This window comes from Micromonospora cathayae (assembly GCF_028993575.1).
Lineage (GTDB): Bacteria > Actinomycetota > Actinomycetes > Mycobacteriales > Micromonosporaceae > Micromonospora > Micromonospora cathayae.
Window position 1 is genome coordinate 1,022,961 of record NZ_CP118615.1, and the last position, 115,343, is coordinate 1,138,303.

General features: G+C 71.8%; 89 protein-coding genes, 2 tRNA genes, 3 rRNA genes and 1 other RNA gene (2 of these 95 cut by a window edge). 34 read left to right on the forward strand and 61 right to left on the reverse strand.

Annotated elements, in window-relative coordinates; genetic code table 11:
• Positions 1 to 520, forward strand: partial view of a hypothetical protein gene (locus PVK37_RS04780; RefSeq protein WP_275032508.1) — the 3' portion only. The gene continues 74 nt to the left of window position 1, outside the view; only the last 520 of its 594 coding nucleotides appear in the window; its start codon lies off the left edge, out of view; it ends in the stop codon at positions 518 to 520.
• A 107-nt stretch (positions 521 to 627) separates the two neighbouring features.
• Positions 628 to 1,905 carry a glycosyltransferase gene (locus tag PVK37_RS04785; protein WP_275032509.1) on the forward strand — a complete coding sequence of 426 codons (1,278 nt, stop codon included), beginning with the start codon at positions 628 to 630 and terminating at the stop codon, positions 1,903 to 1,905.
• 115 nt (positions 1,906 to 2,020) lie between these two features.
• Here PVK37_RS04785 and PVK37_RS04790 read toward each other — a convergent pair whose 3' ends face one another.
• The 3 genes from PVK37_RS04790 to PVK37_RS04800 form a co-directional block, all read right to left on the reverse strand.
• Positions 2,021 to 3,715: a bifunctional metallophosphatase/5'-nucleotidase gene (locus tag PVK37_RS04790; RefSeq protein WP_275032512.1), complete on the reverse strand. Its 1,695-nt coding sequence runs from the start codon at positions 3,713 to 3,715 to the stop codon at positions 2,021 to 2,023.
• A gap of 350 nt (positions 3,716 to 4,065) precedes the next feature.
• Positions 4,066 to 4,266, reverse strand: a complete 201-nt coding sequence (locus tag PVK37_RS04795) for a hypothetical protein (RefSeq protein WP_275032513.1) — start codon at positions 4,264 to 4,266, stop codon at positions 4,066 to 4,068.
• A gap of 519 nt (positions 4,267 to 4,785) precedes the next feature.
• The gene (locus tag PVK37_RS04800) at positions 4,786 to 5,457 is read right to left on the reverse strand and encodes a cupredoxin domain-containing protein (protein ID WP_275032515.1); all 672 of its coding nucleotides are present in this window, start codon (positions 5,455 to 5,457) and stop codon (positions 4,786 to 4,788) included.
• A gap of 204 nt (positions 5,458 to 5,661) precedes the next feature.
• On the opposite strand from PVK37_RS04800, the gene PVK37_RS04805 reads away from it, so the two are divergent.
• Positions 5,662 to 7,038, forward strand: coding sequence for a GGDEF domain-containing protein (locus tag PVK37_RS04805; RefSeq protein ID WP_423791054.1), 1,377 nt, complete (start codon positions 5,662 to 5,664; stop codon positions 7,036 to 7,038).
• Between the two features lie 152 nt (positions 7,039 to 7,190).
• Here PVK37_RS04805 and PVK37_RS04810 read toward each other — a convergent pair whose 3' ends face one another.
• Together PVK37_RS04810 and PVK37_RS04815 are read right to left on the reverse strand one after the other, a co-directional pair.
• Positions 7,191 to 8,249, reverse strand: a complete 1,059-nt coding sequence (locus PVK37_RS04810; protein ID WP_275032518.1) for an aspartate-semialdehyde dehydrogenase — start codon at positions 8,247 to 8,249, stop codon at positions 7,191 to 7,193.
• A 5-nt stretch (positions 8,250 to 8,254) separates the two neighbouring features.
• Positions 8,255 to 9,520, reverse strand: a complete 1,266-nt coding sequence (locus tag PVK37_RS04815) for an aspartate kinase (protein ID WP_275032519.1) — start codon at positions 9,518 to 9,520, stop codon at positions 8,255 to 8,257.
• Between the two features lie 267 nt (positions 9,521 to 9,787).
• Between PVK37_RS04815 and PVK37_RS04820 the strand changes: the two genes are divergently transcribed.
• Together PVK37_RS04820 and leuA are read left to right on the forward strand one after the other, a co-directional pair.
• The gene (locus PVK37_RS04820) at positions 9,788 to 10,606 is read left to right on the forward strand and encodes a hypothetical protein (RefSeq protein WP_275032520.1); all 819 of its coding nucleotides are present in this window, start codon (positions 9,788 to 9,790) and stop codon (positions 10,604 to 10,606) included.
• Positions 10,607 to 11,102: 496 nt separating this feature from the next.
• On the forward strand, positions 11,103 to 12,794 hold the full coding sequence (gene leuA, locus PVK37_RS04825) for a 2-isopropylmalate synthase (RefSeq protein WP_275034961.1): 1,692 nt from the start codon (positions 11,103 to 11,105) through the stop codon (positions 12,792 to 12,794).
• Positions 12,795 to 12,905: 111 nt separating this feature from the next.
• Here leuA and PVK37_RS04830 read toward each other — a convergent pair whose 3' ends face one another.
• Positions 12,906 to 14,336, reverse strand: a complete 1,431-nt coding sequence (locus PVK37_RS04830) for an MFS transporter (protein WP_275032521.1) — start codon at positions 14,334 to 14,336, stop codon at positions 12,906 to 12,908.
• Positions 14,337 to 14,436: 100 nt separating this feature from the next.
• On the opposite strand from PVK37_RS04830, the gene PVK37_RS04835 reads away from it, so the two are divergent.
• Positions 14,437 to 15,102, forward strand: a complete 666-nt coding sequence (locus PVK37_RS04835; protein ID WP_275032522.1) for an HNH endonuclease family protein — start codon at positions 14,437 to 14,439, stop codon at positions 15,100 to 15,102.
• Positions 15,078 to 15,458, forward strand: a complete 381-nt coding sequence (locus tag PVK37_RS04840) for a hypothetical protein (RefSeq protein ID WP_423791002.1) — start codon at positions 15,078 to 15,080, stop codon at positions 15,456 to 15,458. The genes PVK37_RS04835 and PVK37_RS04840 overlap by 25 nt, the downstream gene beginning before the upstream one ends.
• Before the next feature lie 179 nt (positions 15,459 to 15,637).
• On the opposite strand, the gene PVK37_RS04845 is transcribed toward PVK37_RS04840, so the two are convergent.
• The 7 genes from PVK37_RS04845 to PVK37_RS04875 form a co-directional block, all read right to left on the reverse strand.
• Entirely contained in the window at positions 15,638 to 16,741 is a 1,104-nt protein-coding gene (locus PVK37_RS04845; RefSeq protein ID WP_275032524.1) for an ABC transporter ATP-binding protein, read from the reverse strand.
• A complete protein-coding gene (locus PVK37_RS04850; protein ID WP_275034962.1) occupies positions 16,738 to 17,838 on the reverse strand; it encodes an ABC transporter ATP-binding protein in 1,101 nt (366 codons plus the stop codon). The genes PVK37_RS04845 and PVK37_RS04850 overlap by 4 nt, the downstream gene beginning before the upstream one ends.
• Positions 17,839 to 17,905: 67 nt before the next feature.
• Positions 17,906 to 18,877, reverse strand: a complete 972-nt coding sequence (locus PVK37_RS04855) for an ABC transporter permease (RefSeq protein ID WP_275032526.1) — start codon at positions 18,875 to 18,877, stop codon at positions 17,906 to 17,908.
• Positions 18,874 to 19,878, reverse strand: a complete 1,005-nt coding sequence (locus tag PVK37_RS04860; RefSeq protein WP_275032527.1) for an ABC transporter permease — start codon at positions 19,876 to 19,878, stop codon at positions 18,874 to 18,876. The genes PVK37_RS04855 and PVK37_RS04860 overlap by 4 nt, the downstream gene beginning before the upstream one ends.
• Before the next feature lie 77 nt (positions 19,879 to 19,955).
• Positions 19,956 to 21,620, reverse strand: coding sequence for an ABC transporter substrate-binding protein (locus tag PVK37_RS04865; RefSeq protein WP_275032528.1), 1,665 nt, complete (start codon positions 21,618 to 21,620; stop codon positions 19,956 to 19,958).
• 316 nt (positions 21,621 to 21,936) lie between these two features.
• A complete protein-coding gene (recR, locus tag PVK37_RS04870; protein ID WP_275032529.1) occupies positions 21,937 to 22,530 on the reverse strand; it encodes a recombination mediator RecR in 594 nt (197 codons plus the stop codon).
• Positions 22,531 to 22,540: 10 nt separating this feature from the next.
• Complete coding sequence (locus PVK37_RS04875; RefSeq protein ID WP_275034964.1) at positions 22,541 to 22,849, reverse strand: YbaB/EbfC family nucleoid-associated protein; 309 nt, start codon at positions 22,847 to 22,849, stop codon at positions 22,541 to 22,543.
• Positions 22,850 to 23,009: 160 nt separating this feature from the next.
• On the opposite strand from PVK37_RS04875, the gene PVK37_RS04880 reads away from it, so the two are divergent.
• The gene (locus tag PVK37_RS04880) at positions 23,010 to 24,083 is read left to right on the forward strand and encodes a DUF2332 domain-containing protein (RefSeq protein WP_275032531.1); all 1,074 of its coding nucleotides are present in this window, start codon (positions 23,010 to 23,012) and stop codon (positions 24,081 to 24,083) included.
• 150 nt (positions 24,084 to 24,233) lie between these two features.
• Here PVK37_RS04880 and PVK37_RS04885 read toward each other — a convergent pair whose 3' ends face one another.
• Entirely contained in the window at positions 24,234 to 26,879 is a 2,646-nt protein-coding gene (locus PVK37_RS04885; RefSeq protein ID WP_275032532.1) for a DNA polymerase III subunit gamma and tau, read from the reverse strand.
• A gap of 152 nt (positions 26,880 to 27,031) precedes the next feature.
• Positions 27,032 to 27,122: signal recognition particle sRNA small type (gene ffs, locus PVK37_RS04890), an RNA gene on the reverse strand.
• 81 nt (positions 27,123 to 27,203) lie between these two features.
• Here ffs and PVK37_RS04895 point away from each other — a divergent pair.
• Positions 27,204 to 27,288: transfer RNA gene (locus PVK37_RS04895), tRNA-Ser, on the forward strand.
• Between the two features lie 75 nt (positions 27,289 to 27,363).
• On the opposite strand, the gene PVK37_RS04900 is transcribed toward PVK37_RS04895, so the two are convergent.
• From PVK37_RS04900 to PVK37_RS04910, 3 genes are read right to left on the reverse strand one after another with little or no spacing between them, the layout of a single operon-like run.
• Positions 27,364 to 27,615, reverse strand: a complete 252-nt coding sequence (locus PVK37_RS04900) for a hypothetical protein (RefSeq protein WP_275032533.1) — start codon at positions 27,613 to 27,615, stop codon at positions 27,364 to 27,366.
• Positions 27,615 to 28,829, reverse strand: coding sequence for a helix-turn-helix domain-containing protein (locus PVK37_RS04905; protein ID WP_275032534.1), 1,215 nt, complete (start codon positions 28,827 to 28,829; stop codon positions 27,615 to 27,617). Before PVK37_RS04905 ends, PVK37_RS04900 begins: the two co-directional genes overlap by 1 nt.
• Complete coding sequence (locus PVK37_RS04910) at positions 28,823 to 29,152, reverse strand: DivIVA domain-containing protein (protein WP_423791003.1); 330 nt, start codon at positions 29,150 to 29,152, stop codon at positions 28,823 to 28,825. Before PVK37_RS04910 ends, PVK37_RS04905 begins: the two co-directional genes overlap by 7 nt.
• Before the next feature lie 197 nt (positions 29,153 to 29,349).
• On the opposite strand from PVK37_RS04910, the gene PVK37_RS04915 reads away from it, so the two are divergent.
• A complete protein-coding gene (locus tag PVK37_RS04915; RefSeq protein ID WP_423791004.1) occupies positions 29,350 to 29,628 on the forward strand; it encodes a winged helix-turn-helix domain-containing protein in 279 nt (92 codons plus the stop codon).
• Positions 29,629 to 29,712: 84 nt separating this feature from the next.
• Complete coding sequence (locus tag PVK37_RS04920; RefSeq protein ID WP_341483418.1) at positions 29,713 to 29,859, forward strand: hypothetical protein; 147 nt, start codon at positions 29,713 to 29,715, stop codon at positions 29,857 to 29,859.
• A gap of 176 nt (positions 29,860 to 30,035) precedes the next feature.
• Here the strand turns inward: PVK37_RS04920 and PVK37_RS04925 are convergent, their stop codons facing one another.
• The 3 genes from PVK37_RS04925 to PVK37_RS04935 are packed head-to-tail and all read right to left on the reverse strand — an operon-like array spanning position 30,036 to position 33,009.
• Positions 30,036 to 30,710 carry a response regulator gene (locus PVK37_RS04925; RefSeq protein ID WP_275032538.1) on the reverse strand — a complete coding sequence of 225 codons (675 nt, stop codon included), beginning with the start codon at positions 30,708 to 30,710 and terminating at the stop codon, positions 30,036 to 30,038.
• Positions 30,707 to 31,966 (reverse strand): sensor histidine kinase, encoded by a 1,260-nt coding sequence (locus PVK37_RS04930; protein ID WP_275032539.1) that lies wholly within the window; start codon positions 31,964 to 31,966, stop codon positions 30,707 to 30,709. Before PVK37_RS04930 ends, PVK37_RS04925 begins: the two co-directional genes overlap by 4 nt.
• A gap of 5 nt (positions 31,967 to 31,971) precedes the next feature.
• Entirely contained in the window at positions 31,972 to 33,009 is a 1,038-nt protein-coding gene (locus tag PVK37_RS04935) for a fatty acid desaturase family protein (RefSeq protein WP_275032540.1), read from the reverse strand.
• On the opposite strand from PVK37_RS04935, the gene PVK37_RS04940 reads away from it, so the two are divergent.
• Positions 33,008 to 33,151, forward strand: a complete 144-nt coding sequence (locus PVK37_RS04940) for a hypothetical protein (RefSeq protein WP_275032541.1) — start codon at positions 33,008 to 33,010, stop codon at positions 33,149 to 33,151. The two genes, PVK37_RS04935 and PVK37_RS04940, sit on opposite strands and share 2 nt — an antisense overlap.
• Here the strand turns inward: PVK37_RS04940 and PVK37_RS04945 are convergent.
• From PVK37_RS04945 to PVK37_RS04955, 3 genes are all read right to left on the reverse strand, one after another.
• Complete coding sequence (locus tag PVK37_RS04945; RefSeq protein ID WP_275032542.1) at positions 33,130 to 34,476, reverse strand: acyltransferase family protein; 1,347 nt, start codon at positions 34,474 to 34,476, stop codon at positions 33,130 to 33,132. The genes PVK37_RS04940 and PVK37_RS04945 overlap by 22 nt on opposite strands.
• Positions 34,473 to 35,540 (reverse strand): alpha/beta hydrolase, encoded by a 1,068-nt coding sequence (locus tag PVK37_RS04950; protein WP_275032543.1) that lies wholly within the window; start codon positions 35,538 to 35,540, stop codon positions 34,473 to 34,475. The genes PVK37_RS04945 and PVK37_RS04950 overlap by 4 nt, the downstream gene beginning before the upstream one ends.
• A gap of 166 nt (positions 35,541 to 35,706) precedes the next feature.
• Positions 35,707 to 36,873 (reverse strand): FG-GAP repeat domain-containing protein, encoded by a 1,167-nt coding sequence (locus PVK37_RS04955; protein ID WP_275032545.1) that lies wholly within the window; start codon positions 36,871 to 36,873, stop codon positions 35,707 to 35,709.
• Positions 36,874 to 37,028: 155 nt separating this feature from the next.
• Between PVK37_RS04955 and PVK37_RS04960 the strand changes: the two genes are divergently transcribed.
• The 3 genes from PVK37_RS04960 (at position 37,029) to PVK37_RS04970 (ending at position 38,794) form a co-directional block, all read left to right on the forward strand.
• Positions 37,029 to 37,328, forward strand: coding sequence for a hypothetical protein (locus PVK37_RS04960; RefSeq protein ID WP_275032546.1), 300 nt, complete (start codon positions 37,029 to 37,031; stop codon positions 37,326 to 37,328).
• 327 nt (positions 37,329 to 37,655) lie between these two features.
• On the forward strand, positions 37,656 to 38,270 hold the full coding sequence (locus PVK37_RS04965) for a hypothetical protein (RefSeq protein WP_275032547.1): 615 nt from the start codon (positions 37,656 to 37,658) through the stop codon (positions 38,268 to 38,270).
• Between the two features lie 32 nt (positions 38,271 to 38,302).
• Positions 38,303 to 38,794 carry a hypothetical protein gene (locus PVK37_RS04970; protein ID WP_423791055.1) on the forward strand — a complete coding sequence of 164 codons (492 nt, stop codon included), beginning with the start codon at positions 38,303 to 38,305 and terminating at the stop codon, positions 38,792 to 38,794.
• A gap of 84 nt (positions 38,795 to 38,878) precedes the next feature.
• Here PVK37_RS04970 and PVK37_RS04975 read toward each other — a convergent pair whose 3' ends face one another.
• On the reverse strand, positions 38,879 to 40,120 hold the full coding sequence (locus PVK37_RS04975; RefSeq protein ID WP_275032549.1) for a cytochrome P450: 1,242 nt from the start codon (positions 40,118 to 40,120) through the stop codon (positions 38,879 to 38,881).
• Between the two features lie 637 nt (positions 40,121 to 40,757).
• Between PVK37_RS04975 and PVK37_RS04980 the strand changes: the two genes are divergently transcribed.
• Positions 40,758 to 42,902, forward strand: a complete 2,145-nt coding sequence (locus PVK37_RS04980; protein ID WP_275032550.1) for a hypothetical protein — start codon at positions 40,758 to 40,760, stop codon at positions 42,900 to 42,902.
• 49 nt (positions 42,903 to 42,951) lie between these two features.
• Here PVK37_RS04980 and PVK37_RS04985 read toward each other — a convergent pair whose 3' ends face one another.
• Together PVK37_RS04985 and PVK37_RS04990 are read right to left on the reverse strand one after the other, a co-directional pair.
• Entirely contained in the window at positions 42,952 to 44,688 is a 1,737-nt protein-coding gene (locus tag PVK37_RS04985) for a YncE family protein (protein ID WP_275032551.1), read from the reverse strand.
• Between the two features lie 248 nt (positions 44,689 to 44,936).
• A tRNA-Ser gene (locus PVK37_RS04990) sits at positions 44,937 to 45,023 on the reverse strand.
• A gap of 75 nt (positions 45,024 to 45,098) precedes the next feature.
• Here PVK37_RS04990 and deoD point away from each other — a divergent pair.
• A complete protein-coding gene (gene deoD, locus PVK37_RS04995; protein WP_275032552.1) occupies positions 45,099 to 45,806 on the forward strand; it encodes a purine-nucleoside phosphorylase in 708 nt (235 codons plus the stop codon).
• A 118-nt stretch (positions 45,807 to 45,924) separates the two neighbouring features.
• Here deoD and PVK37_RS05000 read toward each other — a convergent pair whose 3' ends face one another.
• From PVK37_RS05000 to PVK37_RS05015, 4 genes are all read right to left on the reverse strand, one after another.
• Entirely contained in the window at positions 45,925 to 46,419 is a 495-nt protein-coding gene (locus PVK37_RS05000) for a nucleoside deaminase (protein ID WP_341483439.1), read from the reverse strand.
• Positions 46,420 to 46,634: 215 nt separating this feature from the next.
• Positions 46,635 to 47,165, reverse strand: a complete 531-nt coding sequence (locus PVK37_RS05005; protein ID WP_275032553.1) for a tRNA adenosine deaminase-associated protein — start codon at positions 47,163 to 47,165, stop codon at positions 46,635 to 46,637.
• Between the two features lie 239 nt (positions 47,166 to 47,404).
• Positions 47,405 to 47,572, reverse strand: coding sequence for a hypothetical protein (locus PVK37_RS05010; RefSeq protein ID WP_275032554.1), 168 nt, complete (start codon positions 47,570 to 47,572; stop codon positions 47,405 to 47,407).
• A gap of 130 nt (positions 47,573 to 47,702) precedes the next feature.
• Positions 47,703 to 48,089, reverse strand: a complete 387-nt coding sequence (locus PVK37_RS05015) for a hypothetical protein (protein ID WP_275032555.1) — start codon at positions 48,087 to 48,089, stop codon at positions 47,703 to 47,705.
• A 128-nt stretch (positions 48,090 to 48,217) separates the two neighbouring features.
• Here PVK37_RS05015 and PVK37_RS05020 point away from each other — a divergent pair, with 128 nt between their 5' ends.
• The 3 genes from PVK37_RS05020 to PVK37_RS05030 all read left to right on the forward strand — a co-directional run bounded on the left by PVK37_RS05020 (position 48,218) and on the right by PVK37_RS05030 (position 53,224).
• Complete coding sequence (locus tag PVK37_RS05020) at positions 48,218 to 48,922, forward strand: M23 family metallopeptidase (RefSeq protein ID WP_423791056.1); 705 nt, start codon at positions 48,218 to 48,220, stop codon at positions 48,920 to 48,922.
• A 161-nt stretch (positions 48,923 to 49,083) separates the two neighbouring features.
• On the forward strand, positions 49,084 to 52,008 hold the full coding sequence (locus tag PVK37_RS05025) for a glycosyl hydrolase (RefSeq protein ID WP_275032557.1): 2,925 nt from the start codon (positions 49,084 to 49,086) through the stop codon (positions 52,006 to 52,008).
• 139 nt (positions 52,009 to 52,147) lie between these two features.
• Positions 52,148 to 53,224 (forward strand): PHP domain-containing protein, encoded by a 1,077-nt coding sequence (locus PVK37_RS05030; protein WP_275032558.1) that lies wholly within the window; start codon positions 52,148 to 52,150, stop codon positions 53,222 to 53,224.
• Between the two features lie 49 nt (positions 53,225 to 53,273).
• On the opposite strand, the gene PVK37_RS05035 is transcribed toward PVK37_RS05030, so the two are convergent.
• Complete coding sequence (locus PVK37_RS05035; RefSeq protein WP_275034967.1) at positions 53,274 to 54,266, reverse strand: DMT family transporter; 993 nt, start codon at positions 54,264 to 54,266, stop codon at positions 53,274 to 53,276.
• 461 nt (positions 54,267 to 54,727) lie between these two features.
• On the opposite strand from PVK37_RS05035, the gene PVK37_RS05040 reads away from it, so the two are divergent.
• Together PVK37_RS05040 and PVK37_RS05045 are read left to right on the forward strand one after the other, a co-directional pair.
• Positions 54,728 to 54,868, forward strand: coding sequence for a hypothetical protein (locus PVK37_RS05040; protein ID WP_275032559.1), 141 nt, complete (start codon positions 54,728 to 54,730; stop codon positions 54,866 to 54,868).
• A gap of 53 nt (positions 54,869 to 54,921) precedes the next feature.
• Entirely contained in the window at positions 54,922 to 56,592 is a 1,671-nt protein-coding gene (locus PVK37_RS05045; RefSeq protein WP_275032560.1) for a DUF885 domain-containing protein, read from the forward strand.
• A gap of 60 nt (positions 56,593 to 56,652) precedes the next feature.
• On the opposite strand, the gene PVK37_RS05050 is transcribed toward PVK37_RS05045, so the two are convergent.
• Both PVK37_RS05050 and PVK37_RS05055 read right to left on the reverse strand, forming a co-directional pair.
• Positions 56,653 to 58,164 carry a DUF6114 domain-containing protein gene (locus tag PVK37_RS05050; protein WP_275032561.1) on the reverse strand — a complete coding sequence of 504 codons (1,512 nt, stop codon included), beginning with the start codon at positions 58,162 to 58,164 and terminating at the stop codon, positions 56,653 to 56,655.
• A gap of 152 nt (positions 58,165 to 58,316) precedes the next feature.
• Entirely contained in the window at positions 58,317 to 58,859 is a 543-nt protein-coding gene (locus PVK37_RS05055; protein ID WP_275034968.1) for a DUF6230 family protein, read from the reverse strand.
• A gap of 635 nt (positions 58,860 to 59,494) precedes the next feature.
• Here PVK37_RS05055 and PVK37_RS05060 point away from each other — a divergent pair.
• On the forward strand, positions 59,495 to 61,318 hold the full coding sequence (locus tag PVK37_RS05060) for a VanW family protein (RefSeq protein ID WP_275034969.1): 1,824 nt from the start codon (positions 59,495 to 59,497) through the stop codon (positions 61,316 to 61,318).
• 156 nt (positions 61,319 to 61,474) lie between these two features.
• Here the strand turns inward: PVK37_RS05060 and PVK37_RS05065 are convergent, their stop codons facing one another.
• From PVK37_RS05065 to PVK37_RS05085, 5 genes are all read right to left on the reverse strand, one after another.
• Positions 61,475 to 62,194, reverse strand: a complete 720-nt coding sequence (locus PVK37_RS05065; RefSeq protein WP_275032562.1) for an NADPH-dependent F420 reductase — start codon at positions 62,192 to 62,194, stop codon at positions 61,475 to 61,477.
• Positions 62,195 to 62,279: 85 nt separating this feature from the next.
• A 5S ribosomal RNA gene (rrf, locus tag PVK37_RS05070) occupies positions 62,280 to 62,396 on the reverse strand.
• An 88-nt stretch (positions 62,397 to 62,484) separates the two neighbouring features.
• A 23S ribosomal RNA gene (locus PVK37_RS05075) occupies positions 62,485 to 65,591 on the reverse strand.
• 357 nt (positions 65,592 to 65,948) lie between these two features.
• Positions 65,949 to 67,463 (reverse strand): 16S ribosomal RNA (locus tag PVK37_RS05080).
• The 16S, 23S and 5S rRNA genes sit together here, the layout of an rRNA operon.
• Before the next feature lie 679 nt (positions 67,464 to 68,142).
• Positions 68,143 to 68,394 (reverse strand): SCO4848 family membrane protein, encoded by a 252-nt coding sequence (locus PVK37_RS05085; protein WP_275032563.1) that lies wholly within the window; start codon positions 68,392 to 68,394, stop codon positions 68,143 to 68,145.
• 639 nt (positions 68,395 to 69,033) lie between these two features.
• Here PVK37_RS05085 and trpS point away from each other — a divergent pair.
• Positions 69,034 to 70,101: a tryptophan--tRNA ligase gene (gene trpS / locus PVK37_RS05090; RefSeq protein ID WP_275032564.1), complete on the forward strand. Its 1,068-nt coding sequence runs from the start codon at positions 69,034 to 69,036 to the stop codon at positions 70,099 to 70,101.
• Between the two features lie 134 nt (positions 70,102 to 70,235).
• Here the strand turns inward: trpS and PVK37_RS05095 are convergent, their stop codons facing one another.
• The 4 genes from PVK37_RS05095 to PVK37_RS05110 form a co-directional block, all read right to left on the reverse strand.
• Positions 70,236 to 71,522: an asparaginase gene (locus PVK37_RS05095; RefSeq protein ID WP_275032565.1), complete on the reverse strand. Its 1,287-nt coding sequence runs from the start codon at positions 71,520 to 71,522 to the stop codon at positions 70,236 to 70,238.
• A gap of 604 nt (positions 71,523 to 72,126) precedes the next feature.
• Positions 72,127 to 72,663, reverse strand: a complete 537-nt coding sequence (locus tag PVK37_RS05100) for a PepSY domain-containing protein (RefSeq protein WP_275032566.1) — start codon at positions 72,661 to 72,663, stop codon at positions 72,127 to 72,129.
• Positions 72,664 to 72,746: 83 nt separating this feature from the next.
• A complete protein-coding gene (locus tag PVK37_RS05105) occupies positions 72,747 to 74,045 on the reverse strand; it encodes a sensor histidine kinase (protein ID WP_275032567.1) in 1,299 nt (432 codons plus the stop codon).
• On the reverse strand, positions 74,042 to 74,737 hold the full coding sequence (locus tag PVK37_RS05110) for a response regulator transcription factor (protein ID WP_275032568.1): 696 nt from the start codon (positions 74,735 to 74,737) through the stop codon (positions 74,042 to 74,044). Before PVK37_RS05110 ends, PVK37_RS05105 begins: the two co-directional genes overlap by 4 nt.
• 102 nt (positions 74,738 to 74,839) lie before the next feature.
• Here PVK37_RS05110 and PVK37_RS05115 point away from each other — a divergent pair, with 102 nt between their 5' ends.
• Together PVK37_RS05115 and PVK37_RS05120 are read left to right on the forward strand one after the other, a co-directional pair.
• The gene (locus PVK37_RS05115; protein ID WP_275032569.1) at positions 74,840 to 75,316 is read left to right on the forward strand and encodes a septum formation initiator; all 477 of its coding nucleotides are present in this window, start codon (positions 74,840 to 74,842) and stop codon (positions 75,314 to 75,316) included.
• A gap of 152 nt (positions 75,317 to 75,468) precedes the next feature.
• Positions 75,469 to 76,515, forward strand: coding sequence for a hypothetical protein (locus PVK37_RS05120; protein WP_275032570.1), 1,047 nt, complete (start codon positions 75,469 to 75,471; stop codon positions 76,513 to 76,515).
• A 166-nt stretch (positions 76,516 to 76,681) separates the two neighbouring features.
• On the opposite strand, the gene PVK37_RS05125 is transcribed toward PVK37_RS05120, so the two are convergent.
• From PVK37_RS05125 to PVK37_RS05135, 3 genes are read right to left on the reverse strand one after another with little or no spacing between them, the layout of a single operon-like run.
• Positions 76,682 to 77,146 carry a hypothetical protein gene (locus tag PVK37_RS05125; RefSeq protein WP_275032572.1) on the reverse strand — a complete coding sequence of 155 codons (465 nt, stop codon included), beginning with the start codon at positions 77,144 to 77,146 and terminating at the stop codon, positions 76,682 to 76,684.
• Positions 77,121 to 77,819: an RNA polymerase sigma factor gene (locus PVK37_RS05130; RefSeq protein WP_275032573.1), complete on the reverse strand. Its 699-nt coding sequence runs from the start codon at positions 77,817 to 77,819 to the stop codon at positions 77,121 to 77,123. The genes PVK37_RS05125 and PVK37_RS05130 overlap by 26 nt, the downstream gene beginning before the upstream one ends.
• Positions 77,816 to 79,159, reverse strand: a complete 1,344-nt coding sequence (locus tag PVK37_RS05135; protein ID WP_275032574.1) for a S8/S53 family peptidase — start codon at positions 79,157 to 79,159, stop codon at positions 77,816 to 77,818. The genes PVK37_RS05130 and PVK37_RS05135 overlap by 4 nt, the downstream gene beginning before the upstream one ends.
• A gap of 172 nt (positions 79,160 to 79,331) precedes the next feature.
• Between PVK37_RS05135 and PVK37_RS05140 the strand changes: the two genes are divergently transcribed.
• A complete protein-coding gene (locus PVK37_RS05140; RefSeq protein ID WP_275032575.1) occupies positions 79,332 to 81,965 on the forward strand; it encodes a CHAT domain-containing protein in 2,634 nt (877 codons plus the stop codon).
• Positions 81,966 to 82,068: 103 nt separating this feature from the next.
• On the opposite strand, the gene PVK37_RS05145 is transcribed toward PVK37_RS05140, so the two are convergent.
• From PVK37_RS05145 to PVK37_RS05155, 3 genes are all read right to left on the reverse strand, one after another.
• A complete protein-coding gene (locus tag PVK37_RS05145) occupies positions 82,069 to 84,501 on the reverse strand; it encodes an alpha/beta hydrolase family protein (protein ID WP_275032576.1) in 2,433 nt (810 codons plus the stop codon).
• A gap of 241 nt (positions 84,502 to 84,742) precedes the next feature.
• A complete protein-coding gene (locus PVK37_RS05150; protein ID WP_275032577.1) occupies positions 84,743 to 86,383 on the reverse strand; it encodes a fibronectin type III domain-containing protein in 1,641 nt (546 codons plus the stop codon).
• Positions 86,384 to 86,613: 230 nt separating this feature from the next.
• Positions 86,614 to 87,120, reverse strand: coding sequence for a hypothetical protein (locus tag PVK37_RS05155; RefSeq protein WP_275032578.1), 507 nt, complete (start codon positions 87,118 to 87,120; stop codon positions 86,614 to 86,616).
• Positions 87,121 to 87,678: 558 nt separating this feature from the next.
• On the opposite strand from PVK37_RS05155, the gene PVK37_RS05160 reads away from it, so the two are divergent.
• On the forward strand, positions 87,679 to 89,250 hold the full coding sequence (locus PVK37_RS05160) for a pectate lyase family protein (RefSeq protein WP_275032579.1): 1,572 nt from the start codon (positions 87,679 to 87,681) through the stop codon (positions 89,248 to 89,250).
• A 243-nt stretch (positions 89,251 to 89,493) separates the two neighbouring features.
• Here the strand turns inward: PVK37_RS05160 and PVK37_RS05165 are convergent, their stop codons facing one another.
• The 3 genes from PVK37_RS05165 to PVK37_RS05175 are packed head-to-tail and all read right to left on the reverse strand — an operon-like array spanning position 89,494 to position 97,425.
• Entirely contained in the window at positions 89,494 to 94,020 is a 4,527-nt protein-coding gene (locus PVK37_RS05165; protein WP_275032580.1) for a non-ribosomal peptide synthetase, read from the reverse strand.
• Positions 94,013 to 94,798 carry a thioesterase II family protein gene (locus PVK37_RS05170; RefSeq protein WP_275032581.1) on the reverse strand — a complete coding sequence of 262 codons (786 nt, stop codon included), beginning with the start codon at positions 94,796 to 94,798 and terminating at the stop codon, positions 94,013 to 94,015. Before PVK37_RS05170 ends, PVK37_RS05165 begins: the two co-directional genes overlap by 8 nt.
• Positions 94,795 to 97,425, reverse strand: a complete 2,631-nt coding sequence (locus tag PVK37_RS05175; RefSeq protein ID WP_275032582.1) for a non-ribosomal peptide synthetase — start codon at positions 97,423 to 97,425, stop codon at positions 94,795 to 94,797. Before PVK37_RS05175 ends, PVK37_RS05170 begins: the two co-directional genes overlap by 4 nt.
• Before the next feature lie 503 nt (positions 97,426 to 97,928).
• Here PVK37_RS05175 and PVK37_RS05180 point away from each other — a divergent pair.
• Genes PVK37_RS05180 through PVK37_RS05200 form a run of 5 tightly spaced genes read left to right on the forward strand, consistent with a single transcriptional unit; the run spans position 97,929 to position 103,262 of the window.
• Positions 97,929 to 99,047: a condensation domain-containing protein gene (locus PVK37_RS05180; RefSeq protein ID WP_275032583.1), complete on the forward strand. Its 1,119-nt coding sequence runs from the start codon at positions 97,929 to 97,931 to the stop codon at positions 99,045 to 99,047.
• Entirely contained in the window at positions 99,044 to 100,297 is a 1,254-nt protein-coding gene (locus PVK37_RS05185) for an MDR family MFS transporter (RefSeq protein ID WP_275032584.1), read from the forward strand. Before PVK37_RS05180 ends, PVK37_RS05185 begins: the two co-directional genes overlap by 4 nt.
• Positions 100,287 to 100,562, forward strand: coding sequence for an acyl carrier protein (locus tag PVK37_RS05190; protein ID WP_275032585.1), 276 nt, complete (start codon positions 100,287 to 100,289; stop codon positions 100,560 to 100,562). The genes PVK37_RS05185 and PVK37_RS05190 overlap by 11 nt, the downstream gene beginning before the upstream one ends.
• Complete coding sequence (locus PVK37_RS05195) at positions 100,549 to 101,727, forward strand: cytochrome P450 (RefSeq protein WP_275032586.1); 1,179 nt, start codon at positions 100,549 to 100,551, stop codon at positions 101,725 to 101,727. The genes PVK37_RS05190 and PVK37_RS05195 overlap by 14 nt, the downstream gene beginning before the upstream one ends.
• A complete protein-coding gene (locus PVK37_RS05200; protein WP_275032587.1) occupies positions 101,724 to 103,262 on the forward strand; it encodes an amino acid adenylation domain-containing protein in 1,539 nt (512 codons plus the stop codon). Before PVK37_RS05195 ends, PVK37_RS05200 begins: the two co-directional genes overlap by 4 nt.
• Before the next feature lie 17 nt (positions 103,263 to 103,279).
• Here the strand turns inward: PVK37_RS05200 and PVK37_RS05205 are convergent, their stop codons facing one another.
• From PVK37_RS05205 to PVK37_RS05235, 7 genes are read right to left on the reverse strand one after another with little or no spacing between them, the layout of a single operon-like run.
• Entirely contained in the window at positions 103,280 to 104,287 is a 1,008-nt protein-coding gene (locus PVK37_RS05205; protein WP_275032588.1) for a FomB family phosphonate monophosphate kinase, read from the reverse strand.
• Positions 104,288 to 104,305: 18 nt separating this feature from the next.
• Positions 104,306 to 105,118: an amino acid kinase family protein gene (locus PVK37_RS05210; RefSeq protein ID WP_275032590.1), complete on the reverse strand. Its 813-nt coding sequence runs from the start codon at positions 105,116 to 105,118 to the stop codon at positions 104,306 to 104,308.
• A 45-nt stretch (positions 105,119 to 105,163) separates the two neighbouring features.
• On the reverse strand, positions 105,164 to 106,627 hold the full coding sequence (locus PVK37_RS05215; protein WP_275032591.1) for a DUF402 domain-containing protein: 1,464 nt from the start codon (positions 106,625 to 106,627) through the stop codon (positions 105,164 to 105,166).
• Between the two features lie 41 nt (positions 106,628 to 106,668).
• Positions 106,669 to 107,262, reverse strand: coding sequence for a helix-turn-helix domain-containing protein (locus PVK37_RS05220; RefSeq protein ID WP_275032592.1), 594 nt, complete (start codon positions 107,260 to 107,262; stop codon positions 106,669 to 106,671).
• Between the two features lie 17 nt (positions 107,263 to 107,279).
• Positions 107,280 to 108,902: a B12-binding domain-containing radical SAM protein gene (locus PVK37_RS05225; RefSeq protein ID WP_275032593.1), complete on the reverse strand. Its 1,623-nt coding sequence runs from the start codon at positions 108,900 to 108,902 to the stop codon at positions 107,280 to 107,282.
• A gap of 54 nt (positions 108,903 to 108,956) precedes the next feature.
• Positions 108,957 to 111,419 (reverse strand): phosphonopyruvate decarboxylase, encoded by a 2,463-nt coding sequence (aepY, locus tag PVK37_RS05230; protein WP_275032595.1) that lies wholly within the window; start codon positions 111,417 to 111,419, stop codon positions 108,957 to 108,959.
• Positions 111,416 to 112,237, reverse strand: a complete 822-nt coding sequence (locus PVK37_RS05235; protein ID WP_275032596.1) for an isocitrate lyase/phosphoenolpyruvate mutase family protein — start codon at positions 112,235 to 112,237, stop codon at positions 111,416 to 111,418. The genes aepY and PVK37_RS05235 overlap by 4 nt, the downstream gene beginning before the upstream one ends.
• A gap of 899 nt (positions 112,238 to 113,136) precedes the next feature.
• Here PVK37_RS05235 and PVK37_RS05240 point away from each other — a divergent pair.
• Positions 113,137 to 113,961, forward strand: a complete 825-nt coding sequence (locus PVK37_RS05240) for a phytanoyl-CoA dioxygenase family protein (protein WP_275032597.1) — start codon at positions 113,137 to 113,139, stop codon at positions 113,959 to 113,961.
• 54 nt (positions 113,962 to 114,015) lie between these two features.
• On the opposite strand, the gene PVK37_RS05245 is transcribed toward PVK37_RS05240, so the two are convergent.
• A complete protein-coding gene (locus tag PVK37_RS05245) occupies positions 114,016 to 114,987 on the reverse strand; it encodes a hypothetical protein (protein ID WP_275032599.1) in 972 nt (323 codons plus the stop codon).
• 16 nt (positions 114,988 to 115,003) lie between these two features.
• Positions 115,004 to 115,343, reverse strand: the end of a protein-coding gene (locus PVK37_RS05250; RefSeq protein WP_275032601.1) for a nucleoside-diphosphate kinase. It continues 623 nt past the right edge of the window; the window shows 340 of its 963 coding nt (coding positions 624-963); its start codon lies beyond the right edge, outside the window; it ends in the stop codon at positions 115,004 to 115,006.

The following is a 115,343-nucleotide window of genomic DNA, read 5'->3' on the forward strand; positions in this document are numbered from 1 at the left end:
GACCCTGATCCAGCCGGTCTTCTTCAACCTGGTCCCCGACCTGCCCACCGCGCTGACCGAGCTGACCGAGCTGCGCCGGGGGATGGCGAAGATGGCGGCGGCCCAGGGCGGCGCGCTGATCGAGGCGGAGGTGGTACCGGTCGGCGGCCAGCCGGCACTCCGCCAGGTCATCAAGGTCAAGCTGCCCGGCCAGCCCACCGGTCAGGCGTTCCTGGGCAGCTACATCGTGCCGAAGGCGGCGTGCAGCGCGGTGCTGCGGGTGCAGGCCGCCGAGAGCGGACCGACCGGCGTCCGGGAGGCGACGGTGATGGCCCGGGTCGGCCCGCCGAACTACTTCCGACCCCACCCGTACGGGCCGGAGGGCGAGGGTGGCCTGCCGTCGCACGTCGCCGACGATCCGGCGTACGACCAGCAGTTCCCCCGACACCCGCTGACCCGGGTCCGCCGGGTGCTGGCCCAGCTCGCCCGGCAGGTCGAGCTGCACCCCGCCTTCACCGCGCTGCCGCCGTTCACCCGCTGAGCCCCCACCGCCGTACCCGCTGTACCGCACGCACCGCCGTGCCGGCACCGGCCACCGCCGGCGTACCGTGAGGAACGTCGATCGATGGCGACCACGGTGGAGGCCGGATGGCGAGGGTCCTGGTGTCGTCGTTGCCGTTCGCCGGGCACGTGGGGCCGACCTCGGCGGTCGCCGCCGAGCTGGTCCGACGCGGCCACCGGGTGGTCGCGTACACCGGCACGAAGTACCACGGACGGTTCCTCGCCGTCGGGGCCGAATGGCTGCCCTGGCGGCGGGCCCGGGACTTCGACGACGCCCGGCTGGCCGCCACGTTCCCGGGCCTCGGCGGCGGCAAGGGGCTGCGGGGCGCCTGGCGGCACAGTGCCCGGGTGTTCCTCGGCACCGCCGCCGGTCAGGCCGCCGACCTGCTCGACGCGGCCCGGCGGCAACCGTTCGACCTGGTGGTCACCGACCAGCTCGCCTTCGGGGCGGCGCTGGCCGCCGAGGCGCTCGACGTGCCCTGGGCGTCGGTGGCGGTGACGCCGCTGACCCTGCCCGGCCGGCACCTGCCACCCCCGGGGCTGTCCCCGGCGGCCGGCCCGGTCGGCCGGGTCCGGGACGCGGTGCTCCGGCCGCCCGCCGGGGCGGTCCAGCGCCGGCTGGCCACTCCCCGGGTGAACCGGGTACGCGCCGCCGCCGGCCTCGGCCCTCGGACGGTGGCCGCGCTGGAGGACTGCTACTCCCCGTACCTGGTCGTGGCGCAGGGCGTGCCGGCGTTGGAGTTCGACCGTCCCGACCTGCCGGCGCACGTGCGGTTCGTGGGGCGGCTCGCACCACCGGCCCGGTCGACGGTGCCGCTGCCCGACTGGTGGCCGGAGCTGGTGGCGGCGCGGGCGGACGGTCGGCCGGTGGTGCACGTCACCCAGGGCACGCTCGACAACGATCCGGACGACCTGCTGCGGCCGGCCGTCGCCGGGCTGGCCGGTACCGCGCCGCTGGTGCTCTGCGCCACCGGGGGTCCGGCACCGTCGGTGCTCGGCCCGCTGCCGGACAACGTACGGGTGGCGGCCTTCCTGCCGTACGACCGGCTGCTGCCGCTGGTCGACGTGATGGTCACCAACGGCGGTTGGGGTGGCACGCTGGGCGGCCTGGCGGCCGGCGTACCCCTGGTGGTGGCCGGGAGGTCACTGGACAAACCGGACGTCGCCCGGCGGGTGGCCTGGTCCGGTGCCGGCCTCGACCTGCGCACCGACCGGCCCGGTCCGACGCGGATCCGGCGGGCGGTGCAGCGGGTGCTCGCCGGGCCGGGGTTCCGGCGCCGGGCCGGTGAGCTGGCCGTGGCGCTGACCGGGGCCGGTGGCGCGGGCCGGGCCGCCGACCGGATCGAGGCCCTGCTGGACCGGTGAAACGGGAACGGACCCCGGAGCGGGTGCTCCGAGGTCCGTTCCGCCGGCCCATCGGGCGGCCGGGTCAAATCCGTGCGCCGGCCGGGGGGCCGGGGTGGTGCGGGACGGGAAACCGTCAGGCGACCGAGATCCGGTCGAGGGCCGGCGCGGCGACCGGCGAGTTCCCCTTGAGGTACCCGATCAGGCCGTCCAGGTCGATCATGCCGGTGACCCGGTTGGTGCCCTGCGTCAGCACCGAGAAGCCGTCGCCACCGCCGGCCAGGAAGCTGTTCACCGTGATCCGGTAGGTGGCGGTGGCGGTGACCGCGGTCCCGCCGATGGTGAGGCTGCCCGGCACGACCCGGCTGCCCGCGCACGGGTCGCCGGCCGGCGCGGTGGTCCCGGCCGGGTTCACCGTGTAGCGGACCGTGTCGGACGGGTAGAGCGTGCGGCCCACCGTGAACTGCTGCTCCAGCAGGCAGTAGAGCTGCGCGCCGGTCACGTCCAGGGTGGTCAGGTTGTTGGCGAACGGCTGGACGGTGAACGCCTCCTCGTAGGTGACGTCACCGGCGTCGAGGTCGGCGCGGACGCCGCCCGGGTTCATGAACGCGGCGACCGCGTTCTGCTCGGTGTCGGTGGCGTCGAGCTGCGCGTCGGCGATCACGTTGCCCATGGTCGACTCGCCCAGCGTCGTCCCGTAGAGGGTCTCCTGGGCCCGGGTCAGCGGGCCGGCGGTGCTGCCGACGATGACGCCGGCGACCGGGCCGAGCACCTCCTTGTAGCGGGCGATCAGCGCGGTCTGCTTCGGGTCCTTGGTGACGTCCCGGGTGACCACGACGTTCTCGGCCTGCATGCTCAGCACGTCACCGGTCCGACGGTCGATCTTCAGGTCGATGTCGGTGACCAGGCGGCCGAACGAGCTGGCGCTGGTGACCAGCTTGCCGGCCACCTCGCAGTTGTACGCCTGGTGGGTGTGCCCGCTGACGATCACGTCGATGGACGGGTCCATCCGCTCGGCGATGTCCACCACCGGGCCGGTGAAGTCGACGCAGTCGTTGATGCCGCCGGCACCGGCCTGGTTGCCGCCCTCGTGCAGCAGCACCACGATGGTCTCGACGCCCTTGCGGCGCAGCTCACGGGCGTACCGGTTGGCGGTGACGGCCTCGTCGGTGAACTCCAGGCCGGCGACGCCCTCCTGGCTGACGATGTCCGGGGTGCCCTCCAGGGTCATCCCGATGAAGCCGATCTTGACGCCGTCGACCTTGTGGATGGCGTACGGCGGCAGCAACGGCCGGCCGTTCGAGGTCTTGAAGGCGTTGGCCGACAGGTACTGGAAGCCGGCGCCCTTGAACGGGGTGCCGTCGGCGCAGCCGTCGACCGGGTGGCAGCCGCCGTTCTGCATCCGGAGCAGCTCGGCGGGGCCCTCGTCGAACTCGTGGTTGCCGACGGCGGCGTAGTCCAGCCCGGCCAGCGACAGCGACTCGATCGTCGGCTCGTCGTGGAACGCGGCGGAGAGCAGCGGCGACGCGCCGATCAGGTCACCGGCGGCGACGGTGATGGTGTTCTTCTTCTTCGACTCCTCGCGCAACTGCTTGAGGTAGGTGGCCAGGTACTCGGCTCCACCGGCGGTCTGCCCGGCGATGGTGCCGCTGGAGCCGGACGGCGGCTCGAGGTTGCCGTGGAAGTCGTTGAGGGCGAGCAGCTTTACGTCGACCGGCTTCGGCCCGGGCCGGTGGGCCTGGGAGGGGGTCGCGGCGACCGCGCTCAACGCGGCCGCGGTGAGGATGGCCAGACCGAGGGCGGTCCGGCGGCGCATCCCGGAGACGGACATGGAACTCCTCGTGAGGGTCGGTGCGTGGGGTGTCCGGGCGATGAGTAGCCCGGCCCCTGAGCCGTACCGTTGCAGGGATCGATCGCAGGTCACGGCGTTGACGGCGCGGCCTGTCGCCCGACAGCCTCTCATCCCGGCCGCGATCGGTCGACTGGACGAGTACACCCGAGCTGGGCATACGACCGGCCACCTCCACCGGTCGGCTGGACGATTCCGACGTTACGGGCGGGTGACGTCCGGGAGTCCCTCCAGCCGGGCCGGCGCACCACGAGGGCCGCCGCGCCGGCCGCCTGTCCGAGCCGCCGCGCCGGCCTCCCGTCAGAGCCGGCGCGGCGGTGGCTTCCGGTCGGTCAGCGGTACGCGTAGTTGCCGCCCGACCCCCGGTACGGCGGGGCCGGGTTCCCGACGACAGGGTCACCGTTGTCGTCGAGCTGGCTGAACTCGCCGCTGTCCCCCCGGTCGCGGCGGTCCATGTCGCACAGCGCCCAGCGCCCCGCCGAAGGGAAGCGCCGGTTGATGGGAAGGTTCTCGCCGTTCAGGCTGGTGTTCACGATTCCCCCACATTCCGAGAGCCGGCGGCGAAGCCGTCGGCACGGGTTCCCACGTTTCCGTGAGAATGCCTGAGGCTATCGATGGTGATACCACTTGTGACTGTCGAGAAAGCTGCACGGGCAAGTAACAACTGCCCGGTTGATCAACCACAACCGAACGGCCCATGCGCCTCAGGCGATCGGCGCATGCCTATGCACTGAGGGTGATGGAGCAGGTCGGCCCGGGTGAGCACGGCCAGATGGGGTCCACCGGGCCCGGAGAGAGCGGTCGGCGGTAACTGCTACCGCACCTCCACCGCCGTGCCGCCGGTTCGTCACCGGGCGAGCCGGGACCAGTCGACAAGGGATCCCGAGAAATTGCGCAGGTAGCCGGCCTCTCCGCCGTTGTTCCCCGATGTGGCGGCCCGACCGCCGGTACCGATGGGTGGAGCTGAACGTGTCCTTCTTGGTGTGCAGATAGACACCCGCTACGGCCGGCGGTCGGAAGTCACCGACGAACCGCGGACCCGGTCGTCGCGCTCAGCGGCCGGGGGCCGACGGTCCGCCGCCGACGCGGGCGGTCGCGTCCGCCACGGTGGCCCGCAGGGCGTCCGGATCCCAGCGACCGGCCACCCCGGGCCGCCCGGCCAGGTAGTCGACGATCCGGTCCACGGCCCAGCCGTGCGCCTCGGCGAGACCGGCGGCCAGCAGCCCGAGGTAGGTGGCGGCCGGCGGGTTCCACGGCACGTCACCGGCGCGACCGGGCGCGGTGAAGGTGACCAGCGGGTACCCGTCGCGCAGCCCGGCGCAGACCAGGGTCTCGTACCGGCCCGGCCCGAGGGTCACCGTGCCCCGCTCGACGGCCGCCGCGAGCAGCGCCAGGTCGGTGCCGGGCGGCCGGTACATCTCCTGCGCGGCCACGTCGGCGAACTGGCCGGCGGTGAGCAGGTACGCCCGCGCCGCCACCTCGCCGGGCAGCTCCGGGTCGTAGAAGGCCATCCCGCCGGTCCAGGCCCGCGACTCGCCGGCGAAGTAGACGCCGCCCGGCAGGAACACCGGGACGCTGCGCCGGGGCGGGCGAGGGTCCCGGCAGCCCGGGTACGTCCGCAGCCCGCCGGGCGGCCGGCCACCGCCCAGGTAGCAGGCGAGCCGGGCGGCGTGCAGGTTCGAGCCGTAGGCGACGTACCACACCGGCTCGGACGACTCGGCCACTCGCCCACGGTAGCGACCGGTCCCGGTCGTCCACAGCCGCAGTCCACAGCCTGTGGATAGAACGTGTGTACGAGCACCGCCTGGACCGTCACCCGGTGAGTACGCTTGATCGCGAGGTCCGGGGCCGCCGGACCCGCCCCGACCTGGAACGACGCCTGCGTGAACCTGGACCGAGTCATCCGTGACGTGACGGTACGCCTGCCGATGGCGTCGACCGCCGTCGAAGCCTGCCAGTGGACGGTCGCCACGCTGTCCCGGTACGCCCCGGCGACGATCTCCGTCCTGCTCCAGGTGCACGACCGGCTGCGGTGTGTGGCGGCCACCGGCTCCTGGCAGGTGTATGCGACCGTACCGCCGAAGGCGGGGATCGTCGGCCGGGTCTACGCCTCCGGTACCGGCGCGACCGTGGCCCGGGTCGACGACGACCCGGACTACCTGCCGGTCCGGCCGGACGTGACCGCCGAGATCTGCGTACCGGTGGTCGACCCGGCCGGCCGGCCCCTCGGGGTGCTCGACCTCCAGTGGTCCGAGCCGGTGGATCTCGGGCCGTGGCGGGAGACCGCGGAGCGGATCGCCGGCCGGCTCGGCGCGCGGATCATGGCGCTGGGCGGACCGCCGGCCGAGACCCGCAGCGAGAAGATGCTCCGGCACGCCGCCGCGTTCAGTTCGGCCGCCACCGAATGGGATCTGCTCACCGCGGCGATCTGCGCGGCCCGGGACGTCTCCGGGCTCTCCGCCGCCGTGCTGGTCCTGCCCGGTCCGGACGGCCCCCGGCTCGGCGCCCCACCGCGTACCCCGGGCGAGTTGGAGGCCCGGATCCGGGCCGAGCTGGTCGAGGCCGGTGCCGGCCCGCTCGGCCGGCTGATGAGCCGCACCCGCCGGTACGGTGCCGGGTACACCCTCGGCGAGGCGGGGCACCCGCCGACCGAGGACCACCAGCCGCTGGCCCGGGCCGGGGTACGCACCCTGATCACCGTGCCGGTCGGGCCACCGGAGACCGGCGGTGTGCTCCTGGTCGCCGACGAGCGGCTGCTCCAGCCGGACCCGACCACGGTCAACCTGATCGAGTTGCTCGCCGGGCAGGCGTGGACCTGCCTGGACCGGCTGCGCACCCTCGCCCGGTTGCGGGAGCAGGCCAGCTCCGATCCGCTCACCGGGCTGCGGCACACCGGGCCGTTCGGCCGGCGGATCGCCCGTGCCACCCCGGGACGGACCGCCCTGCTGGCGATCGACGTGGACGGCTTCAAGAGCGTCAACGACACGTACGGCCACCAGGCCGGCGACCAGGTGCTGGTGGGGCTGGCGCGGGCGCTGGAGGCGGCGCTGCGGCACGGCGACGAGCTGTACCGGGTCGGTGGGGACGAGTTCGTGGCGGTGATCGAGGTGAGCCGTCCGGAGGAGGCGGTCCGGATCGCCGAGCGGCTCGCCCAGGCGGCCCGGGACACCGGACGGACGATCAGCGTGGGAGTGGCCCTGCCCCGGCCGGGTGAAGCCCCCGAGTCGACGCTGCGCCGCGCCGACCAGGCCCTGTACGCGGTGAAGCGGCGGGGCCGCGACGGCGTCCAACTCGCCCCCGCCTGACCGTCCTCCCCGCTGCCGGCTGACCGCCTCCGCTACCTGACCGCCTCCTGACCCGGCCTTCGCTGCCGCCGGTTCCACCAGCGCGCGTGGAAAGCCGCCGGCCCGTCAGCGGGAACGCGTCGGTCCCCTCTAGCGGGCGCGGAACTCGGCGGCTAGCGGGCGCGGAACTCGGCGGCGACCAGCTCGGCGATCTGGGCGGTGTTCAGGGCGGCGCCCTTGCGGAGGTTGTCGCCGGTGACGAAGAGGTCCAGGGCGCGCGGGTCGTCGAGGGCACGGCGGATCCGGCCGACCCAGGACGGGTCGGTGCCGACCGCGTCGATCGGCATCGGGAACTCGCCCGAGGCCGGGTCGTCGACCAGGATCACCCCGGGGGCGTTGCGCAGCGCCTCGCGGGCCCCCTCGGCGTCCACCTCGGCGGCGAAGACCGCGTGTACGGCCACCGAGTGGCCGGTCACCACCGGCACCCGTACGCAGGTGGCGGAGACCTTCAGGTCGGGCAGCCCGAGGATCTTGCGCGACTCGTTGCGCAGCTTCATCTCCTCGGACGACCAGCCGCCGTCGGCGAGCGAGCCGGCCCAGGGGACGACGTTGAGGGCCAGCGGCGCGGGGAACGGCCCCAGGTCGTCCCCGACCGCCTGCCGTACGTTGCCGGGGCGGGAGCCGAGCGCCCGGTCCCCGGCGATCTTGCCGAGTTGGTCGTGCAGGGCGTCCACGCCGGCCTGCCCGGCCCCGGAGACCGCCTGGTAGGAGGCGAGCACCAGCTCGCGCAGGCCGTACTCGCGGTGCAGCGGCGCGATGGCGACGATCATCGCGAGGGTGGTGCAGTTGGCGTTGGCGATGATCCCCTTGGGCCGGTTGCGGACCTGCTCCGGGTTGATCTCCGGGACCACCAGCGGGACGTCCCGGTCCATCCGGAAGGCACCGGAGTTGTCCACCGCGACCGCGCCCCGGGCCACCGCGACCGGCGCCCACTCGGCGGAGACCTCGTCCGGTACGTCGAACATGGCCACGTCGACCCCGTCGAACGCCTCCGGGGTCAGGGCCTGGACGACCAGCTCCTCACCCCGGCAGCGCACCCGCCGCCCCACCGAGCGTGCCGAGGCGATCAGCCGGATCTCGCCCCAGACGTTCTTCCGGGCGGAGAGCAGTTCGCACATCACGGTGCCGACGGCACCGGTCGCCCCGACCACGGCAAGGGTGGGCAGCGACATGTGCGCTACCGCCCGGTTCCCGCGTAGACCACGGCCTCTTCCTCACCACCGAGTTCGAAGGCGTCGTGGATGGCGCGGACCGCCGCGTCGAGGTCGGTGTCCCGGCAGACCACGGAGACCCGGATCTCGGAGGTGGAGATCATTTCGATGTTGACCCCGGCCGCGCCGAGGGCGGCGAAGAAGCCGGCGGCCACCCCGGGGTGCGACCGCATGCCGGCACCGATCAGCGACACCTTGCCCACGTGGTCGTCGTAGAGCAGGCCCTTGAACTTGACCGGCTCCTGGATCTTGCTGAGCGCGGCCATCGCGGTGGGGCCGTCCGCCTTGGGCAGGGTGAAGGAGATGTCCGTCCGCCCGGTGCCCTCGGTGGAGACGTTCTGCACGATCATGTCGATGTTGATCTCGGCGCCGGCGACCGTGTCGAAGATCCGGCCGGCCGCGCCGGGCTCGTCCGGCACCCCGACGATCGTGATCTTGGCTTCGCTGCGGTCGTGGGCGACCCCGGTGATCAGCGCTTGCTCCACAGGAAGGTCCTCCATCGATCCGGTGACCATCGTGCCGGTGTTGGTCGAGTATGACGAACGGACATGGATCGGCAACCCCGCCCGGCGGGCGTACTCCACGCTCCGCAGGTGGAGCACCTTCGCCCCGCAGGCCGCCAGCTCGAGCATCTCCTCGTAGGTGATCTGCTTGATGTGCCGGGCGTTGGGGACGATCCGCGGGTCGGCGGTGAACACGCCGTCCACGTCGGTGTAGATCTCGCACACGTCGGCGTGCAACGCCGCCGCGAGCGCCACGGCGGTGGTGTCCGACCCACCCCGGCCGAGCGTGGTGACGTCCTTGGTGTCCTGCGAGACGCCCTGGAAGCCGGCGACGATCACCACCGCGCCCTCGTCCAGCGCGCCCTTCAGCCGGCCCGGCGTGACGTCGATGATCCGGGCCCGGCCGTGCACCGACGTGGTGATCACGCCGGCCTGCGAGCCGGTGAACGAACGGGCTTCGTACCCCAGGTTGTGGATGGCCATGGCGAGCAGCGCCATGGAGATCCGCTCCCCGGCGGTGAGCAGCATGTCCAGCTCACGGCCCGGCGGCAGCGGGCTGACCTGGTTCGCCAGGTCCAGCAGCTCATCGGTGGTGTCCCCCATCGCGGAGACCACGACGACCACGTCGTCGCCGGCCTTGCGGGCGGCGACGATCCGTTCCGCCACCCGCTTGATCCGCTCCGCGTTGGCGACGGAGGACCCGCCGTACTTCTGCACCACGAGTGCCACGACGGCGCACTCCCTCCCAGCAGCCCTGAGCGTGCCGACGCCGCCGGGTCCAGTGGCCGGCGGCGCGGGTCAGACCACCCCAGGGTATCGGGCGGCTCTGTCCGGCGGGTCAGGTGATCCCACCATCCGGCCCGGGAGCGGCCCGGACCACACCCGGTGTCCAGCGCCGTCCGCCGCCCCGGCCGTACCCGCCGGCAGCGGCGACACGCCGGGCCGGTGGCGGCCACCCGGGCTCCCGGAGCCGGCCGTGGTGCGGAGAATGGGCGGGTGCCTACCGGTGTCCACCTCCGTGCCACGCGCCGCCGGCCGACCGGCCTGCTCGCGCTGACCGTCCCGCTCCTGCTCGCGACCGGCTCGCCGCTGGCCGGCTGCGCCGCCGACGGGACACCGCCCGACCCGCCGGAGCCGGCCAGCGGGACCCCGGCCGAGGCGGACGGTGCCCGGGACGAACTCGCCGCGCTCGCCGCAGCGGCCCAGGACCGCCACCTGACCGCCAGCTACACCCTCGCCGTCGACGGCGAGGCGTCCCGCACCATCACCGTGACCAGCGCCAACGACGGCACCTGGCGGGTGGACGTGCCGGGCTGGGCGCTCGGCGGGACGGTGGACATCTCGCTGGCCGCCACCGCCGAGGGGCTGTTCCAGTGCGCCCTGCCCTCGGCGACCCGCCCCGAACCGGCCGCCTGCGTACGCCTCGGCGACCCGGACGACACGATCCCCCGCCGGCTCGACCCCCGGGTGCAGCATCCCTTCACCGACTGGCTGGACGTGCTCACCGACCGGCAGGCCCCGCTCGCGGTCTCGGTCAGCCGCCCGCTGCCCGAGGCGACCGGCACCTGCTACTCGGTCGAGTCCACCTCGGCGTCGCTGAACCCGCCGCTCGACGTCGGGATCTACTGCTACGACGCCGACGGCACGCCGACCGCCGTCCGGACGGCCCTGGGCACGCTGCGGCTGGCCGCCCCGCCCGGTCCCGCACCGGCTACCGTGCAGCTCGCCGGCCCGGTCACCGAGGGCGAGCCGCTGGGTACGGCAGTTCCGCCCACCCCGGAGGAGCCAGCCACCGACCCGACGACCACACCCTGACCCACGACACCACCCTGACCCACGACACCACCCTGACCCACGACACCACCCTGACCCACGACACCACCCTGATCGACGACGCCATCCTGACCGGGACCGGTTCCCACCGGGGCCGGCCCGGCGGACCGCGCTGAGCTGGGCGACCGTGAGCCACGTCCCAAACTCCGGGCGATGGTTTCGGAGAACTGTCGTGATCACGTAGGGTCACCAATATCATGTGGCGGGCGAGCCTCCTCCTTCCCTGCCGCGACGAGGCCCATCCGGCCGGCACCTCGTCGCGGGGTTGACGCGCGCCGTCCAGCACACCGGTTTCGCCGGGGTCGACCCAGGGTCGCCCCTTTCCGTCGGCACCGTCGCCGACCTTCCGACGCTGACGTCACATGATCAACAGGAGCTTTCCGCCATGGCCCAGTCCACCGGCACCAACGACGTCTCCAGCCCCGACTCCGATTCCCGAGTCGAGGGCGACCCGATCGCCCGGCAGCAGTCCAGCCGCATGCCGTACCACCGCTACCAGCCGTACCAGCAGCAGTTCCGGATCGACCTGCCGGACCGGCGGTGGCCGGGCCGGACCGTCGAGGCCGCGCCCCGCTGGTGCGCGGTCGACCTGCGCGACGGCAACCAGGCCCTGATCGACCCGATGTCCCCGGAGCGCAAGCGCCGGATGTTCCAGCTCCTGGTCCAGATGGGCTACAAGGAGATCGAGGTCGGTTTCCCGTCGGCCAGCCAGACCGACTACGACTTCGTCCGGCAGCTGATCGAGCAGGACCTGATCCCGGACGACGTGACCATCCAGGTGCTCACCCAGTGCCGGGAACACCTGATCGACCGGACCTTCGAGTCGCTGCGCGGCGCGAAACGGGCCATCGTGCACTTCTACAATTCCACCTCCACGCTCCAGCGTCGGGTGGTGTTCGGGCTGGACCGGGCCGGTATCACCGACATCGCCACCCAGGGTGCCCGGCTGTGCCAGAAGTACGCCGAGATCCACACCCCGGACACCGACATCTACTACGAGTACTCCCCCGAGTCGTACACCGGCACCGAACTGGAGTACGCGCTGGAGGTCTGCGCGGCGGTGATCGAGGCGGTCGACCCCACCCCGACCCGGCCGCTGATCATCAACCTGCCGGCCACCGTCGAGATGGCCACCCCGAACGTGTACGCCGACTCGATCGAGTGGATGCACCGCAACCTGCCCCGGCGGGACAGCCTGGTGCTGAGCCTGCACCCGCACAACGACCGGGGCACCGGCGTGGCCGCCGCCGAGCTGGGCCTGCTGGCCGGCGCGGACCGGATCGAGGGCTGCCTGTTCGGCAACGGCGAACGCACCGGCAACGTCGACCTGGTCACGCTGGGGCTGAACCTGTTCTCCCAGGGCATCGACCCGCAGATCGACTTCTCCCGGATCGACGAGATCAAGCGGGCCGTCGAGTACTGCAACCAGCTCCCGGTGCACGAGCGCCACCCGTACGCGGGCGACCTGGTCTACACCGCCTTCTCCGGCTCCCACCAGGACGCCATCAAGAAGGGCTTCGACGCGCTGCACGCCGACGCGGCGGCGGCCGGCGTACCGGTCGACGAGTTCACCTGGGCGGTGCCGTACCTGCCCATCGACCCGAAGGACCTGGGCCGCACCTACGAGGCGGTGATCCGGGTCAACTCGCAGTCCGGCAAGGGCGGCGTGGCGTACATCATGAAGAGCGAACACCAGCTCGACCTGCCCCGCCGGCTCCAGATCGAGTTCTCCGGGGTGGTCCAGCAGGTCACCGACCACGCCGGCGGCGAGGTCGACCCGGCCACCATGTGGGAGATCTTCGCCCGGCACTACCTGGTCGACCACCAGGCCGCGCCGGCCGTGGCGCTGTCCGGGTACACCATCGGCACCGCCGACGGCAAGGTGGAGATCGAGGCGGCGGTCGACGTCGGCGGAGAGCGCCGCTCGCTGGCCGCCGTCGGCAACGGCCCGATCGACGCGTACGTCAACGCGCTCCAGTCGCTGAACGTGGCGGTACGGGTGCTGGACTACCACGAGCACGCGCTCTCCTCGGGTGGGGACGCGCAGGCCGCCGCGTACGTCGAGTGCGAGATCGACGGCCGGACCGTGTGGGGCGTCGGCATGGACGCGAACATCGTCACCGCCTCGGTGAAGGCGGTCACCAGCGCGATCAACCGCGCCCGCGCCTGAGTGAGACGCGGGTCTGACGGGTCCTCCGCTCCGGCGCGGAGGACCCGTCAGCCCCGCGACTGCTCGGCCCGCGCCGTGCTCAGCCCTGCTGCTGTTCGGCCCGCGCCGTGATCAGCCCTGCTGTTCGGCCCGCGCCCGAGCGGTCGACGTGGCGGCGAGCAGCGCCCCGGCCAGCAGCAGGCCCGCACACCACAGCAGCGCGCCCCGGTACGCGTGGGTCAGCTCCCGGGGCTGCTCGTACCCGGTGCCGGAGAGCCCGACCAGCAGCGGCAGCGCGGCCACCGCCAGCAGCCCACCCACCCGGGAGGCGGCGTTGTTGAAACCGCTGGCCACCCCGGCGAACCGGTCGTTCACGGCGGCCAGCACGGACGCGGTCAGCGGGGCCACCACCAGGGTCAGCCCCAGCCCGAACAGGGTCACCCCGGGCAGCACGTCGACCCAGTAGGAGGCACCCGGGCCGACCCGGCGCAGCAGGAGCAGCCCGGCGGCGGCGACCACCGGCCCGACGGTCAGCGGCAGACGCGGCCCGATCCGCGCGGCGAGCGCACCGGCCCGCGACGACCCGACCAGCAGCAGCACGGTCAGCGGCAGGGTGGCCAGCCCGGTCATCAACGCCGACCAGCCGACCGCGTTCTGCAGGTACACGGCGAGGAAGAAGGTGAACCCGCCGAGGGCCGCGTACACCACCACGGTGAAGACGTTCAGCGCCGAGAAGAGCCGGCTGCGGAACAGCCCGGTGGGCAGCATCGCGGACTCCCCGCGCCGCCGCTCGACCAGCACGAACGCCACCGCCGCGAGCACCCCGGCCAGCGCCGACACCAGCACCGCGGGGGAGCCGAGGCCGCGCGCCGGGGCGTCGATCAGGGCGTACGTGATCCCGGCCAGGCCGAGCGCGCCGAGCAGCGCGCCGAGGATGTCGAAGCGTCGGCCCCCGCTGCGGGCGGCGTTCTCGTCCCGGCTCTCCGGCACCCAGCGCAGCGCGGCCAGCACCACCGGGACGGCGAAGAGGACGTTGATGAAGAAGATCCACCGCCAGGACAGCGCGTCGATCAGCCAGCCACCGACGAACGGCCCGATCGCCGTGGAGACGCCGGACAGGCCGGCCCAGGTGCCGATGGCCTTGCCCCGGTCGTCCGGGTGGAAGCTGGCCTGGAGCACCGAGAGGGATCCCGGGGTGAGCAGCGCCCCGCCCGCGCCCTGGAGCACCCGGGCGACGATCAGCGTGCCGGTGCCCTGGGCGAGTCCGCAGAGCACCGAGGCGACGGTGAACCACACCACCCCGATCAGGAAGACCCGCCGTCGGCCGAACCGGTCCCCGAGTGCCCCGCCGAGCAGCACGAACGCCGCCAGCATCAGCAGGTAGCCGTTGATCGTCCACTGGAGATCCGCCACCGTCGCGCCGAGATCCTGGCCGAGCCGGGGCAGGGCGACGTTCACCACGGTCGAGTCCAGGAAGACCATGCCGGAGGCGAGGATCGCGGCGAGCAGCGTGCCCCGGCCGGCCGTGGTGCCGGTCCGCAGCGCAGGCGTGGATGTGGTCACGGCTTCCCATCCTCCCGTTCGGGATATGAGAGTTGCCACGAAACGCCGAAACCAGGCCGCGTTGCCGTGCGGAACGCGGGAAAGCCCGCAAGCTGGAGGGGTGTCGTCTCCACGTACCAGATCAGGACCTCGCCCGTTCGCGGCGGTCGCGCTCGCCGCGGTGCTCGCCCTCGCCGCCGGTTGCACACCGGTGGCGGAAACAGAGGCACCACCGCCGTCCGGCGGGGGCAACGCGATCGAGCAGTTGGAGACCTTGACGGTGGCGAGCGCCGGCTCGATGCGCGGCTACAGCCGGGACAAGTTCCCACACTGGCGGGACACCGGCAAGAACTGCGACGTCCGGGACACCGTCCTGGAGCGGGACGGCAGCGACATCAAGCTCTCCGGCTGCAACGTGGTCGCCGGCCGCTGGGAGAGCGTGTACGACAACCGCAGCTTCACCGACCCGTCCGACGTCGACATCGACCACATGGTGCCACTGGCGAACGCGTGGCGTTCCGGGGCGAACGAGTGGGACGACGCGAAGCGGGGCGACTTCGCCAACGACCTGACCCGACCGCAGCTCATCGCGGTTTCCGCCAGCTCGAACCGGGCAAAGGGTGATCAGGACCCGGCACAGTGGAAGCCGGCGAACCGCTCGTACTGGTGTGAGTACGCCACGAACTGGGTGGCGGTCAAGCACCACTGGCGGCTCTCGGTGACCACCGCCGAGAAGGCCGCGCTGGCGGACATGTTGGAGGGGTGTACGTGGGCGAACAAGCCGTGAACGGCACCGCGACCACACCGGCCGACGAGCAGACCGGCGGACCGGCCGACCCGGCTCCGGCCGGCGGGGAGCGGACCGACCCGGCACCCGCCGGTGGGCAGAGCGACCCGGAGAGCCGGACCAGCGACATCGTGCCCGGTCCCGGTGGCGTGATGACCGACGAGGTGGGCGTGGTGACCGGGGAGCTGACCCTGCGCACCGAGTTCGCCGCCGGTCAGGTCACGTTGCGCGTGCAGTACAAGGACGCCGACGAGTGGTACGCGGTGACCGGCGGCCGGGCACCGCTGCCGGACCCGTCGGGGCTCGACGCCGTCCACACCATCGCCGTCGGGCTGCTGAACCGCCCCGAGGGCTGACCGCCGGGACGGGGCCGGTGCGGCCCGGGAGCGACCCCGCTTCGGCGGGCTGACCGCCCGGGACGGGCCGGGTAGCGGGCCGGCGGTCGGCGGAGCTTCGTCGCCCCGCCGACCACGCAGACGTACCAGCCGTCGCCCCGCCGACCACGCAGACGTACCAGCCGTCGCGGGCGGACCGGTCAGACGTACGAGCCGGGCTCGGTCGGGGCGGAGACGACGCCGGGGTCGTCGCCCTCGTCGGCGGGCCGGACCAGCTGCGCGTCGACCGAGTGCGGGCGCAGTTCCCCGCTGGCGATCTGCTCCGCCCAGTGGCAGGCGACCCGGCTCCGGCCGATCGGGCGCAGCTCCGGCCGCTCGTCGGCGCAGCGGGTCGGCTGGGCCCACGGGCAGCGGGTGTGGAACCGGCACCCGGACGGCGGGTTGGCCGGCGAGGGCAGGTCTCCGGCGAGCAGGATGCGCTCCCGGCGGTCCTCGACGTCCGGATCGGGCACCGGCACCGCCGACATCAGCGCCTTCGTGTACGGGTGCAGCGGCTCGGTGTACAGCCGGTCGCTGGGGGCCTCCTCGACGAGCGCGCCGAGGTACATCACGCCGACCACGTCGGAGATGTGCCGTACCACCGCGAGGTCGTGGGCGATCACCAGGTAGGTGAGGCCGAGGTTCTCCTGGAGTTCGTCGAGCAGGTTGACCACCTGCGCCTGGATGGACACGTCCAGGGCGGAGACCGGCTCGTCGGCGACGATCAGCTCGGGCCCGAGCACCAGCGCGCGGGCGATGCCGATGCGCTGCCGCTGGCCGCCGGAGAACTCGTGCGGGTAGCGGGACAGCGCCCAGCGGGGCAGCCCCACCGCGTCCAGGGTCTCGCCGATGAGCCGGCGTCGTTCGTCCCGGCTGTCGCCGATACCGTGGGCGTGGAGGCCCTCGGTGAGGATCGACTCGACGTTCTGCCGGGGGTCGAGGCTGGACATCGGGTCCTGGAAGATCATCTGCATCCGGCGGCGCATGCCGCGCAGCTTGTTCGGCGGCATCCGGGTCAGGTCGATGCCGTCGAAGGTGACCTTCCCACCGGTGGGCGGGGTGAGCTGGAGCAGGGCGCGGCCGAGCGTGGACTTGCCGCAGCCGGACTCACCGACCAGCCCGTACGTCCGGCCGCGCGGGATGTCCAGGTCGACGCCGTCGACCGCCTTGACGTGCCCGACCACCCGGTCGAAGAGCACCCCCCGGGTGATCGGGAAGTGCACCTTCAGGTCGCGTACCTCGACGAGGATCTCCTTGTCGGTCACGCCTTGTCCTCCTCACGGGGGGCCGGCACGGACGCGGACGCGCCACCGGCCGGAGTGGGCGCGGATACGTCACCGGCGGGCACGGACCCGGGTACGGCACCGGCCGGAGCGGGCACGGCGCCGGGGACGGGGGCCGGGTTGACGCAGCGGTAGCTGCGCCCGTCGTGGGCGAGCACCAGCTCGGGCGGCTCCCCCACGCAGGCGTCGACCCGGCGGGCGCAGCGCGGGGCGAACGCGCAGCCGTCCGGCCAGGGCAGCAGGTCGCGTACCGAACCGGGGATCGGGGTGAGCCGTTCCCCCCGGCCGGCGTCCAGGCGCGGCACCGACCCGAGCAGCCCCACCGTGTACGGGTGCCGGGGCTGGGCGAACAGCGGCCGGCGGCGGGCGGTCTCCACCACCCGGCCGCCGTACAGCACGTTGATGGTGTCGCACATGCCGGCCACCACGCCCAGGTCGTGAGTGATCATCACGAGGGCGGTGCCGGAGTCGCGTACCAGGTCCTTGAGCAGCTCCAGGATCTGCGCCTGGATGGTCACGTCGAGGGCGGTGGTGGGCTCGTCGGCGATCAGCAGCCGGGGTTTGCAGGCGACCGCCATCGCGATCAGCGCCCGCTGCCGCATCCCGCCGGAGAGCTGGTGGGGGTACTCCTTGAGCCGCCGTTTCGGGTCGGGGATGCCGACCCGGTCGAGCAGTTCGGCGGCCTCCTTCGCGGCGGCGTCCCCCTTCATGCCCCGGTGCCGGGCGAGTACCTCGGTCACCTGGAGGCCGATCGGGATCACCGGGTTCAGCGAGGAGAGCGGATCCTGGAAGATCATCGCCACGTCCCGGCCCCGGATGTCGCGCCGGGACCGGTCGTCGAGCCGGAGCAGGTCGGTGCCGTCGAAGACCGCCCGGCCGCCGACCCGGGTGCCGGGCTGCTTCGGCAGCAGTCCCATGATCGCCAGCGAGGTGACGCTCTTGCCGCAGCCGGACTCGCCGACCAGCCCGACCACCTCACCGGCGTCGACGGAGAAGGAGACCCCGTCCACGGCGTGCACGGTGCGCTGGCCCCGCCGGGCGAACGTGACGGAGAGGTCGTCCACATCGAGTAGTGCCATCATCGACCTTCCGTTCGCGACTGCGGGGCTCGCAAGCTCACTCCTCGCGCTTCACACACGCCGTCCCCTACTTCCGCAGCTTCGGATCGAGTGCCTCGCGCATCGCCTCACCGAGCAGGGTGAAGCCGAGCGCGGTGACGATGATGGCGACCGCCGGGTAGATCGCCAGCGCCGGCCGGATACCCAGGTACGGCTGCGCGTCGGCGAGCATCACGCCCCACTCGGGGATCGTCGAGTCCGGGTTGCCCAGGCCGAGGAAGGAGAGCGCGGCGGCCTCGATGATCGCGGTCGCCAGGGTCAGCGTGGCCTGGACGATCACCGGGGCCAGCGAGTTGGGCACCACGTGGGTCAGCGCGATCCGGGACCGCTTCACCCCGAGCGAGGTCGCGGCCAGCACGTAGTCACTGTTCGACTGGGAGATCATCGAGCCGCGCAGCAACCGGGCGAAGACCGGTACGGAGACCACGCCGACCGCGATCATCACGGTGGTCAGGCTGGCCCCGAGCAGGGCCGCGACGCTCACCGCGAGCAGCAGGCTGGGCAGGGCCAGCAGCATGTCGACGAAGCGCATCAGGGTGCTGTCCACCCAGCGGCCCCACCGTCCGCCGAGGCCGGCGGCGGCACCGGCGACCCCGCCGATCAGGGCGCCGACCGCGAGCCCGATCAGGGTCGAGACCACGCCCACGAGGAGCGTCTGCCGGGCCCCGACGACCATCCGGCTGAACACGTCCCGGCCCTGGTGGTCGTAGCCGAACCAGTGGTCGCCGGAGGGGCCCGGGATGATGCCCTGGCCGGACTTGACCACGCCCTCCCGGATGCCGATCGAGTCGGTCGGCCCGTACGGGACGAAGAACGGCCCGACCACCGCGACCAGCACGAACAGGGCCAGGATGACCGCGCCGACGATCGCGGCGGGGTTGCGGCGCAGCCGGCGGAACGCCTCCTGCCAGAGGCTGACCCCGCGCTCGTCGTCGCGGACGGCGGAGAGTTCGGCGAGCCGGTCGATCTTCTCGCGCTTCTTGCCCGGGGTGATGGTCATCGCACCCTCACCCTCGGGTCGATCAGGCTGTAGGAGAGGTCGACGATCAGGTTCACCAGCACGTACACCACCGCGATGATCAGGATGAAGCCCATGAGGACGGGGTAGTCACGCTGGCTGATCGAGTCCGCGACGAACGCCCCGATGCCGCTGAAGGCGAACACCGTCTCGGTGAGCACCGCGCCGGAGAGCAGACCACCGGCGAGCAGACCGATCGAGGTCGCCACCGGGAGCATGGCGTTGCGCAGCACGTGCCGCCGCCGGACCACGTTCTCGGTCAGCCCCTTGGCCTCGGCGGTGCGGACGAAGTCCTCGCCGAGCACCTCCAGGACGCTGGCCCGGGTGATCCGGACGATGATGGCCAGCGGGATGCTCGCCAGCGCGAGGCCCGGCAGCACCAGGTGCCAGATCGCGTCGGCGGCGGCGTCCCACTCGCGGGTGAGCAGCCCGTCCAGGACGAAGAAGTTGGTGATCCGGGTCGCGTCTATGGTCGGGTCCTGCCGGCCGCTGGACGGGAACCAGCCGAGGTTCTCCGCGAAGATCGCCTTGAGGACGTACGCCAGGAAGAAGACCGGGATGCAGATGCCGATCAGCGATCCGCCGACGGACAGGTGGTCGAGAAGCTGGCCCCGGCGGCGGGCGGCCAGATAGCCCAGCGGGATGCCGATGCCGATCGCGATGATCATCGCGGTCACGGTCAACTCGACGGTGCCCGGGAAGCGCTGGAGGAACTCGGTGGTGACCTCACGCTTGGTGGAGATGGAGGTACCCAGGTCGAGTCGGACCATTCGGCGGATGAACCGGCCGTACTGCACCAGGATCGGTTCGTCGAGCCCGAGATTGCGGCGGATCGCGGCGCGCATCTCCGGGGTGCCCCGCTCCCCGAGGATGGCGGTCTCCGGGCCGCCGGGCAGCCGGCGTAGCCAGATGAACAGCAGGATGGAGAGCCCGAACAGCGTGGGTATCAGCTGGAGTAGGCGTCTGACGATGAACCGGAACACGGCGGGCCTCGAAAGGGGTGCGGAGGGATACGGGCGGGCGCTGAAGGACAGCGCCCGCCCGCGTTCCCTGCGTCAGGTCAGGACTTGAACTCGGCGGTGGAGTACCGCTCGTCGGTGAGCGGGCTCGCCTTGACGCCCGTCACGTCCTTGCCGAACACGATCGCCGGCGGCGAGTGCGAGATCGGCACACCCGGGAGGAAGTTCATGATGTCCGCGTTGAGCTCTTTGTAGACCTCGGTGCGGGCCGCGATGTCGGCGGTGGTGTCGGCCTTCTTGAACTTCTCGAACAGCGCCGGGTTGCTGAAGCCCCACTCGGGCTTCGGCCGGTCGAAGAAGGTACCGATGAAGTTGTAGCCGTCGCCGTAGTCACCGGTCCAACCGAGGAAGTGCAGGTCGTGCGCGGCGCCCGAGGTGGTGGCGTTGAGGTAGTCCGGGCTCCACTTCAGCGGGATCGGCTGGACGTTGATGCCGACCGCCTTGAGGTCCGCCGAGAGCAGCTCGAAGATGTCCTTCGGGTTCGGCATGTACGGCCGGGTGACCTCGGTCGGGTAGTGGAACCGCAGGGTCAGGTTCGACGCGCCGGCCTCGGCCAGCAACTGCTTGGCCTTCTCCGGGTTGTAGTCGTACTTGGTGACGTTGCCGTTCCAGCCCTCGACGGTGTCGGGGAAGAAGTTCTCGGCGACCTTGGCGCCCGGGGGCAGCTTGGAGTCGACCAGCGCCTGCCGGTTCAGGGCGTGCGCGATGGCCTGCCGGACCTTCAGGTCGGCCAGCTTCGGGTTCCCCTTCTGGTTGATCGCCAGGTAGAGGATGTTGAAGGCCGGACGGGTCAGGACGTTGAAGCCCTCACCCTTGAGCGGCTCGACGTCGGCCGGGCCGACCAGGTCGTACCCCTGGATGTCGCCGGAACGCAGCGCCTGCTTGCGCGCGTTCTCGTCCGAGATGGTCTTGAAGATGAGGGTCTTCAGCTTGGCCTTGGTGCCCGCGTAGTCCTCGTTCCGCTCCAGGGTCAGCGTCTTGTTGGCGACGTCCCAGGACTTGAACTTGAACGGACCGGTACCGGTCGGGTGCTCGGTCGCGTACGGCGGGTACTTGATGTCCTCGGCGCTGCCACTGACGTTGCTGGCGTCGTACTGCTCCAGCGCCTTCGGGCTGTGGATGGAGAACGACGGCAGCATCAGCGCGGCCGGGATCTTGCTGGAGACCCGGGTGAAGGCCAGGTCGACGGTGGTGGCGTCCTTGGCGGTGCAGGACTTGAAGAGGCTCGGCGGCAGGTCCGGGCTCTCGTTGGTGGCGAAGCCACCCATGACGTCCTGCCAGTACGCGGTCACGTCGGGGCTCTGCATGAGGCCCTTGGAGTTGTACCAGCGGTTGAAGTTGACGCAGACAGCCTCGGCGTTGAAGTCGGTGCCGTCGTGGAACTTCACCCCGGAACGGAGCTTGAAGGTCCAGGTCGTGCCGGTGGCGTCCGGTGTCCAGGTCTCGGCCAGCCCGGGGCTGACCTTCGTGCCGCCCTCCTCCGGCCGGACCAGGGTCTCGAAGACCTGCCGCGCCACACGCAACGACTCACCGTCGCTGGCGAAGCTGGGGTCGAGCACCTTCGGATCTCCGGCAACGCCGAAGACGAGGGTGTCCTTCTTACTACCGCCGGAATCGTCGCCGCGGTCACTCTCGGCGCAGCCTGCTACCGCGAGGGCCGCGGCCGCGACGGCCGCGAGCGCGGCCTTCGACCTGGGTGCACGCATGGGTGCTTCACCTCGTCCTAGGGGGTACGGACATCCTGGTGACCGGGGTCACCGCTGGCGGTGACCTTAGCCTCCGTTCGGACTCCCCCGGAACTATTGACGAAGCTGTTGGTACCGGATCGTGTCTTTGCCGCTGCAGTCAGCGCCACAGGACCCCGTTTTTCGCCCACGAACATCCGTTTTTGTCCCTGTTCACCTATACGGATTTGTTACATCGATCGTCGACCAGGTCGAGGCCATGTCAGACCCGCACCGGCACCCGGCTCCACAGTGGACCGGGTGGCGACAGGGCGGTCCGGTCCACTCGTGCCGGTACTCAGACCGCGCGCCGGCCCTCGAACGCGCGGCCCAGGGTGATCTCGTCGGCGTACTCCAGGTCGCCGCCGACCGGCAGCCCGGACGCCAGCCGGGTCACCGCGATCCCCATCGGCTTCACCAGCAGGGCCAGGTACGTCGCCGTCGCCTCGCCCTCGGTGTTCGGGTCGGTGGCCAGGATCAGCTCCCGGACCGAGCCGCCGCCGAGCCGGGCCATCAACTCCCGGACGCGGAGATTGTCCGGACCGATCCCCTCCAGCGGGTTGATCGCCCCACCGAGCACGTGGTACCGGCCCCGGAACTCACCGGTCCGCTCGATCGCCACCACGTCCTTGGGCTCCTCGACCACACAGAGCACCTCGTCGGTACGGCGCGGGTCCCGGCAGATCCGGCACTGCTCGGACTCGGCGACGTTGTAGCAACTGGTGCAGAACCGCACCAGTTCCTTGACCTTGCGCAACGCGCCGGCCAGCCGGTTGACGTCGGCCGGGTCGGCGGACAGGACGTGGAACGCGATCCGCTGGGCGCTCTTCGGGCCCACGCCCGGCAGCCGCCCCAGCTCGTCGATCAGGTCCTGGATGGCACCCTCGTACATGCGCGGCGGCTCAGAACCCGGGCAGGCCGAGGCCACCCATGCCGCCGGTGACCGGGCCCATCTTCTGCTCGGTCAGCTCCCGGGCCGCCTCGGCGGCGTTGTGCACGGCCGCGACCACCAGGTCCTCCAGGGTCTCCACGTCCTCCGGGTCGACCGCCTTCGGGTCGATCCTGATCGACTTGAGGTCCCCCGAGCCGGAGACGGTGGCGGTGACCAGGCCACCGCCGGCGGTACCGGTCAGCTCCGCCTCGGCCAGTTCCGCCTGGGCCTTCGCGACCTGCTGCTGCATCTTCTGCGCCTGCTTCAGGATCTGCTGCATGTTCGGCTGTCCACCTGGGCGCACGGATGACTCCTTCTCGCACTCGCTCACTCGGCCGCCCGCCAGCCTATCCGCTGTGAGCAGGCTCGCCCCGCGCGGTGCTTCCCTCCCCGGCGCGTCCCGACGGACGATCAGCGGAGTCGATCGGGGGAGGCGACAGATGTCCATGGACCAGGTGGCACAGACCCTGGACGAGGAGGCCGACGCCTGCACCCGGATGGCCGCCGCCGGCTACGCCGACCTGCTGCGCCGGGCCGCCGCCGACGTCCGCGCCGGCGGGCCGTGCGGCACGCTCCTGAAGAGGTACGCCCAGACGCCGGTCTCCGGCGTGCTGCCGTTGCGCCTGCTCGGCGGGGTGCACGCGCTCGTCCTCGCCGGCCGCGCCCCGGAACTGGCCCGCTACTACCCGAGCGCCGGGGGCAGCTGCCGACCCGGTGACGAGGACGCCCGCTGGGCCGCCTTCCGGGCGGTGGTCGAGGCGGAACCGGCCGCCCTGGACGACTGGCTGCGCCGCCCACCGCAGACCAACGAGGTCGGCCGGGCCAGCCTGCTGATCACCGGTCTGCTGTACGCCGCCAGCCACCTGGGCGACCTGCCGGTACGCCTGGTCGAGCTGGGCACCAGCGCCGGGCTGAACCTGCGCGCCGACCGGTTCCGGGTGGAGGCGTCCGGGTTCGCCTGGGGTCCCGTCGACTCCCCGGTACGCCTCCCCGACGCCTGGCGGGGCCCGGTACCCGACTGGCTGCCGACGGCCGGCGCGGCGTACCCGGAGCTGACCGTGGTGGAGCGGATCGGCTGCGACCCGCAGCCGCTCGACCCCACCGACCCGGACGACGTGCTGGCGCTGCGGGCGTACGTGTGGCCCGAGCACACCGCCCGGGCCGCCCGGCTGGCCGGGGCGCTGGAACTGGCCGGGCAGGTCCCGGCGACGGTGGTCACGGCGGGGGCCGCGGACTTCCTCGCCGGCATCGAGCCGCGCCCCGGGACACTGACCGTCGTCTGGCACTCGGTGATGCGGCAGTACGTACCGGACGAGGAGTGGGCCCGGGTGGACGCCGAACTCGGCCGCCTGGCCCGGGCGGACGCCCCGGTCGCGTACCTGGCGTTCGAGCCGTACCCGGAGCGGGACCTGACCCGTAGCCCCCGCTGCCGGCTGCTGGCCCGACTCGGCGACGGCCCGACCCGGATCCTCGCCGAGGGGCACCCGCACGGCCTGCCCGCCTGGCTCCGGTAGAGCCGTCCCCGTTCCCGTTCCGGCCCCGCCCGTCCCGATCCCGGCCCGCCTCGCCCGTCCCGATCCTGCGATCCCGGCCCTTGCCGGTCCCGGCTCGTCCCGGCTCCGGCCCCTTGCCGGCTTCGGCTCCGGCCCGGCGCGCAGCCCGGTCTACCGGGCGTCGACCTCGTCGATCTTCTCCGCGCCGAACACCTCGCGGAGCAGCTGCACCGCCTGTTCCTCGCTGGACTGCCGGGCGGTCCGCTCGTCGATGACCTCGTCGAGCGGCTCGTCCCCCGGGTCGAAGCCCTCGTAGCTCGGGGCGGCCGGCTGCGGCGTCCCGGCCGTCCGGCCACCGCCGCGCAGCGGACCGTCGTAGTCCGGGTCGTACGGCGGCTCACCGGCGAACTCGCTGTCCGCGGTCCGGCGGCCCGCCGTCTCGGTACGCGTCCCGCGTCCCGCCGCGGCAGCCCGCGCGGCGGCCAGCCCGCTACTCACCGGAGCCCCACCGGCCGACGTGCCGGCGGATCGGGCCGCCGGAGCCTGGGCACCCGCAGGACGGCCGGCCGGAGCCTGGGTGCCGGCAGGACGGGCGGTCGGGGCGGCATCGGCGGGTCGGGTGGCCGGGGATGCGGTGGCGGACCGGGCTGAGGGTTCCGGCGTCCCGGCGGCCCCACCGGGCCGGGCCGGTTCCGGCCAGCCGTCCGCGTCGTCCGACGATCCGGTGGCCGCGCCGGGCCGGGCCGGTTCCGCCGACGCGTCGCCCCCGCCCGCTCCACCGGGTCGGGCCGGCTCCGGCCAGTCCTCCTCGGTGGTCGACCCGCCGGCACCGGCACGGGCGGACTCCGCCGGACCGGCCGGACCGGGCCGCTCGCGACGCCGCTGCTCCTGGCCGGGCTGTCCCTGGCCGGGCTGTGCCTGGCCGGGCTGTGCCTGACCGGGCTGTCCCTGGCCGGGCTGTGCCTGGCCGGTCCGTTCCGGCTGGGGCCGTTCCGGGCCGGCCGGGGAGGCTGCCGGGGAGGTCGCCGCCGGGCGGGCCGGTGCGGGCGCGGCAGGTCGGGCCGGGGACGCGGCGGCCGGACGCGACCCGCCGAGCGGGGTACCGCCCCGCTCACCCGCCACCTCGTAGCGGATCTGCCAGCGCCCGCCCAGTTCCTCGTACAGCGCGTCCGCCAGGACCGTGGTGTGGCTGGTCATCATCTGCGCGAGCACCGGCGACTTGACCGTCAACACCAGGGTCTCGCCGTCCACGTCGCGGACCACCGCGTCGCGCATCAGCGCCCCGGCCTGCTTCTTCACCCGGTTGACCTTGGCGACGATGTCCGGCCAGACCCGGCGTACCGCCACCGCGTCGAGGGTGCCGGGCGCCACCGGGGCGTCGGGACGGGGCGGGGCGGGCATCACCGGATCGGGCATCACCGCCTCCGGCGGCGGCATCCGGCGCGGCTCGGCCGCCGCCGGCTGTGGTGCGCCAGTGGCGTCCCGGCCCGGTCCCGACCCGGTCCCGGCATTTCGCTCCGGTCCCGGCCCGGTGGCCCGCTCCCCCGCCGGTACCGGCGAACCGGCCGGAGCCGACGGTGCCGGTGCGGGGGCGGGGTCGGGGCGTACCGCTGCCGGGGCGGCGACCGGCGCGGAGTCGGCGGCGACCGGGACACCCAGGGTGAGCCGGCGCTCCATCCGTTCCAGGCGTTGCAGCAGCCCGCCGGTCGAGTCGTCGGCCCCGGGCAGCAGCATCCGGGCGCAGATCAGTTCCAGCAGCAGCCGGGGGGCGGTGGTGCCGCGCATCTCCACCAGGCCGTTGTGCACGATGTCGGCGCAGCGGGACAGCGTCGCCGCGCCGAGCTGCTGGGCCTGTGCGGTCATCCGCTCGATCTGGTCGGCCGGGCCGTCGATCAGGCCCTTCTCGGCGGCGTCCGGGACCTGCTGGAGCACGATCAGGTCGCGGAGGCGTTCCAGCAGGTCGGAGGCGAACCGGCGCGGGTCGTGCCCGGCCTCGGCGACCCGGTCGACGGTGGCGTACGCCGCCGCGCCGTCCCCGGCGGCGAGCGCGTCGCACATCTCGTCGATCAGGCCGGCGTCGGTGACGCCGAGCAGCGCGGCGGCGCGGGCGTAGCTGACGCCCTCCGGGCCGGCCCCGGCGATCAACTGGTCGAGCACGGAGAGGCTGTCCCGGGCGCTGCCGCCGCCGGCCCGCACCACCAGCGGGAAGACCGCCGGGTCGACGGTGACGCCCTCCGCCTGGCACAACTGCTCCAGGTACGGCCGGAGGGTCTTCGGCGGGATCAGCCGGAACGGGTAGTGGTGGGTCCGCGACTTGATCGTGCCGAGGACCTTCTCCGGCTCGGTGGTGGCGAAGATGAACTTGACGTACTCCGGGGGCTCCTCGACCAGCTTGAGCAGGGCGTTGAAGCCGGCCGACGAGACCATGTGCGCCTCGTCGATGACGTAGATCTTGAAGCGGCTGTTGGCGGGGGCGAAGAACGCCTTCTCGCGCAGCTCACGGGCGTCGTCCACGCCACCGTGGCTGGCCGCGTCGATCTCGATGACGTCGATCGAGCCCGCGCCGTCGCTGGTCAGCGACCGGCAGGAGCCGCATTGCCCGCAGGGTTCCGGGGTCGGCCCCTGCTCGCAGTTGAGCGAGCGGGCCAGGATCCGGGCGCTGGATGTCTTGCCGCAGCCACGCGGCCCGGAGAAGAGGTACGCGTGGTTGAGCCGACCACTCCGCAGCGCCTGCGACAGCGGCTCGGTCACGTGCTCCTGCCCGATGACCTCCGCGAAGGTACGCGGACGGTACTTGCGGTAGAGCGCCAGTGCCACCCGTCCCGCCTCCTCTCGACCGAGCCATTCTGCGCCGGTCCGCCGCAGGTGACCACCCACCCCGCCGTGGTCCTGACCGCAGAGACGGTGTGGCCCCGATCGCAGGGACGGTGTGGCCTGACCGCAGGGACGCTACCGGGCCCCGGAGACAGAAAGGCCCCCCGTGCACCCGTCAGAGCCCGCTTATCCTTGCTGCCTTCCGGCCCTGGGGAGGTTCACGAGATGCACGCCGCACGGGGGGTAGCCCCAGCCTACCCGACCCCGGAACGATCTTCAGGGGGTGGTGGGGTGAACCACCCGGACGGGACCTGTATCCTGATCGGCGGAGGATTCGCCTAGAGGCCTAGGGCGCACGCTTGGAAAGCGTGTTGGGTTAACACCCTCACGAGTTCGAATCTCGTATCCTCCGCTCGTCTGAGCAGCGTAAACGAACAGGGCCGGCCCCATCGGGTGCCGGCCCTGAGTCGTACCCGCTGCGGAACGCTCAGCGGGGCAGGCGCCGGGTGCAGGGTCCGTCGTGGTCGGGCCGCAGTAGGCAGCGGCAGCCGCTGGGCAGCAGGCGCGGGCAGAAGGCGGCCTGCCGTACCACCGGATCGTCGGCTGCGGCGACGGTGGCCTCGTCGCACTCGACCAGGCGGTGGAAGCTCAGCGAACGCGCGATGACCCGGGCGACCCGCGCGGCGGTGTCCAGGTCGTCCGCCACCACCGGCAACTGGATCAGGAAACGACGACCCATCAGGTCACCCCCAGGGCGCCGGCCAGGCGCGCCACGTCGACCGTGGCCGGTCCGCCGCGCGCCACGGCGGCGATCACCGTACGGACGAATGGCCGGGACCGGATCTCGGCCGGCGCGATGCGGTCGGCGTCGACCAGGCGGCGGCCGGCGGCAGCCAGCTCACCGACCTGGAGGTACGCCCGCGCGGCGTCGACCAGGTGCGCGGCGCGACGTTCGGCCGGCAGCCGTGCCCACCGATCCCCCTGGCCGGTGATCTTCTCGTGTCGGGTGATCGCGTCTGCGGCGTCACCGAGTTCCACCGCCGCCGCGACCCGGGCCAGTTCGACGGCGGTACGGCCGAAGCCCGTCCAGTGGTGGTCATGCCCCTCCCCGACCAGGTCGGCGATCTCGGCCGCCTGGCCGGTGAGTTCGTGCACGCCGGACGGGTCGCCTCGGCTGGCCGCCGCCAATGCTGCCTGGAGCAGCAACGTCCCGGCCACCGACAACTCCCCCGCCGTGCTGTCGTCCGGGTTCGGGGCGGCGATCGAGTGGGCGGCGGCGAGCGCCACCGCCATCGCCAGCCGGTCCCCTCGGAGAGCCCGTAACGACTGGGCCAGCGGGATCGCGGCGACGGCGGCGAGCAGTGGATCACCGGCGGCCACCGCCAGCGCCCGGTCGGCGGCCAGCCAGGCCAGGTCGGCCTGCCCGAGCTTGACCAGCACCGACGAGGTGACCCGGTAGACCTGCACCAGCAGGTCCGCCGGGTGCGCCGGCTGTGCGGCGTGGGCGCGCTGCACGTCACGAAGCAGGCCAGGCAGTACCCGCAGCAGTTGCGGATAGTGCGCGTGCTGGTACGTCAACCAGGCATGCCCCACCCGTCGGCGCAGCTCCGCGACCGGCACCGTCGGCTGGTGGGGTGTGCGTCCGGGTGGGGTGAAGTCGTACCGGGCGAGGGCGGCCCGGACCGCGTCGACCTGGCGGCTGTCGGCGGTGGTGTCCCCCTCGGCTGCGGGCGGCAGGGACCGGCCGAGCAGCACCGTCGGGTCGACGCGAAGCGCCTCGGCCACCTCCCGGACGACCGAGAGCCGATCCAGGGCGCGGACTCCCCGTTCGACCTTGTCGACCCAGCTCTTGGACTTGCCGAGCCGGTCGGCCAACATCTGCTGCGTCATGCGTCGCCGGGCCCGCCAGTGCGCCACCCGCCGCCCGATCGGCAGCTCGGCGACGGTCACCACCGGTACAGGGCACGGTGGTTACGGATACGGGCCTGCTCGGACTGCCACCGCCGCAGCGCGTCCTTGACCTGTGCGGTCTCCCGGCGGGCCCGCTCGGCGGCCTCCTGGGCGGCGGCCAACTCCAGCGCGACCCGGTCGAGGAAACGCCGCACGTCCTCCGGGTCCAGACCACGCCGGCCGAGGCGCGTACACCGGAACCTGCGGTCGCGGACCTGCGCCGGGTAGAGCGGCAGACAGTACCGGGACCGGTAGGGAACGCCGTCGGCCAGCCGATGCCGGGCGGCGGCACGCCGACCGAAGAGTCGTCCGATGAGGTCTGTCACGGGAACCTGCCTTTCGACGTACGCCGGGAGGAGGGGCGGATCCGTGGTAGTCGCTGGAAGTTCCTCGGGCAGATCCCGGCTGCTGTTATCGCAGTTCCCGCAACCGGGATCTCACCCTCAGTCCCCGCTGGTTTGCCGACCGTGAGGACCCGTTGACCAACCTGCCATGGCTATCCATTGATAGTCAAGCTCTGTCCATGGGTGGTTCACTCTCAGGTGCCGACCGTGAGAGGAACCGACCAGTGCCACCGCAGTACGCCTATCAACGCGTTGCCGAAGACCTGACCCGGCGAATCAAGTCCGGAGAGTTTCCACCGGGCTCCCGACTGCCCAGCCGCGCTCAGCTTTGTGAGGAGTACGAGGTCTCCAGCTTTGTGGCCGACCGCGTCTTCCTGATCTTGAAGATGAACGGCCTCACCGATTCGCTCCCCGGTGCCGGCGTCTACGTCAAGGAGAGCGGAACGGCCGAGGGGTGAGGCGTCCGACCGATGGGGGTCCGGAGGAAGAGGCTGTACGGGGCGCAAGAGCTTCGAGAACGCTTGGGTGTGTCGCGGACCCGCGTGCTGCAACTCATCGCACGACCGGACTTCCCCGAGCCCTACGAGCGACTGGCGGGCGGGGCGATCTGGCTGGCAGCGGACGTTGAGCGCTGGATCGCGGAACACCAACCCTGGAAGCTCGACGAACGCGCCGACGAAGAGGGATGACGCTCCCGTAGTGCGGGTCGTTTGCGGCAAGCTGGGCGTACGCAGCGGCTTTCTGGCAGCTCAGCTACACGACACGCCGAACGGATTACACCTCATCTGTCAGCAACCGTCGTCCTGCCACCGAACCCGCCGACGCACTCCCCCGGTGCCGGCACGCACGTGACGAAGATCCGGGCCTACTCGCCCGGGGCCACCAGCCCCGACTCGTACGCGAACACCACCGCCTGGGCGCGGTCGCGCAGGTCGAGCTTGGTGAAGATGCGGCTGACGTGCGTCTTCACCGTCTGCTCGGCCAGGATCAGCGTCTCCGCGATCTCCGCGTTGGACCGGCCCCGCGCCACCAGGACGAGTACCTCGGTCTCGCGCTCGGTCAGCGCCTTGAGCCGCAGCGCGGGCCGGCCCCGGGTCACCGGACGCTGCCGGACGAAGTCGGCGATGAGCCGACGGGTCACCGAAGGGGCGAGCAGCGCGTCACCGGAGGCCACGATGCGTACCGCCGCGATGAGGTCGGCCGGTGGCGCGTCCTTGAGCAGGAATCCGCTCGCGCCCGCCCGTAGCGCCTCGTAGACGTAGTCGTCGATGTCGAACGTGGTGAGCATCAGCACGCGCGGCCGGTGCGCCACTCCCGGCGGGGGCGAGAGGAGACGGCGGGCCGCCTCCAGGCCGTCCATCTCGGGCATCCGGACGTCCATCAGTACGACGTCGGGGCGGGTGCGCCGGCTGAGGTCGACGCCCTGCGCGCCGTCGGGGGCCTCGCCCACCACGTCGATGTCGCTCTGCGCGGCCAGCAGCGCGGCGAAGCCGGCCCGTACCATCGCCTGGTCATCGACGATGATGACGCGCGTCGTCACGTGAGGTCCCTTCCGTCCAGGGGAACGTTCAGGGGAACGTCCAGCGGCAGTTGGGCGGCCACCCGGAACCCGCCGTCCGGCAGTGGTCCCGCGTCGAGGGTGCCGCCGAGGATCCGTACCCGCTCGCGCATGCCGACCAGGCCGTGCCCGGTGTCGCCCACCTCCAGCGGCGCGGCGGGCGGCACGGGCGACGGCCCGTTGACGACGAGCACGGTGAGCAGTTTCCCGTCCTCCGTCACCGACACCTGCGTCGGCGCGCCCGGCGCGTGCCGCACGACGTTCGCCAGGGCCTCCTGGACGATGCGGTACGCGGCCAGCCCGTGCGCCTCGGGCACGTCGGCGTCGCAGGGGGTGAACTCCACCGGTACTCCCGCCCGCGCCGTCGCCTCCGCCAGCTGCCCGATCCGGTTCAGGCCCGGCTGGGGGGCGAGTTCGCCGTGCGTCTCCTCGTTCCGCAGTACGCCGAGGAGCCGCCGCATCTCACCGAGCGACCGGCGGGCGGTCGACGCGATGGACGCGAACTCCTCCTGCACGTCCGGCGGCAACCCGTGCAGGCGGTACGCCGCGGTGCCCGCCTGCACGGTGATGACGGACATGTGGTGTGCCACCACGTCGTGCAGCTCACGGGCGATGCGGGCGCGTTCCTCCAGCAGCGTCCGCCGACCGCGCTCGGCCTCGCTGATGGTCTCCTGCTCGGTCAGCCTGCGCTGCACCTCGTACCGTTCGCGGAGCGCCCCGGCGAGCAGGAGCGCGACGCCGCTGAGAATGACCATCAGGGTGCCGCTGCCCGTGCCGCCGGGCGCGACGAGCCCCAGGCCGACGCCGGCAGCCGCCGTCGCCAGCCACACCAGCAGCAGCGTCCGGCGCGGCTCGCGCAGGCCGAGGGCGAGGCAGAGGCCGACGTACCCGATGATCTGCGGGGGCGGGAACGGCCATACGAGCCGCTCGTCGAACCCGACGGCGAGCAGCAGGAGCGCCGTGGCCACGTCAGCGCCGAAGATCACGTACCAGGCTTGCAGCGGGCGGACGACGGCGAGCAGCAGCGGTACCGTCTGCGCGACGGCCAGCCCGCTCGCGACGCCGCCGTTCAGGCCGTAGTCGGCGCTGAGCACGTGGATGGTGGTGGGCAGCAGGGCGACGGACAGCACGAACGCCACGGCCCACGGCAGCGGTCGTACCCACCGGTGTGCGGCCCCCGCGAGCAGTGCGCGCATGCGTGCCTCCTGCTGCGGGCGTTCCCCCGACGCCCAGGTCATGGACCTCACCCTACGGTCGGCGGGACGCGCAGCGGTTCCCCCACCTCGTGCATGTGCCGCAGGGCCTGCCGGTAGGAGTCGACGAGGCCGGTCTCCGTGTAGGGGATGCCGAGGTCGCGGCAGTGGGCCTGCACCAGCGGCTGCGCGAGCCTCAGGTTCGGGCGGGGCATGTTGGGGAACAGGTGGTGCTCGATCTGGTAGTTCAGGCCGCCGAGGAACCAGTCGGTGAGGACGCCGCCCCGGACGTTGCGGGAGGTGAGAACCTGCCGGCGCAGGTGTCCCCACTTCTCGCCGTCCGGGTCGGGCATCTCCATCCCCTTGTGGTTGGGCGCGAAGGCCATGCCCAGGTGCAGCCCGAACAGGGCCTGGTGGATCGCGGCGAAGACGAGGGCGTGGGCGAGCGGCATGGTGGTCAGCAGCAGGGTGAGGTAACCGACGAGGTGAGCGACGATGAGCGCGCTCTCCACCAGGCGCTCGCGGCCGGTCCGCCGGCGCAGGTACCGGATCCCGTTCACCTTCAGGGCGACGCCTTCGAGGAGGGTGAGCGGGAAGAAGAGCCATGCCTGGTGGCGGGTGAGCCAGGCGCGGAAGCCGGTACGGCCGGCGGCCTGCCAGCCGGTGAACACGAGGACGTCCGCGGCGACGTCCGGGTCCTTGTCGACGTGGTTGGGGTTGGCATGGTGGCGGTTGTGCTTGTCGTTCCACCATCCGTAGCTCATGCCGAGCAGCAGGTTGCCGTGGATCAGCCCGATGCGGCGGTTCGTGGCCCGGTCACCGCTGATCTGGGCGTGGCCGGCGTCGTGTCCGATGAACGCCGTCCGGGCGCACAGGACGGCGAGGACGGGGGCGAGCCCGAGCACCCACCACGAGTCGCCGGTCACCGCCATGGCGGTGACGACGGCGGCCAGGCCGAGCGCGTTGGTCACGATGGTCCGCGCGTACCAGCCGGTGCGCCGGCCGAGCAGCCCCCGTTCCCGTACGTCGTGCAGCAGGGGCGTGAACTCGCTGGCCGGGGAGATGGTGGTACTCCTGGGTCCGGACATGGGGGCACTCCTGTCTTCGGTGGACGAGGTGACCGAGGTGAACGAGGTGGTCGAGGTGGATGAGGTGGACGAGGTGGACGTGGGCTCGGGCGCGGGGTGGGGTGGGTGCGGGTCCATCGCTCAGCCCGCCAACGCGAAGTAGCCGAAGCCGGCCGCCAGCACGACCGCCGCCGCCCGGCGGGCCGGGCCGGTGCGGTCCCACGGGGTCTCCAGGGGCCGGGCGAGCTTCGTGAGCACCACGAGCAGACCCGCGAAGATCGGCATCCAGGCCAGCCGGGCCAGGAGCCATCCGGCCCGATCGGGCGCGGTGGTCAGACCGGGAATCTCACCGAGGTACGAGGCGGGGATCGCGGCGGCGAGCAGCGCCGTCTGGTGCCAGCACAGGATCGTCATCGCCGACAGGTTGACGATCACCACCGGGGCCCACGCGGCGGGACGCCGCAGCAGCCGGGCCAGCCGGTCGCGCAGCAGGACCGCCGCACCGGACTGGGCCGCCGCCAGGGCCAGGACCAGCAGGGACGGCGGATGGGAGTTGGTCCGGGACTCGCCGGGCACGCCCACCATCGACGCCGGGTAGTGCAGGGCGAGCAGCAGCGTGGCGAACAGGGCCGTACCGCCCACCAGCAGCAGCCATGCCTCGCGGCGGCCCAGCCGGCCGTCCGCCCAGGTAACGCCCAGTTGGTAGGCGAACATCCAGCCCGGCAGCAGGTTCAGCAGGCTCAGCCAGGACGGCACCACCTCCGCGTACGGGCCGTAGCGCAGGAGGTCGACCAGCGCGACCGAGCCGAGCAGCGGGGCGGCGGACCAGCAGCCCAGCCGGCGCGCGGCCCGGACGCAGTACGGCGTGAGGGCCGTGATCACCGCGTAGACGCCGACGAACCACAGCGGCTGGACGACCAGTGTCGACGCGGTGCGCAGGGTCGCCGTCGGGACACCGAAGCCGTACTGGAGGACGGGGAGCAGCAGCGCCCAGACGGCGGCGACGCCGAGGACGGGGCGGCCCAGCCGGGCGAGCCGGCCGGTGGTCCACTCGCGCGTCGAGCCCCGGCGGCGCTGGTGGGAGTGGTACGACGAGTAGCCGCCGACCAGGAAGAAGATGCCCAGCATCTGGAGGATCCAGCTGGCCGGGGCCAGTGCGCCGAACGTGGCCAGCGGGCTGGCGTTGTGCAGGCCGCCGCCGGTGTCGAGGGTGAAGCCGCCGACCAGCCAGTGACCGGTCGGCACGGTCAGCAGCGCCAGCGCGCGCAGGCCGTCGACGGCGCGGTCGCGGTGTGCGGGCGTCCGCCGGTCGATCCCGGCGACGAGCACGGTGAGCCGGGAGATCGGGGTCGGCCGGCAGAGCGGGGTCGGCCGGGAGAGCGCGGTCGGCCGGGAGGACGCGGTCGGCCGGGAGAGCGCGGTCAGCCGGGAGGACGCGGTCAGCCGGGTCAGCCGGGTAGGCGCGGTGAGCCGGGTGGGCGTTCTCATCGCGGGGCTCCTGCGACGATCGCGGCGAACGCGGTCAGGGTGGAGGTGCCCGGGGTGAAGTAGGCGTCGTGCGCCGGGACGTCGTCGGCGGGCAGGACGGTCGCCCCGAAGTCGGGCGAGGTGGGATCCGCGCCGTGGCCCAGACCCAGGAACTGGACGTGGGGGACGCGTCTGATCCAGTCGTTCGGGGACTTCGCCGCCCAGATCCGGGCCTCGGTGTCCAGCGCGGTGACGTGGTCGGCGCGCATGCCGGGCGACCCCAGGACGACGATGTCGCACGCGTCGGTTTCGGCGGCGGCCAGGCCGCAGACCACCGAGCCGTAGCTGTGGCAGAAGAGGGTGGGGTCCGGGAGCCCGGACGCGTCCAGACCGGCAATGAACCGGCTGAGCCGCTCGGCACCGGCCCCGGCCAGTCGGCCCGTGGCCTGGTCGAGGCCGATGCCGGCGGGGGTCGGGTAGCCGGCCCAGGCGATGACGGCCGTGTCACCGCCCGCCTGCTGCCGAAGGGGAGCGGCGGGTTGCCGGAGGGGAGCGGCCTGCTGCCGGAGGTTAGCGGCCTGCTGCACGAGGTGCACGACCTGCTGCCGGAGGTGGGCGGCCTGTCGGGCCGTACGGTCGAACGTCGAGAGGTCGATGTCCGAACCGGGGACGATCACCGCGACCTGGGCGGCGTTCTCCAGGTCGCCCACGACCTGCGCGATCAGTCCCCGGCCACGCGGGTCGTACGCCAGCACCCGGTCGCCGGCCGGGGCGTTGGCCTGGTAGCGGAGCGCTACCGGAGCGCCGTCGAGGTTGCCCACCACGCCGGGGTGGTCTACGACGAGCCGCTGCTGCTGGGCGGTGGTGAGACCGCCGAAGAAGGCCGCCACCTCGGACGGGGTGGCGGTGGCCGGGTCCGGCAGTCGCCTGCCCAGGGAGTCGTCCGCCAGCCAGGCGGCGGTACCGGGAGGCGGCCCACCCGGCCCACCCGGCACGGACCCGCTGCTCGCCGAGGCCCCGCCCACCGGGCCGCCGACCAGCAGGGTCAGGACGGCGGTGCCGAGGATCTTCGTGAAGCGGCGCATCCGTCCGTCTCCCTCTGTCTCGTCCGTGGTGACGGAGCAGACGGTAGGAAGACGGTCCGGAGCGCGGCGTCACGCTGCGGAGCCAAGTCGGAGTGATACCCCGGTAGGGGGTGGGCGAGGGTGCCCGCGCCTGAAGGGTTGGACACCACGCACCCGTACGTGCTGGTCAGAGTTGCCGCAGCACCGCCACCTTGTCGTACGAGACGACGACCACGTCCGGCTTGCCGTCTCCGGTGACGTCGCCGATGGCCAGCGCGTCCTGCTGCGCTCCGACCGCGTCGACGGTGTTCGTGGTGTACCCGCCGAGCAGCCCGGTCGGCTGCTGGAGGTGGATGCTCACGGTACGCCAGTTGTGGTGTGCGACGACCAGGTCCGCCCGACCGTCACCGGTCAGGTCGCCGATGGCGAGACCGGCGGGGATCTCGTAGGCGGGGTACCTGGTCGGCGTGGCGGCCAGGCCGGTGCCGCCCTGGCCGAACACCTGGACGGCGGCGTCCGGCATGTTGCCGTTGACGCTGGTCACCAGATCGGCCCGGCCGTCCCCGGTCACGTCACCCACGGCCGCGCCGGAGCTGAGCCGGTGGTAGCCGTTGCTGTTCGCCGGGGTGCGGTATGTGGTCGCCGGCCCGTAGGAGCCGTCCGCCCGCCGGAGCCGTACCCAGGTGCCGTGGCCGTAGAACTGGGCGACGTCAAGGCGGGCGTCCCCGTTCAGGTCGGCCGCGAACACCCGGCTGTACGGTGCGCCGTCGATGAACGGTCCGGTGACCGAGGTGTACGTGGCGAAGGTCCGGGTCGTGCTCTGCGGGTGGATGCGGACCTCGCCGTGCCGGGCGCTGACCACCAGGTCCGGCCGTCCGTCACTGTTCATGTCGGCGATCGAGACGTCCGCGGCACCGCTCCCGGCGACCAGCACCGGCGCGGCGAGCCGCCCGTTCCGCTGGTACAGCAGGTCGATGCCGGCGGACGACGACAGCGCCACGTCGGTGCGGCCGTCGCCGTCGAGGTCGGCGACCGCCAGCCGTACGTCGCTGTTGTAGCCGCCGTGGGCGACGATCCTGGTGGGCGGGGCGAAACCCTGGTCGGCCCGCTGCGCGAAGACCAGTACCGAACTGGTCTGCGTGCCGTCGACCGCGTCGACGCCCACGACGATGTCCTGCCGCCCGTCGCCGGTCACGTCGGCGACCGCGACCGCGTTGGTGGCGGTCGATCCGGTGGGGAGGTACTCCGCGGGCGCGAAGGTGCCTCCGCTCGCCGTTGCGGTGCCAGCCGGCACCACCACTCCGACGGCGACGGCGATCGTCGTCGCCAGCCCGGCGCTGAGCATTCTGTCCATGGGGTCCCCCGACGTGGTGACAGGCCCCTGACCGGCGGGCCGCTTCCGGCTCCCCTTACCCCGCCGGAAGGTCCACAAACGACACCCTGCGTGCGGCTGCCCCCACCGGCTCGATCAGAATCGGGATCGACACCGATCACGTCGAGAGGAAACCGGTGAAACGTCGACTTCTGCACGTACTGACGGCCATGACGGTCGTGCTGGCCGGCTCGATGGTGGCGCCCGCGCCGGCCTCGGCGAGCGACGCGTGGGGCATCGTCTGCAATCTGAAGCAGAACACCTGGCTGCGGGCCGCGCCGCAGAGCGGTTTCGTCCTGCGGACCCTGACCGCCGGGCGCGGCTTCCGCTGGCACGGTCAGGTCTGGGCCCTCGACGACGACGTGTGGCTCTACGGACACGGCGCTGAGGACCCGTCCCTGGACGGCTGGGTGCCGGGGGGCAACACCACCTGCTGAACCACCGCCCCACCCGGGACGGTCGCGCTCCCCCGCGACCGTCCCGCGCCCCCCACGCTCCCGCCCCCCGTACGCCCCACCCATGCCGTTGACCATGAAGTTACTGACCCGACACGCCGATGCCGGCGACAACAACTTCATGATCAACGCCGGAGGTTTCGGGGGCGGGCTGGCGGGCGGGCTGGCGGGCAGGCCGGGGCGGGGCGGGGCACCCGGCCGGGGCGTTCCGGTACGCGCGCCTCACTGAGGGTCACGGGGTACGCCGAAATGCGGTTCAATGGCCGGCATGATCGTCTTAGCCGGCGGGCCGGGCCGCCTCCGCACCCGATGAGCTACCAGCTCAGCGCGGTCGTGGCCGACGTCGAGCTGCTCCGGGAGCAGACCGCCGACCTCGATCACGCGGTGCTCGCCGCGCTCCGCCAGGATTTCGCCCTGCTGCCGGTCACTCCGCAACTGGTCGAGGAGCTGACCGGGGCCCTGCCCGACTTCACCGTCGACGAGCTGGGCCCGGAGCTGCCGTTCCGTCTGGTGCTCTCGCCGGCGTTGACCGGGGTGCTGGAACGCTGGTCACGGTGCGGGCCGGTGGCGTACCTGGAGGCGGAGTTCGCCGGCGGGGTCGGGCACCAGGCGGCTGCGGTGTGGTTGGGCGGGGCGGTGACCTGGGGGCCGTGCTTCGACGCCGCCCTCGACCGGCCCCGGTCGGAGTGGCCGATCAACACGGCGCTGACCCGGATCGGCGTGGAGCCCGGCGAGTGGATCGACCCCTTCGCCGAGCTGGGACTCCACCTGGAGGGAAGCACCGAGGGCTGGCTCACCCACGGCCGACGCCGACTGTCCGCCGATTACTGGGACGAGCTGGCCGAAGAGTGGGAATACCGGCAAAATGCCATGGAACAGCAACCTCGGCGGCCCGGCGACGTTGGGGACTGGGGGATTTCATGACTTTTCGGCAATTCTTGTTCATCGCGGCCCTGTTGACGGCTGCCTCGGTCGCCGGCAGCGGCGTCCGTCCACAACCGCCGGTCGGGTCGGCCGGTCCGGTCACCGACGAGGTCGTCGACCTCACCGGGCTGCACGGCGTCGAGTTCGGCGACACCGAGCAGGAGCTGACCGCACGGGGGGTGCTCCGGGACACGGTCGAGTCCTGCGGCCCGACCCTCGTCGGGCACGAGACGGCCAGCCCGATCTTCTACGACGACCGGCTGGTGCTGCTCTGGGTGAGCGCACCGGTCCGTACGCCGGAGGGGATCACCGTCGGCACGCCGGTCAGCGAGGTGCACGACCACTACCCGGCGTCGACCCGGCTCACCGCTCCACAGGGGACGTACCGGTTCGACGGGCTGCTCGCCCGCGACGGTGACCGGGCGTACCTGTTCCTGCACGACGGACGGACCGTGCGCAAGACCATCGCCGGGTACGCCGACTACGCCCAGCGTCTCTTCGACGAGGGCTACGGCCCCTGCTGACAGCCGATCTTAGGAGCCCGGCTACGGCCCCGACCGGCGTCGGGCCACGGCTCCTGCTGACGGCCGACGCGGGTCCGGCCGGTCTCACCAGCGCACCGGCAGCTCCTCCGGTCCGAGGATCGAGTGTCCCGCCTTCCAGCGGACCTCCCCGGGCTGCACGGCCAGCCGTAGTCCCGGCAGCTCACGCAGGAGCAGTCCGAGCGCGGTACGCACCTCCAGCGCGCCCAGGTGCGCGCCGAGGCAGTAGTGCGGGCCGTACCCGAAGGAGAGGTGCGGATTCGGGTCGCGGTCGAAGTCCATCCGCTCCGGGTCCGGAAAGACGCCGGGGTCACGGTTCGCCGCGTCGTGTGACGCGATCACGAGTTCCCCGGCGCGCAGCCGCGCCCCGCTGGGCAGCGTCACGTCCGCCAGCACCCGGCGTGGCATGTTGTCGGCGTTCGCGGTGGAGTACAGCCGTTCCAGCTCGGTGACGGCCGCGTCGAGCTTCGCCGGATGGTCGAGCAGGTACTCCCACGCGGTCGGATGGTCCCGGTACGGCCGGCTGTGCAGCACGTGGACGAAGGTGGCGATGGAGTTGGCGGTGGTCTCCCAGCCGCCCACCAGCAGGGAGATCGGCAACTTGACCTGGATGTCCACCGTCTCGTCGGCGGCGGCTGCGGCGATCCGGGTGAGCAGGTCGGGGGCGGGGCAGCCCCGTCGCCGTTCGAGCTGCGCCCAGAGGTAACCACCCATCTCCTGGGCGGCCCGCGCGGCCTCGTCCCGGGTCAGCTCGCTGTCCGCCAGGTACGCGTCGCCCCACCTGCGGAACTGGGCCCGGTCGGCGGGCGGTACGCCCAGCAGGTCGCAGATGGCGTGCAGGGTCAACGGGATCGCGAAGTCCGCGAGCAGGTCCGCCGGTCCGCCCCGGGCCCGCAGCACGGCGAGCTGTTCGGCGGCCTCGGCCTCGATCCGGGCGGCCAGATCGTGTACCGCCGGCCGGGTGAACCGGTCCTTGACGGTGCCGCGCACCCGGGCGTGTTCGGCCCCGTCCATGCCGAGCATGATCCCGGTCAGATCGATGGGGTCGGCGTGCCGCGCGGCGGTACGGGAGAAGATGTCCTGCCGGCGCAGCACCTCTTTCACGTCCGCGTACCGGCAGATCAGCAGTGCCGGCACCGGTTCGCCGTTGATCTGCCGGACGATCGGCACCACGCCTGAGCCGGTGGCGGCGAAGTGCCCGTAGTACGGGTGCTTGTCCGGGCCGGGCGGCCGGTTGACGCCCTCGTCGTCGACGTGGAAGGGGTGGCGGATGCGGGTGGTGGTGGTCTCCTGGTCGGCGACGGTCATCGGCGTCGAACCCCTCTCGGAGAGTGCTCCGATCATGACGATCGGTAGCACCGGGCGGTGAGGTCAAAGATGACATCGATCCAGGCGGATGGCAATCGATCATGCGGGACACGCCGGACCGGACCGGTCGCGCTGCGCGGGACGGCCGACAAGCCGGTTGTGACAGATCGATGACCATGGAAGTATCTCCTCACCCGCGCCAGCTCGCGGGGCAATCTCACGGGGGAGTGTGATGACGCGATCCACCCTGTCCAGATCTTCCCGACCCGGCCTGACCTGGCTCTCGACGGTCGTCGCCGGGGTAGCCGTCGCGGCCGGTGTCCTGACCGGCCCGGCTCCCGCATCCGCATCCGCGCCATCGGCACCGGCACCGGCACCGGCACCGGCAGCAGCACTGACACCGGGACTGGCAGCAGCACCGGCAGCAGCACTAGCACCGGCACCGGGACCGGCGGCTTCTGCCGGTCCGGCACCGGCGGCCATCAGCCGGCCGAAGCCCGGCGACGACCGCGCCCGGTCCACCGGCGGGCCGCGCCGGACGGACACCAGCGCCTGCGGGGGCAGCCTCGCCCTCGGTACGGTCGAGAGCTGCTCGCTCACCGACACGGAACAGCACGTCTGGACGTTCACCACCACCGTGGCCCAGGACACCCTGCTCGTCCGGCTCAGGAACGGGTCGGGCGAGAGCGTCACCGGACGGATCGTCCGGCCGAACGGCACGGTCGCCTGCTACCTCGGGCCGTACCTGCGTGAATGCCAGCTCGGCGAGGCGGCCACCTACACGGTCCGGGTGTCGCTCTACTCCGGCTCCGGCGAGGGCGGCTACACGTTCTCGGTCGAGTCCCGGCGCGCCCCGTCGGAGTGCGCGACCCTGCCGGAGAGCATCTTCTCCTTCGCCTCGACCGGCGAGGCCGGCACGCTGCCGCTCGGCCTGGCCGCCCGGTGCTTCACGATCGACCAGCCCACCGACACCGTGCTGCACGTCGCCGACCCCGGTGGCCCCGGTGACGTGCGCGGCAGCGTCCGGGACGCCCAGGACCAGTCGGTCTGCCCGGTCGGCGACGGTGGCGAGTGCACGCTCACCGGGGCCGGGCCGTACCGGCTCTTCCTCGAGGAGCTGTACGGCGACGAATCCGCGTACACCCTGAGGATGCCCCGCCTGTCGAACGCCTTCGGATGCCCGGCCCTGCCGTTGTCCGCCTTCGGCGACCCGGGGACCGCCGTGGGCACCGGCACCGCGCCTCCCAACCGCGGCATCTCCTGCCAGGCAGTGACCAGCACCGCCCCGGGCGCCGTCGTGGTCCGCTTCAACCACTTCGCCGACCAGTACCTGAACTGGACCCTGTACGGCGACGACGGCCGGCCGGTCTGCGCCGAGTACGAGTCGCAGCGCTCCTGCGCCCTGCCGGCCGCGGGAAACTACACGCTGCTCGCCCAGAACTGGGAATGGCAGCCGATGGCCTACCAGGTGGCGGTCACCTCGATCGACCGTCCCGACGGTTGTGCCGCCGCCACCGGCCTCGGCTGGGACCAGCCGACCCTGCTGGTGCACCAGACCTCACCGGTGCAGACCAACTGCCAGCCGTTCCAGGGCGAGGCCGGCGACCGGGTGATGGTGTACCGGGCCCCGGACGTCTACAACCAGCTCGCCGCATGGATCGTCGACCAGCACGGCACGGTGCTCTGCACCGGACCGACCGAGGGGGACGGCTGCGTGCTCCCCTCGACCGGTGGTTTCCGGGTCCTGTCCCACCTGTCGTACTGGGAGACGGACACCACCGACCTGACGTACCGGATGCAGGTGCGGTCGCTGACCGACCCGACCGGCTGCCCGACGGTCACCCCCGGCACCTACAACAGCCCGCCGGCCGGAACGCCCGGGGGCGTCCGCTGCCGGGCGCTCGACCTGCCGACCGCCGGCACGTACCGGGTCAAGGCCGTCGGGACGGACCACTACCGCCGGTACGCGTCGGTCTACGACAGCACCGGCCAACGGCTCTGCCTGGACGTGCGGTGCGAGGTCCCGGCCGCCGGGCGGTACCTGCTGGTGATCGACGGCAGCGGGGCCGACACGGTGGTCGACGGGGACGTCCAGTACACCCTGGCGGTGCTGCCGTGGCTGCCGGCCGGCTGCCAGCCGGTCTCGGACACCGGCTGGACGGACCCCCCGGTCCAGGGCGGCTTCACCGCCGACGCCGAGTACGACTGTCTGCAACTCGCCACCCCGACCGGCTCCCGGATCGTCGAACTGTTGCCGGGCGACGCCACGGGTGCCGGATCACCCGAGGTCGTCATCGTCGACGCGGCCGGCGACCACCTGTGCGACACCTCGTGGGGGCTGCGCCAGTACCACTGCGAACTGACCGGCCAGGGACCGTACTTCGCGATCCTCAACACCCGCGACGGGGTGGCCCCCGGCCCGTACTCGCTGGCCTTCGCCCGGACCGACGGGCCGCCGGCCTGCCCGGTGCTGCCGGCGGGCACCACGGGTGCCACGGTGACGACCGGCGCGGACCGGTTCGCGGTCTGCTTCTCGGTGCCGGCGGACCAGCGCGCCGCCCGGGAGTCGTTCACCTGGAAGCGGACCAGCGGAACCGGTGACGCCCGGATGTCCGTCTCCGACGCTGCCGGTGGCCGCTACTGCGGGCCGACCGGGTACTTCGTCGAGCGGACCGTCTCCTGCACGCTGCCGGCCGGCCCGGTGACCGTGCTGCTGGAGACCGACTCGGTGAACGCGACATACCAGCTCACCCACCGGGACGCGAGCCTGCCGGCTTCCTGACCACGCCGGTCGACGGGCCGGGCGGCGGCGGGCCGGGCGGCGGCGGGCCTCACCGCGGGAAGCGGTGGCCCGACGTCGCCCGGCTCCCGAACCGGGAGGCCGTGCCGGTGAGGATCGGCCGCACCGTCACGGACTGGCTCGACCCCCGCCAGACGGCGGTCGCGGCGAAGGTCACGGTGTAGGTGCTGCTGGCCGTCCCCCACAGGTTGATCGGGAAGGAGAACGTCCCGTCCGCGCCGGTGACGACGGCGGGCATCGGGTGGGTGCCGGTGGCGTCCTTCCGGACCACCTGCAACGTCCACGGCGTCGACACGGACGCGCCGCCGAACGCCAACGTGCCGGTGACCAGGTGCCGCCCGACGGGCGCGGTGGACCGGCGCACGGAAAGCGTGATCGACGACGCGCCGGACGACACGAACACCCTGACCGACCGGGTGACGGCCGCATGCGTCGCGTCCCCGGGACGGGAGACCGTGTACGTGTTCCACCCGATGCTCGTCGGAAGGTCGGACAGCGAGAAGGTGCCGTCGGCCGCGGTGGTCCCGTCCGGAAGGCGGACGGTGCCGATCCAGTCCTGCCTGGACACCTGCAACGTCTGCGGCGAGGTCACCGCGCCCCCGTGGAACGACAGTCGTCCGCTGAGCGTCACCGGCCCACCCTCGACGGACGACGGCGCGGACAGCGCGAGCGAGACACCGGTTCTGGTGTAGTCGGTCAGCACGTACAGGTTCGGGTCGAGAGCGTCCTCGCCGGTGGTGACGGCGTAGAGCGTGCCGCTGTCCGCGCTGACCGCGAGGCCCTGGCGTTCGAGGTGGCGGCCCGGCGGCAGGTCGTACCGGTGCACCAGGGTGCCGTCCGGCCGCTGGACGTAGATGGTCGACAGCCCCGTGCTGGATCTGTCGCTGGTTCCGGCGATGACGAAGGCACCGTTCGGGGACGTCGTCACGGCTATCGGGTAGGCACCGGACGGGTACCGGCCCGCCGGAGACAGGTCTGTCGTCGAGAAGGCGGCGTGCTCGGTCGCCTTCGTGGTCCGGTCGCTCAGGAACCTGCAGGCCAGGATCATCTTGGCGGCGTCCGGCGTCAGCGCGGCGTCGTGCAGCCCCGAGCAGTCCTCCCCGGGTAGGGCCGCCGCCTTGACCGGCGTACCGGACGAGACGTCGTAGATGGCCGGCCAGCCCGGCAGCGTGGACGGGCTGGTGGCCCGGTCCGCCACCATGAGGAGATCCGGGTCGCCCGGACTGGTCCGCAGCAGCGGGGGCGCGACGGGGACCCGGTCGAGCGGCAGGTTCAGGGCCAGCACCGGCGTCTCGCCGCGCACGTCGAGCGAGCCCAGCAGGCCCTTGCCGAACACGCAGCCGTACCCGAAGTAGATCTTCCCCCCGGCCGGCCTCAGCCAGGTCGGGCAGATGTCCGATCCGAGGCGGTGACGACGGGTCTCGGTCAGCGTCGTGGTGTCGACCGCCGCAATGACGTCCTCCTTTTGGAGGGCGACGTAGAGCGTGCCGCCGTCCGGGCTCAACGTCATGCCGGTGGCACCCGGCAGCCCCGGGATCGTCCGCTGCGCACCGCCGGACAGGTCCGTCACGCGGACCTCCGTCCCGTTGTAACCCGGACTGAAGAAGAGCTGGCCGCGCGCCGTGTCGACGACCATGTCGGCGTAGTTCCGGATGCCCAGCCCGACCGGGCTGCCGACGTCCGCCGCGGCGGGACCGCCCGACGAGACGGCGATGAACGTAGCGCCGAGTACCGCGACCACGAGGCGTGCGATCAGTTTGGTACGCACGTCCCACCCCCACCCCTGCGACCAAGATCCGCTCCACGTGCCGGGCCATCGTAGGGGCAGGTACGGCAGCCGGGAGGCCCGGAAACGGACCGTCGACGCCCATCGACGGGCTACGACCCGAAGGTGTGATCGCCGGCCGTCCGATCGGTCAACCGTCCGGAACCTCAACCGGGACGGGAACTGAGACCACAAGCGGAACGCCCGGTGCGATCCTCGCGGATCGACCGGGCGTCCTCGCTGTTCACGAGCGGTGGCGGCGGGATTTGAACCCGCGGAGGGCGTAAACCCTCACACGCTTTCGAGGCGTGCTCCTTAGGCCACTCGGACACGCCACCGCCGAGTAGGCTACAGGACCACCCGCCCGGACGCCGAACCGGTATCCCTCCGGCCGGCCTGGCAGGATCTTCGTCATGAGTACGCACATCGGCGCGAAGCCGGGAGAGATCGCCGAGCGGGTCCTGATGCCGGGCGACCCGCTGCGGGCGAAGTGGATCGCGGAGACCTACCTCGAGGACGCCAGGTGCTACTCGACGGTCCGGGGCATGCTGGGGTTCACCGGCCGCTGGAACGGGGTGGACGTGTCCGTCCAGGGCTCGGGCATGGGCATGCCGTCGGCCTCCATCTACGCCCATGAACTGATCAACGAGTACGGGGTGAAGACCCTGATCCGGGTCGGCTCCTGCGGTGCCCTCACCGAGGACCTGCGCCTGCGGGACGTGATCGCGGCGATCGGGTCGGCCACCGACTCCAACATGAACCGGGCGCGCTTCGCCGGGTTGATCGACTACGCCCCGGTCGCCGATTTCGGGCTGCTGCGTACCTCGGTCGAGGTGGCCGAGCGGCGCGGTGTCGCCATGCGGGTCGGGCCGATCCTGGCCGCGGACGCCTTCTACACCGACCGGCCGGACCTCTACGACACGCTGGCCGACTACGGCGTGCTGGCGGTGGAGATGGAGTCGGCGGCGCTCTACACCATCGCCGCCCGGTTCAGGGCCCGCGCGCTGACCGTGCTGACCGTCAGCGACCACATCAAGACCGGTGAGCGGACCACCGCCGAGGAGCGTGAGCAGACCTTCTCCCAGATGGTCGAGATCGCCCTGGACACCATCGTCGCCTGAGACCGCAGACCGCCTCACACCGGAGAACGCCTGGCACCGCAGACCGCGTGACAGCAGCACCGCGTGACGGCCGGGGCCCTTCCGGTGCAGGTGACCCCTGCGGAGGCAAGGGCCCCGGTCAGCGGAAGAAGGCGCGCAGGACGGCGGCGTTCTCGGTCTCCAGGACGCCGCCGTACACCTCGGGACGGTGGTTGAGCCGGCGGTCGCGGAGCACGTCCCAGAGCGAGCCGGCCGCGCCCGTCTTGGGTTCCCACGCGCCGAACACCACCGTGCCGACCCGGGCCAGCACCAGCGCGCCCGCGCACATGGTGCACGGTTCCAGGGTCACCACCAGGGTGCAGTCCGCCAGCCGCCAGTGGCCGAGTCGACGCGCGGCGCGGCGCAGGGCGAGCACCTCGGCGTGCGCGGTCGGATCCCCGGTGAGTTCCCGCTCGTTACGGCCGACGGCCAGTTCGGTGCCGTCCGGGCCGTAGAGCACCGCGCCGACCGGGACGTCGTCGACGGTCGACGGGGTGTCCGCCGCCGGGTCGGGTCCGGTGACGGCGACCTCCAGCGCCCGACGCATCCACCGCTCGTGCCGCTGCCGGCGGCCCACGCCGTCCGGGTCGGCCAGCCGCTCGGTCGCTCCGGGGCCGGCCCGGTCGACGCGGCCGGGGGTCGGCTGGCCGGGCCGGACGGTCTCCAGCGCGGGATCGGTGGCGTCCGCCGGCTCACCGGCCGGCAGCACCGGCCCGGACGAGCCCGCCGGCAGCACCGGACCGGACGAGCCCGCCGGCAGCACCGGACCGGAGGAGCCGGCCGGCTCGGCGGGGGAGGCAGCGGGCCCGTTCACACCCCGCGCAGTTCCTCGACCTCGTCGCCGCAGCCCAGCACCTGGCACACCTCGGCGATGACGTCGGCCGGGAGCATGCCCTCCCGGGTGCACAGGTTGACCAGCCGCTGCGGGGAGATGCCCAGGTCAGCCAGGAGGTCGGCGTCGCCGACCGGGTCGGCCTCCGGGTCGACGGCCGGCTGGTCGCTCTCCTCGTCGCCACCGCCACCGCTGACGGTACGACGGGACTCGCCGGGCTCGTCCAGGTCGGGTGCCTTCAGGTCGCCGACCAGCACCGAACCGAGCCGGGACTCCTCGGCGTACGCCGAATCGGAGCCGAAGACCCGCAGATCCTCGCCCTCGTCCAGCCGGAGGACCACCAGGTACGCGTCGTCGGCCTCGACGAAGAGCAGCGACAGGTCGGCGTCGGGTTCGACGTCCCGGAGCCGCTCGGCCACCTCGTCGAGATCGGTGACGCCCCGCAGGCTCACCTCGGCGGCGGTCCAGCCGCTGTCGTCGCGCACCACGGCCGCAGCGAAGTACGACACTTGCCCCCCTGACCTGCTCAGCACAGCGTGCCGACTCGTTACGCGTGCACGGTATCCGGTCCCGTCGGCGATGGACCGGTCAACGCCCCGATGGAGGGATGGTTCCTGGGGAAACTCGACCGGCCCGCCCGGTCGGCGGCGGACTGTCCCGCCGGCCGAGCGGCAGACTGTTCCGCCGGCCTAGCGGCGAACCGGCCCGTCGGTCGAGCGGCGGACCGTCCCGCCGGTACCGCCTGGTTTCAGCCGGCTACCCGGCGGCGGGTGGCGATGAGTTGGCGTAGCCGCTCGCTGCGTACCCGCTGGGGCCGTTCCCGCTGGCGGACCGCTCTGGCCCCGGCGAGTTCCGCGAGAAGCTGTAGGCGACGGCGGCTGCGTTCGGGGTCGAGCCGCGGGGTGCTCCAGGCCATGAAGCCGAGGGTGAACCGTCACACGGCGTACGTCAAGACGCGCTTCGTTGCGCAGTGGAACGACCACCGAGCGCTGACCGGATACACCCACGTCCGCCCACCGACGACGCCACCGGCACCCACCCGGGCGTCACCAGAGCGGCCAGTCCCCGGTGGCCACCCAACGCGATCCGAGCACCACGGCGGCGATGCTCCAGCCACCGGCGGTGACGATGGCGACGCCGGTGCCGACCCCCCGGTCACCGAAGCGGACCAGAGCCAGCGCGCCGAGCCAGGCGGCCAGGCCGGCGACCACCGTCCACCAGAGGTAGCCGCGCAGGTCGGTGCCGAGCAGTCCGAAGAAGATCAGCCACAGGGTCGCGGTCGCGCCGCCGACGGCGACGCCGCCGCCGGTGACCGGATGCGGTTCCCGGTACGTGGGGCGGATCGGCCGTCCGGAGGGGAACAGGCCGGACGGGATGCGTCCCCACGGTTGCCAGTGGCCCGGCGGGGGTGGCGGCCCGGGATGCCAGCTCATCGCCGTCGCTTCTCCTTCCGGGGCCCGGCGGGCCCCTTCCCACCGTAGTGGTCTGTCAGGATGGGCGGGTGTCGCCGCGACTGATCGGGTATGGGCCCTCGCGGCCGGTTCTGTTGCTGCTCGTACCGGTGCTGCTGGCCGGCGGATGTGCGACCACCCGGCCGACGGCCGCCCCGCCGTCGTCGGCGCCGTCGGTCACCTGGGCCACGCCGGGTGGGTCCGGGTCGCCGTCGGCCGCCCCGGGGACGGCCGGGCAGCCGGCACCGACCGGGTCGCCGTCGGCCGCCCCGGCGCCGTCGCGCACCGGCCTGCCGCACGTCTTCCCGGTACGCGCCGACAAGGCCGACTACCACCCGACCCATTCGGCGTACCCGGGGACGGACATCTTCGCCGACTGCGGCGAGCCGGTGGTGGCGGTGACCGACGGGGTGCTGCTCGAGGTGAGCCGGGTGGACCGGTTCGACAAGAAGGGACCGAAGGGGCCGTACAACGGCGGCTTGTCGGTTTCCCTGCTCGGTGACGACGGGGTGCGCTACTACGGCTCGCATCTGAGCGTGGTGGCCGACGGCATCGATCCGGGGGTGCGGGTCCGCGCCGGCCAGCAGCTCGGTCTGGTGGGCCGGACGGGTAACGCGAACAACGTCTGCCACCTGCACTTCGGCATCTCGCCGCCGTGTCCGGGCAAGGACGGCTGGTGGATCCGGCGGGGTGTGGTGTGGCCGGCGAAGTATCTGGACGCCTGGCGGCGTGGGGTGAACAAGGAGCCGGCCGCCGAGGTGCGCGCCTGGCACCGCAAGAAGGGCTGTCCACCCGCTCCCACCTCGGCCAACTGATCACCGCCTCCGGCGGTTAACCAGGTCGACACATTGACGAGGGTTGGGATGTCGGCTACCGTCCGAGCGAGAGAGCGCTCTCACGGCTCCCTTTCCCCCCATTTACGACAAGCGCCACCGAGGTCGGTCACATCCGGCATCGAACGCGCGATGGAGGCACGATGAAACCTCCCGTCCCCCACCGTCCCCTGGTGCTGGCCGCCGCCACCGCCCTGGCCGTCTTCGTCGGTGGCCTGACCGTCGCCGTGACCAGCCCCGCCGAAGCCGCCACCGCCGTCGGCGCGGGCAGCTACACCACCGACCCGGTCGGTCCGCTCCCCGCCGGCTGCGGACAGATGTCCACCAACCCCCGCCAGTTCGTCACCGCCAACGCCCCCACCGGCCCGGTACCCACCAACGACTGGTGGTCCTCGCTGCTGTGGAAGAAGACCAACTGCGCGTACAGCGAGCCGCTGCACGCCCACCCGATGTCGTTCAACACCTTCACCGACGGCCTCGGCTTCTCCGCCACCTCCACCCCCACCATCACCGGCACCGCCACCGGCGTCGGCGAGTTCAAGTACGCCTACCAGGAGGACTTCCGGGTCGGCGTGGCCGGACTGGGCGCGCCCAACGTCAAGGTCGACGGCTGGACCGACTGGACCGTCAGCCCCTACTGGAGCGACGGGGCCCGGACCCTGCGGGCCACCATCGGCCACGGCCTGCCGTTCGCGTACTTCCAGACCAGCGGCGGTGACGCGCTGCTCAACGTGACCGCCGGCAGCCCCACCGTCTGGTCCAACAGCGGCTCCACGCTCGGCTTCACCGTCCGCGGCCACGACTACGTCGCGTACGCCCCCAGCGGCGCGGGCTGGACCGTCAGCGGCGGCCGGATCACCTCCAACCTGGCCGGCAAGGGCTACTTCTCGGTCGCCCTGCTGCCGCAGACCACCGACGCCACCGCCCGCGCCTCCCTCGCCAGCAGCTACGGCCAGGTCGCGCACGCCCACGTCACCGGCACCCAGGTCTCCTACACGTACGACCAGGCCGGCAGCACGGTCCGGACCACGTACGCGTTCACCACCACCGCCCGCGAGGGCACCGCCAACCGCACCGTGGTCAGCCTCTACCCGCACCAGTGGAAGTCGCTGACCGGCGCCACCCCGATCACCCAGACCTACCCGTCGGCCCGGGGCCGGATGAAGGTGCTCAACGGGGTCACCCAGTTCCAGACCTCGATGAAGTTCCACGGCGTGTTGCCCGAGCTGCCCGCCGTCGCCACCGGCAGCGGCGAGGACCTGAACACCCTGCGCAGCCAGCTCGCCGCCGTCCGGGGCAACCCGATGGACCAGCGCGGCGGCGACACCTACTGGACCGGCAAGGGCCTCGGCCGGGCCGCCCGGATCGCCGAGATCTCCGACCTGGTCGGCGACACCGAGACCCGTACCGCCGCGCTCAACGCCATCCGCAGCACCCTCAACGACTGGTTCACCGCCTCGGCCGGCGAGACCTCGAAGCTGTTCTACTACGACCGCAACTGGGGCACCCTGATCGGCTACCCCGCGTCGTACGGCTCCGACCAGGAACTCAACGACCACCACTTCCACTACGGGTACTACATCGCCGCCGCCGCGACGCTGGCCAAGTTCGACCCGGCCTGGGCCGCCAACAGCCAGTACGGCGGCATGGTCGACCTGCTGATCCGGGACGCCAACAACTACGTCCGCAGCGACACCCGCTTCCCGTACCTGCGGGACTTCGACATCTACGCCGGCCACGACTGGGCCTCCGGGCACGGCTCGTTCGCCGCCGGCAACAACCAGGAGTCCTCGTCCGAGGGGATGAACTTCGCCAACGCGCTGATCCAGTGGGGACAGGCCACCGGCAACACCGCCGTCCGCGACGCCGGCATCTGGATGTACACCACCCAGGCGGCGGCGATCAACCAGTACTGGTTCGACGTCGACAACGACAACTTCCCGGCCGAGTTCGGCCACTCCACCGTCGGCATGGTCTGGGGTGACGGCGGCGCGTACGCCACCTGGTTCAGCGCCGAACCGGAGATGATCCAGGGCATCAACATGCTCCCGGTCACCGGCGGCCACCTGTACATGGGCTACCGCCCGGAGTACAACTCCACCAACTACGCCGAACTGGTCCGCAACAACGGCGGTGAACCCACCGTCTGGCAGGACATCCTCTGGCAGTTCCTGGCCCTCGGCGACCCGGCCGCCGCGCTGACCAAGCTGCGCGCCAACCCGGGCTACACCCCGGAGGAGGGCGAGAGCCGGGCCCACACCTTCCACTGGGTCCGTAACCTGGCCGCGCTCGGCAACGTCGACACCACGGTGACGGCCAACCACCCGCTGGCCGCCGTCTTCACCCGCAACGGCGCCCGCACCTACGTGGCCAGCAACATCACCAACGCGCAGCTCACCGTCCGGTTCTCCAACGGCACCACGCTCGTCGTACCGGCCGGCAAGACGGCCACCAGCGGCGCGTACACCTGGAGCGGCGGCAGCGCCAACGGCGGCAACCCGAACCCGACGCCCACCCCCACGACCACGTCCAGCCCGACCCCCACCCCGACCGTCAGCCCGACCACCAGCCCCACCCCGACCCCGACGCCGACCGGTACGCCGGACTCCCCGGTCCGCTACCTGCTCTCCGGCGGCGGGCTCGCCGCCTCCGGCAGCGCCGGCACCGCCACGGTCGCCGCCGCCAACGGCAACCACGACGGCACCCCGGCCAACCCGGTGGTGTTCACCGCGACCGGCCTGGACCTCACCTACTCCGGTGGCAACAGCACCTTCGACCTGTTCGTCGACGCCGGTACCGCGGTCGGCAACGGGGTGCAACTGCGCGCCTCGTACGACCTGACCGGTGACGGCACCTTCGAGCGGGTGGAGACGTACCGTTACTTCGCCACCGACCCGGTGCCCGGCTACGAGCACTACACCCAGAACCAGGGTCTGTTCTCGGCCACCGGCACCAACGGCAACCTGCGCAACGGCACGGTGAAGCTGGAGGTCTGGTCGGCCATCGGCAACAACCCGAGCACCCTGGGCATCGGCGACAAGTCGGTGCTCCGCCTCCCGCACTCCTGAGCCGATCCACCGCCCGGCCCGTCCGCCCTCACCCGGCGGGCGGGCCGGTCCGCGCCGGCCGCCGGGCAGTTCGGAATCCGGGCCGAAAGGCCGTGTCACGGGCTGCGGTCCGCCGCCGGTGGGGCGTAGGTTCGTTTCCGTGAGCCCCCGGGATCCCATCGCCGACCTGCGCCGGGTCGCGTTCCTGCTGGAACGGGCCCACGAGGCCACCTACCGGGTACGCGCCTTCCGCTCGGCGGCCACCGCGCTCGCCGCCCTGCCGGCCGGGGAGGTGGCCGAACGGGCCCGCACCGGACGGCTCACCGAACTGCCCGGGGTCGGCGACGTCACCGCCCGCTGCGTCGCCGAGTCGCTGGCCGGCGAGGAGCCGGTCTACCTGCGCCGGCTGGTGGCGACCGAGGGCACCGACCTGGACGCCGAGGCCGCCGCCCTGCGGGCGGCGCTGCGCGGCGACTGCCACACCCACTCCGACTGGTCCGACGGCGGGTCCCCGATCGAGGAGATGGCGCTCGCGGCGGTGGAACTGGGCCACGAGTACCTCGTCCTGACCGACCACTCCCCCCGGCTGAAGGTGGCGCGCGGGCTGACCGCCGACCGGCTGCGCCGCCAACTCGACCACGTGGCCCGGCTCAACGCCGCGCTGCCGGAGGGTTTCCGGATCCTCACCGGCATCGAGGTCGACATCCTCGCCGACGGTTCACTCGACCAGGACGAGGAACTGCTGTCCCGGCTGGACGTGGTGGTCGGCTCGGTGCACAGCGGTCTGAACGACGACCGGGCCCGGATGACCCGGCGGATGCTCACCGCCGTCGCCAACCCGCACCTGGACATCCTCGGCCACTGCACCGGTCGGATGGTCTCCTCCCGCCCGGCCGGCGTGACCGGTCCCGGCGACCGGGCCCACCGCCGGCGGACCCGCCCCGAGAGCGACTTCGACCCGGACGCCGTCTTCGCCGCCTGTGCCGAACACGGCAAGGCCGTCGAGATCAACTCGCGGCCGGAACGGCAGGACCCGCCGAAGCGGCTGATCCGGCGGGCCCTGGAGGCCGGTTGCCTCTTCGCCCTGAACACCGACGCGCACGCCCCCGGGCAGCTCGACTGGCAGCGTTTCGGCTGCGAGCGGGCGGCCCGCTGCGGGGTGCCCGTCGACCGGGTGGTGAACACCTGGTCCGCCGAGGACCTGGTCGCCTGGGCGCACACCCACCAGCCCGGGTGAGCCGGGGCCGGGCCGGCCGTGGTCCAGCGAACCGGTAGCCAGCGTGGCGTCAGGGCCGGGCAGCCACCGTGGGCGCAGCAGCGGCCGGGTCCACCGGCCCGGCCGCCGGAACCGCCGTCGGGTGCGCCGGTCGGCGGCCGAGGAAGCCCTGGGACACCGCCACCCCCAGCAGCACGATCAGCGCCCCGACCGGCTGGTGCCAGGTCGGGGTCTCGTCGAGGACCACCGCGCCGATCAGCACCGCGAAGACCGGGATCAGGTACGTCACCGTGGAGGCCGTACTCGCGCCCACCACCCGGATGTTGTGCAGGTTGATCACGAAGGCCAGCCCGGTGCCGAACGCCCCGAGGGCGAGCACGCTCGCCACCACGTCCAGCGACAGCGCGGTGGGCATCGGCGGTGCCCCCGCCACCAGCGGCGACACCACCGCCAGCTGGACCGTGGCGAGCAGCAACTGCGCCGCCGACAGCGACAGCCCCGACTCGGTACGGCCCGCGATGAACCGCTTCTGGTACGGGATCGACAGGCCGTAACAGGCGGCTGCCCCGAAGCACATGAGCTGCCCGGTGAACGCCACCCCGCCGAGGCCCTGCCACACCCCGAGCACCACCAGCACGCCGACGAAGCCCAGCGCCAACCCGACCGCCCGGCGCACCGTCAACCGCTCGGTACGGAACACCAGCACCGCCATCGGCAGCACCACCAGCGGCGTGGTGGCGTTCCAGATGCCGGCCAGCATCGACGGGATCCGCTGCTCCCCGTAGCCGAACAGGGTGAACGGGATCGCCACGCCGAACGCGGCCACCACGGTCAGGTGCAGCCAGAGCCGGGGGTCGCGGGGCAGCCGGTCCCGCAGCACGGCGAGCACCACCAGCAGGGTGGCCGCCCCGGCGGCGACCCGACCGAGGGTGACGTAGAGCGGGTGCAGCTCCCGTACACCGATCTTGATGAACAGGAAGCTGGAGCCCCAGATCGCGGCGAGCAGCACGAAACCGGGCAGCCAGTCACGCAGCGCGGCCCGGTCAGGAGTGGTTTCCGGCATCACCCCTGACACTCTGCCGCAGCCCACCGGAACGCCGGACACTACCCCGGCACCGTGTCCCACGTCACCACGACCGGCCTACCCTGGTGACGTTGACCAGTCGAGGAGGTGGCACCGCGATGGCCATGCCGATGAAGTTCGACCCGCTCGTCGACTTCGACGGGATCTGGAGCACCGAGCTCGCCGACCGTTACCTCCCGCTCCCGGAGCTGCCCACCGCACGCTACGAGTGCATCGACGGAAGGCTGGTCAGGCGCGCACCGCTGGATCCAGCCGGACGTCACCATCCTGCACGCCCTGCCCGGCAGCGACGAGGAGGACCGCTGGGTCCCGGCCCGGCTCTGCACCATGGCGGTGGAGTTCGTCTCGCCGGGCAGCCGCCGGCACGAGTTCGTCGACAAGCCACGCCGCTGCGCCGATGGCGGCGTGCCGTACTTCATGCGGGTGCAGATCGCCGGCGGGTGCGCAGCGCCACGGTCGAGTTCTTCAGCCTCAACCACGCCGGCGAGGACCGCCTGGTCGACGAGGTGGTCAACGGGGAACGGTTGCTGGCCGACGCGCCGTTCCGGATCGACCTCGACCCGGCCGACCTGCTGCCCTGACACGGCGGAAGAAAGGTCGACGGGTCCGGTGACCGGTCACGTAGGGTTCCCCCGTGGGACGAATCGATGACCTCGCGAACCGGTACGTGGTGGAGTGGGCCGCGCTCAACCCGTCCGGTGCCACCTACGCCGGCATCGCCGGCCACGACGACCAGCTCGACGACCTGTCGCCCGACGGCTACGCCGCCCGTGCCGACCTGACCCGGCGCACCCTGGCCGAACTGGACGCCACCGAGCCGGACACGCCGGCGGAGCAGACCGCCAGGGAGGCCATGCAGGAGCGGCTCGGGCTGTCCCTGGCCCGGTACGACTCCGGCGAGGAGACCAGCGAGATCAACGTGATCGTCAGCGGTCTGCACGACCTGCGCTCGGTCTTCGACCTGATGCCGACCGACAGCGACGACGCGGTGGCGAAGGTGGCGACCCGGCTCAACGCGTTCGCCGGTGCCCTGGAGGGCTACAAGACCACGCTGCGTCAGGCCGCCGACGCCGGGCACGTCTCCTCCCGGGCCCAGATGGTCGAGGTCGCCAAGCAGTGCGACATCTGGACCGACCCGAACGCCGACAACTTCTTCCACGGCCTGGTCGAGCGGCTCGGCGCCGACGGCACGCTCGGCGCGGACCTGCGCCGGGGCGCGGCGGCGGCCACCGCGGCGACCGCCGAGTTCGGCCGGTTCCTGCGGACCGAACTGGCGCCCCGGGGGCGCGAGAAGCAGGCCGCCGGCCGGGAACGCTACGAGCTGGCCTCGCAGTACTTCCTCGGTGCCCGGATCGACCTGGACGAGACGTACGCCTGGGGGTTCGAGGAGCTGGCCCGCCTGGAGGCGGACATGCGGACGGTGTCCGCGCGGATCGTCGGCCCGGGGGCGACCGTGGACGAGGCGGTGGCCGCGCTGGACGCCGACCCGGCCCGCACCATCCAGGGCAAGGAGGCGTTCCGGGACTGGATGCAGGCGTTGGCCGACAAGGCGGTCAGCGAGCTGAACGGCACCCACTTCGACATTCCGGAACAGGTCCGGCGGATCGAGTGCCGCCTCGCCCCGACCAGCGACGGCGGCATCTACTACACCGGCCCGAGCGAGGACTTCTCCCGCCCCGGCCGGATGTGGTGGGCGGTCCCGCAGGGCATCACCGACTTCTCCACCTGGCGGGAGGTGACCACGGTCTACCACGAGGGCGTGCCGGGGCACCACCTCCAGGTCGGGCAGACCGCCGTCCGGGCCGAGCTGCTCAACCGCTGGCAGCGGCTGCTCTGCTGGGTGTCCGGGCACGGCGAGGGCTGGGCCCTGTACGCCGAGCGACTGATGGACGAGCTGGGCTACCTGGAGGACCCGGGCGACAAGCTCGGCATGCTCGACGGGCAGGCGTTCCGGGCGGCCCGGGTGATCGTCGACATCGGCATGCACCTGGAGCTGGAGATCCCGAAGGACAATCCGTTCGACTTCCACCCGGGCGAGCGGTGGACGCCCGAGCTGGGCTGGGAGTTCATGCGCGCGCACTGCCGGGTTCCGGACGAGAACCTGCGTTTCGAACTGAACCGCTACCTGGGCTGGCCGGGGCAGGCCCCCTCGTACAAGGTCGGCGAGCGGATCTGGCTCCAGGCCCGGGACGAGGCGAAGACCCGCAAGGGTGCCGACTTCGACCTGCGCGAGTTCCACCGCAACGCGCTCGACCTGGGTTCGCTCGGGCTGGATCCGCTGCGCCGGGCGCTCGCCCGACTGTAGTTCCGCCGGTGTTCCGCCGGGGCAGCGTCGGACCGGCCCCGGCGGGACACCGCTTCCGGTTCAGTCGTCGAGGGTGAGCCGCAGCAGGTCACCGCTGGTCAGCACGTCACAGTCCACGTACGCCAGGTCGATCACCGGGTCCCGGAAGGTGAGCTGCGGTGCGGTGACCGGGATGCCGTCCGGCAGCGGCAGGTCCGGGGTGAGGGTCACCGGGATCAGTCCGGGGCCGCCGAGCAGGGCGAGCCGGCCGGTGAACCGGGTGGCGTAGAAGGCCACGTCACCATCGACGGTGAGCTGGTCGGTGGCGTACCGCAGGGTGTTGCCGGCCGGGCCGGTGGCGCGGAGGACGAAGTCGTCGGTGACCGCCCGCGCCATGCTGAACTTGAGGGCCCGGAGCGTACCGTCGACGGTCCGCAGGTCGACGATCCCCTCGAAGCGGACCCCGGTCATGACCACCCGGGTGCCGGTGAGCTTGGACGGCGTACCCACGGTGGGTTGTCCGGGGTCGGCGGTGATCCGGGGCAGCGGCCGGCCCGGCTGGACCGACCCGGTCGGGTCGGGGGTGGGGGTCGCGCAGGTCGGCGGCGCGGTGGGGGTGGCGGTCGCGGTCGGTGGTCCACCCGGAGTGGCCGGTGGGGTCGACGGGTCGGCGTCCGGGTCAGCCGTGGGGGCGGGGAGCAGGTTGGTGAGCAGGTCGCCGACCGCTTCTTCGAGGGCGGTACCGGTGCCGGGGTCGGGGGTGCCGGCGTCCGGTGTGGCCGGGGACGCCGGCCGCGTCGGTGCGACCGGCACGGTGTGGGACGGCACGGTAGGGGCCGGCACGGTGGGAGCCGGCGGCGTGGGGGATGTCGGCGTGGGGGACGACGGGCAGCCGGCGGTGGCCGGTGCGGCGGCCCGGACCGGGGTCGGCGCGTCCAGCGTGAGCAGTCCGACCGCGGCCAGCCCGAGCAGGGCCACCGTGGCGGCGAGGAACCGTGGGTCACCGGGCGGCACCCCCGCTTCCCGCCGGACGGGCATGAGCTCGTCGGTGAGGGACCGTTCGTCGGCACGCAGCCGCTCCCGGTCCTCCTCGGTCTGCTCGGTCTGCTCGGCCACCCGGGATTCCGGCCCGACCTCGGGTCCGGGACCGGGTGCGGATGCAGGTTCGGGTTCGGGGCGGTGCTGGTCGGGGGACGCCGGGCGACGGGCCGGGGTCCAGGCGAAGCCGAGCGCACTGCCGACCATGCCCAGCAGCAGGCCGATGAAGAAGCCGCCGAGGTTGACGCCGATCAGCGAGAAGACGGCGGTGACCGCCGCGATGACCGAGTAGAACATCCGGTGCTGCGGGGTGAACCACATGAAGAACCCGCAGGCCACCAGGATGGTGGGGATCAACCAGGAGAGGAAGCCCGTCGGCCCCATCTGGAAGGTCAGCCCGCCCAGGCTCATCTGGGTGGTTCCGAAGATCTGCACACCGGCCAGCACGGTCAGCAGGCCACCCCAGAACGGTCTGGTCCGCCGCCATCGGCGGAATCTCCACCGGGCCTGGCTGAACCCGCCCGGTCGGGCGTGCTGCGGGTCCGCGGTTGTCACGTACGCCTCCTGGCAGGGGTGGTGGGAGGGGTGGGCGGAGGTACGGCAGGAAGCTGTCCCGGGCGCTCCCCGGCCGGGTCGACGGGCGGGACGGGGACGGCCGGTCGACCGGCCGGGGAGCAGGAGGTGGGGTCAGTGGCAGCCCGGTCAGCTCAGAAGCACTCCCGGGCCTCGGCGCCGACGTTGATCTTCAACTTGAGCCCGTTGAGGGTGAAGGTGCCGGCGCTGGTGGAGCGGGCCACCTGCTTCAGGTCCTTGATGACGACGCTGTCCGCGCTCTGACCGAACGACTTCGGGGTGGCCTTCGCGTTGAGGTCGGTGGCGTCCCGGCCGATCTTGATGTTCGAGAACGTCGCGTCGCCCTCCAGCGAGTCCATGTCGATCAGGAGGCCGCTGGCGGTGGCCGGGGTTCCGCCACCACCGGCGTTGATGGTGAGCACGATCGGCATGTTCGGGACCTTCACCGACTGGCACAGGTCGTAGAGCTTGGCGCTGGAGATCTCCGACACGGCCACCGGGTGCTGCGTGCCGTCCTTCTCCTGGACCATGCCGCCGTACTGCTTGAAGCCGTCGCCTTCCAGCTTGGTCGCGCCGACCTTGAACGTCTGTCCGGAAACGGCGAAGGACGCCGCGATGGCACCGTTCGCCATGCCGACGACGATGGCACCGGCGACGACGGTGGTGGGTACCAGCATGGCGGCGAAGCGACGCCAGCGGACGCCGCCGCTCTGCGCCAGCGGGTCGTTCGAATCCTTCACAGGGGGTCCTCCTCGAAAGGGGTCACCGGACGCGGGACGGCACCCGGGACTGCGGGGGAGCACGGGGCCGCTGCGGATCCGCGGTGCTGCTGACGGTTGGCGCAGCGTGCGGATTGGATGGTCGCGCGTGGCGACCTTCGTCACAAGACCCCTTGCTACCCGCCGGTAACCGGCGCAAGATCGACGATCACCGTTGCTTCACGAGCCGTGAGCAGGTCAGCCGTCCGATCGACGGGCAAACCCACCCCGATTGCGACACGACGCCCAACAGTGGTCACCAACAGTAGGGAGGTCAGCCTTAGGTAACATTTTGGAAACGCACACCTGGCAAACCGCTGAGGATGATCGATCGCCACCCGTACGGAGGATGGGCCGACCCACCGACCGGTACTGATCAGTCACCGGGTCTGACCGGGCCCGGGAGGCAGCAGATGGACCGCTACGGAACCCGCGATCGCCACGCGTACCGACCTGCGCACCGAGACGCACTCCCGGGGACCCGCCCGCGTTGGTTACCGTAGTCGTTCACCGGGGAGTCCCCCTCTCCCCCCGTGGTACGTCCGATCGAGGTTCTGCCTGTGACTCTGTACGGCGACAAGATCCCGCCCGCCGACGACCGGCCCACCGTCCAGGTCACTGCGGTCACCTGGCCCGCCGACCAGACCGAGCCGCCCCCTCCCGCCCCCGCGCCGGAGCCCCCCGCGCCGCCCACCCGGCGGCGGGGACGGCTGATCCTCGCCGCCGGGGTGGTGACCGCGGTGCTCGCCGCCAGCGCCGGCGCCGGCGGTTACGCGTACGCCGGTGAGATCCCCCGCGGTACCACGGTGCTCGGCACCGAGCTGGGCGGCAAGAGTCGCACGGACGCGGCCCAGGCGCTCCGCGCCGAGCTGAACCGCCAGGCCGCCACCTTCACCGCACCGGTCGAGGTACGCGTCGGTGAGCGGACCGCCCAGCTCGTCCCCGCCGACGTGGGACTGACGGTGGACGTGGACGCCACCGTGGCGGCCGCCGCCGAGGCCCAGGCCGCCCCGCTCAGCCGCCTCTTCGGCTCCCGGACGGTCTCGCCGGTGGTGACCGTCGACCCGGCCCGGCTGGAGACGGCCCTGGCGTCGGTGGTCGGCCCACAGGGCCGGAAGATGGTCATGCCGAAGATCACCTTCAGTGGCACCGTGCCGAAGAAGGTCCACCCGCAGCCCAGCCTCACCGTCGACGGCGAAGCCTCCGCCGAGGCCCTACGGGCCGGCTGGCTGACCGGCGCACCGGTAACCATCCCGCTGGTCGAGAAGCATCCGGCGACCACCGCCGAGGAGGTCGACCGGCTGGTGGCCGAACTGGCCACGCCGGCGGTCGCCGCGCCGGTCAAGCTGACCACCGAGAAGGGTTCGGTCAGCATCCCGCCGAGCGCCATCGCCCGTAGCCTCAGCTTCCCGGTGGACAAGGCCGGCAAGCTGACCCCGAAGCTCGACGTCAAGAAGCTGCGGGCCGCCCTCGGCGGCAAGCTCGCCACGATCGAGGTGGAACCGAAGGACGCCTCGATGACCCTGGCCGCTGGCCGGCCGAAGCCGGTGGCCGGCAGCCCCGGCCAGCGCCTCGACGACGACGCGCTCGGCCGCGACCTGCTCGCCGTCCTGCCGAAGACCACCGACCGTACGGTCAACGCCGTACTCAAACCCGTCGAAGCCGACCTGACCGTCGAGGACATCGGCGCGCTCGGCATCAAGGAGAAGGTCTCCAGCTTCACCACCAACTTCACCGGCGGCCTCTCCGCGCCCCGCAGCAAGAACATCGTGCAGATCGCCAAGGACGTCGACGGCACGGTGGTCAAGCCCGGCGAGACGTTCTCCCTGAACGGCCACACCGGCGAACGCAGCTACCAGCAGGGCTACCACGACGCCCCGGTCATCCTGGACGGCAAGCTGGTCCCGGGCGTCGGGGGCGGCACGTCACAGTTCACCACCACGCTGTTCAACGCCACCTACTACGCCGGCCTGGAGGACGTCGAGCACAAGCCGCACTCGTACTGGTTCAGCCGGTACCCGGCGGTGATCGAGTCGACGATCTTCTACCCGAACCTCGACTTCAAGTTCCGCAACAACACCCCGTACGGCGTCATGATCGACACCTCGTACACGTCGAGTTCGGTGACCGTCGCCATCTGGAGCACGAAGATCTACGACAGCGTCAAGACCGAGTACAGTCCACGCCGCAACATCACCAGGCCGAAGGTCATCCACCTGGAGCCGGGGCCGTCCTGCATCGCCACCAACGGCATCGACGGCTTCACCCAGGACGCGTACCGGGTCATCCGCAAGGACGGCGAGGTGGTCAAGCGGGAGAAGTTCACCTGGACCTACCAGGCCGAACCACGCTTCGTCTGCGCACCGAAGCAGCCCTGACGTCACCACCCCCGACGTCCGTCCCGCACCAGCACCGCGACGCCCCGCCAGCCAGTCGGCCGGCGGGGCGTCCGCATCCTCCGGTACGCCCTTCGGTGCGGCCCTGCCGGTGCCTGCGGTACGCGCCCCGGGGCGTCGTGGTCCCTCCGTACGCCGTCAGGGCCGCGCCTCGGCCAACCCGCGCCGTACGCCGTCCGCGTCGCGGTCCGCCCCGTAGACGGGCGTGTCCGGCTGCTGCCGCCAACTCTCGTCCAGGGTCCCGGCGTCCACCGGGTCGAACCCCAGATCCTCGACCAGGCTCATCACGAGCTGCTTCGCCGGTGCGTCGTCCGCGGCGACGGGAAGGGCGATCCGGTCCCGTGCCCCGGCGGGCCGTCCGTTCTCCATCAGGTGCTGGGCGTACATGGTGTTGAACGCCTTGACCACCCGGGCGCCCTTGAGCTGGTTGGCGGTCCACCGGCTCGACGTCAGGCTCCGGTCGGCGATCTCCGGGATGTCGCCGTCCCGCTGGGGGTAGTAGTTGTCCGCGTCCACGACGACCTTGCCGGCGAACGCGTCCGCCGGCAGCGCGGGTACGGCGGCCAGCGGTACCGCCACCACCACGACGTCCCCGTCCCGGACGGCCTGCTCGACGCTGCCGGTGTCCGCACCGGTCTCTGTGGCCAGTTGCTGTAGGGATCCGGGCCCTCGCGAGTTGGCGACGGTCACCTCGTGACCTGCGGCCGTCAGCCGCCGGGTGAGGGTGCCACCGATGTGGCCCGAACCGATGATCCCGATCCTCATGAGCGCACTCTCCTGCCTCCGCCGGAGTCGGCGGTCGTCCGGTACCGCAAGCGGGTACCCGACGGGACCGGAGAGATTCCCGGACAGCCCCACCCCTGCGGCACGACGAACTGGCCGAAGGGCAGGAGAAACGCAACGAGGGTCACCCCGTGACAGGGTGACCCTCGTTGGAACGATTGTCCGGCGGTGTCCTACTCTCCCACACCCTCCCGGGTGCAGTACCATCGGCGCTGGAGGGCTTAGCTTCCGGGTTCGGAATGTGACCGGGCGTTTCCCCTCCGCCATGACCGCCGTAACTCTATCGACTTATCAAACACCCACACAACTCGAGGTCGGGATGTTCGTTTGTCGTGAATCGCACAGTGGACGCGAGCAGAATCTTTGTAGTCAAGTCCTCGGCCTATTAGTACCGGTCAACTGAACCCGTTACCGGGCTTACATTTCCGGCCTATCAACCCAGTCGTCTAGCTGGGGGCCTTACCCCTCCAAAGAGGGTGGGATACCTCATCTTGAAGCGAGCTTCCCGCTTAGATGCTTTCAGCGGTTATCCCTTCCGAACGTAGCTAACCAGCCGTGCCCCTGGCGGGACAACTGGCACACCAGAGGTTCGTCCGTCCCGGTCCTCTCGTACTAGGGACAGCCCTTCTCAAGTATCCTACGCGCACGGCGGATAGGGACCGAACTGTCTCACGACGTTCTAAACCCAGCTCGCGTACCGCTTTAATGGGCGAACAGCCCAACCCTTGGGACCTGCTACAGCCCCAGGATGCGACGAGCCGACATCGAGGTGCCAAACCATCCCGTCGATATGGACTCTTGGGGAAGATCAGCCTGTTATCCCCGGGGTACCTTTTATCCGTTGAGCGACACCGCTTCCACACGCAAGTGCCGGATCACTAGTCCCGACTTTCGTCCCTGCTCGACCTGTCAGTCTCACAGTCAAGCTCCCTTGTGTACTTGCACTCAACACCTGATTGCCAACCAGGCTGAGGGAACCTTTGGGCGCCTCCGTTACCTTTTAGGAGGCAACCGCCCCAGTTAAACTACCCACCAGACACTGTCCCTGAACCGGATAACGGTCCGAAGTTAGATACCCAAATCAACCAGAGTGGTATTTCAAGATTGCCTCCACCCATACTGGCGTATGAGCTTCACCGGCTCCCACCTATCCTACACAAGCTAATTCGGATACCAATGTCAAGCTATAGTAAAGGTCCCGGGGTCTTTCCGTCCTGCCGCGCGTAACGAGCATCTTTACTCGTACTGCAATTTCGCCGGGCCTGTGGTTGAGACAGTGGGGAAGTCGTTACGCCATTCGTGCAGGTCGGAACTTACCCGACAAGGAATTTCGCTACCTTAGGATGGTTATAGTTACCACCGCCGTTTACTGGCGCTTAAGTTCTCCGCTTCGCCCCGAAGAGCTAACAGGTCCCCTTAACGTTCCAGCACCGGGCAGGCGTCAGTCCATATACATCGAATTACTTCTTCGCATGGACCTGTGTTTTTAGTAAACAGTCGCTTCCCCCTGCTCTCTGCGGCCATACAACGCTCCACCCGCGCGGGGCTTCACGTCTCCGGCCCCCCTTCTCCCTAAGTTACGGGGGCAATTTGCCGAGTTCCTTAACCACAGTTCGCCCGATCGCCTCGGTATTCTCTACCTGACCACCTGTGTCGGTTTGGGGTACGGGCCGCTAAGAACTCGCTAGAGGCTTTTCTCGGCAGCATAGGATCACTGACTTCACCTGAATCGGCTCGGCATCACGTCTCAGCCCCATGTGTTGCGGATTTGCCTACAACACGGCCTACACGCTTACCCCGGCACAACCACCGGCCGGGCTCAGCTACCTTCCTGCGTCACCCCATCGCTTGACTACTACCCGCCAGGTTCCCACGCTCCCCCAGCTCGGTCCGAAGACCTCCCCAGGCTCGGGTGGTTAGCACAACGAGGTTCATCAGGGACGCTCTTTCGCGGGTACGGGAATATCAACCCGTTGTCCATCGACTACGCCTCTCGGCCTCGCCTTAGGTCCCGACTCACCCAGGGCGGATTAGCCTGGCCCTGGAACCCTTGGTCATCCGGCGGAAGGGTTTCTCACCCTTCTTTCGCTACTCATGCCTGCATTCTCACTCGTGCCGCGTCCACAACTGGGTCACCCCGCTGCTTCACCCCCGGCACGACGCTCCCCTACCCATCCACACACCTGCACGCACCATCAAGGGCACGCGAAGTAAAGTATGAATGCCACAGCTTCGGCGGTGTGCTTGAGCCCCGCTACATTGTCGGCGCGGAACCACTTGACCAGTGAGCTATTACGCACTCTTTAAAGGGTGGCTGCTTCTAAGCCAACCTCCTGGTTGTCTATGCGACCCCACATCCTTTTCCACTTAGCACACGCTTAGGGGCCTTAGCTGGTGATCTGGGCTGTTTCCCTCTCGACTACGAAGCTTATCCCCCGCAGTCTCACTGCCGCGCTCTCACTTACCGGCATTCGGAGTTTGGCTGATTTCGGTAAGCTTGTGGGCCCCCTAGACCATCCAGTGCTCTACCTCCGGCAAGAAACACGCGACGCTGCACCTAAATGCATTTCGGGGAGAACCAGCTATCACGGAGTTTGATTGGCCTTTCACCCCTAACCACAGGTCATCCCCCAACTTTTCAACGTTGGTGGGTTCGGCCCTCCACGCGGTCTTACCCGCGCTTCAGCCTGCCCATGGCTAGATCACTCCGCTTCGGGTCTAGAGCATGCGACTACAGCGCCCTATTCAGACTCGCTTTCGCTACGGCTCCCCCACACGGGTTAACCTCGCCACATGCCACTAACTCGCAGGCTCATTCTTCAAAAGGCACGCCGTCACCCCGCAAGGCTCCGACGGATTGTAGGCGAACGGTTTCAGGTACTATTTCACTCCCCTCCCGGGGTACTTTTCACCATTCCCTCACGGTACTCGTCCGCTATCGGTCACCAGGAAGTATTTAGGCTTACCAGGTGGTCCTGGCAGATTCACGGCAGATTTCAGGAGTCCGCCGCTACTCGGGAACACCCACAGAAGGTCAGCAACTTTCACCTACCGGACTATCACCGTCTACGGTCAGCCATTCCAGACTGTTCGACTAGCCACTAACTTTGTAACTCCTCAAACGAGTGTCAGCTCGTTTCGCAGGGTCCCACAACCCCGACCACGCAACCCCTGACAGGTATCACACGCAACCGGTTTAGCCTCAATCCGCTTTCGCTCGCCACTACTCACGGAATCACTATTTGTTTTCTCTTCCTACGGGTACTGAGATGTTTCACTTCCCCGCGTTCCCCCCATACACCCTATGTGTTCAGGTGCAGGTGACATCACATGACTGATGCCAGGTTTCCCCATTCGGACACCCTGGGATCACAGCTTGGTTGACAGCTCCCCCAGGCCTATCGCGGCCTCCCACGTCCTTCATCGGCTCCTGGTGCCAAGGCATCCACCGTTCGCCCTTGACAACTTGACCACAAAGATGCTCGCGTCCACTGTGCAATTCTCAACAAACGACCAACCCACAACCCACACCGTGCGACACCAGCCCGAACACCGTTCAGCGGTATGCCACACCAGGCCGTGCCTGGCAGCTTCTCAGCCATGAAGAACCAACCCATCACAGGTTGTTCCTTCAGGACCCAACAGGGTGCTTATCATTCCCACCAAGCCGCACCATCAACCCGTTCCCTACCAACCGAAGCTGGTCGTACTAGAATCTCAGGCCGTTGCCCAACAGAAACTCACCAGTGTCTCCGCCATATGAGCACCCCGACCTGACATTCGCAGATCGCGGGCTCCATACCAGCTTTCGCTGGATGGTGCTCCTTAGAAAGGAGGTGATCCAGCCGCACCTTCCGGTACGGCTACCTTGTTACGACTTCGTCCCAATCGCCAGCCCCACCTTCGACGGCTCCCTCCACAAGGGTTGGGCCACCGGCTTCGGGTGTTGCCGACTTTCGTGACGTGACGGGCGGTGTGTACAAGGCCCGGGAACGTATTCACCGCAGCGTTGCTGATCTGCGATTACTAGCGACTCCGACTTCACGGGGTCGAGTTGCAGACCCCGATCCGAACTGAGACCGGCTTTTTGGGATTCGCTCCACCTCACGGTATCGCAGCCCATTGTACCGGCCATTGTAGCATGCGTGAAGCCCTGGACATAAGGGGCATGATGACTTGACGTCATCCCCACCTTCCTCCGAGTTGACCCCGGCAGTCTTCGATGAGTCCCCGCCATAACGCGCTGGCAACATCGAACGAGGGTTGCGCTCGTTGCGGGACTTAACCCAACATCTCACGACACGAGCTGACGACAGCCATGCACCACCTGTGACCGCCCCCGAAGGACCTGCCATCTCTGACAGTTTTGCGGCCATGTCAAACCCAGGTAAGGTTCTTCGCGTTGCATCGAATTAATCCGCATGCTCCGCCGCTTGTGCGGGCCCCCGTCAATTCCTTTGAGTTTTAGCCTTGCGGCCGTACTCCCCAGGCGGGGCGCTTAATGCGTTAGCTGCGGCACAGGGAACCGGAGAGGCCCCCCACACCTAGCGCCCAACGTTTACAGCGTGGACTACCAGGGTATCTAATCCTGTTCGCTCCCCACGCTTTCGCTCCTCAGCGTCAGTATCGGCCCAGAGACCCGCCTTCGCCACCGGTGTTCCTCCTGATATCTGCGCATTTCACCGCTACACCAGGAATTCCAGTCTCCCCTACCGAACTCTAGCCTGCCCGTATCGACTGCAGGCCCGCAGTTGAGCTGCGGGTTTTCACAGTCGACGCGACAAGCCGCCTACGAGCTCTTTACGCCCAATAAATCCGGACAACGCTCGCACCCTACGTCTTACCGCGGCTGCTGGCACGTAGTTGGCCGGTGCTTCTTCTGCAGGTACCGTCACTTACGCTTCGTCCCTGCTGAAAGAGGTTTACAACCCGAAGGCCGTCATCCCTCACGCGGCGTCGCTGCATCAGGCTTCCGCCCATTGTGCAATATTCCCCACTGCTGCCTCCCGTAGGAGTCTGGGCCGTGTCTCAGTCCCAGTGTGGCCGGTCGCCCTCTCAGGCCGGCTACCCGTCGTCGCCTTGGTAGGCCATCACCCCACCAACAAGCTGATAGGCCGCGAGCCCATCCCAAGCCGAAGAACTTTCCACCAACAGTCATGCGACCGAAGGTCATATTCGGTATTAGCCCCGGTTTCCCGGGGTTATCCCAAAGCCTGGGGCAGGTTGCTCACGTGTTACTCACCCGTTCGCCGCTCGAGTACCCCGAAGGGCCTTTCCGCTCGACTTGCATGTGTTAAGCACGCCGCCAGCGTTCGTCCTGAGCCAGGATCAAACTCTCCAACAAAAACTTTTGTTGAACAATCGTCCCGGCAACATAATGTTGCCAAAGGAATCTCCCCACCAACAACCACAACCACAGTCATGGCAGCCGGCGCGGGGTATCAAACTACTTGGCACTGGCTTATCAAGCACCCTGTTGAGTTCTCAAAGAACAACCACACACCATCCGAGACCCCCCACCAGGAGGACCCCATCCGGGGCAATCCGTTCCGATCCCCGCCGCTTCCGCGCCGGGCACTTCTACTACGTTACCTCACCGTTTCCGCCGTGTCAAACCGTGTGTCCCGGTCTGTCGTGCTTCGTACGGTTCGGCCCCGCTGACCGCAGGCAGCGGCTAACCACTGCGCTTTGATCATCGGATTCGGCAGGCCGGCCGCTGCGGTCTCCCGCTAGCTCGCCCGGTTCCCTGCCGGTCGTCAACCTTACCCGGCCGGTTCCGCACCGCCAAATCGACCCCCTGGATCGACCTGCCGTGCACCACCCGGGCTGAACCTCAGTGGCGTGAGCCGCTGCGATCCGCTGCCGTCCGCTCCGGCCTCCCAGGTGCTTTGCCCTGTTTCGTCCGTTCCGCGCTGGCAGAGAGAAAGTTACGCGTCCGAGGGTTTGAACGTCAAATCGGGGGGTAGCGGCCCGAGTCACACCGTCGAGGTCGACCTATACCCGCTGGTCAGAGCGGTGCGAGGTCAGCTCCGCCGACGCCGACCGGCGAGCACACCCCGGACACCGAGCACTCCGACCGTCGTACCGATGGTCAGCGAGGCGGCGATCAGCAGCGCGTGGATCCACAGGAAGCCGGTGCCGTCGCCCTCGCCGACCGTGCCGGCCGACCACGAACGGGGGTCGTTCCAGATGGCCACCGCGAACCTCGGCCAGATCACCCAGGTCCAGACCCCGACCCCGACCAGGAAGAGTGCCCAACCACGTGACAGCACCATGGGCGACGAGTATGCCAGCGGCACCCACCGCACCGGCCCGACCTCGCGCGGGCCCACGACGTCGACCGGCGCGTCCTACGGGTGGTCGGATCGCCCCGGGCCAACCGGCAGCACCCCGCCGGTCCGCCGCTACCACCGCCGGCCATCCGGTCCACCGGTCCATCGGTCCATCGGTCCACCGGTCCACCGGTCCACCGGTCCACCGGTCCACCGGGAAATCCAGCCACCGCGACATCGGATCCGCCACGAGGTCCGGCCCCCGCGACATCCGGTCCCCCGGGGCACCGGCGACATGCGACGACACGTCGGGCCGGCGGCACCGCCCCCCGCCCGACCGGTCACCCCGCTACCGTGGACGCATGGTCCGGGCGAGCAGCTGCGTACCGGGAGGTGTCGGCGCGAACGACGACCTCCCGGCCGGCGTCGCACCGCTGACGCCGCCGACCAGGTCCGGTGACGGGCGGGAACGCCTCCTGGACGTCCTTCGTGCCAGCGGGCTCAGGTTCCGCGACGGCGCGCGATGGCGCCCGGCTCAGCACTGAGCCGACTCCGCTGATCCATCCACGGGGCCACCACGCCCCGTGATCGCGCACGTCCGCGAACCCCCGATCCCGCACCATCCACGAAAGGCGTACCGCCATGTCCGCTGCACGGATGCTCACCGGTGACCGCCCGACCGGCCGGCTGCACCTCGGCCACTACGTCGGCAGCATCGCCAACCGGGTCCGGCTGCACCAGCGCTACGAGAGCTTCTTCATCATCGCCGACCTGCACATGCTCACCACGAAGAACACCCGTGAGGACATCTCCCGGGTCGCCGACAACGCCCGAGAGATGGTCCTGGACGTCCTCGCCGCCGGGGTCGAGCCGGACCGGGCCACGTTCTACCTCCAGTCCGCCGTCCCGGAGGTCGGCGACCTGAACACCCTGCTCCAGAACCTGGTGACCGTGCCGAGACTGGAACGGGTGCCGTCGCTCAAGGAGATGGCCCGGGCCGCCGGCAAGGAGGAGATGCCGTACGGGCTGCTCGGCTACCCCGTCCTCCAGGCTGCGGACATCCTCTGCGTCCGGGCCGGGGTGGTGCCGGTGGGGAAGGACAACGCGGCGCACGTCGAGGTGACCCGCGAGGTGGCGCGCCGGTTCAACCACCTGTACGGCGAGGTGTTCCCCGTCCCGGAGCTGATCCAGGCCGAGACGCCGGTGCTGGTCGGCACGGACGGCCGGGCCAAGATGAGCAAGAGTCTCGGCAACGCGATCGCGCTGGCCGACGAGCCGGCCGTCGTCCGGCGCAAGGTGCTGGGCATGTACACCGACCCGAAGCGGGTACGCGCCGACGTGCCGGGGACCGTCGAGGGCAACCCGGTCTTCGCGTACCACGACGTGTTCAACCCGGACCGGGCCGAGGTGGCCGAGTTGGCGGAACGCTACCGGGCCGGTCGGGTCGGCGACGTCGAGGTCAAGGAACGGCTGGCGGTGGCCCTCAACCGGTTCCTGGACCCGATCCGGGAACGCCGGGACCGGTTCGCGGGTGAACGTGGCCTGGTCGACCAGTTGATCGTCGACGGTACCGAGCGGACCCGCGACGAGGTGCGACGGACCCTGACCGAGGTACGACGGGCGATGGGGTTGACCGGCGCGTACCAGCAGATCCGGCGGCGGGCCGAACGGGCCCGGCGGCGGACCGCGACGTCGGCGGAGCGGATCTGACGCCGCGGGAGGGGTGAGCCCGGGATCGGGACGGACCGCGTCGAGCGGTTCCGCCGGCAGGGCGGTGAGCGTGGACGCCCCCGGGGATGGGGTCCCCGGGGGCGTCGTCATGGGTAAGGGGGTCCTGGTGGGGACTACTTCTTGCCGCCGCCCGGGGGCAGCGTGTCGAACTCGGGGTTGCCGAGGGTGGTGACCAGCTCCCGGATCTTCGGCACGTCACCCGGGGCGGCGGCCAGGCTGAGCATCAGCAGGAGTCGGGCCTTCTGCGGCAGCAGGTCGTCCCCGGCGATGATCGGCTGGGTGGTGCTGCCACCGGAGACCGAGCCGGAACCGGTCCGGCTGGTGCTGACGAAGACGACGCCCTTGGCCGCCGCCGCGGTACGGGCGGTGCCCTGCGCGGAGGAGATGCCACCCGCGCCGGTACCGGCGGTCACGATGCCCTTGACCCCGGCGTCGGCGAACGCGGTGATCGCCTCGCCGCCGGCCTGCTGGTACCCGTAGATCACCTCGACCCGGGGCAGCGACTCGGCCTTGATCCGGGACAGGTCGAACGGGGTGTACCACTGGTTCTTCTGGTCGCAGAGCTCGACCCGGGCCGGGGCGCGGCCGACCTTGATCACCGATCCGTCGATCCAGCCCAGCACACCCAGCTCCCGGGTCTGGAAGGTGTCCATCCGGGTGGTGTTGGTCTTGGTGACGTCCCGCGCGGCGTGGAACTCGTCGTTGAGCATCAGCACCGTGCCGTAGCAGTAGGTGGTCTGGCTGGCGGCCAGCACGATCGCGTTGTAGAGGTTGGCCGGGCCGTCCGCGCCGATCACCTGCGGGCCGTCCGGGGTCACCGCCGCCCAGGGCCGCATCGCGCCGGTCATCACCACCGGCTTGCGGCTGCGTACGGTCAGGTCGAGCCAGTACGCGAACTCCTCCATGGTGTCCGTGCCACTGGTGACGACGACCGCGTCGGACTCGTCGAGTGCCTTCTCCACGGCGAGGGTGAGCGCGTGGAACTCGGCGATGGTGTAACCACCCGAGCCCTTGTTGCCGAACTGGACGGTGGTGACGTCGGCGACCTGGCCGATCTCCGGCTGGAGCTGGCCGACCATGCTGGCGATCGGGATCTGGCCGGACCGGTAGTTGGTGAAGCTGCTCCGGGAGGTGGCGACGCCGGAGATGGTGCCGCCGGTGCCGATCACCGTCACCTTCGGCTTGCTGGTGGCGGCCCGGGTGACGGCCTGCTGGTACGCCACGGAGCGGATCTCCGTCGCGGCGGTCACCTCGGTCGCGGCACCGTCGGGGGCGGCGCTGGGGCCGCCCCCACCCGGCCCGAAGGCGAGCACGGCGCCGGCGGCGAGGGCGGTGGTGACGATGGAGGTGGTGAGGGCGGTACGGCGCGGGGACTTCGACCGGACGAGGGAAGAGGGCAAGGCAGGACCTCCGGGGACGAGTTTGTGCAGCGGAGCCTGCTTGTCACATTTTTCGAACTCGTTAAAACGTCATTTCCCGTCGCCGCACTTCGGAGAGTCACCGCGCTCGACGGTCAACGTATCGATCGACGGCTGACGTAACCACTTCCCGCGCAGCAGACACCGGTCGGCCGCCCTACGCCCGCCTTGAGCTGCTGGTCTTCCCGGGTACGGTGGCCGTAGATGGTGCGGGGAAAGATACGGATACGCTGACCAGGAAAGGGATGCCGACCCGGCCGAATCACCGTTCTGTCGCAACTGGACATTCCACAAAGGCGAGATTTGCAGCGGGAATCGTCGATGTGAATCACGTCCGGCGGGTGGCCGGTGATGCGGTTGGCGTATCGGTCCAGGTCAGCCTCTCCCGATCTGCGGGACGAAGTGGTGGCTGTTCGGCCGAGACGGGGCAGCCGGGATCTCCGGCGGGTGGGGCCGGGAGGAGGGGGCCGACCACCGGAGCGGGCCCCTCCCGTCGGGGAAGGGCCCGCCCTCGTGGTGTCCCGACAGGGCCGGGACGTCGGCCGGTCAGCGCGCCCCGAGGGGTGCCGTCGGCTGTCGGACCAGGTCAGTCGTCGTCCCGGTCGTCGTCATCGTCATCGTCGTCGTCCCGGTCGTCCCGGTCGTCGCGGTCGTCGTCATCGTCGTCGTCCAGCGGCTCCTGCTCGGCCTTGACCACGGAGCCGTCGGCGCGGTCCACGTCGACCTCGTGCTCGGTCTGGCCGTTGACGATCTCGACGCTCCACACGTCCCGGCCGTTCTCCTTCTCGGCCTCGACCTCGACGATGTCGCCACCGCCGGCCCGGGCCAGCGCGATCTCGCCGGCCCGCTTCTCGTCCACCGCACCGCCGGTCGCCGGGCCGGTGCTGCCGGACGGCGACGGCGTGCCGGTGGACGCCGGCGCGCTGGTCGCACCCGGGCTGGCCGGCGCGTCGGTGCCGCTGTCGTCCGGGGTGCTGCTCGGGGCCGCCGGGGCCGTGGTGACGGCGGTGAGGGCGGTGCGCCCGGTCCGCTCACCGGCAGCGGCGACACCGATGGCCGAACCGACCATCGCGAGCACCGCCGCACCGCCCACCGACGCCATGATCAGAGACTTGCGCTTCATCTCGCTACACCCTTCCTCGGTTCCTGACCACGAGGATCGGACGAAACGGGATAGCGGCGCGCTGTACGGACCCTAAGGCCCGGTTAAGACGGCACGCCCCCGCCGTGGTCCGCGGTGGAGGCCAGCCGGAGCAGTACCTCCGCACCGCCACCGGGACCGGTCCGCAGCTCCAGCCGACCACCGCCGGCCTCGGCCGCCCGCCGGGCGATGTCCAGGCCCAGCCCGGTCGAGCCGGCCAGGCTGGCCCCCCGACGTACCGTGTCGGCCGGCATCCCCGGCCCCTCGTCGGCCACCGTGAGCACCACCTGCTCCCCCTGCCGGGCCAGCCGTACGGTGAACGGGGTGCCGTCCGGGGTGTGCGCGAACACGTTGCCGAGCAGCGCGTCGACCGCCGCGGCCAGGTCGTCGGCGGGCACCGTGACCGCCAGCGGGCCGGCCGCCAGGTCACAGTGGACGACCCGGCCGGTGTCCTCGGCCAGCACCGACCAGAACGCCACCCGGTCCGCGACCACCGCCGCCGCGTCACAGCCCGCCGGGGCGGTCGTCGACGTCCGCTGCCGGCGGGCCTGCCGGATCAGGCCGGTCACCGCCCGTTCCAGGCCGTCCACCGCCGTGGTGATCCGCGCCGCGTCCTGCGGATCCCGCAACGACTCGGCCTCCAGCCGCAGCGCGGTGAGCGGGGTACGCAGCCGGTGCGACAGGTCGGCCACCTCCTCGCGCTCCTGGGCCAGCAGCTCCTGGATCCGGCCGGCCAGGTGGTTGAGCGCGCCGGCCACCTCCCGCAGCTCGGCCGGGCCGGCGGGGGCCACCCGGGCGTCCAGTTCGGCGTTGGCGAGCCGGTGCGACACCGTGGACAGCTCACTGATCGGCCGGACCAGGCTGCGGGCCAGCCGGTCGGCCACCACCAGGCCGATCACCACCAGCAGCACCCCGAGCAGGGCCAGTACCAGCCAGGCGCGGCTCACCCCGGCGGTCAGCTCGTCCCCCGGCACCACGGTCCGGATCACACCGGTGCCGTCCGGCCGGCCCTGCACCGCGATCACCACCTCGCGGCCCTCGGCGGACTCCGCGGTGAGGCTCTGCCCCCGGGCCGCCAGGGCCACCGCCGGGGTACGCGGGACCGGCGTGCCGAGCACCGTACCGTCGGGCAGGAAGACGCTGACCGGTCGACCCGACTCGGCGGCGAGCTGCTCGACGGTGAGCCGGATGGTCACCGGGTCGGCGGTACCGACCACGGGCACCAGGCTCTGCGCGTCGGCGGTGGCCCGGACGGTGGCCCGGTCCTCGGCCACCGCCCGGACCAGCAGGGCCAGCGGCACCAGGAACGCCACCAGGGTGAGGACGCTGACCGCGGCGGCCAGCAGCGCCAGCCGGGCCCTCACCCGGCGCTCCCCGGCGACTCCAGCCGGACCCCCACCCCGCGTACGGTGTGCAGGTAGCGGGGCTGCTGGGCGCTCTCGCCGAGCTTGCGCCGCAGCCAGGACAGGTGCACGTCGACGGTCTTGTCGGCACCGCCGTACGGGATCTGCCAGACCTCGGTGAGCAGCTCCCGTTTGGTGACCACCTCACCGGGCCGGGCGGCGAGGTGGTGCAGCAGGTCGAACTCGCGGGGAGTCAGCTCGACCGGTACGCCGTCCAGGGTGACCTGCCGGGAACGCGGGTCGACCCGCAGCCCGCCGACCACCAGCGTCGGGTCGTCGGTGGCGGCGTCGGGTGCGCCGCGCCGCAGCACCGCCCGGACCCGCGCGTCGAGCTGGGCGGCGGTGAACGGCTTCACCACGTAGTCGTCGGCTCCCGCGTCGAGCACCCGGACGATCTCCGTCTCGTCGTCGCGGGCGGTGGCGACGATGACCGGCACCCGGCTGACCGCGCGGAGCATCCGGAGCAGTTCCCGCCCGTCCAGGTCGGGTAGGCCCAGGTCGAGCACGACGAGGTCGGGCCGGTTGTCGAGGGCGTCGCGGAGGCCGTCCATCGCGGTGGACGCGGCGGCCACCGCGTGGCCCCGGTCCCGCAGCGCCCGGACCAGCGGGGTCCGGATGGTCAGGTCGTCCTCGACGAGCAGCAGGCGGGCCACACCAGGCAGGCTAGCCGCCCCGACCGTCGCCGGCTGCGGTGTTAACCCTCCCTTAGCGTCGTCCGGTGCTGCCGCCAACCTGGGATCGGGGAGACTCGGGGCATGCGTCGTCCGTTGCTCGCCGTCGCCGGTTGGCTGGTCACCGCCGTGCTGGTCACCCTGGTCGGGGTGGCCGCGATCCGGCTGGTCGGGGAGAGCATCACCGGTACCCCGGGTGGGGTGCGCAGCCAGGAGGAGGTCGAACGGGCGTTGGCCACCCCGGAACCGGTGCCCTCCGGTCCGGTCGGGCCGTCCCCGTCGGGGCCGCCGGCCGCCACCGGTACGCCGGCCCCGGGCGGGTCCGCCGGGGCGGGGGTACGTCGGGTCTTCGCCACCACCGGCGGTACCGCGGTGGCCGAGTGCGTTCCGGGCGGCGTACGGCTGGTCTCCTGGGCGCCGGCGCAGGACTACCGGGTCGCGGACGCCGACCGGGGCCCGGACGACGACGTCGAGGTCAGTTTCGTCGGGCCGGGTGGTGAGTACGAGCTGAAGGTGCGCTGCCTCGGCAGCGAGCCGGTCGCCGTCGCCGACGACGACTGACCGCCTTTCGCCGGTTTCCGGCGAACTTCCACCATCTGACACTGCGGGCCGCCGGACGAGGTATTTCCCGGCGTCGATCCCGCTCGGTAAGGGTGTCCATCCGCAACCACCACCGCCCCGGCGGCTGCGGCGACCCCGAACCGGGAGGAAACGTGTCCCCACGCCTGACGCGACGAGCGCGTCGATCCACCCTCGCCCTGCTCACCGGCGCCGCTCTGGCGACGCTGCTGTCGGTCACCTCGGCCACCGCGGCCCCGCTCGCCGGCACGACCCGCGGTGGGGTCGGCACGGCCGCCGTCGCGGACGTCTGGATGAAGGACCACCCGGACGACGTCGGACTCCAGCCGCACTCGCTCAACCCGATCTGGGAGAGCCCCGACATCAAGGTCTGCCACACCGCGGTCGAGTGCGCGGTCAGCCAGAACCCGATCGCCGGGGTCCGGAACTACCTCTTCATCAAGTTCCGGAACAACGGCCCGTACGCCGGCCCGGTGGTCGAGTCGGGGGTCATCGAGGTCTTCCGCACCCCGTCCAGCGGCGGCTCGGCCTGGCCGGACGACTGGGTGCAGATCGGCTGGATGGCGGTGCCGTCCTACCCCGGCGTGACGACAGTCACCATCCCCTGGGACGACGTCCCCGGACCGGGGCACTTCTGCCTGGTGGCCCGCTGGGTCTCGCCCAACGACCCGATGACCTTCCAGTCCCCGGACATCGGCGTGACCGTCCGGAACAACAACAACATCGCCTGGCGCAACGTCGACTCGGTGCCGCTGGTCGCCGGTGGGCTGGTCCAGACCCGGCCGTACACGATCGGCAACGCGCTGACCCGGGCGACCCGCAACAGCCTGGTGTTCAGCGAGGTCGGCGCGCCGCTGCGGACCGCCGGTGGCCGGCTGGTGGCCGACCTCGGGCCGGCCCTGTACGAGCGCTGGCTCGCCGGCGGCAAGGCCGGCAAGGGCATCCGGGACGTGGGCCGCAACCAGATCGAGATCGTGGATCCGGCCCAGGCCAGCCTGGACAACCTGACGTTGAACCCGAAGGAGAAGTTGACCCTGCAGCTCAACTTCAGCGCCACCACGGTGACGAAGGAGCCGATCGCCGTCCGGGTGACCCAGATCGGGCCGAACAGCCTCGGTCAGGAGCGGGCTGACCTGGGTGGGGTCCGGTACGACGTGACGGTGGGGCAGCGGGCCGGGTAACCGCTGCCGAGGGGGAGGAACGGAGGTCGCGGACGGGACCCGCGACCTCCGTTCCGGCATGTCCGGGGACGGTTCCGGCCGGGGACGGTCAGGGGCGGCCGAGAGCAGCCGGGACGGTCAGGGCGGTCAGGGGCCGTCGGGGGCGGTCAGGGGCCGTCGGGGGCGGTCAGCGGAGGGTGACCCAGGCGGTGACCACCGCGTACTCGGCGGTGCGGGCCCGCAACTGGACCGGACCGGTCGGCGGCACCCCCAGCGAGAAGAAGCCCACCGCGTCCACCGCCACGTCCTCGTACCGGCCGGCGGGGGTCCGGGCGCTGATCTGGCCGCCCCGGGCCGGCGACAACTGCCCGACGATGCCGGTCGCGGTCACCTCCACCTCGACGACCACCCGACCGGTCCGGAAGGTCAACGTCCGGTCGGTGCCGGCGGACCGGGTCAGCCCGGCCGGCTCCAGGTCGCACGCCGAGTCGAAGGTCAGCTCGGCCACCGCCAGCTCGGCGTCGACGGTACGCCAGGTGAACGCCGCGAGGGCGGCGTTGAGGAACTCCTCCGGGACCGGCCCCGAGTCCCGCAGCGCGGCACCCAACTCGACCAGCAGCGCGTCGTCACCAGCGGGCGGCCACTGCTCCATCGCGTTCACCTCCGGTCCCCTCCGTCCTGTTCGGGGCCGCCCGACCGGCGGTGTCCACCAGGTCGGTCACGTACTGCGCCAGGGCCGGGCAGTCGCGCAGTTTGGCCAGGCAGCGGGCCTGGGTCGGGCCGACACTTCCGGTCGGCATGCCCAGCCGCTCGCCGATCTCCCGGTAGCTGGTCGGCGGATCGGTGGCGAGCAGCGCGAGCAGGTCCCGGCAGCGCGCCGGGAGCTGGGCGAACGCGTCCCGCAGCGCCTGCTGGCGTTCGGCCCGTAGCAGGTCCTCGTCCGGGGTGGCCGGATCGACCAGCAGGAAGACACCGACGTGCCCGTCGACCGAGTCGTCGTACGGGTCGAACGGCTGGGTACGCCGGCCGAGCCGCAGCAGCCGCCAGCACTCCCGGCGGGTGGTGGTCGCCAGCCAGGCCGGCAACGCGTCGGCCGTCCGCAGCCGGCCCAACTGCTCGACCAGGCGCAGCCAGACGGTCTGGTTGACGTCGGCCGCGTCGGCCCGGTCCAGTCCGTGTGCCCGGATCACCGCCAGCACCAGCGGAGTGTACCGCCGGACCAGCTCGGCCCAGGCCGACTCGTCCCCGGAGGAGGCGGCGGCGACCAGCTCGGCGGGACCGCGTCCGGGGACCGGGCCGGCCGGTCCCGCACCGGACGGCCTCATCCGACCAGCACGCCGTAGTCGGGGTGCCAGGGTGGGCCGGCGAGCAGGGCGGCCTGCGCGTCCGTGGCGTCCAGGCCGGTGGCGGTCATCAGGGCGGCCAGCCGGCCGGCGACGTGGGCGGTGGCGAAGGAGGTGCCGACCCAGGCCGCGAAACCGTGGAACAGCAGCGCCGGCTGGCCGGGCAGCCGCAGCTCGCCGTCCACGTAGGTGCTGGTCCGGTCGCCGAGGGCGCAGGCGTCCACCCAGGAGCCGAATCCGCTGTACGGGGCCGGCACCGGGCCGGAGCCGCCGGGGGCGACCGCCGCGACGGCCAGTACCCCGGGCAGTGCCGCCGGCCAGGACCTGCGGGCGGTGCCGGCGTTACCGGCGGCGGCCACCACGGCGACCCGGTCGGGCAGCGCGGCGAGGGCGTTCGCCACCGGCAGCGGGGGCTGGTCGTCGTGGGTGAAGTAGCCGAGGGACAGGTTGACGATCGCCACCTCGGGGCCGAGCCGGCCGAGCGCGGCGGTCAGGGTCTCCTCGTCGCCGACGCCGGTCGGGCTCAGCGCGGTCTCGGGGTCGAACCGGACGCCCGGCGCGGCCTGCCGGACCAGCCCGGCGACGAAGGTGCCGTGCCCGCCCTGGAGGGCGAGCAGGTCGGCGCTGAGGTAGAGGGCGTCCTCGTCGTCGGTTTCCGGCAGGTAGCTGCCGCCCAGCCACTGCGGGTGGACGGTGCCGGCCCGCCGCCAGATGCCGGTGTCGCAGACGCCCACGGTCACCCCGGCGCCCTCGCCGAGCCGGGACGGGTCGGGGGCCGGCAGGGCGGCGGCGGGCCGGGGCGGCGCGCCGGGGTTGCCCATGATGTTGCCGAAGCCGACCAGGACGTGGTGCGGCTGCACCAGCGGGACCGGTTGGCCGGGCCACTGTTGCGGGTCGCGGAGCTTGGTCACCACCCCGGGTACGTCGACCTCCTGGGTGAAGAGCAGCCGCCGTACGCCGGCGAAGCCGACGCCCTCGGTGACCTGGTAACCCCAACCGCGTAGCCGGCTCTGCACCCGTTGCAGGTCGGGCGGGGCGACCAGGAGTTGCCGGGGACGGTAGAGGATCTCCCGGCCGGCGACGGTGTGCCGGCGTACGGTCGGGTCGGCGGCGACGGTGTCCTGGAACGCCCGCTGGTAGCTCGTCTCGATGGAGTCGCCGGCGCTGCGGGGGGCGGCGCTGCCGGGTGCGGCGGCTCCGGCCGCGCCGGCCGGGATGAGCACGCCGGCCGGCAGCGCGGTGGCGGCCAGCGTGGACCAGCCCAGCAGACGGCGACGGGAGAGGCGACCGGACGGACGTGGCGCGTTGCGGTCTGGCGACACCGGTCCTCCAGGCGGGTGGAAGATGCGTGGCCGACGACAGCCGGGGGCAGCCACGAGGCGCTGTCCAAGCAGGACGATTATTTCAGAAGATAGTCCGGTGTCAATTGTTGATCATTGACCTGGTTTCACCACCGGCGTTGACCGGGCAGCCGGGTTCGGGGATTCTTCTCGCATGGCCGACAGCGCCGTACCCGGTGTCGGCCCGGCGCAGCGCGCCCTGGACGCCGTCCAGCGTTACCCGCACGAGGCGATCGCGCTCGCCCGTCAGGTGCTCGCCGGCCCGACCGACCCCGGTGCGCGCTCCACCGCCGAGCGTGCCATCGGCCTGGCGCTGCGCGAACTCAACGACCTGCCCGGCGCGCTGCGTCACCTGCGCCGCGCGGTCCGGGCCGCCGACGGACCCCGGACGCGGGCGCTGGCCCGGATGAGCCTCGGGTACGTGCTCGCCAACGCCGGTCGGACCACCGCCGCCCTGCGCGCGGTGACCCTGGCGCTGCCCGAGCTGACCGGCGCGGACGCCGGGCGGGCCCGGATGCAGCGTGGCGTGGTGCTGCACTACCGGGGCCGCTTCGACGAGGCGGTCCGGGACTACGACGTGGCGGTGGAGATCGCCCAACGCGAGGGTGACCTGCTGCTGGAGGCGCGGGCCCGCAACAACCGGGGGCTGCTCAACGCGCACCGGGGCTCCGGCCGGGAACCGGACGACGACCTGCACCGGGCCGCGGTGGCGTTCGGGCGGCTCGGGCTGGACCTGGCCGCCGCCGACGCCCGCTGGAACAGCGGCATCGCCGCCGGTCAACGTGGTGACGTAGCCGGCGCGCTGCGCTGCTTCGCCACCGTCGACGCCGAGTACCGGCGGCTGGCGGTGCCCCGGCCGGCGCTGCTGCTGGACCGCTTCGAGCTGCTGCTGTCGGTGCCGCTGATCGACGAGGCGGTCGAGGTGGCGGCCACCGCGGTCACCGAGCTGCGCCGCCGGGGCATGGCCTCGGACCTGGCCGAGGCGCTGCTGGCCCGGGCCCGCGCCGCGCTGCTCACCGGTGACCTGGCGACCGCCACCGAGGCCGCCGCGGCGGCCCGGACCCGGTTCCGCCGGCAGGGCCGCCGCACCTGGGCCACCTTCGCCCGGCACGTCGAGCTGCGGGCCGGGTACGCCCGGGGTGACCGGTCACCGGCCCTGCTCGCCGCGATGGTGCGGACCGCCGACCAGCTCGACGCGACCGGCTGGCCCGGACCGGCGTTGACCACCCGGATCGAGGCGGCCCGGCTGGCGACCGCGTTGGGGCGTACCGGGCGGGCGGCCGAGCTGTTGGCGGTGGCGGCGACGTCCCGGCGGCGGGGTACCGCGCCACGCCGGGCCCAGGGCTGGTACGCGCTGGCCCTGCACCGCCGGCTCGACGGCGACCTGTCCGGGGCCACCCGGGCGTTGCGCCGGGGACTGGCGGTGCTGGACGGGCACCGGGCCTCGCTCGGGGCGACGGAACTGCGCGCGCACAGCGGGGCGTACGGTCACGAGCTGGCCGCCGAAGGGCTCGACATCGCCGTCCGGCGGGGCGCGCCGACCCGGGTACTGGCCTGGGCGGAACGGTGGCGGGCCAACGCGCTGCGGATGCGGGCGGTGTCCCCGCCGCAGGATCCGGCCCTGGCCGCCGCCCTGGCCGAACTGCGGATGGTCAGCGCCGCGCTGGAGGACGCGCTGCTGACCGGGCACCCGGCGCAGCCGCTGCGCCGCCGCCAGGCCCGGCTGGAGCAGCGGATCCGGGAACTGGCCCGGGGCACGCCCGGTGACCCGGCCGGGCCGGCGGGCGGCCTGCCGGCCCCACCCCGGGTGCCGGTACTGGCCGACGCGCTCGGTACGGCAATCCTGCTGGAGCTGGTCGCGCACGGTCCCCGGCTACGGGCGGTGCTGGTCCGGGACGGTCGGGCGAGTCTGCACGACCTCGGGCCGCTGGCCGAGGCGGTCCGGGTGGCCCGGCTGCACCGGTTCGGGTTGCGCCGGCTGGTCACCACCGGGGACAGCGCGGACGCCCGGGCCGGGGTCGCGCACGCCGCCGCCGCCCTGGACGGTCAGCTCTTCGGTCCGGTGCGCCCACTGCTCGGCGACCGGCCGCTGGTGATCGCGCCGATCGGCGCGCTGCACGCCGTACCGTGGTCGGGGTTGCCGACCTGCGCGGGCCGGCCGGTGACCGTGACGCCCTCGGCGACGGCCTGGTTGCGGGCCGCCGGCCGGGCGGTGCCGGTAGGGCCACCGGTGCTGGTGGCCGGTCCCCGGCTGCCCGCCGCGCGGACCGAGGTGGGCCAGTTGGGTGGGGTGCTGTCCGGTTCGCGGTCGTTCACCGGGGCCGACGCGACGGCCGACGCGGTGACCGGGGCGCTGAACGGCGCGGGGCTGGCGCACATCGCCGCGCACGGCCGGTTCCGGGCGGACAATCCGCTGTTCTCCACGTTGGAGCTGGCCGACGGGCCGTTGACCGCGTACGAGTTGGAGCGGTTGACCAGCCCGCCGGGCTGCGTGGTGCTGTCGGCGTGCGACGCGGGCCGGTCCGGGGTGCGCCCCGGCGACGAGGTGATGGGGTTCAGTGCGGTGCTGCTGGCGTTGGGTACCCGCAGCCTGATCGCTGCGGTGCTGCCGGTGCCGGCCGACCTGACCACCACGTTGATGGTGGAGCTGCACCGGCGGATGGGTGCCGGGGCCGGGCCGGCGGTGGCGCTGGCCGGGGCGCAGCAGGCGTTCGGCGCGGCAGGCGGCCGGGACACCGGGGCCGGGCACGCGACCGCCGCCGCCTTCGTCTGCTTCGGTGCCGGCTGACCTGGCGGGCCCGGCTGGCGGGGCGGGCCGGCTGACGAGGCGGGCCCGGCTGTCGGGGCCGGTGGGGGCGACGGTCTGTCGCCCCCACCGGGATGTTCCGTGGTCAGACGGCGTCGTCGTCGAGCACCGTCAGCCAGGCGAAGCCGTCACCGATCACCGCGCCCACCGGCGCCGAGATGGTGATCTTGTAGCGGAGGGAGGCGGTGTTCACGGCCGTGTTGCCGGTCAACGGCACCTCGATCGTGGCACCGGTCGCCCCCTTGGGGATGGTGACCGGGAACGACTGCGCCGGCACCTGACCGGCCGACGACGAGCCGCTCGCCGCCGTCTGGACCTGGACCGTCGCCGCCTGCTTGAGCTTGCCGCTCAGGGTGAGCCGCATCGTCGCGACCCCCGGACCGTCGCCCTCCGCCACGGTGGCGTCGGCGAGGCTGACCGCCACCGCCGAGGTGGCGACGCCGCCGCCGACCGCAGGGCTGTCCAACGTGAGGTCGGAGAGGTACGCCCCACCGGTCGCGGTGGCCGGCCGCACCGACACGGTACGGACGCTGGTCAGGTCCACCCCGGTCAGCGTGGCCAGCGGCACCCGGACGGTACGCAGCCAGGTCTTGCCGAGCCGGCTGATCCCGTTGCTGGTGTTCGCCGACGACGGGAACGGGGTGAGCGCCGGGCTGAGGTCCCCGACCCGGACGGTGGCGGTGGCCCCGTTCTTGTCGGTCAGCGTGACGGCGAGGTCGACGTCACCGACCGCCGTCTCGTCCCGGGCGGTCCGGAAGGTCAGCGCGTCGTACCTGGTGACGTTCCACTCGCCGGGGCCGAGGGTCACCTTGACCTCGGGCGCGACCGAGGCGGCGCTCCACTGCAGGCGCAGCACCGGGCTGATCGGCACCGCCGGGGCGAAGGTGGCCGGGGTCCAGTGCGGGACCTTCGAGGTGGCGGTTGTCGCCGAGCACGGGGTGTCGCCGGCCCGGACCCGGGCGGCGACGCTGTAGCAGTACGCGCCGAGGTCGAAGCCGGTGACCGAGACGTTCTCCGCCGGGCCCTCCAGCGGGGCGAGGTCCAGCCGGCGCGAGCCGGGCTGCTGGGCCTGGGCGTACACCTCGGCCCGACCGGCCGACGGCACGGTGCCGTTGGTGCCGTCGAACAGCGGCAGGAACGCCGTCTCGCCGCCCTGCGCCAGCCGGAAGAAGCCGGCCATGTATGCGGTGCCGACGGCGCGCTGCTCGGCGGCGGTGAGCCGGGACGGGCTGGCGCTGCCGCACACCTCGTCGCTGGCGGGGGACCAGTCGTCGTTGGACGGGGCGATCGAGACGCCCGGCGTCCACTCGGTGTTGAAGAAGTTGTGGTTCGCGCCCATGATCATCAACGAGGAGCGGAGCACGTTGTCGGCGTACGAGTAGCGGGTGTCGTCGTAGAAGTGCTGCCCCTGCTGGTTGGAGACGTCCCCGTCGCAGTACGGCAGCAGCACCGCCATCGGCACCTCGGGCAGGGTCGGCCGGCCGAAGTCGACCGGGGCGAGCGGCAGTACCGCCCGGACCCCGTACGGGTGTTTGCGCTCGGCGTTGAGCAGCGCGGCCTCGACCACGCCCTCGCCGCCCCGGGAGTGCCCCATCAGGCCGACGTTCGACAGGTTCAGCCGGCCGGCGAGCGGGTGCCCACCGGTGGTGTTCCACGTCGCCAGCAGGTCGAGGTGGTCCATGACGAGCTGACCCCGGGCCAGTGCGCCGTTGTCGTCGGTGAAGCTGGCGTCCTTGGCGTTGATGCCGTTGGCGCTGACCGAGACGACCACGTATCCGTGGCTGGCGAGCGCCTCGGCGGTCTCCGTGTAGCCGAGGTAGCTGTCGATCGGGATGAAGCCGGTCGCGCACGGCCAGTTGGTGTTGTTGGTCCCCCGGGTGGTCGGGTTGTAGCAGGCCGAGTGGCGGCCGTGCAGGAACACCACCACCGGGCGGGCGCCCTTCGCGGCGGCCGGGGCGTACACCGCGGAGCGGATCTCGGCGGGCAGGTCGCTGAGGCCGGACAGCGTGGTGGCGGTGTCGCCGAGGTCGTAGTCGAGCCGCTCCACCTGGTACGGGCCGGGCTGCGCCGGGTCGGTGTAGAGCTGCTTCTTCTTCAGGCCCTTCGGGGTGCCGGGGGCGGCGGCCGACTTCGGCGGGGTGGCCTTCGAGCCGGGGATCACGCCGTTCCAGGCGACGTCGACCTGCTCGGCGGCGGTGACCGTGGTGTCGGTGGTCTCGAGGACGAGGCTCAGCCCGTCGGGGGACTCCTTCGCCGGGCCGATGATCCGGCCGTCCACCGCGATCTCCGGCACCGCGTCGCGTACCGGCAGGGGTTCGTCGAGGCGCAGCGTGATGCGCGCGCCACCGTCCGGCAGGGTTTCGACGGTGAAACCTTCTGCATTTATCGATTCTTCGGTAACCTCTGCCGAAGCAGCGGTGGCGACGAGGCCGGATGCGGCGATGCAACCGGCGAGTGTGGCGACCGACAGCGCCGCTGTCAGCCGGACTCGACCCCGCGGGGACGCGGTACGGACCATGTGGCGACTCTCCTTTGCGCACTGAGAGTTTCAGCGCCCCCGGAAAGTACGAAGAACGTGTTCCAGCAGGTCACCGCCATGGAGACGGGCAGGTTACCGGCGCGCACGGGACTGTTTCCGAACGTTACTCGGGTCATCGAAAACGAGTATTCACGGCCAATCGACGATTAGCCGTGAATGGTGCTCCCGGACCGTGGTGGGGTGGGCCGACAAACGCCGTGCCCACCCCGGCACAGGACGGTCAACCCAGCAGGAGCCGGTTCTCGGTGATGCCCTTCGGGTCACCGGGCGTGGGTGGCGTCTGCCAGATCCGGCAGTTGGCGTCGTACGGGTCGTCGGCGAGGCAGTACCGGCCGTCGACCACCACCACGGCCACCGTGGTGGTCCGCCCGCCGGGCAGGGTCACCCGGGCCGCCGGTGCACTGGTCGCCGGGCCGCAGGCCCCCGCCACCAGGCTGTTCGGCAGCGCGCCCTGACGGACCCACCGGCCGTAGGCGTCGGTCATCCACACCGTGCCACCCCGCCCGCGCGGGTCGCAGTTCCACAGGTTCATGGTCGCCACGCCCTGCAGCGTGGTCGGGTCGGCCGCCGCCTTCGCGGTCCACTGGCAGAAGAAGTACGGGTTGGCCGCCCAGCCCGGCGAGCGGGCCCCCAGCAGGAAGCAGTACTGGGTGCCCGGCTGCAACCCGGTGACCAGGTGACTCATCCGTCCGGTGCCCGGCGTGCCGGCGAGCACCACGTCCGGCACCCCGGACCGGACCAGCCGCCACTCGGTCTCGCCCATCGCGACGTCGTCCCAGCTCAGCATCATCGAAGTGTCCGAGACGCCGGTCACCCCGACCCTGGCCGGCTGTGGGTACGCCCCGGCCCAGGTGGTCGCGCAGACCGCCGGCGGGGTGTGCGAGCCGTACGCGTTGTACGCGGTGGCGAGGTAGCAGTAGGTGGTGCCCCAGTTCACCGTCAGGTCCATCTCCCAGTACCCGGCGGGGTTGGTCCAGGTGCTGTGCGGGGTGGGCCAGTCGGTCCACGGGCCGTTCGGCGTCGGGCCGCGCCAGACGCTGACCTGGGTGGCGTCCCGGGTACCCACCCGGACGTCGACCTCCATCCGGGGCGTCGGGTAGTCGGGGGCGCGGACCAGGAAGTGGTCGATCACCGGAGCGCCGCCCTGGGTGACCGTCCGGCAGGGCAGGGCGGTGGCCGTTCCCGCGCCGACGTTGAGCGCGGTCACGCAGACCGTGTGATCGCCCCGGGCGGCCGGCACCAGCAGGTCGAAACCGTGGTCCCCGCCGTAGGCGGGGTAGCTGGCGGCCACGTCGGTACGGGTCAGGGAGGCGACCGGCGCGTCGTACAGCCGGCCGTTCACCCGGATCTGCACGGTCACCGGCACGGCGGTGTCCGGGTCGATGGCCCAGCCACGTACCCGCAGGCCGGACGGGCCGGGGGAGAGTTCGTCGAAGGAGCCGAACGGGTCGAACCGAACGGCCAGTCCACGACAGACGGTCCCGTTGACGCCGGCCCCCTGGTTGACGGCGGTGAGGCAGACGTCGTCCCCGTACCGGGCGGGGACGGTCCGGACGAAGGCCGAGCCGGCGGCGACGCTGAACCGGGCCACCTCCACTCCGGAGATCCGGGCGATCACCTGGACCGACGTGGTGGCGTCCGGGTCACCGGCGCTGCCCTTGACCTGCACACCGGCCGGCACCCGGGTGGCCGAGGTGAGCTTGACCCAGGCGTTCTCCTGGTCGTTGTCCCCGCCGCCGCACACCGGAGGCGGCTCGGGGACATCACACACGGGCGCCGCCGAGGCAGGCTCCGTGAACACGGCGACCGGCCCGAGGGCCAGCGCGAACGCGGCGAGGCCGCGGATCAGTTTGGGTGACACGCGGTGAGGGTGACAGGAACGCGCAACCACCGCCGGTACAACGGTTCCGTCGGTACAACGGTTCCGCCGGTACACCGGTTCCGCCGGCGCGGCCCGGCGGCGGCGCGGCCCGCCTACCGAGCGCCCCGGGCCGGACCGTCCACGCGGTGCCGGCGCGGGGCGGGGTCGTCCGCGCTGTCCCGCCCCCGGGCCGGACCGTCCACGTGGTACCGGCCCGGGGACGGGGTCGTTCAGCAGCCGCCGCAGGTGTAGAACAGGATGTCCCAGTGGCTGCCTTCCTTGGTGTACAGGTTCCCGGAGGGTGCCCGGTACTGGTAGCCGAAGCCGGAGATGTACCCGACGTAGGTGTAGTACGTGGAGACGTAGTTCTGCACGCAGGTGCTCAGCGCGATGTCGAGCTTGTAGCCGTTCCAGTGGCTGTAGGTGCCTCCGGAGTGGCCGGTCTCGGTGCCGGCGGTGATGGTGACGGCGCAGCCGCTGGCGCGCTTGAAGGTGATGATCCCGTCGATGGTCGCCTGCCGGACGCCCTCGAACGAGGTGCAGGTCGGGTTGTTGCGGTCGCTGCAGTTGCCGCTGGATGTCCAGGAGATCCCGGCGGCACGTAGTTGCGACGCGGCACTGGAGTGGCTGATGGCGAAGGCCGGGCTGGCCAGCCCGAGCGCGGCGCCCACGGCGGCGACGGTGGCAACCACGAAGGTGAACAGGCGGCGGCGTAGGCCCGGTCGGTTGGCGGACATGACTCTCCCGTCAGGGGATAGGAAATCTTCGGGTCAGCAAGCCGGCTTGAAGGATTTCTACCAGACATCGAAGCTCATGACTATAGCGGGAACCCGGCATAGCACCTGAATCCGGGCACACTCTTGCCACATCTACTGACAGCTCTCTATCGTTCCTGCCAGGAAAGCGCTTTCAGCCAGCATCCGTCCCGGTGCTTACGGGCGGACGGCGGCCTGCCGTCCGTCGCGGTTTCCGGACGAACCACCACCGTCCACGAAAGGCACGCCCCATGACGAAGACCCGCAGTGCCGTCGATCGCGGTTCCCACGGCGACGGTCTCTCGTAACCGCCCCGAGCAGGTGGTGGTCCACCCCGCCGAACCCGGCGGGCGCTGAACACGCAGGCGGCGTCACCGCCTGCGACGACCTCGGACCCCTGATCGCGGCGACGGACTCCCCGGACGTCCGGCCCGCGCCGGCACCCCTGCCCGGTGACCGGCGACAGCCGCGAAGGTCGACGAGACGACCTCGGCAGGTACCGGCAGAACACCCAGCGATTCGACGACAAGGTGAGGCGAGATGAGACGACCAGGCACACTGCGAGTCCAGGCGGCGCTGGCCACGACGGCCATCGGAGCCATGGTCGGTGTGGCGCTACAGATCCCCGAGGCGTCGGCGGCGACCGGTGGCGTCACCGGGTACGCGACCCAGAACGGTGGCACCACCGGCGGCGCGGGCGGGCAGACGGTGCGCGCCACCACGGGGACCGCGATCCACACGGCCCTGTGCACCCGGGCCAGCAGCAGCACCCCGATCACCATCGAGGTCGAGGGGACCATCAACCACGGCAACACCGCCAAGGTGTCGGGCAACAGCTGCAACACCGCCGACGGCGTGATCGAACTCAAGCAGATCAGCAACGTCACGATCATCGGGGTCGGCGGTGGAGCGGTCTTCGACCAGCTGGGCATCCACATCCGGGACTCCAGCAACATCATCATCCGGAACGTGACCGTCCGGAACGTCAAGAAGTCGGGCTCGCCCACCTCCAACGGTGGTGACGCCATCGGCATGGAGAGCACCGTCCGCAACGTCTGGGTGGACCACGTCACCCTGGAGGCGTCCGGCGGGGAGTCGGAGGGCTACGACGGTCTCTTCGACATGAAGGACAACGTCCAGTACGTCACCCTGTCCTACAGCATCCTGCGCAACTCCGGGCGGGGCGGCCTGGTCGGCTCCAGCGAGAGCGACACCTCGAACGGCTACATCACCTACCACAACAACCTGTACGAGAACATCGACTCCCGGACGCCCCTGCTGCGCGGCGGCATCGCGCACATCTACAACAACCACTACGTGAGCCTGAACGAGTCCGGCATCAACTCCCGGGCCGGGGCGCGCGCCCGGGTGGAGAACAACTACTTCAAGAACTCCAAGGACGTGCTGGGCACGTTCTACACCAACGAGCGTGGCTACTGGCAGGCCAGCGGCAACATCCTCGACAACGTGACCTGGTCGAGCCAGGGCAGCGAGAACTACCCCGCCGGTCCGGGCATGCCGTCCAACACCACCGTGAGCATCCCGTACTCCTACCGCGCCGACGGTGCCAGCTGCGTGCCGAGCATCGTCAGCCAGACGGCGGGCGCGAACAAGGGCCTGCGGGTGTCGGACGGCAACTGCACGCCGCAGACGCCCAGCCCGACGCCGACCAACCCGACGCCCTCGCCGACCAACCCGACCCCGACGCCGACCAACCCCACGCCGACGCCGACGACCCCGCCGAGCGGTACCAACCTGAGCATCGGGGCCGGTTCCGACGGTTCCAGCAAGGCCAGCGGAACCAGCTACGGCAACGTCCTCGACGGCAACCTGAGCACCTACTGGTCCCCGAGCGGCTCGACCGGCCGCATCTCGATCAAGTGGGGCTCGGCCAAGACGGTATCCAAGATCAACATTCGGCAGGCGTCCGGTGGCGGGACCATCGCGTCCTGGCGGGTCGTCAACAACGACAACGGTGCCGTACTGGCCAGCGGCAGCGGGTCGGTCGGCGTCGTGTCCTTCTCCCCGACCTCGCTGACGAAGATCAACTTTGAGATCACCGGCGCGTCCGGCGCGCCACGGATCGCCGAGTTCGAGACGTACGCCGGATAGTCCACGGTCCGGTCCCCGCTGCGGGGCCGTAACCAGCCGACCGGCACCGACGCCGCCCCCGTCGCGGCACCGGAGCCGATGACAACCACCGCCCGAGCGGGGCGGGGACCGTCGCACCTGACGGTCCCCGCCCCCCGGTCGTACGCAGCACACACCGTCGGCGACGCCTGGACCGGGACGGCGGCCCGAGGTCGGTTGGCGGCGGTCACCCGTAGGAAAAGCGCCCGGCCGGTGGCCCCGGGATCAGACCCTTCCGGTCACCTCTGCCACCCCCGCGGTACTACGCCGCAGCGCCGCGACCATCAGCTCGGCGAACCGTTCCCCGTCGCGCGCCGACACCCCGGCACCGACCCGGACCGCGATCTCCACCGCGTCGCTCATCGGCTGGCGGGTCACCTCGACCGAGAGCGGAATCTCGTTACGGTCACACGACCACCAGTCCAGGATCCGGAAGCGGCGCAGCCCGGTGAGGGTGTCCAGCACGTGGAAGTCGGCGAAGTTCACCCGCACCCGGTGCAGCGGGCCGCCCGCCATCCGCTGCATCTCGGCCAACGGGAACCGGCGGTGCGGCAGGTACTCGCTCTCCAACCGGCTCAGGGCCGTGACCAGCACGGCACCGGACGTCCCGGCCACCGGGACGGTCACCGGAACGGTGTTGAGGAAGACCCCCAGCGAGTGCTCCGCCCCGGACCGTTCGGGACGACCGCTCACCACCACACCGGACGACACCTCGCCCACCCCCCACAGCTCACCGAGGGCCTCGAAGTGGGCTGCCAGGTAGACGTGCTTGGTCTGGGCACCGAGTTCCCGGGCCAGCGCCGTGACGGACGCGGCCAGATCGGCCGGGACGACGGTCAGCACGTCCGGGTCGAGCGGGGGCTCCGCCACTGCGGGCTCCGCCGGGAGGTACTCCGCCGCCGGCCCGGTCGGACCCGGCAACGCGGTGGCCACCCCGGCCACCCTCGACCGCCAGTAGCCACGGTCCCGCTCCGCGGCGATGCTCCGCTGCTCCAGCGCGACGAACTCCCGGTACGGCACGGTCGGCGGCAGCGTCGCCCCACCGTCGGTGTCGTCGAGCAACCGGAGCAGCTCGGCCATCAGGGTCGCGAAGCTCCAGCCGTCCAGGATGGCGTGACACGCCGACACGGCCAGGTCGACGGTGCCGTCCGGATGGGTCAGCACGTGACACCGCCACAGCGGGGCGGTGGCCGGATCGAACCCGCGCTGCCACTGCCCGCGCCACCAGGCCCGCAACGCGGCGCGGGGCGACCCGGCCGCCGGATCGGCCGCCACGAACTCCAGCGGGACGGTGACCTCCTCGTGCACGAGTTGCAGCGGAACCGAGTACGACCCCAGGTCGAGCGAGGTCCGCAGCACCTCGTGCCGCCCGGCGAGGACAGCCAGGGCCCGACGCAGCCGGACCGGATCGAGCCGGCCGGCCAGCCGCACGCTGACCAGGTCGTGGTACAGCGTCGGGTCCTCGGCGAGCTGGCAGTGGAAGATGATCCCCACCTGGAGGGCCGCCATCGGGTACGCGGCGGTGACGTCCGGGGGCAGGGCCTGCCGGTCCGCGTCGGTCAGCGGGTCGACGTGACCCTGCGGCACACCGGACACCCCGTCGGGCGTCGGCGGTTCCCCGGCCGGTGCCAGGCTCGCCGCGAGCGCGGCCACCGTCGGGGTACGGAACACCTGCTCCACCCCGAGCGGCAGCCCACGGTCCCGGGCCGCCGCGACGAGCCGGAGCACCCGGATGGAATCCCCACCCAGGGCGAAGAAGTTGTCCTCCCGGCCGACCACCGCCGCGTGCAGCACCTCGCCGTACAGGGTGGCGATCCGCCGTTCGAGTTCGGAGCCGGGGTGTTCGGCGGGGCCGGACGGCAGGTCGGCCGGTGTCTCCGGTGACCCGACCGGAACCGGCGCGGTGTCCCGGGGCAGCGGCCGGTCCGGATCGAGCACGGCCTCGGTCAGCAGGTCCAGGTAGCCGGCGAGGAACGACGCCGCCGTCTCCGGCTGGTACCGGCCGCTGTCGTACTCGGCCGCGACCAGCAGCCCGTCCTCGGTGTCGACCGCCTCGACGAGCAGGTCGAACCGGGTGGTGCCGGGATCGACCGCCACCACCCGGCTGCTGCGCAGACCGGGCAGCCGCGGCGCGAAACGGTGCGGGCCGTGGTACCCGAACACCACCTGGACCAGCGGCTGGCGGGCCGGGTCACGGACCGGATCCACCGCGGCGACGATCTGGTCGAACGGCACGTACTGGTGTTCCAGACCACGCAGGACCTGCTCGTGTACCGGACGCAGCAGTGCCCGCAGCGACGCTCCGGCCGCCGGCCGGAGCCGCAACGGCAGCGTGTTGGCGAAGTAGCCGACCGTCCCGTCGAACGCCGGGCCGGGCCGGCCGGCCGCCGGCGAGCCGATCACCATGTCGGTGCGGCCGGTCGTCCGGGCTACCTGCGCCGCGAAGCAGCTCAGCAGGACCGCGTACGGTGTGACACCCTCGGCGCGGGCCAGCGCGGTCACCCGGCGCACCAGGGCCGGCGGGCACAGCAGGGTGGTCCGCCCACCGGTGTACCGGGGCCGGTCCGCACGCGGGTGGTCGCCGGGCAGTTCCAGCACCGTCGGGACGCCCCGCAGGGTGTTCCGCCAGTACTCCAGCCCGGCGGCCAGGGCACCGTCCGCAGCCTGCCGGCGGTGCCAGCGTACGAAGTCACCGGGGCCACGGTCCCGGGACGGTGGCGGGTCGGTGCCGTCGCGCCGGGCGGCGTAGCAGGCCGACAGGTCGCCGGCCAGCACACCGAGTGACCACCCGTCGGCCACCACGTGGTGCACCGCGAGGACGAGCAGGTGGACGTCGGCGGCGAGGGTGACGAGCAGGGCCCGGAGCAGCGGCGGACGGGTCAGGTCGAACGGCGTCCGGATCAGCTCACGGGCACGGGCCAGCGCCGTCTCCTCGTCCGGCACCCGGATCGTCCGCAGCAGACCGCCCGACGCCGGCACGCCGACCGTGACCACGCCGCCGGGGGTGCTGACCAGCCCGGTACGGAGCGCGGGATGCCGGGCCACGAGATCGTCCACGGCTGCGGACAGTGCCGGCAGGTCCAGGTCGCCGACGAGGCGTACCACGGCGGGGATGGTGTAGGCGACGTTCGACTCCGGGGCCAGCTCGGTCAGGAAGAGCAGGCGTTGCTGGTTGCCGGACGGCAGCCCGGCCGCCCACACGTCGGCGAGGGCCGACCGGTCCACCTTGCCGTTGGCGGTCAGCGGAAGGCTCGCCACCAGCCGGGTCTCGGCGGGTACCGCGTGGGCCGGGAGTTGCTCCGCCAGTGCCGCGCGGACGTCCGGTGTCGCGCCGTCGTCGGTGACCACGTAGGCGACCAGTCGCAGGTCGTCGCCGTCGTCCTCGGGCACCACGACACCGTGCCGTACCCCGGGGACCGCCCGGAGGGCGTGTTCGACCTCGCCGAGTTCGATGCGGAAGCCACGGAACTGGATCTGGTCGTCGGCCCGCCCGTGGATGACCAGCTCGCCGTCCGGGGCCACCGAGGCCAGGTCACCGCTGTGGTACATCCGGGCACCGGGCGGCCCGTCCGGGTCGGGCAGGAACCGCTGCGCGGTCAGCGCCGGACGACGCAGGTAGCCCCGGGCCACCCCGGGCCCCGCCACGTACAGCTCGCCCCGTTCGCCCGGGGCCACCGGCCGCCCCTGCCGGTCGAGCAGGTGCAGCCGCAGGTCGGCGATGGGCCGGCCGATCGGGCTGCGGTCCCGGCCGGTGTCCGACTCGCGGATGATCCGGGCCGTCACGTGCACGGTCGTCTCGGTGATGCCGTACATGTTGACGAGTTCCGGCCGCCGGTCGCCGTACGCGGCAAACCAGGGCCGCAGCACCGGTGGGTCGAGGCGCTCGCCGCCGAACACCACGAACCGGAGCGACGTGGCCGGGAACCCGGCGGTGCCGGCCGCGTCGAGCAGCGTCCGGAACGCCGACGGGGTCTGGTTGAGGATCGTCACGCCGTGCCGCCGGAGCAGCTCCCAGAAGCGGCCCGGGTCTCGGGAGGTGAGGTACGGGACGACGACCAACTGCCCGCCGTGCAGGAGGGCGCCCCAGATCTCCCAGACCGAGAAGTCGAAGGCGAACGAGTGGAACAGCGTCCACACGTCCTCCGGTCCGGGCCGGAACAGGGCCCGGGTCGCGTCGAACAGTCGGGTGACGTTCCGGTGGCTCACCATGACGCCCTTGGGGCGGCCGGTGGATCCGGACGTGTAGATCACGTAGGCGAGGTCGTCGGGTCCCGGACCGGTACCGTCCGGCACGTCGGCGTCCGCCGCCACGGTGTCCGGCGCTGCGGTCGCGGACGCTGCGGTGGTCGGGGATTCTGCGGTGGCGGACGCTGCGGTGGTCGGGTCGAGGTATTGGGTGCCGGTGCCGGCGAACAGGGCACCGAAGGAACCGACCCCGACGATCAGCCGGCAGGCCGAGTCGGTGACCAGGTACTCCAGCCTGGCCTTCGGATAGGTCGGGTCGAGCGGCAGGTAGGCGGCCCCGGCCTTCAGCACGCCGAGCAGCAGTACGACCAGGTCGACGCCGCGTTCCGCGCAGACCCCGACCAGGTCCCCCCGGCCCACGCCGAGTTGCCGCAGCCGGGCCGCGACGCGGTCGGCGGCGGTGTCCAGTTCCCGGTAGGTCAGCTTCCGGTCATCGTCGACCACCGCGATCCGGTGCGGGTGACGCGACCGGGTCGCGGCGAACCGGTCCACCAGTGACTCAGCCATGGTCGGTCTCCGTCGCCGGGCGGTCGGCCGGCCCGGTCCCCACCAGGGTCCGCACCAGGTTCAACACCCGGTCCCGCTGCTGGTACAGGGCGAAGTGGCCGCCACGGTACGCGTGGAGGTGGCACGGCCCGGTGGTGTACTCTCGCCAGCCGGCCAGGGTGGCCCGGTCGAGTGTCCGTTCCCCGGTGCCCGCCATGGCGATGATCGGGCAGGTCAGCGGGGGCCGGGCAGCCGGCCGGTAGCCGACGATCGCGGCGAGGTCGGCCCGCAGGGCGGGCAGGATCAGGCGGAGCAGCTGCGGCTCGTCGAGCACCTCGGCGGCGGTACCACCGCTGTGCCGCAGCCAGTCCGCGAGCGCGTCGTCGTCGAACGTGTCCGGCAGGTCGGTACGTGGCGTGTGCGGTGGCGCACAGCCGGTGACGACCAGGGCGGCGGGTGGCCGGCCGTCCCGGGACAGCAGGTGGGCGGTCTCCAGGGCCACCAGTCCGCCCATGCTGTGCCCGAGCAGCACGACCGGGCCGGCACCGACCCGGTCGAGCGTGATGAGCGTGTCCCGGGCGAGTTCGGGGATGCTGGCCGGCGGTTCCTCGTCAAGCCGGCTGCCCCGGCCGGGGTACTGCACCGCGTAGTGCTCGACGTCGTGGTCACGCGCCGCCAACCAGGAGAAGAACGCGGACGCGCCGGCACCCGCGTGCGGGAGGAGCACGAGGTGCCGGGACGCGGTCCCGCTGCCGCCGCGCACCCAGCGACGGTCGGCCACCATGCCCGCGCCGGTCACGGCGCCGGATGCTCCGCGACGAGGGCCTCCACCCGGGCGACGTAGTCGCCGAACGTCGCGGCGGTCAGGATCAGGCGCAGCGGGACCGGGGTGTGCAGCAACCTGCTGAGCTGCGCGGTGGCCTGGGCGGCGGCGAGCGAATGGCCGCCCAGCCCGGCGAAGGTGTGCTCGTCCCGGATCTCGGCCGCGCCGAGGACCTTCCGCCAGACCGTGGCGGCGGTGGCCCCCACCGGCCGGCCGGCAGCACCACCGGACGGCAGGACGGCACCACCGGACGACAGGGCGGCAGCACCGGACGACAGGGCGGCACCACCGGCCGGCAGGGCGGGCCGGGGCGGGGTGGCCGGGTCGGGACCGGGGGGCGCGGGCAGCGCACCTCGGTCGACCTTGCCGTTCGCGGTGGTCGGCAGCCGGTCCAACAGGAGGATCGCGCCCGGCAGCATGTACCCGGGCAGTTGCTGGCCGAGGGCGGCCAGCAGCGCTGCGGGGTCGGGCCGGGCACCCGGCACCGGCACGACGTACCCGACGATCGACGGCCCGCCCGCCGCCCGGTGCAGGTGGGCGACGGCCCGGTGCACCTGCGGGTGGCTCTGCAACACCGCCTCGATCTCGCTCAACTCGATCCGGTGTCCCCGGATCTTGACCTGGTTGTCCACCCGGCCCAGGAACTCCATGGTGCCGTCGTCCCACAGCCGGACCCGGTCCCCGGTGGCGTACATGCGCGCGCCGGGAACCCCGACGAACGGGTCCGGCAGGAACCGGCGGCGGGTCAGCTCCGGATCGCCGTGGTACCCGTGGGCCAGGCAGGCCCCACCGACGTACAGCTGACCGGGCACCCCGACCGGCACCGGGCGGAGCCGGTCGTCGAGCACGTACCGGCGCACGTTCCGGATGGGCCAGCCGTACGGGATGCTGGCCCAGGCCGGGTCCACGTCGCCGACCCGGTGGTAGTTGCTCCACACGGTGGTCTCGGTGGGCCCGCCCAGCGCGACGACCTCCGCCTTGGGGAACGCCTCGCGGACCGTGTCCGGTTGACCGACCGGGATCCAGTCGCCGCTGAGCAGCACCAGTCGCAGGTCCGCGCCCGGCACCACGCCAGCGGGGAGGTACGGCTCCACCTGGGCCAGGGCGGCGGGCGCGGAGTTCCACACGGTGACCGGCTCGGTGTCGATGATCTCGAGGAGCCGGGCCGGGTCGGCCAGTTCGTCGTGGGTCGCCACCCGGACGCTGCCCCCGGCGGCCAGCGGGCCGAGCACACTGTAGACGGACAGGTCGAAGCCCAGCGGGGTGACCAGCAGCACCTGGTCGTCCGGGCATACCGAGAACGTCTCGTTGACCCAGGTCAGCAGGTTGACCACCGGGCTGTGCCCGACCGCGACGCCCTTCGGGACGCCGGTGGATCCGGAGGTGAAGAGGACGTAGGCGAGGTCCCCGCCGACCGGCTCCACCCGGGGCGTCGGCGGCACCGGCGGGGCGGTGGCCGCGTCGATCAGGGTGAGCCCGCTGGTCCGGGTTCCGGCCGGCCAGCGGGCCGGCACGGCGGCGAGGTGCAGCACGGCCGGCGGTCGGGGCTGCCCGGCCGCGACGGCGACCGAGCGGGCGAGCTGGCGGCTCCCGGTGACCAGCACGGGCGCGGCCAGTTCGCCGAGCACCCGCGCCATCCGTGCGTCCGGCCAGGACTCCTCGACCGGTACGAACGCCGCGCCGACCGTGAGCACCCCCAGCATGGCGACGACCGCGTCGACGCCCCGGTCCACCGCGAGCGGCACCAGGTCACCACGCCGGACGCCGAGCAGGGTCAGTCGGGTGCCGAACCGGCTGGCCGCGTCCAGCAGTTCGGCGTAGGACAGTGTCCGGTCCGGGTCGAGTACGGCGACCGCAGCCGGCCGACGCCGGGCCTGCTCGTCGACGAGGTCCAGGATGCTGACGCCCGGGGTCGGGCCCGACGTCGCGTTCCACCGGTGCAGCAGGGTGTCGAGTTCGGTGACGGACAGGCAGGTCAGCCGCCCGACCGGGGTGTCCGGGGCGGCGTCGGCCAGGTGGTCGAGGAGCTGACCGAGGTGCGCCAACAGCCGGCTGACGGCGGTGGCGGAAACTGCGGCACGGTCGAAGGTGGCGCTGGCCCGGCCCGCACCGGTGGTCCCGATCCGGACCGTCACGGTCGCCGGCAGCGGCCCGGCACCGTCCGACCCGACGGCGAGCGCCGTGCCCCGCCCGGTGCCCCGCCCGTCGTCGGACCTCCCGGCCACGGCGGAACCGGCCGACCCGGTAGCCACGGCGGAGCCGGTAGGCCCGGTAGAGCTTGCGCGGGTGACGGTCGCGGCGCGGGTGACGGCGTGTACCAGCGCGGCGAAGGTGTCGTCCGGGTCGACCGTCACGTGCAGATCCTGATCGCCGTACCCGAACGTCACCGCGAGATCGCCGGTGTACTCGGTGAGCAGCAGGGCCCACAGGGCCGCCAGGACGATGTCGGGCGGTGTCCCGGTCCGGGTGCCCATCGTGTGCAGGCGGGCCGTCCGGTCCGCGCCGAGATCCTCGGTCACGGTGGTCCGGTCGGTGTTCGGCCCGGCCCGGCCGTGGACGATTCCCAGTGCGGTGGATCCATCGGGTGTGGGATCCCAGGTCATGCCACCCGGCCCTCCCGTGTCATCTGATGATGGACATGAACGGCGAGGTTTCCCGATATGTGGAAGATGTGCAGCTGCCCCCGCAACGCGCATGGCAATGCTAGAGGGCACCCCGAGACACGTCAATGGGATAATTGACAGATCGGATTGGCGACAGTTCAGGTCCTCCGAATCGTGGCGGTAGAACCCAGAGTGCGGGCATTTGTCGTCACACCCGTACAAGGCACGGAACGAATGATCTTGGCGTTGGTCGTACACTGACGGCCGGCTATGCTGAGCTTCGCTGACAGACCGTTCCAACGGGGAGGTAACGGCTGATGGAGACGGCGGACCTACCGCTGCGCACGCCATTCCTTGACGGCCACGAAACGGTCTTCGACGAATTGGGCGAACCGATTTCACTGGCCCAGCGGGAGCGTCTCGCGGTCTGGCGTTCCGGACGCCGGTGTCACGATCAGCCGACCTATGCCTGGGCTTTTCCCGGTCAGCTCGACGAGGCTGTGGTGCGAGCCGCGTGGGCGAACGTCCTGGCCCGTTTCGGCAATCTGCGAACCGTTTTCACCGTCACCTCCGACGGGCGGGTCGGTCGGGGGGTGGCGGCGGCCGGGGATGCCACCCGGGCCACCTTCGCCCGCGCCGAACCCGCCGACTTCTTCGACGTCCTCTGTGCCCGGCTCGACCTGTTCGACACCGTCCTCACCCGGCTGGTGGTGGCGGTCGACCGGCGGGAGACCCTCCTGGGGGTCTGCTTCGACCACCTGGTGATCGACGGCACGACCGTACGGATGGTGCTGTCGGCGTTGTGGGCGGCGCTGCGCGGCGAGGAACCCCCGGACCCGCCGCCACTGGGCGACGCCCGGTTCGTCCGGGCCGAGCTGGCCACCGCCGGCTCGGCCGAGGTCGACCGGATCCTGACCTACTGGCGGGCCACCACCGGCGGCCACCACAGCTACCCCGCGCCGCACGAGGGCATCACCCGGCCGGCCGGCGTCCCGGCCCGGCCGGAGACCGCGACGGTGCCGGTACGACTCGGCGGGCCGACCGGGTTACCGGCCGGCCGGCTCGGCCGCGCGGCCCTGCTGCTGTCCGCGGTGGCTGTCGCCTTCGGTCGGACCACGGACGGCACCGCGCCACGGTTCGTGACGCTGACCCAGGGCGCCCGCCGCGCCGGCCGCAACCAGCAGCGGATCGCCGGTTTCCTGTCGAACTGGCTGCTCGCCTCGGTGCCGGTCGCCCGGTCCGCGGCGGTGGGCGCCGGCCCGGCCGCGCAGGCGATGCTGGCCGCGATGGCCGCCGGGGACGTCCACCACGCGGAGGTGGTACGCCGGCTGGAACCGGACCGCTACGGCGCCCGGTACGGACCGTCCACCGGGCTGCCGCCGTACTCGCTGTTCAACTACCTCCAGCAGCTGCCCGAACCGAGGATCGACCGGGGCACCGGCCGGACCCTGACCGTGCCGCCGGTGCCGGGCAACATCCTGCACGGCGGCCTGCGGGTGTACGGATCGGAGCCGGAACACGGTGCCGACGTGGCCGTACGCGTGGTGGCGGACGCGGGAGTGTACGGAGCCGGATTCGCCGCGGCGCTCGCCGAGGCGATCGTCGTCGCCACCGCGCCGTGACCGCCGTCGACCCGCGGCGGCTGCCGTCCGCCTTCTGGTACCTCTGGACGGCGGTCCTGATCAACCAGCTCGGCGGGTTCGTCATCCTGTTCCTGTCGATCTACCTGACCCAGCGGCGGGGGTACTCCGTCGCGTTCGCGGGCCTGGTGGTCGGGATCGCCTACGGCGGCGGGGGCATCGTCGGCACGGTGCTCGGCGGGGCGGCGGCGGACCGCTGGGGCCGGCGGGCCGTCCTGCTGACCGCGCATCTGGCCACCGCCGTGTCGACCGTCCTGTTGGGCATCGCGACGGGTCCGCTGGCGATCACCGTCGCGGCGTTCGGCGTCGGCGCGGCGAGCAACGTGCTGCGTCCGGTGGCGGCTGCCGTGATCGTCGACGTCACCACGCCCGAGCAGCGGCCCCGGGCCTTCGCCCTCCAGTTCTGGGCGATCAACCTCGGGTTCGCGGTGGCGGCGATCATCGGCTCGTCGGTCCCGGACCGGCACTTCGTGACCCTGTTCGTGCTGGATGCCGCGGCCACGCTGGGCGCCGGTCTGATCATCTTCGCCCGGGTGCAGGAGACCCGGCCGGCCCGGGTCGACCCGGCACCCGGCCGGGGCGGTGGAGCGGTCCGGGGCGGCGGAGCCGTCCGGCAGGTGCTGGCCGACCGTACGTTCCTGGTGCTGGTCGCGCTGGCGGTGCTGTTCGGCCTGGTCTTCATGCAGCACAACACCACGATGCCGGTCAGCATCCGGCAGAACGGCCTGCCACCGGCCACGTACGGCTGGCTCATCGCGCTGAACGCCGCGCTGATCGTCGGCGGTCAGCTGCTGGTGCCACGGCTCGCCCGGCACCGTGATCCGGCGCACCTGCTCGCCGTCGCGGTGCTCTCGATGGGCGGCGGCTTCGCGGTGCTCGCGGTGACCCAGCAGGTGTGGGGCTACCTGCTGTCGGTGCTGATCTGGACCGTCGGCGAGATGCTGCACGCCGCGATCATGCCGACCCTGGTCGGCGCGCTGTCCCCGGCCGACCGGCGCGGCCTCTACCAGGGGGTCTTCGCCCAGGCTTTCCCGATCGCGGCGCTCGTCGCCCCGGCCGGCGGCGGCTGGGTCATGGACCACTTCGGAGCGGCCACGTTGTGGTGGTGCTGCCTCGTCCTCGGGATCGCCGGCGCCGCCGGGCATCTCGTCATCGGACCGGCCCGTCGGCGGCGGCTGGACATGCTCGAACCATCGTCAACGACCATTGGAGTGAAGGCCCGTGGAACGTGAGACCTTCCAACGTCTGGTTACCGAGTACCTCACCGCCCTGGACGACGCCGGAGAGGACGCGGAACCGCTGGAGATCCGCCCGGACGACAATCTTTTCGACGTCGGCGTGGTCACCTCCCTCTCGATGATCAAACTGATCGGGCACATCAGCGACGTGACCGGCACCTCCATCGATCTGAGCCGGTATTCGATCGAGAGTTTCTACACCATCGACTCGATCTACGACGTGGTGGAACGGGCGGCGGCGGACCATGTCGACGCGTGAACTGCCGATCGCCCGACTGGACTTCGAGGACGAGGCGTTCCAGACCGATCCGTGGCCGCTGTACGACTGGCACCTGACCCACGCGCCGGTGCACTGGTCGGCGTCCATGAACAGTTACTTCGTCTTCGGTTACCGTTCCGTACGCCAGGTGCTCACCTCGACGGAGTTCACCGCGTACCATCCGTTCCGCCGCAGCCGGGCCGCTTTCGGGCCGTCGGCGCTGGACAGCGAGGGCAGCACCCACAACCGGTACCGTGGCGTGCTCGCCGGCCCGTTCCGCCCCAAGGCGATCAGCGGCTACGCCGAGGCGGTGGTCGGCGACGTGGTGAGCCGGCTGCTGGACGATCTGCTCGACACCGGCGACCCGGCCTTCGTCGACGAGCTCGCCTGGCGGCTGCCGACCCGGGTGGCGTGCCGGATCCTCGGCCTGCCCGAGTCCGACGATGAACTCCTGTACCGCCTGATGCGGCCGTTGATCCTCTTCGTCGACCATGTCAGCCACGACTTCGGCGGCGTGGTCCGGGACCGGGACGCGCTGCGCGGCTACCTGCGCGACCGGGTCGCCGGGGGGATCGATCCGCTGCGCATGCTGCGGACCATGGCCGAGGCCCCCGGCATGAGCGAACCGGAGGTGATCGACAACGCGGTGCTGGTACTGGCCGCGGCGACCGAGACCACCTGCTCCGCCACCGTCAACCTGGTCGCCCGGGTGGCCGCCGAGCCGGGCCTGTTCGCGCGGATCCGCGCCGACCGGACCCTGGTACCGGCCGTGGTGACCGAGACGCTGCGGCACGAGCCACCGCTGCACGTGACCCTGCGTTACGCGGCCACCGACGTCACCCTGGAAGGGGTACGCATCGAGCGGGGATCGTCGATGCAGGTCTGCCTCGCCAGCGCCAACCGGGACCCGGCCGTCTTCGCCGAGCCGCACGTGTGGAACCCGTGGCGTACCCGGGCCACCCCGCTGACCTTCGGGATGGGCCGGCACCACTGCCTGGGTTCCGGTCTGGCCCAGCTGGAGCTGGAGACCGTGGTGGGCATGCTGGCCGACCGGCTGACGGACCTGTGGGTGGTCGCTCCCGATCCGGCCACGCCCCGGGGCCGGACCTTCCGCTCCGTGCCGGGGCTCCGGCTGGGCTACCGGCGCGCCGGTGGACGGCCATGACCGGTACGGACACCCTGGTCTCCCGGTTCGTCGCCGTGGCGCGCGCCGACCCGGACCGGCCGGCTGTCAGCGACGGCGGGTTCAGCGTCCGGTACGCGGAGCTGGACGGCTGGTCGGACACGGTCTGCGCGGAACTGGTCCGGGCCGGGGCCCGGCCGGGTGATCTCGTCGGGATCTCGCTCCGGCGGGGTGCGCCGGTCGTGGCCGCCGTGCTCGGTGTGCTCAAGGCCGGCTGCGGGTACGTGCCTCTCGACCCGGACTATCCGGTGGCCCGGCTGCGCTTCATGATCGAGGACGCCGGCGTCGCGGCGGTGCTGGTCGACGACGGTACCCCCGCCGCCGTGGCGGACGGCACCACCGCCGTGCGGATGCCGGGCCCGGAGCAGCGGGCGACGGCTGGCCGGGGTGGCGACGCGTCGGTGCCCGACGGTCTCGCCTACGTGATCTACACGTCCGGTTCGACCGGTGTCCCCAAGGGCGTGCCGATCCGGCACCGGCACGTGTTGGCGCTGCTGGACAGCGCCCGCCGGCACCTGCCGCTCGGGCCGGACGAGACCTGGACCCTTTTCCACTCGTACAGCTTCGACTTCTCGGTGTGGGAGATCTGGGGCGCGTTGCTGTTCGGCGGCCGGCTGGTGTGCGTGTCCGACCTGGTCCGGATCAGTGGCGACGCGTTCCACGACCTGCTGGTCCGGGAGCGGGTGACGATGGTGAACATCGTTCCCTCGGTCTTCCGCCACCTGCTGGTGGACAACGGGCGGCCGGCCGCCGAGCTGTCCGTCCGCCGCGTGGTCTTCGGCGGGGAGGCGGTGGACCCGACGTCGGTCTCGCGCTGGCTCGCCCGGTTCGCGCCGGCCCGGCCACCCGAGATGATCAACATGTACGGCATCACCGAGTCGACGGTGCACGTCACCTACCGCCGCATCACCGGGGCGGACCTGCGGCGGTCGGGTCCCGGGACGGTCATCGGCCGGCCGCTGGCCCACCTGTCGGTCACGCTCCGGGACGAGCACGGCAGGCGGGTGCCGCCGGGCGAGCGGGGCGAGATGTACATCGCCGGCACCGGAGTGACCGACGGCTACCTGCGCCGCGAGGAGTTGTCCGCCGAGCGGTTCCCGCTGCTGGACGACGGCGCGGGGCCGGTGCGGTACTTCCGGTCCGGTGACCTCGCCTCCTGGTCGGACAGCGACGGCGGGCTGGTCTTCCACGGCCGGATCGACGACCAGGTGCAGTTCCTGGGTTTCCGGGTGGAACTGGGCGAGATCGAGAGCGCGCTGCGGGCCGCCCCGCTGGTCCGCGACGCCGCGGTCGTCCTCGACGAGGAGGCCGGCGAACCGGTGCTGTCCGCGTTCGTGGTGCCGGCCCCGGACGCCACGCTGGCGGTCCGGGAGCTGCGCCGGACCCTGCTGGCCACCCTGCCCCGGCACATGGTGCCGAAGCGGATCCGGCGGATCGACGCGCTGCCCCGCACCTCGTCCGGCAAGACGGACCGCCGTGCCCTGCTGGCCCGCCCCGACGGCCACCCGTCGGGCTGACGAGGCCCGGAGTCCGGCTACCGGGCCGCGAGTTCCGCCAGTACCCGGTCCCGCGTCGGCGCGTCGAGCAGGTCGACGTTCGCCCGGTAGCACCGCGCCGACCGGACCATCGCCCGCAGCCGCTCCTTCATCGCGGCCAGGCCGGCGGTGAAGGCGTCGAAGTCGGTGCCGTAGTGGACGAAGAGGTCGTCCTTGAGCCCGTAGGTGGTGACCGCGAAGGCGAACTGGTCGAGGAAGGTCAGGACGCTCTCCCCGGCCACCCGCTCGAAGCTGTCCGGCTGCGCCGGGTTGTAGTCCACCACCACCAGGTTGCGGAGCCGGCCCTGCCGGGCCCCCCGGTCGCCGAACAACTGCTCCGGTCGGGCGATGTGGTCACCCGCCTCCATGTGCCGGGGCAGGTCGTACCGGTCGATCAGATCCGCGAACTGCCGGTCCCGGCGGACCCGGAGCGACGACGGTACGCCGTACACCGTGGCGTCGTCGGCGACGAGCGCGTGGGTGTTGGTCAGGAAGCTCGCCCCGGCCAGGCACGCCTGCACCAGAAAGACGGTCTTGCCTCCGCCGTTGCGGCCGACGAGGAGGGTCGCGTCCCCGTCGTCCTGGACGAACCCGCCCGCCTTGAGGTGGAGCAGCCCGGCGTCGGCGGAGTGCACGGTGAGGATGTGCTTCACGAAGTACGGCCACACCGTCCGTTCGAGCTGCCGGCCGACCACCAGGAACCGCCGCCCGTTGGTGATCAGGTACGCCGGCTCGCCGAAGTAGTGCACCAGGTAGTAGCCGGCCCGGAACCGCTTGCCGCGGAAGGTCCGGTCCACCTGGGCCGCCACCGCTTCCAGGTCCACCGGGTCGCGGTCCTGGTCGATGCAGACCACCTCGTAGTCGTACCGCCCGTCGTCCGGTCCGACCTCGGCGAAGTACCCGTACGCCGGGAAGCTCTCCAGGTTCGTGGCGAGGCGTACCCGCACCACGTTCAGGTCGACGACCGCGGCCGTCCGGATCGGCACGCTCGCCACGACGGGGTGCATCAGGTCTCCTGGTCGGTCTCAGGCGGCAGCGGCGGCGTCGACGCCGGCGATGCGGGTACGCGGCAGCCCGGCCGGCAGGTCGGCCGTCGGGGCGAAGAGGAAGTCCAGGTCGGCGACGGTGTGGTCACCCCGGAGGATGAAGCACTCCGCGCCGCCCCGGGCACAGGTCACCAGGGCGGCGAGCTTGGTGTGCATCGCGCCGGTGGAGTCCCAGGGGCTCTGCGTCCACAGCAGGTCGTAGGCGGGACCGGGATCGTGGGCGTCCACCTCGGCCAGCACGTCCCCGCCGTCCCGGCCGTCGCGGAGGATGCCCGGCACGTCGGTCAGCACCACCGCCCGCATCCGGCCCGGCACGACGGGCAGCAGCACCTCCGGCACCCGGTCGCTGGAGAACGACACCAGTTCCCCCTCCGTGGTGAGCAGGCAGTCGCCCGACAGCACCGGCAGCGCACCCCGGCCCAGCAGGCCCAGCAGCACGTCCGGGCAGGCCCGGGGCACGCCCTGCTCCAGCGTGCACATGGCGGCCAGTTGCAGGGGGAAGGCGTCCACCCCGGCCGCACGCAGGGCCTCCGTCCAGGCCCACTTCACGGTGAAGCACGCCTGGGTGAGCGCCACCAGCCCGAAGGCGTCGTCGTCACGTCGCTGTCTGATCGCGCCGTGCCCGAACGCCCCACCACCCACCACCACCGCGAGCCGGCCCGGGTGCCGGGCCACCAGGCCGGCGAGCAGTTCGGCGTACGCCCGGAGCACCTGCTGGTCCAGGCTGCCGGGTCGGCTCTTGTCGGAGAACAGGCTGCCGCCCACCTTCACGACGACGAAGTCCGGTGTCAATTGGCCTCCTCGGGAGGTCCCCGGCCGACAGGATCGGGCGTCAGGTCATTCGATGGGCCGCCAGGTGGACGGCGCGCGCCAGCGCGCCCAACTGCTGTGCCACCACGGTTCGCCACCGTCGAGCTGGGCGGCGATCCGGTCCGCTTCCCGGCGGACGGCGCTCGCCTCGTCGGCCGTCATGTCTCCCCTGTGGACGGCGGTTGCGAAGTTGTCCTGATCTTTCCACTGGTACCGACCGGACGGCAAGACCACCAGATCCAGAATGTAGTCGAGGGTGTCGAAACCCGTCACGGTACGGAGGAAGGGTGCCTGGAAGTTGACGTACCAGCCGGCGAAGTCGCCGTGCGTCGGATCGCGGAGCACCCACACCGCGTGGTGGTCGCCCGGCCGGTGCAACTGGACGACGTCCGGGCTCAGCCACCGGTCGCCGAGCTTCTGCCACGGGTGCGGGCCCCACCGGAACGGTCCGGACCCGAACCTGATCCGGGTGCCCTGCGCGAGGTGGACCGCCAGCAGGTCGGGCTGGTCGACGATGACGCGCACCGGGTACGCGCACCAGGTCCGGCCGTCGAGCACCTCCCGGTGTTCGATCACCTCGCCGAACGCCGCCGGTCGCGGCGGCGGGTTCCCGGTCGACGCCTCCGTCGGCGGAAGGCGGTCTACTACCGCTGCCACCGGCGCACCACCGCTCCGCCCTGCCACCGGGGCGGGCGGAACCGGCGGCGCGGCGGGCGGAGCGGACGGGGCCGGCGGTGGAGCAGGTGGGGCTGTCGGGGCGGACCGGCGGACCTGGTCCACCAGTCGCTGTGCCGCCGGCAGGTCGCCGGGGACGTCGACCTCGCACCACTCGCCGTCGAGGCAGTCGACCGGTTCGACGGCGAGTTCGTCGAGGACTCCGGTGAGCATGCGTTCGAACTGCACTGCGGGTACCGCCCCGAGGGTGGCCCGGCCGAGTTCGGCGAGCCGCCGTACCGTCCCGGGGCGGAACCGGAACACGCAGGCCGCCTCGCCGGTGCTGATCTCCTCCGGCAGGTCCTTGCCGAGGCGGGTGAGCCGCCCGGCCCTCGTCTCGGCACGCATGTCCCAGGCGCTGAAGGGCCGGGTCCGGTCCAGCGCGAACAGGTCGGCGTCCCGGTCCACCGCCATCCGGCGGACCAGCGCCGGGCTGACCAGCACGTCGGCGTAGGTCAGCAGCACCGGTCTCGCCCCGAGGCCGGCGGCCCCGAGGGCGAAGGAGTACGCGCTGTCCGTGGTCCGCCAGTCGGTGTTGTCGACGAACCGTACCGGCCCGGGGTAGCCGACGGCCGACACCGCCGCCCGCACCTCGGCGGACCGGTGGCCGACGACCACGGTCAGCGGGGGTGCCCCCAACTGCCGCAGCACCTCGACGGTCCAGAGCAGCGGAGTGGTGTCGTGCACCGGCGCGAGCGCCTTGTGGACGTCCCCACCGCCGGCGGCGAACCTGCTGCCGCGTCCCGCGGCCAGGATCAGCACGTCGAGGTCGAGCACGGCCGTCACCTCCTTCCCCGGGCCACCGGCCACCGCCGGCTTCAGAAGTTCACCGCCAGCAGCCGGGCCGGACCCGAGCCCCGGGCGGCCGTGAAGGCGTGCCGGACGTACGGCTGGAGGTAGAGGCTCGACCCGGTGGGCAGGACGGCCTCGTGCGGCCGCGCGGGGTCGCCCCACTTCATGTGGATCTCACCGGAGAGCACGTAGATGAACTCGTTGCCGGCGTGCCCGTCGTTGAACTTCGCCTCCGCCGGGTCGTCGACCAGCACGTCGACCACCAGCGGCACCAGCGACGGCACCTGCCGGGTACGCACCAGGCAGTGGTACACGTAGTAGTCGACGCCGCCCCGCACCCCCTTGAGCACGGACCGGTCCTCGGGGCGCTGGATCAGGACCCCGGCGTCCAGGTCGTCCTCCACGTCGGGAGCCAGGTGCTCCAGCGACGTGCCGAGCACCTCGGCGAGCTTCATCAGCTGGGCGAGGGACAGGTCACCGACGTGCCGGCCCTGTTCCCAGTCGGCCAGTTCGGCGACCGGTACGCCGAGCCGCTCGGCCAGCCCGGCCTGGTCCAACTTCACCTGTTCCCGACGCTCCCGCAACTTGCTGGCGAAAGCCTGTTCGGCCATCACGGACATCTCAGACACCTCCGGTATCAGTACTTGTCGCTGTTCCACTGACGGGTCGAGTAGGAACGGACCCGGGACGCGTTGAAGTTCGCGTTGAACTTGGCGGCCAACGCGGCCACCTCCTCGCCGGACCACAGCCCGGGGACGTTGATGATTCCCTGCTTGTAGGTCATCCGGTACAGCGCCTCGTCCGCGTCGACGAACCGCTGCCGGATGCACTCCCGGAGCAGCTCGGAACCGACGATCGGCGAGGCGGCGAAGAAGGACGCGCTGCTGAACCCGGCCTCCTCGGCGTAGTCGTACGAGGCCTGCATCTCCGCCAGGCTCTCCCCCTCGTTACCGAACATCGGCGGCATGCCGATGATGAAGAACCCGTGGACGTGCATGCCGATGCTGCGCGCGTACCTGATCAGGTGGGCGGTGCGGGCCAGGTTCAGCGGCTTGCGGATCAGCTCCTTCAGCACCCGCTGCACGCCGCTCTCGATGGCGAACGTGACCTGGTAGGCGCCGGACTCGACCATCAGGTCGAGCAGCTCCTCGTCCATCCGCCACAGCGCGGTGCCCTGCGGCGTGGCCCACGGCAGCCCGATCGTCCGGAACGCCTTGAACAGCTCACGGGCATGGTCCATGTCGTTGGTGATGTTGTCGTCCTGGATGTGGAACTCGTCGATCCCGTACCGGTCCCGGAGCGCGACGATCTCGTCCACCACGTTCTGTACGCTGCGGCGGCGCAGCTTCTGCCCCCAGAAGTGGGTGGTCGTGCAGAACGTGCAGTGCGCGGTGCAGCCCCGGCTGGTGTAGACCTGACCCACCCGCGACCCGACCGTGTACGGCGACTGGTACGCCTTGATCTCGAAGTACCGCTCCATGTTGTACAGGTGCCAGGCGGGGAACGGGATGTGGTCGAGTTCGCCGTCCGCCCCGAGGATCGGCGACTCGCGTTTCACCTCCGGCCCGGCTGGCCGGGTCGAGCTGATCAGCGGAAGTTCCGGCTTGATCCGGACCGCGCCGGTGGCGTCGCGGTAGGCCAGCCCCTGGAGGGTGTCCTCGGCGATGCTGCCGTTGAGGTGTTCGATCCAGAGCAGGAACGTCAGCTCCCCCTCGCCGAGGAAGACCACGTCCAGGTTCGGGTCCTCCAGGCACGCCTTCGGGAAGTACCGCGCGTGCGCGCCGCCCATCGCGGTCTTCGCCTCGGGTACCACCCGGTCGGCCAGGCGCAGCAGGTGGTGCACGTTGTCGGCCTGGTTGCTGAAGATGCTGGACACCCCGACGACGTCCGGGGCGAACTCGCGCAGGACGGTGACGATGGCGTCGTCGTCCAGGCCGTAGCGGAGGAACTGCGGGTCGCCGTCCACCTCCCGGGCGTTGTCGTACCCCTCGGCGAAGACGTCCAGCAGGCGTACCTCGTACCCGTACCGTTCCAGCACGGCGGCCAGGTAGCCGATACCGAGCGGGTAGGTGCAGCGCGGCAGGTCGTGGCGGTAGAGGGTGGCCGCCGGGTTCAGCAGCAGGATCTTCTGGAACCGGCGGCGGGCCGGGTCGCTGGCCACCGTGGGCAGGTCACCCCAGGAGATGGCGGGTTTGCCGTGCAGGGCGGATTCGGCGGATCCGAGCGCCCCGATGGTCAGCAGGTTCTTGTTGTCGGTCATGCCGGACTAGCTCCTTCTGCCGTCGGCGGGTCGCTGGTCGAGGGTCACTGGGCGTCAGAGGATGCCGCTCAGGTGGTCCAGAACCGGCGTCGGGCGTAGTGCCACCGGGTTGCGGTCGGACCGGCCGCCGTGTCCGATGCCCGCGCGGACCAGCTCCGGCAGGTCGTCCCGACCGACGCCGTAGTCCCGCAGCCGGGTCGGCCAGCCGTTGGCGCGCAGGGTGCCGGTCAGCAGCGACGGGAACTCGTCCGGAGCGCAGTCCAGCCCGGCCGTGGCGGCCAGGACCCGGCTGCGCTGCGCGGGCTCGGCGTGGGTCAGGTTGTACCCGTGGAGCCAGCTCAGGTTGAGCGCGCACGCCACCCCGTGCGGGACGCCGAAGCGGGCGGTCAACCGGTAGGCGAACCCGTGCGCGGCCGTGGTCCGGGTGAGGTCGATGGCCTGACCGGCGTGGATCGCACCCCGGGCCAGGTCGGCGCGTTCGCCGGGGGCCAGGTGTTCGATCCGGCGGCCGGCCAGCGCACCCAGCAGCCGCGTCGCGGCCACCGAGTACGCCTGGGACCGCCTGGTGGCGACGATGCTGAAGGACGACTCCACCGCGTGGCAGACCGCGTCCAGGTAGCTGCTGCTCGCCACCGGCACCGGGCAGGTGGCGGTCAGCGTGGGGTCGACGATCGCCCGGTCGGCCCGGACGTCGGGGTGGTCCAGGGACCGCTTCTCCAGCCCGACGAAGAGGGTCGCGAAGCGGGTGACCTCGCTGCCGGAGCCGGCCGTCGTGGGCACCAGGATCAACGGCGGCAGCCGGGTCGGCGTCGGGTCGCCGCCGGCCAGGCAGGCCAGCGCCGCGGCCCGGTCGGCCGGCAGCAGGCGTACCGCCTTCGCGGTGTCCAGGGCGCTGCCCCCACCGACCCCGATGATCAGGTCGGGTCGTTCGTCGTCGCGCAGCCGGCAGCCGGCGAGGACGTCGTCGAGTTGCGGGTTGTTGGTGAAGCCGTCGAAGAGGGTGACCTGCCAGGGCGCCAGCAGCACGTCCAGTCCGGTGTCCCGGTAGCCGCGACGGCTGCCCACGACCAGGATCCGCCGGGGTCCGATCGCGGTGATCTCGGTGACCAGCCGGCTCAGGCTGCCCGCGCCGAACACCACCCGCTCACCGGAGTCCACCACGTCGATCTCGCCGCCGACCTCGCCGTCAATCTCGCCGCCGACCTCGCCGCCGGGCGGACCGCCGTCGGCCGGACCGGCACCGACGGTGGGCCCGGCGACGGTCGTCACCGCCCGGTCGGCGTCGGCCCGGGAGGTGGTACCGGTCGTGGGTCCGGCACCGGTCGTGGGTCCGGCGTCGGCCCGGGGGGCGGTACCGGCCGTCGGTCCGCCGCCGGCGGTCGGGGCGACGCCGGCCCCGGGGGCGGTACCGGCCGGTGCGGTCGCCGTCGCGCGGACCGCGGCGCTCAACCGGCGGTAGATGTCGGGTGCGCTCAGGGCACTCGTGGCCCGGGGCGGAGCCGCGCCCGGGTCGGCGGTGACGGGCACCACCACCAGGTGCGGCCCGGACCGGGTGAAGGCCGCGTCGAGGGCCGACGCGACCGCCGCCGGGGTGGCCGCATGGTGGACCGAGCGGTATCCGGCCGCCCGGCCGACCGCCACCAGGTCGGTGGCGTGCGACGTGCTGGGCTGACCACCCGTGGAGTCGTAGGACTGGTTGTCCAGCACGACGTGCACCAGGTTGGGCGGGGTCAGCGCGCCGATGGTGGACATCGTCCCCAGGTGCATCAGGGCGGCCCCGTCGCCGTCGAGCACCACCACCGGGCCGGGTTGGGCCAGCGCCAACCCGAGGCCGAACGCGCTGGCGTGCCCCATCGACCCCTGCATGTAGAAGTTCGTGGGCGCGTCGGCGAGCGCGAAGAGGCTCCGGGAGGTGTATCCGGTGGTGGCGACGGTCGGCACGCCCCGGAGCCGGGGCAGCATCGCGGCCAGCGCCTCCGTCCGGGACATCCCGGGCCGGGTCCCGCCGCGCGCCGTGCCCGCCCCGTCGATGCTGCCCTTCGGCACCAGCACGAAAGCGGACGATCCCCGGTCGAGGTGGCGGACCGCGCTGGCGGTCACCTCGTCGAGCGACCCGACCGACGGCCGGAGGGTCCAGTGCGGTACGCCCAGCGTGTCGAGCAGCCGGTGGGTGGTGCGCCCCATGACCTGGTGCTGCGGCTCGTCCCGCCCCGGGTCGGGCCAGCCGCGCAGGCTCAGGAACACGAGCAGGGGCACCTCGTACGGGGCCTGGAGGGAGGTCAACGGGTTGATCAGGTTGCCGAGTCCGGAGTTCTGCGCGAACACCGCCACCCGTACGCCGGCTGCGGCGGCACCGCAGGCGATGGCCGCCGCCGCGCCCTCGTTGGCCGCCGCGACGTACCGGCCGGCCGCGGTCATCCGCCCGATCGGACCGGCCAGGTAGGAGCAGGGGACACCCACCCCGAGCCCGACCCCGTGCCGGTCGAGGACGGCGCAGAACTCGTCGGCCCCGATCACGGTTGGAGCCTCTGCCACTCGTCCAGCCGCTGCAGGGCGAAGATCTCCGACACGCTCGCGATCCGGTCCTCCAGGCCGGTCGTCTGGCCGGCGGCGAGGATCTCGGCGTAGGTCGCACGCAGCGACGAGATCATCGTCCGCAGGCCGTGGTTGGCGTAGATGATGACCGAGGCACCGAGCTTGTACGCGTCCTCGGCGTCCCACGCGTGGTAGGTGGTCGGGACGATCACCACCGGCAGGTCCACGTCCCACCGGCCGAGGAACTCCACGATCTGGTCGTTCGTCGGCTTCTTGGAGTGCACGAGGACGGCGTCCGCGCCCGCGTCGGCGTACGCCCGGCAGCGGCGCAACGCCTCGTCCACCGTGCCTCCGGCGATCAGCGCCTCGGTACGGGCGATCAGGAACATGTCCGACCGCTGCTGGGACTTCGCCACCGCGATCTTCCCGGCGAACTCCCTGGTGCTGAGCAGGGAGTGGTCGGTCCCGGCGAAGCTGTTCATCTTCGGGTACGTCTTGTCCTCGACGCAGACGGCGGTGATGCCCGCGTCCTCGTACTCCATGATCATGTGCGCGACGTTGAGGTTGTTGCCGAAGCCGGTGTCGCAGTCCGCGACGACCGGGACGCGCAACGCCTTCTGCATGTCCGCGGCGGCCCGTAGGTACTCGGACATGCCGAGGATGCTCGCGTCCGGCAGGCAGCGCATCGCCGAGATCTCCAGGCTGGACGCCCAGACGGCGTTGAAGCCCGCCTGCTCGGCCAGCACCCCGGCGAGCGCGCTGTTGGCGCCGGCGACGCGGACGAGACCCTCGCCCGACATGACGGTACGAAAGGGTATGGCGTTCAGCCGTAGCACGACTCCCCCGTTGATCTTGAAAGCAACCATGGCCCGGTCGCCAGCCAGACCGCTGCCGGCAACTGATGGTCAACATCGGCGGCGGACGCTGCGCGGGCAGAACTGCCCACATTGGCCGCGATGTGTCGTCGGTCGATCTTCGACAACCTTTCCGCCTCGCCGATAGTGACACGATCGGGGAGCGTCCGTCTACCCTCCGACACTCCAATCATTGGACCGACAATGACGGACGCCCGCCCCCGGCATGCGGTTGACGTCCGTTTGGTAGGGCTCTGTCGAGGGTTGGCGGCAACCGCCCGGCCCGGCGTCGTCTGCGGGGAGAAGGTGACGGTCGACTGAGCCCCGGAAATCACTTCCGCACGGTGCCGACAATGTCGCCGAATCCGTTTTCCGAATACCGTCCGACGCCCATGTCCGTCCGCTCCACCGACGGCGTCGACGGCCGCACCGCGACTGTCGGTGGCGTTCCACCGGCCGGCAGCCGGAATGACCGGCCGGTCGGGGCGCGCGGGACCCGGCGGGAATCACCGGCCACAGCGCCCCGGGGCGACTACGGCTGCCGGGCGACCGCCGTAGCGGAAACGCCATCCCCGGCTGGCGGGAAATGCCGCCGGAGAACCGCCGCCGAGCGGCCCGCACGGGTGGAAGGAAAACGAATCATCAGACCACCCACAAAGCCCTGAGATTTGCGGAGAATGCATCTCCGCTAACGACCGGGAAGCCGAGTCCGATCTACGACAGCAATGACGCATTCCTACTGACCGATGGTTGACACGGTGGCTAGTCTGGGCTTGGGTGTCGGGGGACAGACGCCCGAGGCGATCGCCACGCGGGCGATGACTCCGCTGTTAGCGAGGTACCTTGTGGAAACCACACAGCAGGTTCTGGACGGCGTCCGTGCGATCACGGACGACGAGGTCAAGCATTTCCAGACGAACGGGTGGGTCAAATTAGAGGGGCTGCTCGACCTGTCGATCGTCGAGAAGCTGCTGGAACGGGCCAAGGCCAAGATGGGGGCCGAGGAGCCGCAGACCCGCAGCACGGACCGGCCCGACGAGCTGCGCCCCAACGACTTCAAGTGGTACGAGCGGTGGGACGGCTGCTCGCACCAGGACTCCTGGATCCGGAACTTCACCCACGCCACGCCGATCGCGACGGTCGCGTCGCGGCTGATGGGGGGCAGTCCGGTCCGCTTCTACTACGACCACGTCTTCGTCAAGATCCCGGTGGCCGTCGCCGGCACCGAGACGCCCTGGCACCAGGACCTGCCGCACCACCCGCTGGACCGGCAGGGCGCGCTGACCATGTGGATGCCGCTGGTGGACTGCCCACCGGAGAAGGGCACCATGCGGTTCCTCAACGGCTCGCACCGGACCGGGCTGCTCGGCCGCTACCTGAACCGGGGCGACGGCGTCAACCTGCTCGACGAGCACCCGGAGATGGCGGACCGCTTCGAGCTCTCGCCGCCGCTGCACCTCAAGCCGGGTGACGCCACCGTCCACGATCTCGGGGTGATCCACTACGCGCCGCCGAACACGACGGACACGCCGCGGTGGGTGTACACGTTGCAGTGGTTGCCGCCGCACGCCCGCTACACCGGGGCGCCCAACCACCGCACCGACGGGCACGGCCTCGAGATCGACCGGCCCCTGGACCACCCCCGGTTCCCGATCATCCCGACCCCCTGACGGGTGCCGCCGGAGACCTCGTCCGGCGGCTCCGCCGCGAACACCGGTCGTCGTTCAGCGAGCGCGCCCGGCTGCCCGCGCCTGCCAGTCCCCGCTCGTCGGGGCCGGCATCAGGCCGGTGTGGCCGGGCCGTTCCATGGGCAGCACCTCGGTGGCGACCCGGACGAAGTCCCAGATGTCCACCCGGGGGTCGCGGTGGTCGATCAGGTGACACAGCTCGGTCCAGGAGAGCTTCCCGGGTGCCTCGGCGGTCGCCCGCAGCCGCTCGGCGGCGTCGCCGGTGAGCGCGCCGGACGCCCGCAGCCGGTCGAGGGCCCGGGTGAGGTCGAAGTCGGTACCCGGGTACAGCTTCTCGATCCGGTCGATCTCGACCTCGGCGAGCGCGGGCCGGTCCTCGTCGAAGTTGTCGCGTACCTGCTCCAGCAACCGGCGCCGGGTCTCCCGGTCGAAGAAGATCGCCAGTTCACGTACGGTGTCGGCGGGCTCGTCGGCGATGTGCACGAAGTTGATCACCCGGTTCGGCGGTTTGAGCACCCCCCGGAGCTGGTCCTGGGTCCACACCTTGTCGGTGGCCGCCCCCTTCAGTTCCGACAGCCGCATCGTCCCGGGGACGACGCCGTCGTAGCGCAGGTCGCGGAGCATCAGCAGCAGCGACTCGGTCGCGCCGTGCATCACCGACGTCAACGCCAACCGGTCGTTGCTGTACGGGTGCCAGTCGTACTGCCAGATGGCCCGCATGGAGTGCCGGTTGTGCCGGAACGGGGCCGCGCCCAGGACGCTGAACCCCTGCTGGGCGAGGAACGTCATGGTGGGGCGCATCCGCCGGCCGGCCACCCCGTCGGACTTGAAGGCGAACATGGCCACCTCACCGAGGACCCGGGTCGCGTCGGCGCCCAGGACGGCGACGGCGTCGGCCCAGCAGGCCCGGAAGTAGAGATCCTCGGTGTAGGCCCGGCGTTTCCGGTCGGACGCGGTCAGCGCGGTCCACTCGTCGTCGCTGGGCATGAAGTCGGTGTCGGCGGGCATCGGGCACTCCTCCGGGTCAGGCACGGGTCGACGACAGACGCTGGTCGGCGTGCTGCTCCGCCGGCGTCCGCCAGGTCTGCGGGTCGGGGTTGGTGAGGGACTTCGGGTGGCCCGGCTCGTCGCAGGTGACGGCGTAGGAGCCGAGCACGGTCAGGTCCCAGGTGTCGACCGGGCAGCCGGTCCGGGACAGTTCGCGGACGAAGGCGCGGAACTCCACCGGGTCACCGTCGGCGGCCCGCCGCAGCTCGTCGCGGAGCGCCGCGACCCGGTCGCGCTCGCCCGGCCGCCCGGCCGCGTGGTCGGCCAGCGCCCGGTCGATCCGGCGTACCGCCGGGGCCAGGTCCAGCGACCTGGTC

What these genes read in the sequence shown, in the direction of transcription:
- PVK37_RS04935 (WP_275032540.1), bottom strand. Translation starts at nt 33,009, where the DNA reads ATGTCCGGACCCAGGAGTACCACCATCTCCCCGGCCAGCGAGTTCACG.
- PVK37_RS04790 (WP_275032512.1), bottom strand. Translation starts at nt 3,715, where the DNA reads ATGTCCGTCTCCGGGATGCGCCGCCGGACCGCCCTCGGTCTGGCCATC.
- PVK37_RS05140 (WP_275032575.1), top strand. Translation starts at nt 79,332, where the DNA reads ATGGCCGACAGCGCCGTACCCGGTGTCGGCCCGGCGCAGCGCGCCCTG.
- PVK37_RS04915 (WP_423791004.1), top strand. Translation starts at nt 29,350, where the DNA reads ATGGGTGGTTCACTCTCAGGTGCCGACCGTGAGAGGAACCGACCAGTG.
- recR (WP_275032529.1), bottom strand. Translation starts at nt 22,530, where the DNA reads ATGTACGAGGGTGCCATCCAGGACCTGATCGACGAGCTGGGGCGGCTG.
- PVK37_RS05200 (WP_275032587.1), top strand. Translation starts at nt 101,724, where the DNA reads ATGACCGGTACGGACACCCTGGTCTCCCGGTTCGTCGCCGTGGCGCGC.
- PVK37_RS05225 (WP_275032593.1), bottom strand. Translation starts at nt 108,902, where the DNA reads ATGACCGACAACAAGAACCTGCTGACCATCGGGGCGCTCGGATCCGCC.
- PVK37_RS04965 (WP_275032547.1), top strand. Translation starts at nt 37,656, where the DNA reads ATGAGCTACCAGCTCAGCGCGGTCGTGGCCGACGTCGAGCTGCTCCGG.
- PVK37_RS05165 (WP_275032580.1), bottom strand. Translation starts at nt 94,020, where the DNA reads ATGGCTGAGTCACTGGTGGACCGGTTCGCCGCGACCCGGTCGCGTCAC.
- PVK37_RS05175 (WP_275032582.1), bottom strand. Translation starts at nt 97,425, where the DNA reads ATGACCTGGGATCCCACACCCGATGGATCCACCGCACTGGGAATCGTC.
- PVK37_RS04785 (WP_275032509.1), top strand. Translation starts at nt 628, where the DNA reads ATGGCGAGGGTCCTGGTGTCGTCGTTGCCGTTCGCCGGGCACGTGGGG.
- PVK37_RS05085 (WP_275032563.1), bottom strand. Translation starts at nt 68,394, where the DNA reads ATGGTGCTGTCACGTGGTTGGGCACTCTTCCTGGTCGGGGTCGGGGTC.
- PVK37_RS05115 (WP_275032569.1), top strand. Translation starts at nt 74,840, where the DNA reads ATGCGTCGTCCGTTGCTCGCCGTCGCCGGTTGGCTGGTCACCGCCGTG.
- PVK37_RS05160 (WP_275032579.1), top strand. Translation starts at nt 87,679, where the DNA reads ATGAGACGACCAGGCACACTGCGAGTCCAGGCGGCGCTGGCCACGACG.
- PVK37_RS04940 (WP_275032541.1), top strand. Translation starts at nt 33,008, where the DNA reads ATGGGGGCACTCCTGTCTTCGGTGGACGAGGTGACCGAGGTGAACGAG.
- PVK37_RS05010 (WP_275032554.1), bottom strand. Translation starts at nt 47,572, where the DNA reads ATGGCCTGGAGCACCCCGCGGCTCGACCCCGAACGCAGCCGCCGTCGC.
- PVK37_RS05235 (WP_275032596.1), bottom strand. Translation starts at nt 112,237, where the DNA reads ATGTCGGGCGAGGGTCTCGTCCGCGTCGCCGGCGCCAACAGCGCGCTC.
- PVK37_RS05155 (WP_275032578.1), bottom strand. Translation starts at nt 87,120, where the DNA reads ATGTCCGCCAACCGACCGGGCCTACGCCGCCGCCTGTTCACCTTCGTG.
- PVK37_RS04875 (WP_275034964.1), bottom strand. Translation starts at nt 22,849, where the DNA reads ATGCAGCAGATCCTGAAGCAGGCGCAGAAGATGCAGCAGCAGGTCGCG.
- PVK37_RS05015 (WP_275032555.1), bottom strand. Translation starts at nt 48,089, where the DNA reads ATGAGCTGGCATCCCGGGCCGCCACCCCCGCCGGGCCACTGGCAACCG.
- PVK37_RS04850 (WP_275034962.1), bottom strand. Translation starts at nt 17,838, where the DNA reads ATGGCACTACTCGATGTGGACGACCTCTCCGTCACGTTCGCCCGGCGG.
- PVK37_RS05220 (WP_275032592.1), bottom strand. Translation starts at nt 107,262, where the DNA reads ATGTCCGTGATGGCCGAACAGGCTTTCGCCAGCAAGTTGCGGGAGCGT.
- PVK37_RS04855 (WP_275032526.1), bottom strand. Translation starts at nt 18,877, where the DNA reads ATGACCATCACCCCGGGCAAGAAGCGCGAGAAGATCGACCGGCTCGCC.
- PVK37_RS04805 (WP_423791054.1), top strand. Translation starts at nt 5,662, where the DNA reads ATGGCGTCGACCGCCGTCGAAGCCTGCCAGTGGACGGTCGCCACGCTG.
- PVK37_RS04950 (WP_275032543.1), bottom strand. Translation starts at nt 35,540, where the DNA reads ATGCGCCGCTTCACGAAGATCCTCGGCACCGCCGTCCTGACCCTGCTG.
- PVK37_RS05025 (WP_275032557.1), top strand. Translation starts at nt 49,084, where the DNA reads ATGAAACCTCCCGTCCCCCACCGTCCCCTGGTGCTGGCCGCCGCCACC.
- deoD (WP_275032552.1), top strand. Translation starts at nt 45,099, where the DNA reads ATGAGTACGCACATCGGCGCGAAGCCGGGAGAGATCGCCGAGCGGGTC.
- PVK37_RS04900 (WP_275032533.1), bottom strand. Translation starts at nt 27,615, where the DNA reads ATGGGTCGTCGTTTCCTGATCCAGTTGCCGGTGGTGGCGGACGACCTG.
- PVK37_RS04865 (WP_275032528.1), bottom strand. Translation starts at nt 21,620, where the DNA reads ATGCGTGCACCCAGGTCGAAGGCCGCGCTCGCGGCCGTCGCGGCCGCG.
- PVK37_RS05035 (WP_275034967.1), bottom strand. Translation starts at nt 54,266, where the DNA reads ATGCCGGAAACCACTCCTGACCGGGCCGCGCTGCGTGACTGGCTGCCC.
- PVK37_RS05145 (WP_275032576.1), bottom strand. Translation starts at nt 84,501, where the DNA reads ATGGTCCGTACCGCGTCCCCGCGGGGTCGAGTCCGGCTGACAGCGGCG.
- PVK37_RS04975 (WP_275032549.1), bottom strand. Translation starts at nt 40,120, where the DNA reads ATGACCGTCGCCGACCAGGAGACCACCACCACCCGCATCCGCCACCCC.
- leuA (WP_275034961.1), top strand. Translation starts at nt 11,103, where the DNA reads ATGCCGTACCACCGCTACCAGCCGTACCAGCAGCAGTTCCGGATCGAC.
- PVK37_RS05055 (WP_275034968.1), bottom strand. Translation starts at nt 58,859, where the DNA reads ATGCTGGTACCCACCACCGTCGTCGCCGGTGCCATCGTCGTCGGCATG.
- PVK37_RS04955 (WP_275032545.1), bottom strand. Translation starts at nt 36,873, where the DNA reads ATGGACAGAATGCTCAGCGCCGGGCTGGCGACGACGATCGCCGTCGCC.
- PVK37_RS05125 (WP_275032572.1), bottom strand. Translation starts at nt 77,146, where the DNA reads ATGGAGCAGTGGCCGCCCGCTGGTGACGACGCGCTGCTGGTCGAGTTG.
- trpS (WP_275032564.1), top strand. Translation starts at nt 69,034, where the DNA reads ATGTCCGCTGCACGGATGCTCACCGGTGACCGCCCGACCGGCCGGCTG.
- PVK37_RS05195 (WP_275032586.1), top strand. Translation starts at nt 100,549, where the DNA reads ATGTCGACGCGTGAACTGCCGATCGCCCGACTGGACTTCGAGGACGAG.
- PVK37_RS04930 (WP_275032539.1), bottom strand. Translation starts at nt 31,966, where the DNA reads ATGACCTGGGCGTCGGGGGAACGCCCGCAGCAGGAGGCACGCATGCGC.
- PVK37_RS05245 (WP_275032599.1), bottom strand. Translation starts at nt 114,987, where the DNA reads ATGCCCGCCGACACCGACTTCATGCCCAGCGACGACGAGTGGACCGCG.
- PVK37_RS05130 (WP_275032573.1), bottom strand. Translation starts at nt 77,819, where the DNA reads ATGAGGCCGTCCGGTGCGGGACCGGCCGGCCCGGTCCCCGGACGCGGT.
- PVK37_RS05205 (WP_275032588.1), bottom strand. Translation starts at nt 104,287, where the DNA reads ATGCACCCCGTCGTGGCGAGCGTGCCGATCCGGACGGCCGCGGTCGTC.
- PVK37_RS04810 (WP_275032518.1), bottom strand. Translation starts at nt 8,249, where the DNA reads ATGTCGCTGCCCACCCTTGCCGTGGTCGGGGCGACCGGTGCCGTCGGC.
- PVK37_RS05100 (WP_275032566.1), bottom strand. Translation starts at nt 72,663, where the DNA reads ATGAAGCGCAAGTCTCTGATCATGGCGTCGGTGGGCGGTGCGGCGGTG.
- PVK37_RS04945 (WP_275032542.1), bottom strand. Translation starts at nt 34,476, where the DNA reads ATGAGAACGCCCACCCGGCTCACCGCGCCTACCCGGCTGACCCGGCTG.
- PVK37_RS04880 (WP_275032531.1), top strand. Translation starts at nt 23,010, where the DNA reads ATGTCCATGGACCAGGTGGCACAGACCCTGGACGAGGAGGCCGACGCC.